87 protein-coding genes and 2 pseudogenes are annotated in these 88045 nt (G+C 61.1%); 32 read left to right on the top strand and 57 right to left on the bottom strand.

Annotated elements, in window-relative coordinates:
- Positions 1-125: 125 nt before the first annotated feature.
- Positions 126-245, top strand: a pseudogene (locus tag HHL26_RS19055) (HU family DNA-binding protein); the annotation flags it as partial.
- A gap of 121 nt (positions 246-366) precedes the next feature.
- Here HHL26_RS19055 and HHL26_RS19050 read toward each other — a convergent pair.
- The 4 genes from HHL26_RS19050 to HHL26_RS19035 all read right to left on the bottom strand — a co-directional run bounded on the left by HHL26_RS19050 (position 367) and on the right by HHL26_RS19035 (position 6587).
- Positions 367-699: a hypothetical protein gene (locus tag HHL26_RS19050; RefSeq protein ID WP_061939495.1), complete on the bottom strand. Its 333-nt coding sequence runs from the start codon at positions 697-699 to the stop codon at positions 367-369.
- Between the two features lie 277 nt (positions 700-976).
- On the bottom strand, positions 977-4009 hold the full coding sequence (gene mobF / locus HHL26_RS19045) for a MobF family relaxase (RefSeq protein ID WP_061939498.1): 3033 nt from the start codon (positions 4007-4009) through the stop codon (positions 977-979).
- Between the two features lie 3 nt (positions 4010-4012).
- On the bottom strand, positions 4013-6307 hold the full coding sequence (locus HHL26_RS19040; RefSeq protein WP_061939499.1) for a type IV secretion system DNA-binding domain-containing protein: 2295 nt from the start codon (positions 6305-6307) through the stop codon (positions 4013-4015).
- Positions 6297-6587 carry a hypothetical protein gene (locus HHL26_RS19035; RefSeq protein ID WP_062733591.1) on the bottom strand — a complete coding sequence of 97 codons (291 nt, stop codon included), beginning with the start codon at positions 6585-6587 and terminating at the stop codon, positions 6297-6299. The genes HHL26_RS19040 and HHL26_RS19035 overlap by 11 nt, the downstream gene beginning before the upstream one ends.
- Positions 6588-7451: 864 nt before the next feature.
- On the opposite strand from HHL26_RS19035, the gene HHL26_RS19030 reads away from it, so the two are divergent.
- On the top strand, positions 7452-7688 hold the full coding sequence (locus tag HHL26_RS19030; RefSeq protein ID WP_327754317.1) for a hypothetical protein: 237 nt from the start codon (positions 7452-7454) through the stop codon (positions 7686-7688).
- A 112-nt stretch (positions 7689-7800) separates the two neighbouring features.
- Here HHL26_RS19030 and HHL26_RS19025 read toward each other — a convergent pair whose 3' ends face one another.
- From HHL26_RS19025 to HHL26_RS19000, 6 genes are all read right to left on the bottom strand, one after another.
- A complete protein-coding gene (locus tag HHL26_RS19025; RefSeq protein WP_061939503.1) occupies positions 7801-8022 on the bottom strand; it encodes a hypothetical protein in 222 nt (73 codons plus the stop codon).
- A 365-nt stretch (positions 8023-8387) separates the two neighbouring features.
- Complete coding sequence (locus HHL26_RS19020; protein WP_061939541.1) at positions 8388-9026, bottom strand: hypothetical protein; 639 nt, start codon at positions 9024-9026, stop codon at positions 8388-8390.
- A gap of 576 nt (positions 9027-9602) precedes the next feature.
- Positions 9603-9902, bottom strand: coding sequence for a type II toxin-antitoxin system RelE/ParE family toxin (locus HHL26_RS19015; RefSeq protein ID WP_061939505.1), 300 nt, complete (start codon positions 9900-9902; stop codon positions 9603-9605).
- A complete protein-coding gene (locus HHL26_RS19010) occupies positions 9899-10159 on the bottom strand; it encodes a CopG family ribbon-helix-helix protein (protein WP_061939507.1) in 261 nt (86 codons plus the stop codon). The genes HHL26_RS19015 and HHL26_RS19010 overlap by 4 nt, the downstream gene beginning before the upstream one ends.
- 61 nt (positions 10160-10220) lie before the next feature.
- Complete coding sequence (locus tag HHL26_RS19005) at positions 10221-10799, bottom strand: hypothetical protein (RefSeq protein WP_061939509.1); 579 nt, start codon at positions 10797-10799, stop codon at positions 10221-10223.
- A 212-nt stretch (positions 10800-11011) separates the two neighbouring features.
- A complete protein-coding gene (locus HHL26_RS19000) occupies positions 11012-12022 on the bottom strand; it encodes a DUF2493 domain-containing protein (protein ID WP_061939511.1) in 1011 nt (336 codons plus the stop codon).
- 484 nt (positions 12023-12506) lie between these two features.
- On the opposite strand from HHL26_RS19000, the gene HHL26_RS18995 reads away from it, so the two are divergent.
- Entirely contained in the window at positions 12507-13043 is a 537-nt protein-coding gene (locus tag HHL26_RS18995; protein ID WP_061939513.1) for a hypothetical protein, read from the top strand.
- Between the two features lie 64 nt (positions 13044-13107).
- Here HHL26_RS18995 and HHL26_RS18990 read toward each other — a convergent pair whose 3' ends face one another.
- The 20 genes and pseudogenes from HHL26_RS18990 to HHL26_RS18895 form a co-directional block, all read right to left on the bottom strand.
- Entirely contained in the window at positions 13108-13314 is a 207-nt protein-coding gene (locus HHL26_RS18990; protein ID WP_061939515.1) for a hypothetical protein, read from the bottom strand.
- 73 nt (positions 13315-13387) lie between these two features.
- Positions 13388-13717 (bottom strand): hypothetical protein, encoded by a 330-nt coding sequence (locus tag HHL26_RS18985; RefSeq protein ID WP_061939517.1) that lies wholly within the window; start codon positions 13715-13717, stop codon positions 13388-13390.
- A complete protein-coding gene (locus HHL26_RS18980; RefSeq protein WP_061939519.1) occupies positions 13718-14098 on the bottom strand; it encodes a single-stranded DNA-binding protein in 381 nt (126 codons plus the stop codon).
- 552 nt (positions 14099-14650) lie between these two features.
- On the bottom strand, positions 14651-15064 hold the full coding sequence (locus HHL26_RS18975) for a type II toxin-antitoxin system VapC family toxin (RefSeq protein ID WP_061939521.1): 414 nt from the start codon (positions 15062-15064) through the stop codon (positions 14651-14653).
- Complete coding sequence (locus tag HHL26_RS18970) at positions 15061-15327, bottom strand: AbrB/MazE/SpoVT family DNA-binding domain-containing protein (RefSeq protein WP_061939523.1); 267 nt, start codon at positions 15325-15327, stop codon at positions 15061-15063. Before HHL26_RS18970 ends, HHL26_RS18975 begins: the two co-directional genes overlap by 4 nt.
- A 153-nt stretch (positions 15328-15480) precedes the next feature.
- On the bottom strand, positions 15481-15675 hold the full coding sequence (locus tag HHL26_RS18965; protein WP_061939526.1) for a hypothetical protein: 195 nt from the start codon (positions 15673-15675) through the stop codon (positions 15481-15483).
- Positions 15676-15721: 46 nt separating this feature from the next.
- Positions 15722-16030 carry a hypothetical protein gene (locus tag HHL26_RS18960; RefSeq protein WP_061939528.1) on the bottom strand — a complete coding sequence of 103 codons (309 nt, stop codon included), beginning with the start codon at positions 16028-16030 and terminating at the stop codon, positions 15722-15724.
- 32 nt (positions 16031-16062) lie between these two features.
- A pseudogene (locus HHL26_RS24335) lies at positions 16063-16275 on the bottom strand (hypothetical protein); the annotation flags it as partial.
- 101 nt (positions 16276-16376) lie between these two features.
- A complete protein-coding gene (locus tag HHL26_RS18950) occupies positions 16377-16850 on the bottom strand; it encodes a DUF736 domain-containing protein (protein WP_062733593.1) in 474 nt (157 codons plus the stop codon).
- Positions 16851-16997: 147 nt separating this feature from the next.
- Positions 16998-17324 carry a hypothetical protein gene (locus HHL26_RS18945; protein ID WP_061939530.1) on the bottom strand — a complete coding sequence of 109 codons (327 nt, stop codon included), beginning with the start codon at positions 17322-17324 and terminating at the stop codon, positions 16998-17000.
- Positions 17321-17506: a hypothetical protein gene (locus tag HHL26_RS18940; RefSeq protein ID WP_062017400.1), complete on the bottom strand. Its 186-nt coding sequence runs from the start codon at positions 17504-17506 to the stop codon at positions 17321-17323. The genes HHL26_RS18945 and HHL26_RS18940 overlap by 4 nt, the downstream gene beginning before the upstream one ends.
- On the bottom strand, positions 17499-19184 hold the full coding sequence (locus HHL26_RS18935; RefSeq protein ID WP_061939532.1) for an ATP-binding protein: 1686 nt from the start codon (positions 19182-19184) through the stop codon (positions 17499-17501). Before HHL26_RS18935 ends, HHL26_RS18940 begins: the two co-directional genes overlap by 8 nt.
- Before the next feature lie 56 nt (positions 19185-19240).
- A complete protein-coding gene (locus HHL26_RS18930; protein ID WP_061939533.1) occupies positions 19241-19672 on the bottom strand; it encodes an antirestriction protein in 432 nt (143 codons plus the stop codon).
- 127 nt (positions 19673-19799) lie between these two features.
- A complete protein-coding gene (locus HHL26_RS18925; protein WP_061939535.1) occupies positions 19800-20051 on the bottom strand; it encodes a hypothetical protein in 252 nt (83 codons plus the stop codon).
- Positions 20052-20924 carry a hypothetical protein gene (locus HHL26_RS18920; RefSeq protein ID WP_139111422.1) on the bottom strand — a complete coding sequence of 291 codons (873 nt, stop codon included), beginning with the start codon at positions 20922-20924 and terminating at the stop codon, positions 20052-20054. It lies immediately after the preceding gene.
- Between the two features lie 107 nt (positions 20925-21031).
- Positions 21032-22036, bottom strand: a complete 1005-nt coding sequence (locus tag HHL26_RS18915) for a tyrosine-type recombinase/integrase (protein WP_048578765.1) — start codon at positions 22034-22036, stop codon at positions 21032-21034.
- Complete coding sequence (locus HHL26_RS18910) at positions 22033-23391, bottom strand: tyrosine-type recombinase/integrase (RefSeq protein WP_048578766.1); 1359 nt, start codon at positions 23389-23391, stop codon at positions 22033-22035. The genes HHL26_RS18915 and HHL26_RS18910 overlap by 4 nt, the downstream gene beginning before the upstream one ends.
- Positions 23388-24620 (bottom strand): site-specific integrase, encoded by a 1233-nt coding sequence (locus HHL26_RS18905; protein ID WP_048578767.1) that lies wholly within the window; start codon positions 24618-24620, stop codon positions 23388-23390. The genes HHL26_RS18910 and HHL26_RS18905 overlap by 4 nt, the downstream gene beginning before the upstream one ends.
- Before the next feature lie 66 nt (positions 24621-24686).
- Positions 24687-24995 carry a hypothetical protein gene (locus HHL26_RS18900; RefSeq protein ID WP_169576416.1) on the bottom strand — a complete coding sequence of 103 codons (309 nt, stop codon included), beginning with the start codon at positions 24993-24995 and terminating at the stop codon, positions 24687-24689.
- 230 nt (positions 24996-25225) lie between these two features.
- Positions 25226-25864, bottom strand: coding sequence for a hypothetical protein (locus HHL26_RS18895; protein WP_061934272.1), 639 nt, complete (start codon positions 25862-25864; stop codon positions 25226-25228).
- 176 nt (positions 25865-26040) lie between these two features.
- Here HHL26_RS18895 and HHL26_RS18890 point away from each other — a divergent pair, with 176 nt between their 5' ends.
- Positions 26041-26712, top strand: a complete 672-nt coding sequence (locus tag HHL26_RS18890; RefSeq protein WP_061934270.1) for a hypothetical protein — start codon at positions 26041-26043, stop codon at positions 26710-26712.
- Positions 26713-26714: 2 nt separating this feature from the next.
- On the opposite strand, the gene HHL26_RS18885 is transcribed toward HHL26_RS18890, so the two are convergent.
- Both HHL26_RS18885 and HHL26_RS18880 read right to left on the bottom strand, forming a co-directional pair.
- Entirely contained in the window at positions 26715-27749 is a 1035-nt protein-coding gene (locus tag HHL26_RS18885; RefSeq protein WP_061934268.1) for a hypothetical protein, read from the bottom strand.
- A gap of 2 nt (positions 27750-27751) precedes the next feature.
- Positions 27752-28357 carry a hypothetical protein gene (locus HHL26_RS18880; RefSeq protein WP_139111423.1) on the bottom strand — a complete coding sequence of 202 codons (606 nt, stop codon included), beginning with the start codon at positions 28355-28357 and terminating at the stop codon, positions 27752-27754.
- 111 nt (positions 28358-28468) lie between these two features.
- On the opposite strand from HHL26_RS18880, the gene HHL26_RS18875 reads away from it, so the two are divergent.
- Positions 28469-28960, top strand: a complete 492-nt coding sequence (locus tag HHL26_RS18875) for a hypothetical protein (protein ID WP_061934265.1) — start codon at positions 28469-28471, stop codon at positions 28958-28960.
- A 95-nt stretch (positions 28961-29055) separates the two neighbouring features.
- Here HHL26_RS18875 and HHL26_RS18870 read toward each other — a convergent pair whose 3' ends face one another.
- Positions 29056-29202: a hypothetical protein gene (locus HHL26_RS18870; protein ID WP_162492717.1), complete on the bottom strand. Its 147-nt coding sequence runs from the start codon at positions 29200-29202 to the stop codon at positions 29056-29058.
- 261 nt (positions 29203-29463) lie between these two features.
- Here HHL26_RS18870 and HHL26_RS18865 point away from each other — a divergent pair, with 261 nt between their 5' ends.
- Entirely contained in the window at positions 29464-30069 is a 606-nt protein-coding gene (locus HHL26_RS18865) for a twin-arginine translocation signal domain-containing protein (RefSeq protein ID WP_061934263.1), read from the top strand.
- Positions 30066-30743 (top strand): sigma factor-like helix-turn-helix DNA-binding protein, encoded by a 678-nt coding sequence (locus HHL26_RS18860; protein WP_082718595.1) that lies wholly within the window; start codon positions 30066-30068, stop codon positions 30741-30743. The genes HHL26_RS18865 and HHL26_RS18860 overlap by 4 nt, the downstream gene beginning before the upstream one ends.
- 183 nt (positions 30744-30926) lie before the next feature.
- Here the strand turns inward: HHL26_RS18860 and HHL26_RS18855 are convergent, their stop codons facing one another.
- The 5 genes from HHL26_RS18855 to HHL26_RS18835 all read right to left on the bottom strand — a co-directional run bounded on the left by HHL26_RS18855 (position 30927) and on the right by HHL26_RS18835 (position 40095).
- Positions 30927-31538 carry a hypothetical protein gene (locus tag HHL26_RS18855; protein WP_061934259.1) on the bottom strand — a complete coding sequence of 204 codons (612 nt, stop codon included), beginning with the start codon at positions 31536-31538 and terminating at the stop codon, positions 30927-30929.
- 363 nt (positions 31539-31901) lie between these two features.
- Positions 31902-32849 carry a zincin-like metallopeptidase domain-containing protein gene (locus tag HHL26_RS18850; protein ID WP_061934257.1) on the bottom strand — a complete coding sequence of 316 codons (948 nt, stop codon included), beginning with the start codon at positions 32847-32849 and terminating at the stop codon, positions 31902-31904.
- Positions 32850-32932: 83 nt separating this feature from the next.
- Positions 32933-35017, bottom strand: coding sequence for a ParB/RepB/Spo0J family partition protein (locus HHL26_RS18845; protein WP_061934255.1), 2085 nt, complete (start codon positions 35015-35017; stop codon positions 32933-32935).
- Positions 35018-35086: 69 nt separating this feature from the next.
- Positions 35087-39304 carry a strawberry notch-like NTP hydrolase domain-containing protein gene (locus HHL26_RS18840; RefSeq protein ID WP_061934253.1) on the bottom strand — a complete coding sequence of 1406 codons (4218 nt, stop codon included), beginning with the start codon at positions 39302-39304 and terminating at the stop codon, positions 35087-35089.
- Between the two features lie 80 nt (positions 39305-39384).
- Positions 39385-40095, bottom strand: a complete 711-nt coding sequence (locus HHL26_RS18835; RefSeq protein ID WP_346765600.1) for a toprim domain-containing protein — start codon at positions 40093-40095, stop codon at positions 39385-39387.
- Between the two features lie 280 nt (positions 40096-40375).
- Between HHL26_RS18835 and HHL26_RS18830 the strand changes: the two genes are divergently transcribed.
- From HHL26_RS18830 to HHL26_RS18805, 6 genes are all read left to right on the top strand, one after another.
- Positions 40376-41514, top strand: a protein-coding gene (locus HHL26_RS18830; protein WP_099187111.1) for an IS3 family transposase whose coding sequence is annotated in 2 segments (ribosomal slippage) — positions 40376-40643 and positions 40643-41514 — 1140 coding nt in all. Because the reading frame shifts where the segments join, the coding sequence is not laid out codon by codon here.
- A 797-nt stretch (positions 41515-42311) separates the two neighbouring features.
- Complete coding sequence (locus HHL26_RS18825) at positions 42312-43007, top strand: hypothetical protein (protein WP_226870471.1); 696 nt, start codon at positions 42312-42314, stop codon at positions 43005-43007.
- Complete coding sequence (locus tag HHL26_RS18820; RefSeq protein ID WP_061940023.1) at positions 43000-43743, top strand: RES family NAD+ phosphorylase; 744 nt, start codon at positions 43000-43002, stop codon at positions 43741-43743. Before HHL26_RS18825 ends, HHL26_RS18820 begins: the two co-directional genes overlap by 8 nt.
- A 439-nt stretch (positions 43744-44182) precedes the next feature.
- Positions 44183-45385 carry an AAA family ATPase gene (locus HHL26_RS18815; protein WP_061940020.1) on the top strand — a complete coding sequence of 401 codons (1203 nt, stop codon included), beginning with the start codon at positions 44183-44185 and terminating at the stop codon, positions 45383-45385.
- On the top strand, positions 45382-46416 hold the full coding sequence (locus tag HHL26_RS18810; protein WP_061940018.1) for a ParB/RepB/Spo0J family partition protein: 1035 nt from the start codon (positions 45382-45384) through the stop codon (positions 46414-46416). The genes HHL26_RS18815 and HHL26_RS18810 overlap by 4 nt, the downstream gene beginning before the upstream one ends.
- Positions 46417-46628: 212 nt before the next feature.
- Positions 46629-47864, top strand: coding sequence for a replication initiator protein A (locus HHL26_RS18805; RefSeq protein WP_226870473.1), 1236 nt, complete (start codon positions 46629-46631; stop codon positions 47862-47864).
- Between the two features lie 2454 nt (positions 47865-50318).
- On the opposite strand, the gene HHL26_RS18800 is transcribed toward HHL26_RS18805, so the two are convergent.
- Entirely contained in the window at positions 50319-51359 is a 1041-nt protein-coding gene (locus HHL26_RS18800) for a hypothetical protein (protein ID WP_226870488.1), read from the bottom strand.
- Between the two features lie 231 nt (positions 51360-51590).
- On the opposite strand from HHL26_RS18800, the gene HHL26_RS18795 reads away from it, so the two are divergent.
- The 7 genes from HHL26_RS18795 (at position 51591) to HHL26_RS18765 (ending at position 57526) form a co-directional block, all read left to right on the top strand.
- Entirely contained in the window at positions 51591-53186 is a 1596-nt protein-coding gene (locus HHL26_RS18795) for a tyrosine-type recombinase/integrase (RefSeq protein WP_061940015.1), read from the top strand.
- A gap of 582 nt (positions 53187-53768) precedes the next feature.
- Positions 53769-54227, top strand: coding sequence for a helix-turn-helix domain-containing protein (locus tag HHL26_RS18790; RefSeq protein ID WP_061940014.1), 459 nt, complete (start codon positions 53769-53771; stop codon positions 54225-54227).
- Between the two features lie 3 nt (positions 54228-54230).
- Complete coding sequence (locus HHL26_RS18785; protein ID WP_061940013.1) at positions 54231-54827, top strand: PIN domain-containing protein; 597 nt, start codon at positions 54231-54233, stop codon at positions 54825-54827.
- A gap of 129 nt (positions 54828-54956) precedes the next feature.
- The gene (locus tag HHL26_RS18780; protein WP_157078347.1) at positions 54957-55094 is read left to right on the top strand and encodes a hypothetical protein; all 138 of its coding nucleotides are present in this window, start codon (positions 54957-54959) and stop codon (positions 55092-55094) included.
- An 84-nt stretch (positions 55095-55178) separates the two neighbouring features.
- Complete coding sequence (locus HHL26_RS18775; RefSeq protein WP_062733598.1) at positions 55179-55508, top strand: transposase; 330 nt, start codon at positions 55179-55181, stop codon at positions 55506-55508.
- Positions 55505-55852: an IS66 family insertion sequence element accessory protein TnpB gene (tnpB, locus tag HHL26_RS18770; protein ID WP_062733600.1), complete on the top strand. Its 348-nt coding sequence runs from the start codon at positions 55505-55507 to the stop codon at positions 55850-55852. Before HHL26_RS18775 ends, tnpB begins: the two co-directional genes overlap by 4 nt.
- A 60-nt stretch (positions 55853-55912) precedes the next feature.
- Complete coding sequence (locus HHL26_RS18765; protein ID WP_061940031.1) at positions 55913-57526, top strand: IS66 family transposase; 1614 nt, start codon at positions 55913-55915, stop codon at positions 57524-57526.
- 98 nt (positions 57527-57624) lie between these two features.
- Here the strand turns inward: HHL26_RS18765 and HHL26_RS18760 are convergent, their stop codons facing one another.
- Positions 57625-58275 (bottom strand): SOS response-associated peptidase family protein, encoded by a 651-nt coding sequence (locus HHL26_RS18760; RefSeq protein WP_076605811.1) that lies wholly within the window; start codon positions 58273-58275, stop codon positions 57625-57627.
- A gap of 62 nt (positions 58276-58337) precedes the next feature.
- The gene (locus tag HHL26_RS18755; RefSeq protein WP_064485883.1) at positions 58338-58514 is read right to left on the bottom strand and encodes a DUF3606 domain-containing protein; all 177 of its coding nucleotides are present in this window, start codon (positions 58512-58514) and stop codon (positions 58338-58340) included.
- Positions 58515-58688: 174 nt separating this feature from the next.
- On the opposite strand from HHL26_RS18755, the gene xth reads away from it, so the two are divergent.
- The gene (gene xth, locus HHL26_RS18750) at positions 58689-59486 is read left to right on the top strand and encodes an exodeoxyribonuclease III (protein WP_061940008.1); all 798 of its coding nucleotides are present in this window, start codon (positions 58689-58691) and stop codon (positions 59484-59486) included.
- A 299-nt stretch (positions 59487-59785) separates the two neighbouring features.
- Entirely contained in the window at positions 59786-60886 is a 1101-nt protein-coding gene (locus HHL26_RS18745) for a GGDEF domain-containing protein (RefSeq protein ID WP_240962502.1), read from the top strand.
- A 630-nt stretch (positions 60887-61516) separates the two neighbouring features.
- Here the strand turns inward: HHL26_RS18745 and HHL26_RS18740 are convergent.
- Genes HHL26_RS18740 through HHL26_RS18720 form a run of 5 tightly spaced genes read right to left on the bottom strand, consistent with a single transcriptional unit; the run spans position 61517 to position 63768 of the window.
- The gene (locus tag HHL26_RS18740; RefSeq protein WP_061940006.1) at positions 61517-61870 is read right to left on the bottom strand and encodes a hypothetical protein; all 354 of its coding nucleotides are present in this window, start codon (positions 61868-61870) and stop codon (positions 61517-61519) included.
- Positions 61870-62442 (bottom strand): alpha-ketoglutarate-dependent dioxygenase AlkB, encoded by a 573-nt coding sequence (locus HHL26_RS18735; protein ID WP_061940004.1) that lies wholly within the window; start codon positions 62440-62442, stop codon positions 61870-61872. Before HHL26_RS18735 ends, HHL26_RS18740 begins: the two co-directional genes overlap by 1 nt.
- Complete coding sequence (locus HHL26_RS18730; RefSeq protein ID WP_226869718.1) at positions 62442-63083, bottom strand: SOS response-associated peptidase family protein; 642 nt, start codon at positions 63081-63083, stop codon at positions 62442-62444. The genes HHL26_RS18735 and HHL26_RS18730 overlap by 1 nt, the downstream gene beginning before the upstream one ends.
- 28 nt (positions 63084-63111) lie before the next feature.
- Positions 63112-63477 carry a hypothetical protein gene (locus HHL26_RS18725; RefSeq protein ID WP_061940000.1) on the bottom strand — a complete coding sequence of 122 codons (366 nt, stop codon included), beginning with the start codon at positions 63475-63477 and terminating at the stop codon, positions 63112-63114.
- A gap of 12 nt (positions 63478-63489) precedes the next feature.
- Positions 63490-63768: a hypothetical protein gene (locus tag HHL26_RS18720; RefSeq protein ID WP_139111424.1), complete on the bottom strand. Its 279-nt coding sequence runs from the start codon at positions 63766-63768 to the stop codon at positions 63490-63492.
- Between the two features lie 17 nt (positions 63769-63785).
- On the opposite strand from HHL26_RS18720, the gene HHL26_RS18715 reads away from it, so the two are divergent.
- The 4 genes from HHL26_RS18715 to HHL26_RS18700 all read left to right on the top strand — a co-directional run bounded on the left by HHL26_RS18715 (position 63786) and on the right by HHL26_RS18700 (position 66669).
- Positions 63786-64544: an ImuA family protein gene (locus HHL26_RS18715; protein ID WP_201030957.1), complete on the top strand. Its 759-nt coding sequence runs from the start codon at positions 63786-63788 to the stop codon at positions 64542-64544.
- Positions 64459-65979: a DNA polymerase Y family protein gene (locus tag HHL26_RS18710; protein ID WP_061939996.1), complete on the top strand. Its 1521-nt coding sequence runs from the start codon at positions 64459-64461 to the stop codon at positions 65977-65979. The genes HHL26_RS18715 and HHL26_RS18710 overlap by 86 nt, the downstream gene beginning before the upstream one ends.
- A gap of 154 nt (positions 65980-66133) precedes the next feature.
- The gene (locus tag HHL26_RS18705) at positions 66134-66295 is read left to right on the top strand and encodes a hypothetical protein (RefSeq protein ID WP_162492719.1); all 162 of its coding nucleotides are present in this window, start codon (positions 66134-66136) and stop codon (positions 66293-66295) included.
- A 38-nt stretch (positions 66296-66333) separates the two neighbouring features.
- The gene (locus tag HHL26_RS18700; protein WP_139111425.1) at positions 66334-66669 is read left to right on the top strand and encodes a hypothetical protein; all 336 of its coding nucleotides are present in this window, start codon (positions 66334-66336) and stop codon (positions 66667-66669) included.
- 140 nt (positions 66670-66809) lie between these two features.
- Here HHL26_RS18700 and HHL26_RS18695 read toward each other — a convergent pair whose 3' ends face one another.
- Positions 66810-67508: a sigma-70 family RNA polymerase sigma factor gene (locus HHL26_RS18695; RefSeq protein ID WP_170825570.1), complete on the bottom strand. Its 699-nt coding sequence runs from the start codon at positions 67506-67508 to the stop codon at positions 66810-66812.
- 419 nt (positions 67509-67927) lie between these two features.
- Complete coding sequence (locus tag HHL26_RS18690; protein ID WP_226869717.1) at positions 67928-68626, bottom strand: hypothetical protein; 699 nt, start codon at positions 68624-68626, stop codon at positions 67928-67930.
- On the opposite strand from HHL26_RS18690, the gene HHL26_RS18685 reads away from it, so the two are divergent.
- The 5 genes from HHL26_RS18685 to HHL26_RS18665 all read left to right on the top strand — a co-directional run bounded on the left by HHL26_RS18685 (position 68625) and on the right by HHL26_RS18665 (position 75302).
- The gene (locus tag HHL26_RS18685; RefSeq protein WP_061939990.1) at positions 68625-71891 is read left to right on the top strand and encodes an error-prone DNA polymerase; all 3267 of its coding nucleotides are present in this window, start codon (positions 68625-68627) and stop codon (positions 71889-71891) included. The two genes, HHL26_RS18690 and HHL26_RS18685, sit on opposite strands and share 2 nt — an antisense overlap.
- Before the next feature lie 80 nt (positions 71892-71971).
- A complete protein-coding gene (locus HHL26_RS18680) occupies positions 71972-72247 on the top strand; it encodes a type II toxin-antitoxin system Phd/YefM family antitoxin (RefSeq protein WP_061939988.1) in 276 nt (91 codons plus the stop codon).
- Entirely contained in the window at positions 72244-72582 is a 339-nt protein-coding gene (locus HHL26_RS18675; protein WP_061939986.1) for a type II toxin-antitoxin system RelE/ParE family toxin, read from the top strand. Before HHL26_RS18680 ends, HHL26_RS18675 begins: the two co-directional genes overlap by 4 nt.
- Positions 72583-72835: 253 nt before the next feature.
- Complete coding sequence (locus tag HHL26_RS18670; RefSeq protein WP_061939984.1) at positions 72836-73534, top strand: hypothetical protein; 699 nt, start codon at positions 72836-72838, stop codon at positions 73532-73534.
- Between the two features lie 448 nt (positions 73535-73982).
- Entirely contained in the window at positions 73983-75302 is a 1320-nt protein-coding gene (locus tag HHL26_RS18665; RefSeq protein WP_061939982.1) for a hypothetical protein, read from the top strand.
- 273 nt (positions 75303-75575) lie between these two features.
- Here HHL26_RS18665 and HHL26_RS18660 read toward each other — a convergent pair whose 3' ends face one another.
- Positions 75576-75926 carry a helix-turn-helix transcriptional regulator gene (locus tag HHL26_RS18660; RefSeq protein WP_061939980.1) on the bottom strand — a complete coding sequence of 117 codons (351 nt, stop codon included), beginning with the start codon at positions 75924-75926 and terminating at the stop codon, positions 75576-75578.
- Positions 75927-75973: 47 nt separating this feature from the next.
- On the opposite strand from HHL26_RS18660, the gene HHL26_RS18655 reads away from it, so the two are divergent.
- Positions 75974-76456 carry an NADAR family protein gene (locus HHL26_RS18655; protein ID WP_061939978.1) on the top strand — a complete coding sequence of 161 codons (483 nt, stop codon included), beginning with the start codon at positions 75974-75976 and terminating at the stop codon, positions 76454-76456.
- On the opposite strand, the gene HHL26_RS18650 is transcribed toward HHL26_RS18655, so the two are convergent.
- From HHL26_RS18650 to HHL26_RS18615, 8 genes are all read right to left on the bottom strand, one after another.
- Positions 76420-77385, bottom strand: a complete 966-nt coding sequence (locus tag HHL26_RS18650) for a PfkB family carbohydrate kinase (RefSeq protein ID WP_061939976.1) — start codon at positions 77383-77385, stop codon at positions 76420-76422. The two genes, HHL26_RS18655 and HHL26_RS18650, sit on opposite strands and share 37 nt — an antisense overlap.
- Positions 77386-77408: 23 nt before the next feature.
- The gene (locus HHL26_RS18645) at positions 77409-79349 is read right to left on the bottom strand and encodes an HAD hydrolase family protein (RefSeq protein ID WP_061939974.1); all 1941 of its coding nucleotides are present in this window, start codon (positions 79347-79349) and stop codon (positions 77409-77411) included.
- Positions 79346-80434: a hypothetical protein gene (locus tag HHL26_RS18640; RefSeq protein WP_061939972.1), complete on the bottom strand. Its 1089-nt coding sequence runs from the start codon at positions 80432-80434 to the stop codon at positions 79346-79348. Before HHL26_RS18640 ends, HHL26_RS18645 begins: the two co-directional genes overlap by 4 nt.
- Positions 80427-82346 carry a hypothetical protein gene (locus tag HHL26_RS18635; protein WP_061939970.1) on the bottom strand — a complete coding sequence of 640 codons (1920 nt, stop codon included), beginning with the start codon at positions 82344-82346 and terminating at the stop codon, positions 80427-80429. The genes HHL26_RS18640 and HHL26_RS18635 overlap by 8 nt, the downstream gene beginning before the upstream one ends.
- A 5-nt stretch (positions 82347-82351) precedes the next feature.
- Positions 82352-83512, bottom strand: a complete 1161-nt coding sequence (locus HHL26_RS18630; protein ID WP_061939967.1) for a hypothetical protein — start codon at positions 83510-83512, stop codon at positions 82352-82354.
- Positions 83513-83653: 141 nt separating this feature from the next.
- A complete protein-coding gene (locus HHL26_RS18625) occupies positions 83654-83860 on the bottom strand; it encodes a hypothetical protein (protein WP_061939965.1) in 207 nt (68 codons plus the stop codon).
- 65 nt (positions 83861-83925) lie between these two features.
- Positions 83926-85344 (bottom strand): UvrD-helicase domain-containing protein, encoded by a 1419-nt coding sequence (locus HHL26_RS18620; protein ID WP_061939963.1) that lies wholly within the window; start codon positions 85342-85344, stop codon positions 83926-83928.
- Positions 85334-87040 (bottom strand): ATP-binding protein, encoded by a 1707-nt coding sequence (locus HHL26_RS18615; RefSeq protein ID WP_061939961.1) that lies wholly within the window; start codon positions 87038-87040, stop codon positions 85334-85336. Before HHL26_RS18615 ends, HHL26_RS18620 begins: the two co-directional genes overlap by 11 nt.
- Positions 87041-88045: the final 1005 nt, after the last annotated feature.

Below are 88045 nucleotides of genomic sequence, written 5' to 3'. Positions count from 1 at the left end.
CTTGATCGAGGGGACTGGTGGCTCTGGTCACACAGGGCTTCGTGGAGGCTTGAGCTGCATGCAGGGAAACTTGCACGTGCAGTTCTAAGGGGGGAGCGGTCCGGTAACGGGTCGCTCCTACCCGACAGGACAGCCCGGCCCGCGAAGGCCGCAATCCTTCGACCGGTGCGACGATCCAGATCGCTGCGTCGAAGAAGCTGACCTTCACGCCTGGCAAGGCGCTCAAGGACCAAGTGAACGGGTAAGCCGTGAAGGGCCGCCGAACGACGGTTCAACGGCCCTTCCCATCACAAAATTGCATGTCACTTTTTCAACGCAGGTAAAGTGACACATGGGTCACTCAAGGCCAGACGTCGATCGCACTGATCAGAAGAAGTGCCACTCCAGCATCATGGCATCGACCAGAGCCCAGTCGATCTCCCCAAGCTCGAATTTCGTTCGATCAAAAATCCCGCCCGGATCGCCCGGCACGGAAATGTGACCCGGGGCATTAAGGTAGCGATTGACGAACTCCAGCTCGGTTTTCACCACTGCCTTGCGCCCTTCCAGGCACATATCCACCACGTAGCGTAACGCCGGCTCTTCGGCTCTGTCGATGACGCTCCTCAATTCCGGTGCATCGAGCTCGTCAGCGATGACGCGCGCATATTGGTTCGCGCCATGCTCAAGAATGAGGATGCGCTCGAGCGTCTCCTCCATGGTTTCGGGCCGATCATGCTCTGCGCCGATGAGCTGGGCGACTTCCGACCTGTTCTTTCGCGCATACCCGGCGGCAGTTGATCATCGAGCGCCGGCACCTTGTCTTCCACGAGCGCCACCGTACCCAAAGGCTGCGCGCATTGCGGGAGGCTGGATGTCTCATCGACGTGCCACCCTTGCCCAGCTTTTGCGCAGCGAGCGGGGAGGTCGCGAGGGAAAGGACAGCGAGCGCGGGAAATGCATATTTCATGACGATGCTCCTTCGTGAGAATCAAGGTCACAAATCTAGGCCCAGGCCGCGCTCGGGCAGCGGCGGCAGGAGGTCGGCGCGATCCTGGCCTTGTGCTGGCGGACCATGCCCGTCTCTGGGGTCGACTGGCTTGCCGCAATTGTCCGGCAGCGGCGGAAGATCGGCGGGGAAGTCCGCGGGATGGGAACCAGCGCCCGTGGTCACCCCTTCAACCGGACCAGGGTCGAACTTGGCAGGGCCTCGCGCCTGGGGTCCGTCAATTGCAAGCCGCCCCAGGGTCTCCAGCGCGGAGGTCTTGTTTCCCGGATTATGGTCGAGCTGGCGCGCCAGCTTTTCCTTGTCGTCGACGATCATGGTCAGTTCGTCACGCACGCGCGTGACCCCCACATTGAACAGGCGCTGGTTCGAGAGGTTGCGCTCATGGCTCGCCATGACCGTGATCGCCTTGTCGGTCGTGATCCCCTGGGCCATGTGCATGTTGAGGCTATAGGCAAGGTCAAGGCGCGAGAGCATCGGATCGCCCACCGCCAGGGTCAGCTGTTTGTCCTGCCCGAGATTGACGGTAACGCCGGTGGCGTCGACGCGGACAACGCGCGCGATGGCGGCGTTCCACAGTTCTCGCGGCTTGTCCTTCGCCGTCCAGCGGATCGTGTCGCCTTCTCGGAGATGCAGGCCCTTCTTTTCGGAAAGTTGCAACCGGTCGCGCTGCTCGGTGGGGGACAGCCGGGCGGGATCGAACCGGATCTTGCGGCGGCCATCGGTGAGATCGACCCGGCCATTGGCATGAACCTTGAGGACATCATAGCGTCCGGCCTTGAGCCCGACATCGTTCGCGCCGCCCCGCCCAACCTCCAGCACCTGTCCGGCACGGTAATTGGCGGCATAGCGCAATTCTTCGCGAGTCATGTTGACGCGCTCGAAGATGGTAAGGTGGATGCCCTCGCCCTTGAGGGTGCCCTCTGCGGAAAGGCCCGCCTGGATGCACTCATTGATCGCCTGCCGGGTTTCGCGTCCCGAGGCGAACACTGCCGTCGCGGCGCGCTCCTGTGGCGACAAAGACAGCCAGCGATCGGCGGCTTCGTCCGCTGGGGCAGCGCTCTCAACCACCTTGTCGCCCAGCACTTTCATGGCCTGGCTGGCCTTGCCGAGATTGGCCAGCGCCGCGACGGCGCGCAGTTCGTCGGTGCGCTGGCGGATATTCTGGTCCATGCGCGCCATCGTGCCGCCGCCTGCCTGGATCATGGCGAAGGCCTTGCCGGCATCGATCGAAGAGAGTTGCTGGCGATCACCGACCAGAACCAACTGCTCGATCCCCAGCGCCGCGACAATCTGGTGTAGGCTCAGCATGTCGCGGGACGACACCATCGAGGTCTCGTCCACCACCAGCATGGCGCCCTCCATACGCTCGCGGGCCACCTCATAGGCAGGACCCTCGCGCCGCGCCACGAAGCGTTCATGGGCGAGAACAAAGGAGGCGATCGTCTGTGCCTCGATGCCTGCGCCTTCCTTCATGTCGGCGACCATCTTGTTCTGAACGGCGAGGCCGAGAATCTTGCGCCCCTCCCCTTCCGCAACCCGTGCGACCGCCGAGAGCATCGTTGATTTGCCGGCGCCCGCGACGCCCTGGATCGAGATCGTCCGATCGGAGGAACTGACGATCAGCGTGGCGGAGCCCAGCTGACCAGGGTTGAGCGGATGACTGCTTGCCTGCTGCAGGCGCTGCGGCGCCTCGGCAGGATCGAGCATGGGCGCTGCCTGCCCCTTGCTCGCCTCCACCAGGGCCAGGATATTCTCTTCGGTCGCGAGCGCCTCCCTCGTGGTTAACATAGGGGCGGCGCGCTCCACCCCGCGGAGCAACAGTCCCTTGTCGACGAGCTGCCCGATCCGCCGTTCGACATGCTCGATGGTCACGCCCTTCAACCCGAGGTCGAGCGCGGTCTTGGCAAGCTTATGCTGTTCGAACGCGGCTTCCCGCTCGCCATGGATCCGCACCGCCGAGGCGACCGCCAGCTGCGCGCGGCCCGCCGCGGGGCTTTGCACGATGCGGGCGATCCGGCGATCGACCAGCGGATCATCATGGGACAACACGGCGCCCACCGCATGCCATGCTCCGGCAACCGCGTCGCGGATGGCGCGATAGCCGGTTTCCAGACGCCCGGCTGCTTCGTGGCCCGCGCTCCGCAGGATCGCTGCCTCCCGCAATTCCTGCCCGGTAAAGCCAAGGCCTTCACCCTTGTCCTTCCAGCCCTGAAGCAGGGCCGCGCGATCCTCGACGTTGAGCTTGGGATCACGGGTGCGCGTGGTAATTTCGCGCAGCGCCTCGGGAGATTTAAGGCCCAGTTCCGTCGCCTTCTCCAATATGTCCTGCCGCCGCTGGCTGTACGCGTCGATCACCGGTTGCGGGACACCGGTAATCTCGAAGGTGCCGTGCTTTCCCTTCAGGTCGACGCCATAGCCGAGCTTCTCGATCTCGCCGCGCAGATAGGCATGATAGATGGCGCCGATCACGCTGTTGTTGCTCCAGATCCTGTCGGCATGGAGCGCCTGCCATTTGCCATCCAGCATCTTGGTGAGGTTCGCGATGACGGCGTGGATATGCCCCTGCGGATCAAGCGCCCGGCTGGTATCATGCTCGAACAGGGCATAGACGAGATTGCCGGTCGGGATCGGAACCTTGCGCCCCTCCTGGTCCTTGCGGCCTTCCGCCAAATTCTTCTCGACCCAGGCCATGGTCGCCTTCACCGCGGACATATTGGCGGCGAGAATGCGGCGGTCGCCCGCGACATAGGCCATGACCGAGGCGGACTTGGGCATGGAGAAGGTGAGGTCATAGCCGGCGCGTCGGTTCTCGACCTGCCCGACCTGTTCGCCCGAGGGCAATTCTCCCTTGAGGATTGCCTCGAACGCATCCTTGCCAACCTCGCCCGCCAGGCCCAGGTCGCGGGCGCCCTCCCCTTCCCAGAGGCTGAGTTCCGACGAGCCCTCGACGGTGTAATAATTGTCCTGCGCGAAATAGTTGGCGGCGCCCGATGCGGAGCGGACAGAGGCGATCGACAGCATGGATCATATCCCCCAATCCGCGCTGTCGCCAAGATCCTTGCCGCCCGAAAAATCCTGCCGCATCTCAATGAGCGACTGATCCTCCGCCGGCGCGCGCGGGGATGGCTGACTGCTCCCCTGCCCTGCCCGTCCGACGGGCTGACCCGTTGCCGGATCGGCGCGGTCTGCGAGCGCCCGGTCCGCCGCATGACGAGGGGCCACTCTGCTAGGTTCGGGCTGGTCGCGATCGGCAGCCCGCCGGGCTGCTTCATGCTCTTCATTTCTCTCTCCGAACAGGATGCGGGCGGCCATCTCCTTGGCAAGATTGACTTCGGGATCGGGCACCTCCTCGACAATCTGCGCCGCGCCATCCCGGCCGCCTGCCTCACCCCCCTCTTCCGCGAACAGGGCGTCGGTTCGCTTCGAGCGAACCGGGTTCACATGGGCACAGCGGACGAACCCTTGCGCCACCTGCGGATAGTCCTTCCACTGGAGGAGAATCCGGGCCGCGGGAAATCCGTCGGGGAATTTCACAAAGCCGTGCATGGACGGCAGGTTGGTGATGTCGTCGGCGATGACGAGCGGCTCGACCTGCTTGCGCGGTGTCAGGGTGGAGGCATCGCGCGTCTGGTTGTAGCCGTAGCTATAGGCCTCATCCATCTGCCGTACTTCTCGATTGCCGATATAGCGCGCGCACTGCTCGGCCGTGTCGAGATCCGCCGTGGCGAGGATCAACTTGGTGCGCGCCAGAGATGCCAGATTACGGGCGCCCTGCTCGCCATACACTTCGACCAATTTCTCGAAACTGTGGATGCCGAGGATCATTGCTCCGCCAAAGGCGCGGGCGGTCTGAAGCCCGTTTTCGATCGCGGGCAACCGGTGCAGCGCGCCCAGCTCATCGAACATGAACCAAGTGCGTAAATTGCGCGTGCGTGGCATGGTCATGAGCGTGTTGATGGCAAGGTCCATCCACAGCGTCAGCAGCGCCTTGTTCATCGGCAGATCGACATAGTTGGAGGTGATGAACAGGATCGAGCCCGGACGCTTTTCCTGGGTCATCCATTGCCGGATCGAGAAGGCTTCCCCCTCTTCCGGCAAGAAGCGCAACACCTGCGCATTGGTGTTGAAAACCGCGCGGATGGACTCCGCCATGCGAGCCGCCTCCGGCGCGGTGAGAGGATCGGCGATGGTGTTGGTGAGGAAGCGATGGACGCGTTTCAGATCAGCGGTCATCAGATTTTCGGCCAGGGCCAGATTGGTGGCCTGGCCGCGCTCGATGAGGCGCACGCACATCTCAATGAAGAGGGTCCGTGCCGCCAGTGCCCAGAAGGGTTCGGAGGAGCCGCCGTCGGACGGGATCAGCGCGGCGGCGGCGGCGGTAAATTCGCTATGGGTGGCGCAGTCGTTGAAGATCGACCAGGCCGGGCATCGCGCATCCATGGGGTTGAGGATCGTGTCCCGCTCAGGTTCATAGAAGGCCTCGACATAGGCGCCGGTCAGGTCGAAAATCACTGCGCTGTCGGCGCGCGCCCGCATCTGCGAGACGAGGCTGCGCAGCTCCGTGGTCTTGCCCGATCCAGTGGTGCCGATCAGCATGGTGTGCGACTGTTCCATCCGGTGCGGATAGGGAACACCGGCGAGACTATAGGGGTGGTGGATGCCCCTGCCCTTCCGCTCGGCAAAGGGAAGTCGCAATACTTGGCCCGGCGACAGACCCCGGCACAGCGCTGCGACGTCCTCCTCATATTTCGTCAGATTATGCTGATTGATCTCGCCACGCAGCAGGTCGACATCGACCAGCATGGCACCGCGTTCATGCCGCTCCTGAAGGATCGATTTCCCGCGTCGGCGCGACAGGTCGACGAACCAGATCGAGAGCGGCGCGACGATAAACAGCGAGATGAAAAAGGAGCCGAGCAGACCCCGCATGGCGATCGCCCAAGCGGTCTTCACCGCCGGTATGGCCGGCACCATCGGCATGATCGTGCGTAGCATCTCGCCATTGGGCAGGGTGACATTGACCCGCTTCGTGGGATCGAGACCAACCCAGTTCCAGAGCGCTGAATAAAGCTTCATGCAGATGAGCTGGAAGCCATGCTCATCGAGCCGGATCGACATGATGGCGAACCAGGCCGCGACGAACACGAAGAACCAGATGATGAAGGGCAGTCTGACCCCGGAAAACCACATCAGCATCTCGTGGGTGAGAAGCTGGCTGCCGCGAGTGAAATTGCCTGAATTGCGCTGCACCCGGCCGCGTGCCGAATGATGGGTGAGCGGGATGTTCTGGCCGTTCGACCTTATGTCCTTATGCGCCATGATATTGCTCCAGGCGCTTGTCGGTTTCCGCGATCATCCGCTCCCGCAATTCGGGATATTGTTCCAGGATGATGACGTCCAGGGCGAGGTTCTGAAACTCGGCCAACCGGGCCAGACGACGACGGCTGGAACCATGGTCATGGGCGCCGGCGAGATAGGCGTCGATGGCCCAGCGCACCACCTGCGAGGGCGACACATTCTGCTTGCGCGCGACATCCTCGATGAGCGTCAAATGGCGCGGATCGATGCGAACCGAAAGTCTTGGGGATGTGCCTGTCACGTCCAGCCTCCATTATGGTGGCTGGTGGGGATTAAAAAGGCAGGGCAAGGCATAGCGGATTTGCTTGCCTGAGGCAAGTCATTGAGCAATTTGCAGAAAATGCCGTCCGCAAATGTCTGACGCTCAAACCACTGAAATGCGTGGTTTTCTACGGCTTTCAAAACTGTCAGACACTGTCCGACCCATTATTTTGAGATTTATAGTTTATTTTCAATGACTTCTTGCACCAGCCGGTGCGTTCGGTGTGCTTAAATCCTTGGGCTTGAATCTGGTGCCTTGGGACGCTTTGATCGGTGATGTCATGGGAGGGTCAGCCGTTCCGGCGGGGGACTGGACCGCCCATCGGGCGGCCAGAAATGCGGCGTGGAGAAGGCGATCTTCGAGCCCTGGGGGCGGGCCTGAAACTGGCCTGCAAGTGGGCGGAGCAGGACCAATGTTCGGAAAATCCCACGCGGCCCTGGCCGCGTCGAGCCGGCAGGGGATCGTGACCCGAACGGGCGGCGACGGGGCATCGCCCCGGCGCCGTGAGCTCGGGGAGGCGACAGCCCTGCCAAGGGGTGTCTGCGGCCCGGCGAATAGAGCCCCGGTCGGCGGTGAGGAACGATCCGCCGAGCCGCCAAACTTGTCGCAGAGCGCCAAGGGCCGATGCCCATCCACGGTCCTGTTCATCATCATCCAGCCCCTCCGCCGCTGCCCCTGGCAGCGGCCCGGAGATGAGGGTTCGATGCCCTCATCTCCGGCATGACCTCACCCAGAAAGATGCCCCCCGATGACCGCTCATCCCGGGCCACGCAACCAAGGCCGGCATGGCTTCCTTTGCTCGTTCAGGTTGGATATAGAGAGGCTTGTCCGGAGCCCTATCTCATGGACAAGGAATACCCCATGGCAAAGACTGTGGAACAGGAACGCGCGGCGATTGAAGCCGAGCAAACAAGGCTCCAGGAGCGGTTGAAAGCGCTGGAGGAAAAAGAGCGGCAGATGGCGATCGCCGCCGTTGAAAAATCGGGATTGCTAAAGGCTGAGCCAAAGAAGCTGACGACCATTCTCAGCCGGATCAAGACGCTGGGCATCGATGAGGTTCAAAAGCGCCTGGCAGCGTGAAACCGATCGGCGCGGTCGCAGGCAGCACATGGACAGGCCGGGCTCGATGCCCGGTCTGTCCACATCTCGAAACATAAAATTGGGGGGAGAGCCATGAGGCCCTCCCCTGTCTTCAATATTCGTCTGTCATGGCGCTGGGCACTGTATGGACCACCCGGTCGATGATCGTCATCGGCAGGGCGTCATAATCCCCTTCGTCGATGGTGATGTAGGCGCCTTCTTCCTCTATAACGTGCTGGTCGAAGAAGCTGTGGAGCGCGCGGCGCTGCGCATTGGCAACAGCGGCGGTGAAGGCGGCGTGATCGGCAAGCGCATAGGTCGATGTGATCTGCATGGCGTCCTCCTGTCGTCTTGAATGACAGGGCATGGGCGTCGTGCGGGTCGGGGTCGGGTCAAGGACGCGGGGCACAGCCCCGCGCCGCGCAGCGGGGAGTGGGGGTGCCGATTTTGTCGGGGGTGGAGCGCAGCGAAGCGGAGCGTAGGCCGCGGCAAAATTGGGGGCACCGCTCATCCTTGCACGCGGCGCCGGCCCGCACGACATAATAGGAAGTCTGTGAGAGATTTTCCTTTCCTGTGGAAGCTCCGGCAAGGCGTAGCGCCGCGCGGTCCAAAGGGACCGTGCGACACGCGAGCGAGCAGGAAATAGGTCCGCGTTGAAGAAGGAATTGGACCGAGCGCGAAGCCCGGTCCCCGCTGCCGTCAGGGGTGACGTCCGCAGTGGCAATATTGTTCGTCGATGCCGGTGAGGGAGCATAGATCGGCACCAAAGTCGGCGTAACGCTCTTCTTCGTCCTCGACGTAACCGTGGTCATTCGCAATCACGACGGCATAGCGCTGGAGGTTCGGATCAAGCCGGTCGATGTAGCGCGCACATTGCTCACTGAACTGGCGGGCGTAGAGTTCAAAGGTAGCGCCTGCGGTGGCCCGCATCTCCGCCTCGGCGAGGCGCTCGGCGTCCGCTCGGAACTTCTCCAAAGCGATAAATTGCGGTGTGTCCTCGAAGCGCGAATCCGTGGACAGTAGGATGTGTTGGCGTTGTATGACCACGCGGTATGCCGGGCTGTCGACGGCGAGCGCTCGTAAGATTGTATAGCCGTTCGAGCGGGCGACCTGGTGTGCGATACGGCCGCTTAAGCGGTAGAGCCGGTCATATTCGGCCCTGAAGAAATCCCGTTCGATGCAAGTTCTGGCGACGCCGATTGAGCGTGCACAGGTCTGGGATAGGGCGAGATATTTTTCGAGGAGACGAATAAGGCGGAAGCCGGTAGCTTGCGCCGGCCAGTAGCCCGGTTCGTGTGAAGCGACGATGCGAACGCTTTGGGATTTTGTATTGGTCATGTGAGCCTCCATTACGTAGGTGCTCCCCATCTCCATCGGATGAGGATGAAGGCATCTGGGACGCGGTGTTGAGGCGGTCAGGGACGACGAAGTCGCCGCGAAGCGGGCAGCGGGGGAGCCGATTTTGTTGCTGCAGAGCGCAGCGAGGCGGCGGCAAAATTGGGGGGACCGCTGATCCTTGACGGCCGATCGACACCCAGCGTCATGCTTTGGCGATGAAGTCTCGTCTGATGCCGAGATGTGAGAGCCTGCTGCTTTGCCCCCGAACACCCTGCGGGGTTCGGGGTTAACAGCAAAGCACCGCATAATGGAAGTCTGTGAGAGATCCTCTTTAGCTGTGGAAGCGCCGGCAAGGCGGTTCGGCGCGGGGTTCGCAGGGACCGTGCAACATGCGCGCGAGCCGGTCTGACGATGACGGTCGCATTAGCCACAACCCGGTATCTGCGCCCCCGCTAGTGCCTTCCGTAGCTATAGCGATAGCGGTGACAAATCACAGATCGACATGGTGATCTGCGTTCGCGCTCGAGCGGGGATTCATAGCCAACATGCGCGGCTGCTCGACTATGCTCGGTCGCCCTATTCTGGCCAGCGTTCGTCCTGCCAGTCGCGCGAGGCGTGAATGACATGAAGGATTGAGACCACGGTCTGATCATTGGTCAGGGCATAGGCGATAATATATCGATAGCCGGTCACGCTTTTCTCGTAGGTGCCGGCAACGCGGCCTGGATGACCGGTTGCGAAATCACCGAGCGCAGCGCCTGTTTCACGGATACGCCGCGCGACCTTGGCGGCAGCGTCGGGATCATCGGCGGCAATATGGGCGATCTGCCGCCGAAAGTCTTCCAGCGCGGCAAGCGACCATTGGACACGCCTCACTGCTTAGGCGACCGCATACCCTCGATCATGGCATCGAGCTGGTCCATGGCTTCGTCGTGCGGAATGGTTCGCCCGTTTTCGACGTCAGCCAGGCCGCGCTGAATGCCCTCGATGATCTGGAGTTCGCGTTCGACATAAGCGGTCAGGGCTTCTGCCGCCAGAAAGGACCGGCTCCGTCGCATTCCACTGGCAAGACGGTCAAGTTTTGCGCGGGTTTCTTCGCTTACGCGGATCGTCATCGTCGTGGTTGCAGTCATGCGGTTTTCTCCGTTGTACACAAGCTAGCACAAACGCATCACTTTGTCATCTCTTGGGCGATTATGCCCATTCCAGGCGCGCCGTTTCATCCATGTCGGCAAGGACAAGGAGGTGCGTCAGGCGTTCGGCATTGGCGGCGACACCCGTCTCCAGGCAGCGCCGACGCACCGCCGGATGGGCGAGCCGCTCCCTGATCGGTTCGATGCCAATTTCACCAACATCATCGGGCGAAAGGCCAAGGCTTGCGAGCAGCGCGTGGGCATCGGTGGAAGCCAGATCGAGTTCCAGCCCGGCGTCGGAGGTCAGGGACACGCGCACCCGAATGTCGCGCGAATGGAGGCCGGGATAGATGGTCACGCGGCGCTGCCGAAATTGGGCCTCTTCCATCACCGCGACCACATCGGGATCATGGTCGAACAGAGTGCAGATGGTGGCGAGCGCGATGGGGCAGATGCACGCATCGAACTGGTAGGAGAGGAAATTATGCTGCCCGTTTTCCGGGTCGAGCAGCACGGTTCCGAGACGATCGCCTTGCTCTCGAAGCAACTGTCGAAAGGCCGCGAGCTGCCGCGCGGAGATCGTGGCGTGCCGAAAGGCGCCGTCATCGGAATTGGTAGCGATGCGGAATCTGATGGACATCTTGTCCTCCCTTGTTGGTCCGCTTTGCCGCGCCCCCTTTTCTCTTTGCTCTGGGAAAGCCGTTCATGGTGCCCACCAGAAGCAAAACCGTCGGACGGGGTGCCGCCTCGAAGCGGCGTCGAAGGGGTTCGATGCCCCTGAGCGCCGCATGATCAAGCAAGGAGAGGGACAAGAGGCCCCGGCCTTGGCCGGAGCCTCTCGGAACCGAGGCGTCAGCGCCCCTGGCGAACCCGAGCGGCCATGCGCTGCGGCGTCGGGCGGACGGTCTGATGGGCGAGCTTCACGACATGCAAAGGGACACCTGCCTGCCGCAGCTTCTGTGCGAGGTTCATCTGGATGCCGCTGCCTTCGCAGACCACGGCTTCAACCGGCTTGAGGGCCAACAGGCGATCGTTGCGCACGAACGCGGCCTTGGCGCCCAACCTTCGATCCAGTCGGAACATGATGACCTTCACGCCTCGCGCTGCCGCCCATGCCTGAGCGATGGCGTCGCAGCCTTTCGCCTGCGCGGTTGTTGCGAGCACCATCTCCGGAATTCGGGCTTTGATAGAGTCCAGACCCTTCCAGAGCAGGTCATGATCTTCCCACTGCTGGCCGCCCGAGAAGGCGACGATGGGGCCTTCGGGACTGAACTGCTCGCGGCGTTCCCGGCCACGCGCTGCAAGGAAGTCGCGGGCTTCGATCATCGATGCGGTGACGCCCTTCGAAACCCGGCTGCCACGCGTCGGCGCGTAGGGGCGTCCGGTCTCCACACGGTAGACCTCTGCCGCATGGTCGCGCATGCATTCCATGGCGTCGCGGCACCCTTGAAGGGTCTGGCAGAGCATCTGCGCTTCTTCGATCTGGGAAGCGTAGATTTCGCTGGGATCGAAGCTGCGCGCGAGGTCGCCGAGTTCCTTGGCGGCATCGTCTTCGCGGTCGTTGATGCGCTTCGCCACGACATGGAAGCTGTTGACGAAGCCCCAGGCGAGGTCGCCCGCGAAGGGTTCGAGACGGGTATCGCGGAACACGTCGAACAACGTCGCCATCACCATCTCGACTGCCGCGCGGGCTTGGTCAGGATCTGGCATTTCGAGCTGCTCGCTCTCGTCGACCGGCGAGAGCTTCGCGCGCTCGTCATGCTCGAGAAAGGCGTCGGCGTAGAGCGAACTGCGTTCGTCCGTACCCGTTTCGGTGGCGATGTGGCTGGCGAGATCGGCGAAGTTCGAGAAACTGTTGGTCATTTGAGCCTCCAAGGATTGGATGTCTCATCCGTTCGATGAGGCTTGCCTCAGGGCATGCGGTGGTCAGGGAGGTCAGGCACGGCGACCGGCTTGCCGTCGCCGCCGCCACGCGGGGAGCGGGGGAGCCGATTTTCTGACGGAGCCGCGCCAGCGGCATCGGGCTGAAAATTGGGGGGACCGCTCATGCTTGACGGACCGCCAACCCCGCATGCCACACTAGGCAGACACAAGAGAGGAATAGGGGTGTATAACCTCACCCTGCGTCACCATCCCGCAAGGGGATCGTGACCCGGATGGGCGGAGACGCGCTCGCGCGGCTCCGTGAGGTTAGCCGGGGTCGGCCACAGGCCGGCGGCGGCTTAGCGAATAGAGCCCCGGTCCCGTCCGGCGCGCTGCGCGGGGCGGGATGCGCCGAACGCGCAGACGGCTATTTCTGCGTCGGAACATCGTTGGAACTTTTCAGCGTCGATCATAGACTGAGGTGATGCAGGGGGAATCGAAAGCCTATCCAGGCGAAGTCGCGACACCGAACGATATCAGGCAGCTCGCCGACGAGTATCGCGGCGTGGCACATGATCTGATGGGCCGAGGCAAGCGCGGCAATCCTTCGAGCTGGGCGCCCGCGCGGATGACGGCAATCCAGGCAATCGAGCTTTACCTCAACGCGTTGCTGCTGGCGCGCGGCGTGAAGCCAGCCGAGATCAGAGGCTACCAGCATGACCTGCGCAAGCGCACAGCGAACCCCGCGGTATCCGCCCTGCGGCTGCGCCAACGCACGCTCGACCATCTCGGCAAACTAAGCGAAGGCCGAGAATATCTCTCGATCCGCTATGGCCCCGAACTGAGCGGCGACTTGTCCCAGCTCAATCGCCTGATGGCGACGCTCGACGAGGTCGCCATCAAGGTCGCAGGCGCGCTCGACAAGGCGAACGCTGCGCCGGCAACGGCCGCTCCACCGGCGAGGCCGGGACCGTCAACGGTCCCGGCCCGCGGGGCGGCGCCTGTCGTCACATCGGCCTGATCCAGTCGATGGCTTCGCGTCCCGATGCTGTCGCTGGCGGGGTCAGGCGCGTGGCTAAACGCTGCTATGCTTCCCGCGCGGCCGCGGCGCGTTCCGCCCGTTCATAGGCGCGCTTGAGATTGTAAGGATGATTGCCGGCGCGAACGCTCAGTTTGTGTTCGCCTATGGTGAGGTCAAGGCCAATGCCGAGGCGATTGCACAGCTTGGCGGCTTCGTCACAGACGTTTTCGATAACGACCGGACCTTCGACGTGGGCGGACAGGATGATCATGGCATGATCCTCAACACGGGCAATGCAGGAACGGCGAGCCCAGGGGTGGACTCGCCGGGAGGCGTGTGACGGGTCAGTGGACCGACCCGTCGTAGGAGAGGAGGAGATCGGGGCAGACGAGCTGATGTTCGGCGGCCACCAGCGACCAGGCGGCGGCGAGCTCGTCATGATATTCACAATCAACGATCGCATCGGCGCTGGCTTCGCCGAACTGGGCTTCCTCGAACGACCGGATATGGGCGGCGTCCGCAGCCTCGGTGATCGCGCCGGCGAGATGCGCGGCGATTTCATGACGGTTGAGCTGGTCGGCAGCCCGGCGGATGCGGGCGACCAGATGGGGGTTGAGGATTTCGATCCGGTGGGCGACCCCGGCGATCTCTTCAAAGCTGGCAAGCTGAAACATCTATCGTCTCCGTGAAGATGAGGGGGCGGCCCGAGGGCCGCCCGTCCGGGGCCAGAAGAACTCGATTTCCTCAGCGACGATGTCGGTGTTGTAGAAGGTACGGCCGTCCCGCTCGTTGCGGCTGTAGCGGATTTCGCCGACGACCATGAGCTTGTCGCCCTTCTTCTTGTGGTTGGCGACCGACTTGCCTAGGCCGTTGAACGCTTTGACGGTGTGGAATTCGTCGTAGGTTTCGGTGTAGCCGTTGTCGCCTTTTTGGACCTGGCCGTCCTTGATGACGGGCTTGCTGGTGACGAGGGAGAAGCTTACGCCGCCCTTGCTGTCGGTGCCGAAGCGGCTGATGTCCGAGGTGATCCGGCCTGAGAGAAAAACCTTGTTCATGATGCTGTCCTTCCTTTGCGCCAGCGGGCCGATCCCGCTGGGATGAAAAGACGACGAAGCCCGGGCATGAGGGGCTGGCGCACCGAAGCGTCAGCGCAGGGGAACCTGCGATCTTCCGGGTGGTGCGGGCAGAGGCCGTCAGGCCTCAACACGGCCGGAAGATCGCGGGTTGCGCCGGCCCCGCACGGGCGTAGTGTTCATCCCTTCAAGCGGGTGGCCGGATGGCCCATCGGGACAGGACTGACGGGAACGAGAGGTATGAGGAAGACGGCCGGATTTTGGACGGCCGCGACCAGGCGCCGATGCGGTTAGTCGCTGCCTCTTCGTTGCACAACCCGCGCAAGGCGCGCGTGGCAAGGCGGGAACAGGCTGGCCGGGTGCCGCGATGTTCTACCAAGGCGGGCGGTCTCCGGTATTGCAGCAAGGCGCGCGGAAGGCGCACGCGGCGTGACCGTCGGCCGCGAAAGCCCTCGCGGCCTCGGTGGTCCAAAATGAGCAGTGCAGATCACAGGCTGTAGACGCCCAGCACGGCGACGCATCGGCTCGCTGCGATCAATGTGGGTCTGTGATCCAGTTCTCCACTTTGAGCGCGCGTACGCGCGAGAACTCGCCCATGTTGGCTGTCACGAGCGTTGCGTCCAAAGCATAGGCGTGCGCGGCGATGAAGAGATCGTTGGGTCCAATGGGCTTCCCGGCAGCTTCGAGCTCAGCGCGAATTCCGCCATATTCTGTATCGGCCGGCACATCGAGGGCGAGAATTTGGACGCTGTCGAGAATGGCGTCGATTTGCGCGAGCAGCCTCGGCGACCCCTTTTTGGCGCAACCGTAGCGCAGTTCCGCCGCGGTAACGATGCTGACGCAAATGGCATCCGGCCCAACCTCGGCAATGCGCTTTGCGACACCGCCGTGAGGATTGCGAGCCAGTTCGGAGATGATATTGGTGTCGAGCATATAGAGGCTGCTCACAGGTCGATCGCCTTGGCCGGCAACAGCGTGTCGTCGATATCGGGGAATTGATCGTCAGGTCCCAGCGGTTCGAGACTGGCGAGAACCTCCAGGATATTCTTCCGGCGGATCGGCTCGATGATAAGGCGGGCGCCGTCGCGATAAATCATGACACTTGTCCCGGGGAGTTCGAAATCCGCAGGAATACGCACAGCCTGGCTCTTGTTGTTGCGAAACAGCTTTGCCTCACGTGCGGGCGTGGGATCGGAACGTCGGGGATCCATGAAGCCTCCTTTGCATATACATCAACATATACATAAATGATAAGCCGTTCAAGGCCGACGCTGACCATCGGCGCAGTCGGGGCGCCGACATTCTGAGTCCAACCTGGGCGAGGTAGGGAAGACAATCGGTCCGCGCGCCAAGCGCGGGGGGCGTTAGATCGTCTTGCGGCGCCGGGTCCGGCCGACATGGTCGGCTGATGCCTCGATATCGATGGCGAGCTGGGTCAAGGTGCGATGGGCGCCGAGGCGCTGCAGCCCGTCCATACGCGGGTCGCGATGGAGGTTGGCGATGCGTAAGCGGATGAGCGATGCAGCCACCCGCAATGTGTGGGGATCAAGCTCGGCCATGAGTCGCGTAATAGCAGAAATGCTGCTCTACCGGGAGCCAGGCGTGCTAATCGCCGTCAAATTGCCGCCAGCGCTGGACGAGCTCGACCATGTCGGTTTTTCGCCCGAAGGCATCTGGATAGATCGCGCCTTCGTGTTGGCCGAGAAAGCCGATGATCGTCGTCATATGGGTCGCGATCGTGGCATCGACACCAAAAAGGTCGGCGATGGGAAAATGTCCACAATCATCGCCGTTCCACCAGGCCAGGAGGAAATTGGCGACCCGGCGGGACTGCCCGGTGTCACACCGGGCAATCTCGATCAACCGATCAAGGGCCGCGGTCGCGGCTCGTTTGCCAAAGGGACCTTCTTCCATCGACCTTACACTCCATCATATTGCCAGGAGGATCATGCCTTAGCCGTCCTTTGCAAGGAAGAATCGAGGCCGGGCGAGCGGGCGGGATTGCCGCGAAGGATCCAGGGCAGCGGCTGTATGAGCCGGACCCAATCGGCGAACGAGGGAATGCGGCCCAGATCTTCAACCACATGTTGTTCGCCGATAAGGCGCACCGGCACCTCGGGCTGGTCACTGTTCGTGATGGTGACCCCGAATACCGTCTCGGCCTTTATATGCCCTCCCCTCGTCGGCCGGGGGCCGCGCGGAAACGAGAAAAGGCCCCCGCCCCTATGCGGAGCGAGGGCCCTATTGAGGGTGCGAAGGATCAGCCCGCGAAAGCGTGTTCGCTCGACGACTGGCCGAGGCCGGCCTCGGTGCGTTCGCGCGCCGCCTCGCCCACGCTGGCTTCGGCGCCTTCACCGGGCAGTGGCGGCAGGCTGTCGTCCGCCTTGGCCGCCATTTCGGCCGCGAGATCGCGGCGGCGGGTCGGGCGGGACCAGACGATGTTGTAGCTGCCGTCGTCTTGGCGGAACGCTGAGATGTAGAGCGGCGCGGCCAGGCTCGGATCCTCGATCTTGCCGTTGAGGAAGGCCTCGCCGGTGCCGTTCGAGAAGAGTTCGAAGAGCGCGCCGACCTGCACCCATGCCCGTGAGGCGGAAAGCGCCAGCACTTCGTACTTGGGCGCCTTGGGATTGGAGGAGTGGAGCTCACGCAGTGCAATGGTCATGGCGATCGTGAGCGTCGCGATCTTGCCGACGTGGATGCCGGCGTCATTCTGCTTGATGGAACCGATGTTCATGGGGATTCTCCTGGATGATGGCTCGAACTCCCGTGTCCGAGACACCTTCCTCCCTCCCCCTCCTCTCCTCGGCCGTTCGGCCGAGCAGGCGCGTTAGCGCCCCAATCCGAGGTCCGCACTTCGCGGCCTCGGGGTCGAGGTTCCCGGTCAGTGGAGCGAGCCGAATAAACCGCGCTTGGCCTCAGCCTGGTACGCACCGTCTTTTACGCCGATGCTTGCGCGCATGTCGGCTTCGAGTTCGGCCGCGAGACCATTGGGTATCTCCGTGTAGGGGGCAATAATGGCGATCGCGGCCTCGGGCGTCGACAATTCTCCCGGTTCCGTGCCGAGCCAGATCGTTGCCTCACCCTCGTCCGGCTCGTTCTCGGTCGGAGTGAAGACTTGGGCGAAGAAGGTTTGGAGCGGTCGGTCCCATCCGACGACGACGCGACACGCGCCGCTGCCGGCCTTGGGCTTGAGGTCGTATCGGCTCATGATGGACTCCTGCGTAGGCGTTGATCGATATGGCGCACCGCACCGTCGGGGCTTTTGCGGACGGCTGCTGCGGCGCGCGGGAGCCCCGCCTCGACGAGCAGCTTACGTGCGAGCCGCAGATACATGGTTCCGGCGAGGACAGCGTCCCGGTCGGCAGGCGTCGCGGATTTGATGTCAGGCATTGGCGTCCCCAGCCACTGTCCGCTTGTTCTCTTGTGCAGGCTCGAGGCCGATATTGATCGTGTCGCGGGCAAGCACAATCGCAAAACGCCGGCCCTCCGGCACAAACCATTGCGCGCGATAGGCGAGAATGGCGTGGAGGCGCTCGATCAGCGCCGCGTCGTCGCCCAGGAGCAACCGGGTCGCCATCTCCTGGGCATCAAGCAGGAACCGGCTGTGCTGGGTGTCCCAGCTGTCGGCATCACGATCGTCGCTTGGGCTGAAGCAGGCCCCTTCAAGAAGGTCGACAAGTTCGGCCGGTGTAAGGGCATCGCGTGACGCGAGCAGAATGCGGGCTTCCTCAAAGCTCCAGTGCGTACGTTCGTCATATTCGATGGCGACCGGCGCGGGGATCCGGATCTGGTCCGCCTCTTCACCGCTAAACTCGAGCACCAGAGTGAGGCGATTGACGGTGCCACTGTCGAGGCCGGGAAATTCACCGGGATCAAGTATTGCCGTCGCGCCGTCCCGCTCTATCTCGAACCGCAACACCGCGATGTGCGGCAAGCAATTGTACCAGCTATAGCCCGCCATCGTGTCGTCGGGCTCTGCCAGTCGACCCTCGTAGCCGCCGTGCTTGCCGAGTGCAAAAGCCGCGCATTGCTCGAAGGCCGGTTCGAAACTGTCGACAATGATGTGGTCTTCACTTGCAATGCGCTCGCCGCTGGCTGCGGAACAATTGTGAGGGTCGGCGGTCGCGGGCGACCAGGGTCGAAGTAGCGGCTCGGCCTCGGGAAGCGCGATGCCGAGTGCTGCGGCCTCGCGCCATTGTTCGTGGGCTAGGCGATGGGTGCCGAGCGATTGAATATGGCGATAGATGACGCAACGAACCCTGTCGCGCAGCGCGTCAAGCGCGGCGTTCTCGACCATCTCCTTGCGCGCCGGCAGAACAAGCTGAAGGTCAGGCGCATCGACGATATCGACACGGGCCCACCAGTTGCGCCGCTTTTCGCCGACCGATGGCAAAGCGGTCGCGACGATGACTCCATGGAAATTGACGCAGGGACTGAACCGCGTCGCGCGCAGGTCGTTGAACAGGCCAATGCGCACGCCGGCCTCCTCGACCACAACCTCGGCGCCGGCAAGCCAGTCCTCCTGATGGAGCGAAATGCCGCGAAGGCGCACCGGCAATGGACAATAGAGTGCAGCTGACTTCGCTGCCGCGTCGAGCGATTCCTTCCAACGCATATCGAGCTGAAACCGGATCGTGGTGCCGCGCGATCGGTTGAGCGAAGCAACGGCGACCGGAGAGCGGGCTTCCCACGCGTCGGCGGCGACACGCACTATCCAGCCCGCCCCTTCGTCATTCGCGCAGGACTGGACCTCGACATCGCGGCCCGCGAGGCTGAACACGCCCATGCCGGCCGGATCCTCACGCTTTGCAATGTCGTCGTTCCAGCCCGAGCGGCCCAGCGCGAGTATTACGGCGGGATCAGCTATGCCGGCACCATCGTCATTCACCGAAAGCCAGACATCGTCGCCGATGGTATGAACCTCGAGGTCGACAACTGTGGCACCCGCGCGGCGGGCGTTCTGCAAAAGCTCGGCGAGCACATCGCCGAGCGTGTTGTTGAACAGACGCGTGACCTTGGCGATCGCCGCAGGGTCGATCTCGCTGCGGATGATAGCGGGAAGGGACATGGGAACTCCTCGGAGCGGATTTGCTCCCGGCCCCTGTTCCCACTCCCCTTTTCGCCTTAGTCGATCGCGCTGAAGATCTCCGCCGCCTCGGGATGGTCGAGCGCATGATCGCGCAGCCGGTGGAAGGCCTGTGCAATGTGGTCGTCGTCATCGTCGAATTCGAACGAGAGATAGGAGAAGGTGAAAAGCGTTGCGATGATCCCGGCTGCGTCTGCAGAGACCTCGCCATCATAGCCGTTGCTGCCGCATCGGATCCGGAACCGATCCCGACCGTTCGGAGCGAGATAGAGCGGTTGGTGACCGACCTCGAAGAACTGCCAATATCCGCCGCTATAATCGGGCGAAAGCGACTGCATGAAAGTGTAGAGCAGCGTTTCGCCCTTGAAGAAATGACGTCGGCCAAACAGCGTCGGGATGAAGTTGATGCGCCTCTCGTCGGGCACGAGGCTGGCAGCGCGGAAGGCGGCATTCGGGGCGATATCGGACATGAGGGTTCTCCAGAGGAAAGGTTCAGCGCCGAGCACCTTTCCCGGCCTCGAAACCGCCTGTCCCGTTCCCCCTCCTCTTGAATCGGATGCCCGACGGACTGGCGCCCTCTCCTTTGCCGATTACCGCTCAGTGAGACTCCGAGGATTTGAGGACGGCAATCACGGCTTTGACATTGTCGATGGCCACTTCGAGCCGCCGGACGGCCTCGTCACGGCTGTCACAATCTTCTGGGGAAGAGAGTTCGATCATCAGGAACGCGAACAGCGTGTCGCCGCAGGCGCCAGCCTCATCGAGATTTTCGACATGCGCAAAATCGCCGCCGTCATAGGTTTGCGCGCAGATGCGCTGGAATTGGTTCAGCATCGCATGGATTTCCATTCATAGGAGTGAGGGCTGGATGCAGGGCAGCCGGGTCGAGGCGGCAAATGACCGCAGCAACGCAGCCATTTCGGCGCGAAGCCGGGCTCGATTGCTGATCACGGCCTCGGGATCGAGCGGTTGACCCTGGACATCGAAATAGCCGGTCGCCGGACGACCACCATCGACCTCGATGACGATGCGGTGTCCTCGCGGCTGGGCAGGCCCAGCATAGCGCGCCGTAAATTCACCCAGCCGGCCGGTAAGCCCGCTGATAGCCTTGCCCCACCGGATATGCCCTGCGCCCGCGACCTGTCCCACCTCAAGGCCTCGGGCGATCCAGGTCCGCAATTGCGCGCGCTGGAGAAGCCTGGTGTGGCGCAAGCGTTCCATGGTTCGACACAGAGGCAGCGCGCCGGCATGGGCGTCGGCAACGGCCAGGTCGTGATCCTGCGCGGCGATCAGGATGTCCTCAAATTCACGGCCTCGGAGGAGGTCTCCAAGCGACCCAGCTTGCGCCGCATCGTTCGCATTGCGGAATCCCCGCGTCGGACAGATCATGATGATGGTCGCTTGATGCGCGCCTGGCGCCCGGCGGATCGTGTCGACCAGACCCTCCTCGGCCTCGCGGGCGCTCATCAGCACAAGCCGCTTTGACCAGGGCGTCGGCCGGGCCGCATCGGAAGGCTGTGGCCAGGTCGAGGGTAGTGGCCGGGATGCATGACCCTTCCTGGCCGGCGCTTCACTGCCATTATGGTGAACGGCAAGATTGGCGCGCCGCGCAGTATCGAACAGATCGTCGATATTGCCGCCGCCTTCGCGGAAGCCCTTATGATAGGCCGAAACGAACCGTGGATCAGGACAACCAACCAACGGTTTGACGGGACCGCGCACATCCCAACCGGCCTGCGCTGCATATTATCGCGAGGTTGTAATAATGCGAAGGAGCGCGGGACATAAGTGCAAAACCGCCATATTTTGCCACGCTCCTTCGCATTAATTTACAGGGTGTCCAGCCACTCCATCAAACTGGCCTCTCGTTTCCACGAAGGAGTAGCGGTGCCTGTTACTGGAACGCCAACCCGCTCCAGCGCCTTGCGCTTCGTTTCCAAATCGGCCTGGGCGTAGTGGTTAGTCGTGTCGAGGCTGACGTGGCCAAGCCAACTGCGGATGACAGTGATATCGACCCCGGCAGCAACAAGATGAACTGCCGTCGCGTGCCGAAAACTGTGCGGGGTTATATGCTTCGATCGCAGGGTCGGTACGGTTTTCGCTGCTTCCTTCACATAGGCGGCGAGCTTGAACCGCACCCCTGAGGCGCCCAAGGGCTCGCCATAGCGGTTGACGAAGATACGTTCATGGGGCGCTCGAGGCTGCCTTGCCAGCAGCGTTTCGAGCAGCATGACCGTTTCCGGCCAAAGCGGGCAGATGCGTTCCTTCTGGCCCTTCCCATAGAGCCGCACGAAATTAGGGGCGTCCAACCGGATTGCGTCTGGGCATAGGTCCAGCGCCTCCTGGATACGCGCTCCCGTGTTATAAAGAAACGAAAGCAGCACATGGTCGCGAAGCCCCGCGAGAGTTGACCGGTCAGGCTGTGCAAGAATGGCCTCGACCTCGTTAGGTTCGAGGTAGAACGGGGCAGAGGTGGGTTCCCGTTTCACCGGCACCGCAAGAACTTCCGCACAATGAACAATCAACTCGGGGTCCTTGCCCGATACGAAGCTGAAAAAGCTACGGATTGCGGAGAGCCGGCAATTGCGTGTGCCGATCGTGCCTTTGCGTTCATTCTCGGCATGATTGAGAAACGCCCGCACCTCGCTGGCTGAAATATCAGCCAAGGTCAGCCGCGCGACCACGCTCTTCTTTCGTTCTGCAACGAATCGGAGCAACAGCCTCCAGGTATCCCGATAAGACCGGATCGTGTGGATCGATGCGTTGCGTTGCTCAGCCAGCCACTCCTGGAAGAACGCTCGCAACAACGTCGGAAAGGGATCGCCCTTTTTCATGACGCCACCTCCAGGTTAAGGCATCGGATGCCAATGGCGCGGAAGCGCTCGTTCGCTTCGTGCAGGAGATCGCGCGTGACGGTTATGTAGACCAGCGTGGAATTGATGTCGCGGTGGCCCATATAGGTGGAAAGGAAGCGCAGCCTTTCCTGAGGATTTACGCCGGTTCTGTACCATTCGAGAATCCGGTTCACGACCATTGAGTGCCGAAGATCATGAACGCGTGGCCCCGCCCTCCCAGAAAGAGGTTTAAGCCCGGCTTGGCGCATGACTTCGGTGATCATTTTGGAGACCATATACGAGCTGTGGCGGCCACTCGGATGATCATGCCAGAACAGCGCAGACTGCGGATCTTGCGAGGCGCCGGCGCCTCGTCTCGCGTCGACAAAAGCGCCCAGCTCGCTCAAGGCGCTGTCGGACAAAGGTAGAATTCTGGTCTTGTAGAACTTCGTGTCCCGGATCGTGATCGTCCCGGAATTGAAGTCCACGTCGCCGAGATTCAGCCTGGCAATCTCCCCGCGGCGCAATCCAGCACAATAGGCCAGAATTATCATGTGCCGCGCACATAGCGGACGGTAGGAAAACGTCCGCGTCGAGTAGGAGCGTGACACGTCGAGCATCAACCGTACGTCACCAGGGCTGAGAATATGAGGTTTCCGATAAATCCGCGCGACCTGTTGCCCAACTCGCGGATCGCACGGTCTTGGGAGCATCTTTGCATCGATGCGATATCGGGCCTTGGTGAGCATCCGCTCCGCTTTTTGGCATTGTGCAGCGTGATGCGGTGTGCGCTTGGCGGCCGCCCATGCGGCTACCATCTTCTCAATACTCTCTCCCGCCAAATGCGGACTAGCCTGAAGAAAGCGATCAAATCTGAGCAGAAGGTCCGCCTCTGTCGTGTATTTGTAACCACGATTGCGCATCAGCGTCACATGGTTCTGCATAAAATCGCCCAAGAAGCTCCCGAAGGGAGCCGGCCGACGAAGCGCCACGAGGGCATCATCCGGATTTGGAGACGCAATAGCCCGCCACACTGGTCTATTGCCCCTTGCACCATGTTTTAACCGAAGGTCAGCAATGGGATTTTTGTCAATCAGGCCACGTTTAAGCAGATAATCGATGAAGTCGTCGACGATATGTATTTCCTGTACCTGGGACGACTTCGGCCAAAAGTTTACCTTACGCTCCCTCATCCATTCGGAGAGCATCTCGCGGCTTAACGCCTGATGCCTTTGAGATACTCGCTCAAAGCTGCGGATAACGGACCGATAAGCTCTGAAGCGCTTCTCCGTCAATTTGCGCGTCTTCAGAAATTCCTCGGCCACTGTATCGTCGGTATCCAGCCACGCGCTCATGACCGCACCCCCGATCCCGGTACTTCAAGCGCCACCCCCCTGAGATCCTCAGTCGCAAGCTTGAGGTAGGTATTTGAGGATTCGACCGACCGATGCCCAAGCAGATCCCCAATGATCTTTTGCGGAACCGAAGCGCGAAGCAACTCGGTCGCGCGCGCGTGCCGAAAGACATGCGGCCCTCGCCTGCCGGGCAGATGGACGCCTGCCGCCGCCAATCGCCTCGACGCCACGTTGTAAACAGTCGTCATCGGGGTGTAGGGCGCCAACGCCAGAACAAATATATTGCGTGATTCTACTTGCGGGCGTCCATGCCGCAGATATTCGATTAAAGCCTCTCCGACCGCATCGGATAGTGGGAGAATAGAAAATGTTCCTGTTTTCCGGTGGCTAACGCGCAATGTCGCCGCTCGCCAATCCAAGTCATCTATTGAGATTCTAACAATTTCACGATCCCTGAGCCCATATGTGGCCAGGATTTGGAGTATGGCATAATCGCGCAAACCCCGGGGCGACTTGTCCTTCGCAGTTTCTTCCAGGACGGCCCTGATCTGGGTGCTATCGATTATCGAAGGTACGCCCTCATAGGCATAGATGCTCGGCCCGATGACAAGGGGAGCAAGATCGGTCAAAACAAGCCTTGCTTGATACAGGTATCGGAGCAACGAGCGGAGCCGCGCCGCAATTCCTGAAATCGATTTACGGCTCATATTGGAGCTACGCATGTCCATATATGCGTCTATGTCACTTACACTCAACGATAAGACGCTATTATCCGACCCCCGGTCCAATTGCCATTTAAGGAAGGTTCTTGCTTCCCACATATTTCCTCGAACGGTTTGATCGGTAAATCCTCGTTCGTCTTCCATCCATCTTCTGTAGCCATTAGCTAAATCACCGTGCAGCTTGGCGGACTCCTCCGCAACTTCTGACTGCGGCGGCCATTGCCCCTGTGCAAGGCTGAGGATTTTACAAATCGCTGTTCGGGGAAGCCTATCCCATCGTGGCGAAGGATACCGACCATATTTGGCTTCGAAGCACTCAGTCGCATACCGAATATACTGATCGACATGTGACGGGGTCACAACCTCAATCGGCAGATCAATCTCCGAAAGATAAATCAGAAATTCGGACGCGTAGAGAACATTGTTCTGGGCAGCCACTGGATTGTAGCGCTTCTCGGTCAAAGATCTGGACAGGTCAGCGATCAGCTCATCATGGATATTCAGCACGTTTGTCTCCTCGGTCGTTTCAGACACCGGAGACGTTCGCAACAAAAATAATGCGCAGCAACGCGGTTAGAAAACGGCGTAATTCTCGTGCATAGCTGACTTCCTTCGCATTATTCCAACCTCGCGATAATACGCCTTATGCGCAGCTGGGCATAAAGCATACCAGCCATTGGCAAATTCCACGGCCTCGTTCCAGTCATAGCCATGATCCGTGCGGCCGATCAGAATAGCCTGATCAAGTCGCGTGCCGCCACCCCGTGCCACCTTCGCTTGCGTGAAGGCGAAATTGCGGGCCTGCCGTTCGCATTCGGTTTGACGCGCAATCGCGTTCGTAACTGGCCGCATGGCGACCACCCGTTCGCGCGTCCGGGTCATGCGCAAATCCAGAGGGGCGTCGTTCGGGAGGTCGGGATAGGCACGCCAAGCGGCAGCGATCATTTCCGCATGCTCGGCGGTTCGGCCTCGGCTGATCCAACAGGCGGGATCGGATGCGATGAAGCTTTTGGTGTCCATGGGTGGCGTTCCTGATTGTCGCATGCGCCAGCAGGCTGGTCGCGGCAGCCCCATCATCCGTAGGATGGGAAGGCGTTGGCGGACCGGCGCCGTCAAACGGCGAGACGCGGCTTGGCGCAGCAGGGCAGCTTGAGGTCGCGGCAAACCCGGTCAGCCAATCGGTCCGGGGTGAGCAGCTCCTGAACCGAAGCCCAGTGGTTGCGTTCTCCTATGTGATCGTCGCGGCCCCGCACGCGACGAAAGCAGATTTCATGGCCAGGGCCAAAAGGAGAGATCGACAATTGCATCCACAGATTTTGGCCATGCAGGGTGATGTCGCCCGATACCGCCGGCCCCGCCGGGTTGGAACGAATGCTGTAGGCCCCCGGTGCAAGCCCCAACGCATCGGCAAAGCGAAGCAGAGCGCGGCGCCCTTCGGCGTGAAAGGTGCGTTTGGCCGGCGCGTCATACGCGACGCCGCGCTGACAAAGGACGGGCAATGTCGGGCTGCCGCGAATGGCGGCGATCTCCGTCATGCACGCCTGCCGCATCTCGGCCTCGGAGGCCTTGCTCGCGCACACGGTGCTGAAATGGCGGGCCAACAGAATGACGGCAGGATCGCACTCAATGTCTTTGCCCGCGTTGCGACAATCGGTGATCGCCGCTTCAAGCACGTGAAGTGTTGCGGCGATGGTCGTGCATCCGCTCGGATCAAGGGCCTGGGCGTGGCGAAAGGCAACATCGTAGCTCATGATGGGGTCTCCGGCTTCAAGCGCAGGGCGCGCTCCTTCCACCTCGATCCCCCTCCTCTTTGCCGATCTGGGCCAGCAGCCGTTTTTCTGCGGTTCATACCCCATCGGCAGTATGGCTTGCGCGGGCGATCGACATTAGCATCGCCGCGTCGCGCCGGGGGGCCAATGCCGTGGTTATGAATTTGATCGATTTGATACAGGCTGGGACGATCGACGTGCGATTGCCCAGCGTATCCCCCTTGGCCTCCGACGATGATCGCTCCGCCGCGCTCAATTCAACCGGCGTGCTGACGGTGATCGGCGGGGCGTTTCAGGTCGATCGCTTGGCCGCAGCGCTGATCGCCACCACCGGCAAATGCACATCGCTGGAAGGGCAGGTCACGCAACAGGTCGAAACGCGCCATGTGCTGGCGCAACCCTGGAACTACAATCGCATGGTCAGCGCCATCACGGCGCGGCGCGAGGAAAGGCCCGCGGGTCCCATCGAGGTGATGCGCGTCAGCGGCGCACGACTGCCAACACTCTATATCGTCCTTGCCGGTGAACATGAGGTGTTTGCGGCGCGACAGGCCGGCGATGAGCAAATCCCGGTTCAGATCCTGGGTGACTATCAGTGCGACTTCCAGAATCACTTCATTCAGTCGGGCCATCTCATGGACTTTTCGTCCGGAGAGCTCACCCCTGTCTCGCCTGAGGAACCATGGTCCGGCGCAGCCGAGTGGGAGGATGCGAAGCTCGCTCCTGACGTCATGCAGATCATCCAGGCGTTGGGCGTGCGCGTGATCGCCTCGGATCGTTCAGACCAGGATAAACGGGAGCGCGCGAACGGACATGATAATGACGGCTGACATCATGCCGCTGCGCGGATAGCCGTTCCTCCGAACGCATCCCTGCGACTATGGTAGATCTCGGCCGCCCATGTTTGGATCCAAGGCTCGACCAGCGCATCATGGTCGAGTTCACCCTGTTCGATCAAGGATTGGATCTCGCCCCGCGCCTGCGCGATCGCCGCTTCCCACCCATCGGCCGGCAGGGCATCCGTGATATTGGGAGCGTTTATGGGCAGAGCTTTTGGCGCATCGCCAAGCCGCTCGGCCTGACGGCCCAGCCAGGTCTCAAGATGGTCCGCAACGAAGCGGTCGGTCTTTGAGATGCCCCGGCTCAGGGCCTCGCGACGCGCGCTGGTGCCATAGGCCTGGCTGTCAATCGAGCGGATCCGCTTCCCGAACGGAAGCAGATAGGGAATGGCCGGGCCTTTGACGCCGAACAGATGGAGGCGGGTTGACGGCGGCAAGATCCGGTCGAGATGCTCGACCACCGCGATCAACCCTTCAGGTCCGGCGACCTCGCGACGGCACATGCTGCCGACACCGATAAGCGGCGCACGCTCGATCAATCCCCATAGCGCGTCGAGGCAGCGCTCATAATCGCAGGGTCGACGGCCCTGGATCACCGGCATCATGGTCGACAAGATACCATGATCATCGGCGCGGCGGCAGCATTCGAAATTGGCCGCGATGGTGCGTGACAGCCGTTCAAGCACCTGTGCGCGGTCAGCGGCAATTTCCTGTTCCACGCAATAGTCGGCGCTGGCCCACCATCGGAATGGAAAGGCGGCGGCAAGCGCCACATAATGGGCGATCGACCAGGGGAATGCTCCATAGCGCGCCGTCGCGACGAAACCCGCGCTGTCGAGATGAAGCGATGCCAGCGGACGAGCGTTGGCGAGCTGCCCGGTTCTCCATCTCGTCCAATCGCGCCATCCCTTGCTCGCGGAATATCTGGAAAGGCAGTTGGCCGAAATAAGCGCCGGTTGCCGTAGCGCAACCACGCGGTCGAGGATCGGCCCCTTGCCCAGATGCGGCAACCCGACGATGATCTCCATCGTCACGGCAACGGTTCGGCGCCGATCGCCGTGAAGCTGTTGACGATCTGGCAGCTGTCATAGCGCTCGGCATCGACCAGGGCACGATGGTCGATCATCTCATAGGTCGCATGTCCCAGATGATCGACGCTAAGCACCCGTCGGCCGATGACCCCGGTCTTCCCCTCCGGCACCCAATCGGCATGAGAGCCGAAGGCGGCGACCACCACGACCTCGCCGATCACGGCTTCATAGGCCGCGATCGCGCGCAGCACATGACTGTCGCGGGGCGTGACTGGCTTGCCAGTAAAGTCACTGTAGGCCTGCGGCCGCCAGGATCGAACGGTGTCGTGCGCCAGCAGGATTGCCGCGCCCATGGCCGGCCGATCGACCCGGCGCAGTTCGGCCTCGAAACCCAGATAGACGAGCGCCCAGTTAACGTCCTCCTCGTAGAAGGGCTCGTCGCGCCGGAGCGCATCGGGCATCGCCGCCTGCCGCTGCTCCGACAAGAGGATGCCACCGTGGCTCGGGGTCGACACATGCCAGATGCCGGGCGCGATCTGATCGGCGCTCTGGATGGCGCCCCAAATGCTCATGGTCGGCTGGGCTGAGGGTAGGAAGATCGTCATGTTGTACTCCTTTTTGCTTCACGGCTTCGCTCCCCCTCTCCTTCTGCCGGTCGAACCAAGCTTGACCCGGCGAATTGTTCTCTATATGTTCTTTTCCGAGGAGATGTGCCCATGAGCCTTGAGAAAGACATTCGCCGCCATTTTGATCTCGACATTGGCCTGCGCGATGCCGCGCTCGACGCGGAAAATCGGCCGACGCGCCGGATGATCGCCAACGCCTGCATCAACATGCCGGTGGAGGACGCCTATTATTCGGTGCGGGAACTGCGGGAAGCCGCGCAGTGGGTCCTTGATGGCGCCGCAGCGGGAAAGCGGAAGCTGATGTCGATCCTGTCGAACGACAATTGCGACGATTTCCAGCGCTGCATCTATTTCTGCCTGGCGGGCCGCGGGGTGATCGAGATGCTCGACGATCTCGAATGGCTCGAAACTCTCCTCGAACCGCGCGGGCGGGTCGCGGGTGAACAGATGCGCCTGAAGATCCCGACGATGCCGGTCAAACGGCCCTATGTCGCCGATGAACCGGACGGACCAATGATCGGAATGGCCGAGGATTTCCGACAGGGTCCATCCTGGTGGATGGACGAGGCGTTGCGCCGCTAGGCGTCACTTTCAGGCTGCGGGGTCGATCCGGCCTCGCAGCTTCCCGCCGGAACTCTGCATCGGATCCAGCAGGTTCAATCAGCCGATCAAGCGGCTTAATCCTTCGCCTTCTCCGGCTCTTCCCGGCGGCGCAACTCATTCTCGACCGCCTCGCGGACAAATAGCGCGAAGCGTCGGTTGCCGACCAGCGCATCGATACGGCTGATCGTCTCTTCCGATAGCCTGACCGTAGTCGGCTTCATTCCAAGCGGCCTTCGTCCCATTGCTTCGTCGCTAACGGTCATATCTGCAATCTCCAAGCCAAAGCTATTGACGCCACCGTTTATTTACATATACGACGTCGTTTATGCAATAAACGGTGGCGTATATTGCCATTCGGCCAATCCGCTGGTTGGCCCATCGCAATGGAATCGCCGCGAATCATGTGGAAAGCGCCGGGACCGTGCCCTGTCCATCCCGGCTTCTCCGCAAGGACCGCATCGGATGCGGAAAAGGAGGCGCATATGGATGAGTTTGATCCCCGCCCGTCACGCCGCGATCTTTTGCGGGCACTCACGGCCGCCCCGGTTGTGGCAGTCGTATCGCCCGCAAGCGATGCGCTGGCCGTGCTGCACACGCAGTATGAAGACCAGCCAGCCACCCTTGCGCGGACCAGGGAGGGCCGAAGTCTGAGCCGGTTCCGCTATCATAATGCAGAGTCCTTCTTGTGGGGATTGAACCAGGGCATCTGCGGCAATGACGTCGGCGAAATGCTGTATCGATCCGGCATTGTCGTCCAACTGGGCCTGTCCTCCTACTTGCTCGACATCGGCTTTTCCGACGAATGGAATGCGCGGCACATCCGTCTCGATGTCGCCAAGTCGCTTGCCTATGCCAACGCAACCGGCTTCGGGCATGGCTGCCCGGACATGGCGCGGTTAGCAGCCGTCCTTTCGCCATATTGGAAGTGGGGCCATGCCCATCGATTTGAAGCGCGACCGGACGATGGCGGCTTCACGACAAGCAAGGTTGCACCATTGCTTCGCACGCTGCTCGACCATGTCCATGATGTGACCGGCCATCGCCGCCCGAATGGTTGGCGGCGCGAACAGCGTGAGGTGCAGGCATGATGCCGCACACCCACCGGACATCAGCAATCTCCCCATTACCCCGGGAGACTGCCAAGACCCGACCTGACGCGGCGAGGCTGGTGGCCATCGACGCCGCCGTGAACGATCTGCCCGCGCTGATGGGCGAGATTTTCCTGCTGTGCCGAGATGATGATCTGTCCTTCGCGGAAATTGCGGGCCGCCTGTCCATCGATGCTTTAGCCGTCCAGGCGTGCCTCGCCGAAGCGCTGGCCATGGTCGCGACGGTGATGGACGGGGAGAAGCCCAGTCGCTCGCAAAACGCAAATATCGAGCCTGCGGAACGGGCGCTGCGACAGCGGCACCGCGCCTATTGCGAGCAGGCGTTGCGCATCCGGGGAAGGCGGGAAATCATAGCATGGGGCGATGCTGAAGATGACGACCTGCTCGTGAGGCAGGCGGTTCTGGCGACGATGCCAGTGCAGGTCCGCGAGGCTTTTCTGTTGAACCGGCTCGAGGGACTGAGCTATGCAGACATCGCTCGACGCCAGCGGACCTTCAAATGGATCGTCAGGCGTCGAATGTTGCGCGCCATTCGAGCCATTGCTCAAAGCCCGCTCTCCTATGCCGACTGGCTGAAGGAACAAGGGCGTCGCCTCACGACACCATCTGCAATTCAACATGATCATCCTGCGACGGTGCCGTCGAAACCCTGAAGGGTTGGAGCGCATCTCCGGTTCGGATGACGCTCACGGGGCAGAAGCCCTGATCGAAGATCCGCGATGCGATGCGCTCCGCATTTTCGCGGCTGCACAGGGCGCGGCGCTTGGGCGAGATGGGTTCATCCTTGGCGAACATGACATTCCCTCATCGGTGCAACAGGATAGACGGCCTCCCCTTCATCCGAAGACCGTCTTATGGACCCGGGTCGTCGGCACGATGAGCCAGTGCCGATCCATGAAGTGGTTGATATGGCAAAGGCTGCCACCTTGGGCGTCGCGGAAGCGCATGGTGCGGCCACGCTTTTCGACGATGAATTGATCGCGTGTCTCTCCGTCGGTGAACCGCAATGGGGATGCCAAGCGCACCCGGTCGCCGCTGCGGAGGGCACGGGAGCGAAGACGCAATCGGGCAAGGCAACGCCGGCGCCAATCGAGCGCATATTCGCTGTCAGTCGTCGTCAGCAGGCCCAGAATATCGGCGGGGCATTCTGCTTCGTGCGGCCCTGCGGATTCGCTCATATCCTTATATCCGAAATTCTCACCGCTTGGGCTGCGGGGACTCCATTTAACGAGACAGACGACAGCGAAGACCTCACCCGGAATACCGTTGGTGATGGACTGCACCGCTGCATAATAGACGCGGTTCCCTGGACAGGAAGAAGCCAGAACCCGAAGACCCTGCGTCGTGCCATCTTCCAATTCACGTTCATAGGTGAGTTGAGCATCCAGATAGGCGCTCGCGGTCTTGTAACCGCCCATCGAGCTGAACGGCATGGTGAGCCATCCCATGGCTTATCTCCTGTGTTGAATGTTAGCCGGTCAGGGCCAGTCATAGGTCGGAAGGTTGGCAATCGGCTCGCAGTCGCGGTCGAACTGATCCAGGTTATCCCGATGCCCTCGGCAAAAGCGAGGCATTCCTGCAGCCGCTTTGGCATCAGTTCACGGCTGGTCGACTTGACCCAGATGAACCAACCATATTCCGACCAGCGTTCGGCACGAGATGACTTTGCCATAGGCCTGGATCGGATTTCTGACCGGGAGGATGGACGACTTCGACATGACGGTCCAAGGCCTCGGCGACAGCTGGCGTAACATGGGCCGTCGAGAGGTGAAGCATTTTCGAGATTTCCAGGGCCATGATGTGTCTCCCGATCAGGCGGCCAGCGCGGCCGGGTGGTCCGCAGCGGCAGGCATAGGTTTATTGACCTCATCTGTGCTTTCGCTGAATTGTCGCAGATAGGTAAAGGCCTGCTCGGCCTTGGACGCCGCGTGGATGATCGCGGTCGTGTCCGCTTTCAAAACGGAAATCCATTGACCTACGTAGCTTGCATGACTATCATGCAGTTCATGGGGCAGTCCAAGATCAGCACAAATCAGACCTGAACCTATTTCGGCGACGAGTTCTTCGAAGCAATAAGCCTTGTCGCCAAATCTCTTGCCGAATACTCTTGCCAGGCGTGACGCGGAACCGGACCAGTGCAGGCTTTCATGCGCGCGAACACTGGCATAATAATCCATCGACTTGAATGATCGCGGAGCGGGCAGCTGAATATAATCCCGTGACGGATTATAATAGGCTTCATTGCCGCCATGGCGGACATCAGCGGGTATGGCGTTGAAGAAGCGATCGATCTCAGCCTGCCGTGCCGATGGGTCGATAGGTGTGTCCGGCAGGACCGGTGGATAGTAGAAGTCGGGCAGGCCATCGACCTGATCGCAATTATAAACGACATAGTGGCGCAGGAAGCGAAACTTGCGATCACGTTCCTCTCCGGTCGCTGGATCATTCTTCCTTTTGGTAAAGGCCGAATAATAGACGGAGAGCGAACCGGACTCACCGGACCGCACATTGCCACCAAGCTCCTCGGCTTGCCGGCGGGTCATCCAGAAGCGCGAGCGATAGCCGCAGGCGTCAGCAATCGCCCAGAGATAAAGATTATTGATGCCGGTGTACGGCGTGCCGCAATGGCGCAGCGGCCGGCCACCGGCGCCAGTGACAGCCCAGGGCCGTTTCCAGGGCGCCACACCTTCTTCCAGCTTGCGGATAATGAGCGCGGTGATTTCTGCCGCGACCTCGCGGCTTGTCTTCTTGGACGCCATGGCCGTTCCCCTAAGGTGCGAGGCGTGGACCCGCCGACGGGTCGATCGTGCCGGCGGGTCGTCGGGAGAGAAGGGGCGATCGATCAGGCCGCTTCAGCCGCGTCATCCACCGCTTCTTCTTCGGCGGTCTCATCGACCGCATCGTCTTGTCCGGTTTCGTCGTTCCGTTCGCCGGCCTCGGGGTCCTGAGCCTCGACCGATTCCGCTGGCTCGACGCTGTCGGCAGCGGTGTCGCGGAAGCGCATGATGTCCGGAACCCAGGCGAGAGCCGCTTCCTTCACCTCCGGTTCGACGATCGACTCGCCGGCGAACAGTTTATGGCAGCTCGCGGAGATCTCCGGCTTCTTGAGCGTCGCATGCCGCGCCATGACGGCCGGTCCCCCAACCTCATTGAGCAGCGCCAGCGTCGAGGCCTTGGGAATGCGATCGAAATAATTTTCCGACGTCGGCCGCCACCAATGGGCGGAGTCGATTTCGAGTATGGTACCGAGCCGATCGTGGAGAGGCACCTGCTCGTTGCGATATCCGGCCTTGGCCTCCAGCGACATCGCCACCGCGAAAGCAAGCCATGCCGCCTTGCTATCATCATCCAGGGCGCGGAATGCCTCGAAGCGATCGATGACCGACTTGTGATCCTTCCATGCGACATTGAGGCCATCATGGGCCTCGGCAAGATAATCGCGGGCATGGGAAGCAGGCACCGCACCCGAAACAGGATCCTGCGGCTTGCCGGCCCGGATAGTGGAGCCGACCGGGTCCGAGCCGTAACCGCGCTCGTCGACCATGCAGAAGATTGCATAGTCGAGCGCAAGCGCTGGTTCAGCCAGGAGGGCCGCTGCCAATATGTCGCGGCGCTGCATCGCGAGTTCATCATAGAGACGGGCGCTGAGTGGCTTGCCGCCGGGCGCGACATTTTCCGGCGGAAGGCTGGGCGCTGGGGAGGCACCGCCCCCGCCCGAGAGGCTGGTTCCCTCGCTGCCATTGCCAGTGCCCCTCCCCTCCTCGGCCTCGGTACGGATGGGCTGCTCGCTATAATAGCAGCTGTCGAGCTTCATCGCGCCGTCGGGCTGGAGGGTGAGGAAAAGGCCGACCAACGGCTTATAAGCGTCGGGCAGGATGGGAGCGCGATTGTCGATTTCCTGCCATTCGGCAAAGAGCGCGTCATCTTCGCTGTTGAGCGTATCGTAGGCTTCTTCGGCCAAATCCTCATCTTCGAGCTCGGTTTCGATCTCCTCGCGGCGCACCTCGATCGCCTGAAGACGCTCGGCCTGTTCCAGGGTCAGCTCGGGCTGCGGGAGATGGACGCGGTACAGTCCATGCGCCGCGCTATGGGTATAGCTGCTGGCAATCGGGCGGATCCAGGCAAGGCCGCTCTCTTCGCCCAGGCGCGCGGCTTCCGCTTCCATGATCTCGCCGGCGAGACGGTGGGCGATTTCCGGGTCGATCCAGCGATCGCCATTTTCGCTGAAGAGATCGCGGTCGATCCGTCCGCCTTCCGCCTCGTAGCGCTCGTGCCCGACGAGAATGGCGATCGCGTCGCTGGCGTTCATCGTCTCGTTGCTGATGGCACGGCGGATGGTATCGGCCGAGGTGTAGGAAATATTGTAACTGTCCCAGACGAGCAGTTGCTTGTCGCGATTTTCGGTCGAAGCGAAGGCCTTAGCCATATCGAGCGTAATCTCGCCTTCGCTGAGCGCGGTGAAGATTGGTTCGGCAAGCGAGGCGAGCCGCAGCCGGCCTTCCACGAAGCGCCGGGTGACACCGAAGCGTTTCGCGACCCCGTCGATATCGCCGCTCGTGCCGATGAAATGCTGGAAGGCCCGGCATTCTTCGGCTGGCGTCATCCGCAACTGCTGGAAATTGGCAGCGGTCGAGGTTTCGGTGAGTGTCGCTTCGTCGCCCTGGAGAACCTTCACTGGCACATCATAGGCGCCCGCATCAATGTCACCCTGTTCGGCGAGCAGCATGAGCGCGCGCAGCCGGCGGCCGCCGTCGAACACCTCAAAGGTGCCGCGTGGCTTCTTCGCCGGCGTGACCAGCAGATTCTGGAGAACGCCGCGCGCGTCAATATCGGCGGCCAATTGCGGGATCTGAAGCTGATCATCGGGCCGCTTGCGGACGTTGATGGGGGAAAGGCGGAGCTTGGAGAGCTTGATGGAATCGATCACGGGGGTAACTCCTTCTGGCGTCCGGTTCAGCCCGGACACCCTCCCCGCTCCCCCTTCCCTTTCATCGCATCAGGTTGGTTCGAGGATTTTCCCCAGGATCAACTCCGCTTCGGCCACCGGCAAAAAGACCCGAGTCCGAAACTGGATGATTTCAGTGAAGGCGCCCAACGATTTAAGCCAAGGCAACTGGGCCGCCGGCGCCCCGACCAGTTCGATACGCGGCTTGCCGTTCACGATCGCCCGCTTGACGGTGATCGCGAAGGGACGGACAAGGTCGACGCTCCGGCCCGACAGAACCGATTTCGCAATCTGGTCCGCCGGGAGATTGTCGGCACGATCCACGCCTAGCTTGGTGTAGAGGTGGGCGACATGTTCATCATAGACCATGCGGCCCAGCCAAGAGCGGCCATCGGCCGTGGCAATGCGGTTGACGATCAGATGATCGCTCGGAAGCGCTGACCAGATGGGCAGCAGCAATCCGGTCGCTATCCGGATGGTCTCGCGTTCCAGCGTCTGCGCAGCTTCATCGGCCTCGGCCGCCCAGCGCTCGGCAAAATCCTCGCGCAAGATGGGTTTCCAGGCGGTTTCAAACATGTCCGCTACGCGCTGATATTCCCGCCGGGTGGGCCGCATCAGCTCGACGCGGGGAATGGGCGTACCGTCATTCTCTTCCATCAGGGAGCGTGCCTGCACCTGTAGCGCCACCTTGCCGGACTTGCCGTTGATCAGAAACTCCGACGCATCATCGGCATCGGCGATCCGAAGGATGCGTTCCAGCGATACGGGCGTTCGGCGTCGGGCAACCTCGATGGTGATAAGATGCGAGGTGGCGCCGCTGAGCGGATCGGTGCGCAGCACGGTATCATCAAGGATGGTCGCATCATCAACCAACATGGTTTCGACGCCGACATCGAGCCGCCCCGCTTCGCGCGCAGCCGTGACACGGGTTTCGACCAGCGTCAGGAACTCGTCGAAAATCCGGTTCTGAAGATCGATGGGGAGCGCGAGCAAGCGATTGAGCCAGCGCTGGATCGGCGGCAGGTCCTCCTTCAATATGCCGTCCTTGTCGGTCAGTTCGAGCCCGGTCAGCTCCTCGAACTCGGTAAAGCTGACGCTCTGAAGTTTGCCGTTCACGAGCAGGTGGAACCAGCTGGTCAGCGCGGCACAGGCATATTCGCTCTCCAGATTGTCGGCAGGGTCGAACAAGTTTTGGCCGCCGGTCTGGCGCTGGCCGCGCGTGAGCGCACCCAGGCTATCGAGCCGCCGGGCGATCGTGCTGGTGAAGCGCAACTCGCCCTTGCAGTCGGTCGTGACCGGCCGGAACAGCGGGGAGCTGGCCTGGTGGGTACGGTGGGTTCGGCCGAGGCCTTGGATCGCCCGGTCAGCGCGCCACCCCGGTTCGAGCAGGAAATGAACGCGCTGCTCCTGGTTCACCACGTCGAGCGAAGCATGATAGGAGCGGCCGGTGCCGCCGGCGTCGGAAAAGACCAGGATGCGCTTGGTTCCAGCCATGAATGCCGCAGCGTCGGCCTGGGACGAGCGGGTGGATCGGCTTTCCAGCTTCTGCGCGCCACCGCCGGTCGATACCAGCCTTTTGGTCCGCCCGGTGACCTCGGCGACATGGTCATGGCCGAAATGCTCCAGCAGCCCATCGAGCGCGGCCGCGATCGGCGGTAGCGCGCAGATATGCTCTATGAGCCCGGCGCGCGCCGCTTCGGCCTGTGGGTTATAGACAGGATTACCATGATCATCGGTCATCGGCTCCGATCGGGCGGTGCCAGTATCGTCGGTGAAGACCCGCATTTGGCGCGTTGGAAAGGCGCGTTCGAGATAATCCACCATGAAATCGACCGGAGACAAGTCCAAACTAAGCTCCGCCCGCTCATCAGGACTGAGCGCTCCAAGGCGACGATCGAGAATGGACTCTGCCGTGGTCACAAGCTGCAGCACCACCGATTGACCCTCGCGCAAATGGTGATCGACCGCAGCGATCACTGTCGGCAATTTCATCGAGAGAAGCACTTGGCCGAAGAAGCGCTGCACCGTGCTGTGCAGGCGCGACCGCGCCGCGGCATTGGCGCCGCTATTGAGGGTCGTGTTCTCAAGGCCATCGACAACGCCGGTCTGTTCAAGCGCCGCCTCCATATTGCGATGAATGACCGACCACGCCGAACTATAGATGTCGTAGATCTCGATCTGTGCCGGGGTCAGGCTGTGCTTGAGCACATCATATTCAACGCCGGCGAAGCTCAGCGCCCGGCAAAGGTAGAGGCCCATGGCCTTCAAATCACGCGCCACCAATTCCATGGCCGCAATGCCGCCCTGACGGATGTCGGTGATGAACCGTTCCCGATCGGCGAAGGCCGTTTCTGGTCCCCACAGCCCCAGGCGCACCGCATAAGCAAGATTGTTGACCTCGGAGGCGCCGGTGGCCGACGCATAGAGGACGCGAGCGAGCGGAAGATGGTTCTGGAGCCGGACGCCGCAGATACCCTGTTGCGATCCAGCCTTGGCGCCAAGAGCCCCTTCCCCGCCTGCCACGCCGCCCATCTCATGGGCTTCGTCGAAGGCTATCACGCCTTCGAAATCAGCCCCTGCCCACTCAATGATCTGCCGCAAGCGGCTATGATCGGATCGCATCGAGCGGAGGGTCGGATAGGTGACGAACAACACCCCGTCCTGGAGCGTGATGGGCTCGTCGATCTTCCAGTTGTTGATCGGCTGGATATCGGCTGCGACGCCACCGAGCGCAGTCCAGTCGCGGCGCGCGTCTTCGAGCAGCGGCTCATTCTTGGTAACCCAGATGTTGCGGCGACGGCCGGCGAGCCAATTGTCGAGGATGCAGGCGGCGACCTGCCTCCCCTTCCCTGCCCCGGTGCCGTCGCCCAGGAAAAAGCCCTTGCGATAACGGTCGCCATCTTCGGCTATGACAAGGCCAACGCCCTCCTTGTCAGGCCTGGAGCGTCCCGGCTGGAATTGCGACCAGGCGTGGCCGGCATAGACGACGGTTTCGAGCTGGGATGCGGAGAGCAGCCGTTCCGTGACGGTCCGTTCGGGCAAATGCGGGACGTAGCTTGGGATGGGCGCCGGGATCGACCCCATGGCGATCGACTCCACCAGTGCGGTCGGATGTTCGCCGGCGGATGTGAAAGCTATACGGCTGGGCCGATAGGGAAGATAGATGCCGGTCTGTTCGAGCAGCGGCGCCGGGATATCGAGCGGCGTGTAATCGACCGGCAGGACATCATTTTTCACCGGCGCATGCCAGGGTCGTGGCGCGGGCTTGGTGCTTTTGACCGCGCGGAACAGGGAGATGCCCGCGCTACGTTTGGGCGCGGGGGCCGTGACGGTCCGAACCTCCGAGCGCGCAGCAACCGTGCAGCAATCTAGGAAATCCGCAACGGAGGCCCGCTGGATCGTCGATGGAACTGTGCCGCCCGGCACTTTGTCGATCACGAACAACCTGACGGCGATCGATGTGCCATGCTTGGTGTAGCATTTTTCCAAGCGCAGCGAGGTTCGCACGCTTGTATCGCGCAGGGTGGTTTCGAACTGGTCGCGCATCCGACCGTTGTTGCTGAACCAGTCGGGCATGATAGTGACGAGTCTTCCACCTGGGCGAAGCATCCTGAGCGCGGCCTGGAGATGACGAACGGCGGCATAGTCATCGGCACCGCGTCCAAACGAGCGCGCGAAAGGCGGATTCATGAGAACGAGCGTCGGCCGCTCGATTGATGCGAGGGTGGAATTGAGCGTCGCCCCGTCATGGCCGGTGATGCTGGCATGAGGGAATGCGGAGGCGAGCCGCGCGCGGCGGGCTGGATCCAGTTCGTTGAGGTGCAACGATTCATGTGGACCGCACTGGGCGATCAGTAGGCCGTTGCCCGCGCTGGGTTCCAGGATGATGTCATCGTGCTGCACATCTGCGAGCACCACAGCCAGCGCAGCGATATCGACGGGGGTGGAGAATTGCTGCCAGGCAATCTGTTGCTCGCTGCGCACCGTCTGGGTGGGCAAGCGGTCAACCAAGGTGATGGCGGCTCGCACCTCGGTCAGCGATGATGGCGGCGTCGGTTGCCGCACCAGATGCAGCGCCAGCGCATGTTCAAGGATCTCGAAGCTGTCGCGCTGGGTCCAGCGGCCGTCGGCATCGCTTCCGCCGAAGGCCTGCACCATGGCATCATTGAGGTGGCGACGTGTTATCGGTTCATTGCCGTCAAGATGGCGACAAAGCAAGTCAGCGGCCTCGCGGTCGGCGCGGGCGGTTGCCTCGAACAGGTCGGTCATGAAGATCTCCGAAGGTTGGCTGCCCTCCTGGCAGCTGCACCTTCTCCCGATCCCCCTCCCCTTTCCTGTCCCGGACCGTATCAGCCAGGAAGGTTCGCCCCCTGCTCCATGCGGGCGGCGAGAAGCTCGGCCCAATCACCGAAATTCACGGACGGCGGAGCATGGTGGATAGCGAGACGCGGCCGAGCATAGCGCTGAGCGGCCACGTTGGCGGCACGGAGGCCCTCAGGATCATTATCGTGGGCGAGCATCAGGATCTCGACATGATCAGGGATGATCAGCTGATCAAATCGGCGCGCGCCGAGGGACGCCCAGCAGGGAATGTTGCGCAGCAATGTGAAGGCGCGGGCGTCTTCGAAGCCTTCGGCAATCCCCAGAATCCGGCGAGGATATCCACCCTGCCACGCACCGTGCCGGGGCGTTCCCAGCATCGCCTTGTGTGTGTAGTCAGCCGTTTCCGGGTCGAGGAATATTCGCTGAATCGCCGTCAGTTGCCGTCGCTCGCGAACTGCGACCAGCAAAGCGGGTAGGAACTGGGTGTGAGGTTTGGGCAAATAGGGACAGCGCGGATGATAGCGGACATCCGGCGGAATCGTGGTGAAGTGACGCCGCGCCAGATGGCGTTCGCCAAGCGTGTTACGAACGTCCACGGCCTCGTTCCAGACGCGAACGGCGTTGCCGGTGCCAGCCCGGCTTGTCGTTTCAGGTGGCGTTCCGCGCTGGGTGATGCGAACCCGGGTCAATTCTCGAAGAACGTCCTCACGGGTGCAGCCGGCAAAGCAGGTGACCAATATACCCCGATCGCCCTGCCGAAGGGATAGACTCGGATCATTGTCGGCATGGGCCGGGCACCGGCACATGGCAATGGGACCGTGCCACCTGCCACCAAGGGCCTGGACCAGATCGACGAGTTCCTGGGATGGTTTGTGCGCAATGAGGGACATAAGCATTTCTCCTGCTCATGCCCCTCCCCCTCTTCTCTCTTCAGAGGTGGCCTGGCAAAACTGGACAGTGAGCTAAGTGGATTTTCTGCCTGACGGCGGCCAGGATGGCCGCGAGACAGGAGCAGAGATGAGCAAACGACCCCGCCGGAACCACAGCCCGGCTTTCAAGGCGAAGGTGGCATTGGCTGCCGTGAAGGGCGAGAAGACGCTGGCCGAGTTGGCGCAGCAATTTGACGTGCATCCGAACCAGATCACGACGTGGCGTAGCCAGTTGCTGGAGGGCGCAGCAGGCGTGTTTGGTTCGGGCAACGCGTCGGAAACGGGCGAACCGCCGGTCGACGTGAAGACGCTGCACGCCAAGATCGGCGAGTTGACGCTGGCGAATGATTTTTTGGCCGGCGCGCTCGGGAAGGCCGGTCTGTTGCCGAGCGCAAAACGATGATCGACCGTTCGCACAGTTTGCCGCTGGCCCGGCAGGCGCGGGAACTGGGGATCAGCCGGGGGAGCGTCTATTACCTGCCCAGGCCGGTCTCGGCGGCGGATCTAACGATCATGCGGCGCATCGACGAGTTGCACCTCGAATTTCCATTCGCAGGCAGTCGGATGCTGCGCGATCTGCTGCGGCAGGAAGGCATCGGGATCGGCCGCCAGCATGTCGCCACGCTGATGAAGAAGATGGCGATCGAGGCGATTTACCGTCGCCCGAACACATCGAAGCCGATGCCAGGGCACAAGATCTACCCCTACCTGCTGCGCAAACTGCCGATTGTGCGGCCCAACCAGGTCTGGGCGACGGACATCAGCTACATCCCGATGGCGAGGGGGTTCGTCTATCTCGTGGCCATCGTCGATTGGTTCAGCCGGAAGGTCCTGGCTTGGCGGGTGTCGATCACGATGGAGGCCGACTTCTGTGTCGAAGCATTGGAGGAAGCGCTCGCGCGCTTCGGAAAACCGGAGATTTTCAACACCGACCAAGGCAGTCAGTTCACTTCGCTCGCCTTCACCAGCGTGCTGCACCGGGAGGAAATCGCCATCAGCATGGACGGACGGGGCGCATGGCGCGACAATGTGGTGGTCGAGCGCCTGTGGCGCTCGGTGAAATACGAGGAGGTTTACCTCCGCGCCTACGCCGCGGTCAGCGAAGCCCGGGTATCGATCGGTCGTTATCTGAACTTTTACAACGCAAGGAGGCCGCATTCGAGCCTTGGTGCCCGGACCCCGGACCAGGCATATTTTGACAACCTGCCGCTGGCGATGGCAGCATGAGCCAAAGGCCAGCGAAGCTAATTTGGCCGCCGATATGGGGCGTCACTCCGGTCGGGCTACGCCCTCCCTACATGACGCCCCATATCGGCAGTGCGAGCAAAGAACCGGCAGACGATCCACTTATCAAGTGCCGATCCCTGTTCAGACCAACCCGGCCACCTCTCTTCCGGCCTCGCTACGGCCATGGCAGCTACAATTCGCGCGTGCCTGGGTCCGGTGCCAATGACCAATAACCCTTAATATGAGCGTGCCGCGGACGCTCTTATTAAGGGTTATTGCTGCAAGCCTGAATATGGATTGCTTTGCGTGCCGGTCCCATCGGCGAACGCGGCGGTAACATCTCCTCGATGCCGATACCTGCAGGACGCGGACGGGCTACCGCGGCAATCCTCTAATGCATGAATGAAGGGGGCCGCATCGCGGCCATGGCGCGCATTTGCGGGCGAAGGGCAAGTTCGGGTTGGATGCAAATAGCTTCTGCGCAATCCCCACGAAGGAGCGCGTCGATGGCCTTTCGTGCCTCTGGCTGTGACCGATGGAATGGATAGCCGGCGTCGTTCGACGTCCTCATTATGCCCTCTCCTACGAGTCGTTGGACGGGGAGCATAGGTCCAGCAAGCGCCATGTCGAAGCATTATTCGTGAGTGTGTCGGCGGCGGTTTCCATCGTCTCGTACACGTGAGCGATGAGCGTTCCCGAGTACCGGCTACGACTGCCTACGAAAGCAAACCGGCTCGGTCACGATGGACCATTGAATATTAAGATTATCACTGTATATTGATAACCGAGATATTCGAATGGAACAGATGATGGCATCGATCCCCAATAGCGAACTGGCCAGTCTCGGCATTGAGGCGCTGGCCGGTTCTGTGCATGAAATCCGCGAGCGGCTGAAGGGGGCGGACGATGACCAGATCGTTGCGCTCAAGCTCGACCATGGCAGCAAGCGGATTACTGCGGCATTTGCAGAGGCCGTGCGCCTCATTGCACCGATGATCGTACGCAAGATCGCTGATCAGGAAAATGCGACGCTCGAAAAGCTGGTCGACGCCCTTGTCCCACAGGTTCCGTTGCCCGAGCACCTGCTGACCGAAGCGAGGATGAACGCCGAAGCGCGCAAGGCGGTTCTGGAAAGCGGAGAATGGTTGAGCGCTGCCCAACTATCAGAGATTGCTGGTTTTAGCGGACAAAATGCCAGCGCGCAGCCCAACAAGTGGAAGCGCGAGGGCAAGATCTTCGCCTTGCGGCGCAATGGCAGCGACTATTATCCTGGTTACGCCCTCGATGCAGATGCGGGCTATCGCCCTGTCAAGCAGCTCGCGCCAATCCTGAAGCTGTTCGGCAATGATTTGGAAGATTGGGATATCGCGGTCTGGTTCGCGTCTGCGAACAGCTTCCTGGGTGGCGTGGCGCCGAAGGATATTTTGGCGAGCGCGCCTGACCGCGTGCTTGCGGCGGCCGAAGACGAGATGGCAGGGGTGCTGCATGGGTAAGGCCAAACGTCCGGCCACCCCAATGTCCAGCAAGTCCACCGCTCCTGATGTCCCGACAGCGACCCGCGCGGCTGCCGGCATTGGTGCGACGCGGTTGATCAAGGCACCGCCGTCGGACCTCGATAAGTTGGTGAAGCGGACAAGCTGGACATCTGGCGAGATCATTCATCGTGTCCATCCAGATGTGTACACGGCGGATCAGTTTAATCCCGGTCTCAACGGCAATGCGCGGTTCAGTCCGATCTGTGATGCCGCCGGCAATCCTATCCCAACCGTCTATGGCGGCACGACCTTCGAGTGTGCAGTGATGGAAACTGTCTTCCACGATGTCCCCTTTGCAGCGGGCCTGAAGACAGTCGCCAAGCGGAAAATCCGGCATCATCATCATTCGCAGCTCATTTCAGCTGCCGAGCTGACGCTTGCGAACCTCACCAACAAGGCCCTGCGGAAGCTTGGTATCCCACGCGCCGATCTGATTGACACGGAAAAGGATCTCTACCCGCAGACGCGAGCATGGGCCGAAGCGGTTCATGCCCAATGCGCCGACGTGCAAGGCTTATGCTGGGTGTCTCGCCAGGACGACACTGCTCAGGCGATCATCCTCTTTGGGGACCGGCTTGCGCCGGGTCTTTTGACCCTTACCGCGCCATCGGTTGACCTTGTCGGAGATGACGCGACTTATGCGGGACTCGTCAAATTGGCCGACGACATAGGGGTGAAGCTTATCGGCAGATAAGCCGCCGCTGGTTGGAGCGATCAAGTGCCATCGGTCAAACGATTTTCAGATGCGGACTGGATTCTTTGAGAAGGTGAGCCGCAGCGTATCGCTGCGTGACGGGGCTATTGTGCTGCTTCGTCCGAACTCGCGCAAAGCATCCTCACCTTGGCACATGGCCAACCAAGGGACGAGTATGCGGTGATTTGTCCCCGTCCTTTCGCGCCGTGTGCATGTTGAGGCGGGAAATCAGTACAGGGCATTGCCTTTCGCACCTTCTGGGTACGAGGAAAGGTGGCTGCAGATACAGGTGGTTCGTGGCAAAAGAGCATTTTCGAACCTTCCGTCGCAACCTAGTTCGGAAAAAATCTCCTAAACCGGCAATTTATTGACAACCATAGCGATGCTTCATATTTTATTGGCAACCGTACTTCGCGAATGATTCGGCTGGGGCTCCTTTATGATTGATACCGTTTCCAACCTGAAGGCCATGGTCGAAAACGGTGAGGCCCTTAGTGCCCAGTTGAAGAAGGTCGCTTTTCGACCGCGGGCCCGGAAAAATCTCGAATTGACCTTTGGTCCGGGACGCGCAGCGGATTTAATCGGTCGCACTCCCGAGGCGTTGACTAAGGCAGAGGCGAAAGGTCGGCTGCCGGCCCCCAAGATTGGTGCCAACGGTCGGCGCTATTACACGCTCGAGGATCTGACGCTCATCCGTCAGTCTCTCGGGATCATTCCGGGAAAGCAGGCACATGAGCCTGCGGTCGTTTTAGCCGTTCAGAATTTCAAGGGTGGCGTCGGGAAAAGCACGATCACCAAGCATCTGGCCGATTATCTTGCGCTTCAGGGGCTAAGGGTACTCGTCGTAGATTGCGATCCTCAAGCCTCGACCAGTTCCTTGTTCGACGTGGACCAGGAAGAACTCTGGGATAGCGACGAGACGCTTGCGCATTTCTTGGCTCCTTCCGCGCCGCTCAGCGAATTTCGCCGCACCATCCGTGATACCGCTTGGCCAACGACCAAGATCGTCCCGTCGAGCCTAGGCCTGGGTGAAATTGAGTGGCACATGGTCGCAGGCGCGGAAGGGCGCGAAGAGATCATGCGTAGGTTCGGTTTGCTCAGGGCCGGTATCAGTCAAGTTCGCCGCGAATTTGATGTGATGCTACTCGATCCACCTCCAGCAATGGGATTTCTCGGGATGAATGTTATGGCCGCTGCGAGCGGTCTCGTTGTCCCGGTTCCGGCCCGGCAGCTCGATTTTCTATCGACAATTCACTTCATGACCAACATTGCCGACACGCTGGAAGCTCTCAATGAATATAACATGGGCGTGAATTACGACTTTATTCGAGTTGTTGCCTCAAATTACTCGCGATCCGCCGATGGGGAGGCCGGTATGCTGCGTATCTTGCAGCAGATGTGCGGCACGAACATGTTGACCAATCCCATTCTAGCGTCTGAAGAAATCAAGAATTCGGTACAGGAGTTCCGGTCGGTCTATGAGTCCGACAAGCCGATCTCCTCGCACAAAACCTTTACCCGTTGCCGAGACAACCTCGATCTGGTTTTTTCGGAGATCCTTCATGTGATCCGGCAACAATGGCCCTCCACGAGTCTGACGGGTTTTGGCGATCAAAATATGCTGGATGGTGAGGCCGCATGAGCAAGCGCGCGTTATTCGACGAAGTCATTGCCAATGCGGCTGCAGAGCAAGGTGAGAGCACGTCCGCTGCTGAAGGGCCAGCCCAGTCCCGCGCCCGCAAACCAATGAATTTCGCGACGCGGCGGCTCGATAATTTCGAAGAAGCCGCCAAGATGCTAAAAAAGCCGGCGATTTCGCTCAAGCCTGATGAAGTGTCGATCTGGCCGGGCAACGCACGGGACTATTCAGCCCTGAGCGAAGATCGAGTCCGCACGTTGATTGACTCGCTCGTCGCGGAAAATGGGAACCGAATTCCTGTCATCGTCCGTCCGACCCCCAATGGGGAGAAGCGCTATGAACTGATCACCGGTACGCGGCGGCATTGGGCGATCGCCTGGCTCAATGCCAATAATCATCCCGAGATCAGCCTCTATGCATCGATCGAGGATCTAACCGACGAGGCAGCATTTCGCGTCGCGGATATCGAAAACCGTGAACGGGAAGATATCTCCGACTACGAACGGGCGACAAATTATCGCGAGGCCCTCAAGTCCCATTATGAAGGCGTGCAGCGCCGGATGGCCGAGCGACTGAAGCTGAGTCCCGGCACGCTTTCCCGCTATATTGCTCTTGCCGAGATGCCGCAGACGATTGTCTCTGCCTTTGGCTCACCGCGCGATCTGACTCTCCATTTCGCGAAGCCTCTCCTGCCTTTGATTGATGATCAGGAAAAGCGCCAGCGAATGGAAGATGCTGCCCGCTCGATCGCAGAGGAACAGAGCCTCAAACAGAGTTTCGACGAAGCGATTATCCCCGCCAATGAAGTGGTGACGCGGTTGCTGTCTGCGGCGAACAATAAGCAAGCCCGGGCACGGAGGCAAAAGCAGAGCCTTCTTACGCAATCGGGCCGTGAATTCGGAGTGGTCGAACGTGATCGCGCCAGCGAGTTGATGATCAAGATCGTTCCTTCTGAGAGTTCCATTGACGAGCTCATGGAGAGCTTGAGGGCTGCCATTGAGCGCTCCAGGATTTGGGCAAAGGGTAAGGCGTGAGGCAAGCTCAGCGCCCATTTGTCAAATGCACAAAATGGCCGATTTGCCGTTTAAAATCATTATGTTCGCATGGATGTTGCCGACGGCAACATCTTGCAGCTTTTAGCGTTCGAGCGTTTTAGAAAATGGTGGAATCCCCCCCTAGTCTTGGCCGGCAGGTCCAGCTCAGTTTTGAGATGTTCACGCCCCTGCCAGACTTTGGGGATATATCGTTGCGCGACTATCAGGAGACGATGCAACGCCCCTTCTTCTCGCTAGCGAAGAAGCGCGTGAAGCCGATCCAATATCTTAGTCCTAATGGCCAGGTGAGCGTCCACGTTTCAGCCAACCCGCACTACGGGATGGCGACTATATGGGACGCGGACATCATGATCTTCTTCGCATCCTATTTGAACGAGCAGCGGCAGCGCTCGAACAACTTGTCTCCTACGATCCGCGTTCATCCAGCGGATATTATGAAACTGATCCGCCGTGATACATCCGGGAGAGCCTATGAGCGGATGCGCGACGCGCTCGATCGGCTGCAGGCCACCACCATAAAGACGAATATTTGCGCGAAGGGCAAATCCAGGGAAGTGACTTTCTCGTGGATCGATAGCTGGACCCAGTTGATCGACGAGCGACGCAATAAAGTCCTGTGCATCGAAGTGACGCTTGCAAAATGGTTTTTCGACGGCGTCCTGGACCAAAAGTCCGTCTTGACCGTCGATCCCGCGTATTTTGATCTTAAGGGAGGGATAGAGCGTTGGCTCTATCGCGCTGCACGCAAGCACGCCGGCGGTAATGGTGCGGAAGGCTTTACTATCGGTTTCGACACACTTCTTCAGAAGAGCGGTAGCGAGCAAACGTCAGCTAAGTTCAAGGCGTCGCTGCTGGCCATTGCGCGTGCCGATTCCTTGCCCGAATTGCATCTAGAGGTGCTGGACGAGAAGTCGGCCCATCCAAAGCTTTGGATGGTAATGCGCAAAGACTGGCAGGGGAAGGCAAAGCCTCAGCAAGTTCTACCCGCCCCTTCCGCAGCAGAACCAAAACGAGAGGTTGTGCCGGCCACGCGAACGCGGAGCGTTAAACGCCTTGCGGAAACGCTAATAGATCCCGAGGATCTTGTTTCCCCGGCCGACATGGCAGCCTTGGTTGCCAGCACGGCAAATGGCTTTCGCGTGTCTTCACAAGGGCCAAAAACCCTTTCGCCCTCCCCTGCCCCCGTTTCATCTGCAAAGCCGGCAACCCGGCGCCGCGGTAACCGTGCACAAGATGTAATCGATCAGGAAACCTACACTGCCATTCGCCGGGATTTCCCAGGCTGGGACCTCGACGTTCTGATGGCGAGGTTTGATAATTACATTGCAAACAACCTTACCGAATTGCCGGCGAATTATTCCAAGCGCTTCTACTTTTTCATGAAGAGCCATCACCAGCGGAACAAGCACACCTTGCCCGGCAGTTAACCGGCTTAGAGGGTTTGCAGATGACTTAGTTTGCGTCCCATCGGTTGGAAGTCGGCTTCCTCCCGCTGAAAAGATGCCTCTCGGCAACTCCTATTAGATCAGAATGTACGGTTCATCGTGCTATCGCGGATAGCGGAAATGCCTCATATTTACCCTGGTGCTCCACGCCCAACTGTAGAGGATGTCCCCTGACAAGACCTCCGTTACGCCACTCTCAAGGCCGTGTCTGATAGCACGATGCGAGCATGCGTCAGGACGACGTCAGTGCAACGGGGCTGATATCTGCCCCCCTCCCCTTTCCGGCTCTTATCCTCTTCGAAAATCGAATAAGAATTCAATGGCTCTCTCGAGTACGGCTAGTTGGAAGCCGATGCGCAATATCTTTGGAAACACCAGATAGACGATTATTTCGTTCACAACGGGATACAGAAGCTATGAATCTGACCTCAGCCAGCAGCCCCAAGGTTTCTAAGAACAAGAAAGCGCAAAATCCATTATTATCGTGTTTTTTCAATGAAATAGATAAGATGTTGCCTTCGGCAACACGAGCCTTCGCCCCCCCCCCATGCCTCCCCGGTACGTGGTCCGCTTCAAAGTTTGTGTTAGTCGATTTGAGGCATCGCTCCCGACTAAACGATTGCATCCACCAGCGCTCAGCGGCTTAAGTAAGTCAAGCAGGTACGAGCACCCGATTTCTCGTAACGCGGTGCGATGATCTTACGACCGCCTGCCCATTTAAGCGTGCAATCTCTGCGTCCCATTTGGTCACGGTAGCCGAACGAATTCTACGCTTATGCCTGTTAGGCGAATCCGGATGCCCCCTGCCAAAGGGCGAGTTGCCGGTTATTAAAGCGGGATGTTCCGCTGATGCTGCAGACAAATAATTAGCTTCCACGTCGGCTATTATCAGCGCCGCTATGCACAATCTTGTCCATTGCTGAAGCTGCTCGCATGGCGACTTCCGAACCCTGCCTCTACGTTTCAGCATTCTGAGCGAGATCAGCGACCCTTTGCATTGGTATAGCAGGGGAACGCTTACGGCTCCCCCAAGTTTATTTGACTCAAAACCCCACTTCGCAATGCGCGTTCAAGGAAGGACTGGCCTGTAAGTCGGTCACACCGCACTTCTTCATTTTACCGCACGGCCCACCCAATACACTGCCATCATGGTAATCGATGCGTCCTCAGGCTCCAGCACATACACGTCTCGGATCGAAAGTCCCTAACAGGACTGACGCCGCGATTGACTATGCAATCGCTACGCGTGATCGATCCGCGGTCTGACGGCAGGAGAGGGGGAAGTCCTCATTTAGGCACATTAATACCTAGGGAGATCGAGAAATGCGAACTGGCTGAACCCTGCAACGGTAAGCCACCTGCAAGAAAGATGTTTGACGAATGTGACAGCCCGGTGCCTGATAGCACGATGAACATCCACAAGGCATTTTTGGATCGGCGGAAAGCTCATCCCCGATAGCACGTTAGAGTCGTTCACAACTCGTTTTCGGCAATGGTGGGAAAAGCCGAAACAGCAAGAAAACTGATTCGAAGCCGGGGCTTAGCGACGAAAGTAGATAGGCCACGACTGCATTCCATCGTGCTATCAGAGCCAGAGTGTCGCCGCTCTCAGTTTAGGCAATCGTGCTATCACAGAAGCCCGATCGTGCTATCGCGCCGCTGAGAACGTGCCATCACGGATGATCTATCGTGCCATCGCGCCGACCCCAAAATCTGCGAATCGTGGAGTCAGCACGATTCGCATCAGGTGCGACTTCTCTTAACTCTCTAACTTCTCCATAATCCCATAACCATGGCGCCTACGGCGCTGAGATTTGAGTTTGAATTTTTAGATGAGATTACCTTCATAAAACTTCTCGATGTTCCTCCAACTAGACCGCTGTTAGAGGTAGCTCCCCCCGCAAGAAAATCCTCCGGTTTACCCCGATGAGGGTCGCTGCGCCGTAAATGATGCTGGCGTTTGAGGCATCTGACGGTCGCTATGAATGGCCACAATACGCCGCACCTTTATAACGGCCTTGCATCAATCAGGCAGCGTGGCACAGAAGAATTCATCAGTGAGCTGCTTTCCGCTGCGGACCTGGTAGCCACCCGAGGCGGGGGACGGAATACTTTCCTAGCTACATTGATCGGCCTAGCGAAAACTGCATCTGATGAACTTATGAAGTCGCCTTAATCTGGGAAGGACCGTCGGGGGACCCGGTCGATCGGACGGCCACACCAAAGCTGTTACGATAGAATGATGCAGTACCCCTCCAGTATTAAGAAACCTCACGTGAACAGAGCGATCACGCACGCGTCGTTACCCAATTCGATGCAACTCAGAAGCGGAGCATGCGAACAAAACATGAAATATCCCTAAAATGCTGTCAGAAGGCCGTAGGACGCATCGAAATCTTTCAGGTCAAATGGTAAGGGGTGCCCTCGTTTTGGCGCTCACAGGGGCTCTGGCGGGACGTGATTTTCACCCTCATCATCCCAAATTGTGGGCTCAAAGAGGTCGATGACCGGCGGCCGAGATCGGGCGGGGGAGGGGGCCACCCCGCTGACGGGGATCGTGTAGCTGCGAAAGCTCGCCTGACCGGTCCGCTCGATGAGCAGTCCCTCGGCCTCGGCGGTCGCCAGTAGCTTGATCGCGCCGGCGGACGTCAGCCCAAACTGCTTCGCGACCTGGCTGCTGGTAATGGCGGGACGGGCCATCGCGAACAGGATCACGTCCTTGAGTCGTCCGAGCCGTCGGCGGTCCGCAAGATGGAGAGCGGCCCGCTGCGCATAGCTTCGCAGTTGCACCTCCAGGTCGAGATGGGCGTTCGCCCCGGCGACGATGGCTCCGAGCCAGAGGTGGTCGAGCTCGTGGCCTGAAGCGATCTTCCAGGGACCGCCCGCGCGTTGCAGGCCGAGGGCTGTCAGTCCACCTTGCGATCCGTTCCAGCGCCCCGGACCCCAGCGATCGCCGATCAGCAGGCTGGCCACGACATCACCGCGGGCGAGGGGCGCGAACTGCCGCCACAGCGCGGCGATCCGGCCGCCATGGAGCAGGGGAGGGGAGGGGGGTAGTACTTGGCAGGCCTTGCTCCAGGCCTCGATTGCCGGTAGCATTTCCCATGGCTCGCGGCGGCCCGGGATGTGCTCGTCGGAAGGACCGGTTTCAGCACCGAGCCACGCCAGCAGGGCAGAGGGGTCGGCCATGAGTTCGTCCAGGGTGATCGGCATGCCGATGGCGTGCTTCCAATGGGTCAGGTCATAGGCACTGGTGATGGCGCGTCCTCGGCCGTTGATCGTGACCGCGTCCTCGGGGAGTTCATAGGCGTCGATCCCGGCCAGGGCTTGCCGCTCAGCCAGCGCCATGCGCGCCTTCCAGGGCAGGCGGACGGGACTGAGCCGGAGGCGTTCTTCCACCCGTGCGAGCGCGGTTTGCGCGTCGGCATAGGCAAGGAGCAAGGCCGGATCGAGCAGGGGAGGGGAGGAAGCCATCATTTTTCGCCAAAATCTCGCCTTTAATGGCGAGGTGTATCGTTCCAGACTCGATTCATTAAACGGCCTGTTTGTCTGGGTTATCGGATCAGATATTAAACTGAAAGACGTTTTTAGAAAGTCTGTTGGTGCATCTAAAATATTGGATCAATGACAAGGGCCATTATCATTGATCCAAAATGTTGTTCGCTATATGATTTTGCCTTCGATTTGTACCAATATGAGCGGACTGGGATGACTGGCGAAGGCAGAAGACCGTTGCGCGGGCTGCGCGCCTTTCTCGATCCGGCCTTCGAGTCGGATCATACGCCTGTTCCTTCGGTGGAGCAAACGGACGTCGCTGGAAGCGCGGTCATGGGCGACGACCAGCCGATGGAGGACGGGCAAGCGGTATCGGTCCGCGCAGCGGAGGGCAATGTTGCGCCCTTGGTCATTGAAGAAGCCGACCCATCGGTGGCGATTGGACCGCTCGCGCCGTTGGCGACCGCCGAGGGAGTTCGGCCGACCACACTGGTCCTGCCCGCACCGGGCCAGCGTTGGGCCTATGGCGCGCGCCAGCAATATGTCGCGCAGCGCAGGGCGGAGCGCGCGGCGGAGCAAGCGCTCACCCCGCTCCAGCGGTTCGAAGCCGCTCTGGCGATGCTGCCGACCACGGGCCGGCCCGCCGCGAATCTTGATCTGGTCGAGGCGACGCTGGCCGCCATGGCCGCCAACACGGTACGCGGTCTGCTTGCAGACATGGCGGGCTTTGGCGAGGCATGTCGCCGGTCTGGGGTGAGCGCGCTGCCAGCGCAGCCTATTTCGGTAATCCAGTATTTAAAGGCGCGCGGAGCGGGGGAGGGCAGTCTCGCCAAGGCGAAGCCGGCGACGCTTTCGCGCACCCTCTGGGCGATCGCGACCTTCCACCGGCTGTTCGATCTGCCCGACCCGACCAAGGACAAGCTGGTCGCGCTGACGCTCAAGGCCTTGCGCCGCGAACTGGGAACCGCCCAGCGCCAGGCGCGGCCGTTGCGCTACAAGGGTTCGGTCAGCGACGTTTTTGACGGCGACGCGCGAGGGATGAGCCTGAAAGCGCTGCTCGACGGATGCCCCCACGACGAAAAGGGGATGAGGGACCGGGCGTTGCTGTCGGTCGCCTACGATACGGGCCTGCGCGCTTCCGAATTGGTCGCGATCGACATCGCCCATATCCAGCCGGCTAGTGATCCCGACACCCGGTTACTGCATATCCCGCGCCATAAAGCGGATCAGGAAGGGGAGGGGGCAACCGCATTCCTCTCGATGCGGAGCACCCTGGCCCTGAACGCTTGGATCGCGGTGATGGCCGATCTGCTGGGCGTTCCTGAAATAACGAAGGGACCTATCTTTCGGCGGTTGTTTATCAAGCGCTTGAAGGCGGTCGATCCCGCTGTGTCGCGTGCTGCAGCGCGCCGGGAGGCCGCCGCCACGCAATGGGGATTGTCCAGTTTGATGCCAGAAGCCAAGGCAGCGCGGCGCACTGGCATCGATCCGATGACGGCCGTCAGCCTGGGCGGTGCCGCGTTGCAGCCGCAGGCGGTAACGCAGATTTTCAAGACGCGGGTCCAGGGGGCCTGGGACGCAGGACTCTTACCGGATTTGAGCAAGGACGAACTGGCCCAATGGGTCAAGGGGATCAGCGCGCATTCGACGCGCATTGGGATCACCAACGACCTGTTCGCGGCGGGTGAGGATATCGCCGGGATCATGGATGCACTACGCTGGAAATCGCCCAAGATGCCGCTCAGCTACAATCGTAATCTGGCAGCGGAACATGGTGCGGCGGGCCGTCTACTCTCCAAACTGCGTTAGCGGATGTCGGGCTTCGGGTTGTTGCCATAATCAATCATGTAGCGAGGGTGGAAATCCCCCACGACCTTCCCGCCTATTTACAGCTCCGCGCATGCCGCCGGCGATGCGCAGATGCGCTTCTGTAACAGGTGGCACAAAGCGCGGCAGCAGATTCTCTCTCACTCAGGGAAAGGCGTCTGGCAATCGACCGATTCCGCCTCGCGACCGTCCACGGATCGGTGATCAGGATCGTCTGCTCCATGCTATCCGCGTTGATGATCATGAACCGGCATTTTGGTAACAACAAATGGCTTGTTAGGAATTGGTGATCATCAATGGCCTCGAGCTAAGGCGCAAGGCTCTACGAGTGGGGTGCGGACCGTTAAATGAGCCGACCCGAGCAGCTTAGGTCACAATTAGCACCGGTGGATACGGTGCTGTTCACCCACAGGTTTCGAGCTTCGCACGACCTGGCAGGATCCTGTCGTGACGTGAGATGCTGGTGTGGGAATGTCTGCTCTGCCAGCGCAGGAGATGTTTCGTCTGCTTCGATGGTTGCGTTTGCTGCGATTATTGACCATATAGGCCGAGAGGAGACGCGCCATGACCATGCCCGCCTTTGCGGAAGAAATCGGTAGCCGCTTGCCCTCCGCTGGTGAGAAGGATGCTGCCAATCAGCTTCGCAAGATCATTGCCGCGCATGCCGCCGGCGATGCAAAATTGCGCCTCCTGGAAGAGGGGGACAAGACCCCCACCGAAATCACACTGACACCCGCCATATCCCAATTGCTGATGGAACTGCTCAGGCATATCGGCAAGGGAGACGCAGTCACCCTCGTGCCGATCAGTCAGATGTTGACGACCCAGCAGGCTGCTGACGTGCTCAACGTGTCGCGGCCCTATCTCATCTCCCTTCTCAACAAGAAGGAGATTGCCCACACATTGGTGGGGCGCCACCGGCGCGTGCGCGCCGAGGATTTGTTTGCTTACAAGCGTGAGCGGGATGGGATTCGCTCCAAGGCACTCGACGATCTGGCGGCGGCCGACGCCGAATTGTTCTGATCCTTGTTCGCCAATCGCTACACGGCCTTCATTGATGCCTGCACGCTTGCCAGCGTGCTGCGCAGAAACCTGTTGCTGACATTGGCGGAAGCGGATTTCTTTCGCATCAGATGGTCGGCGCCAGTTCTAGAGGAAACGGGCCGAGCCATCGCGAAGATACTCGTCAGCAAGGGGCGATCGCAGGCGGAAGCGGAGGAAATCGCAGCAACCCAAATTTCCCGAATGCGTCAGGCATTTGGCGAAGCGGAGGTTGTTGATTTCGCTCATCTCACTCCGCTGGTGGAGGCCCTACCGGATCCGGACGATGCGCATGTGATCGCTGCGGCCGTAAAGACTCAGGCCGCCGCGATCGTGACGGAGAATCTCAAGGACTTCCCGGAGGCCCTGCTGGAGAGCTTGAATCTGGAAGTCCGGTCGGCAGACGACTTTATTGCCGATACCATCGCGCTTGATACGGGCCGCGCCGTCGCGGCAATTCGCCGGATGCGCGGGCGCTTTCGCAGGCCCGAAAAGTCCGCACATGACCTTTTGCTGGACATGGAGGCGGCAGGACTGGTGGCCACCGTGGACGCTCTTCGACCGCATGTGGGATCCCTCTGAAACTTTGAATTGAACGCTTTGACGCAGGGAAAATGCTCGGACGGACTTGGAGAGTGGAATTTGGAAAGGCGGACGTTGATTTCCCGCTTGCCATGCACCCTCACAGTTTGACCAGGCTGCCGTACTTCATTGAAGAAACCCCTCTGGCCGATCCCGAAGCTGATCGAAGCGGTCGGCGATCGCGATCCAGCGGGCCACGCCCGTCTCATCACCCGCCACGGCCAGCGCAGTGACACGCTCGGCTATATGCTCGTATCGCTCCGGTGAGGGCCGCCTTGCAGTGATCGGCTGATATTTCGAGATGGCACCGGTGCAAGCACTGGTGTTTGCACCGGTACAAGGGACGGTGCGATGAGTCAGATGACGGTAATTTCGGGCCCAGAACGGCGGCGCGTCTGGACCGACCAGCAGAAGCGCGAACTGGTCGCTGCGGTTTCGGCGCCCGGGGCGAACGTGGCGGAGATTGCCCGCCGTGCTGATCTGCGGCCGAACCAGATTTACAGATGGCGGCGGCAGATGGAGCAGGCAGCGCAGGGCTTTGCCGAGGTGCAGGTGCAAGCCGATCCGGTGCCAATGATCGGATCGGCGATCACCGTCGAGTTCGAGCGGGCGATCGTGCGCATTCCCGCTGGCGCATCGCCTGGGCTGGTGTCGGCAGTGCTGCGGTCGGTCAAGCCGTGATCCCAATCCCCTCCGGCGTTCGGATATGGATCGCGACGGGGCACACGGACATGCGGCGCGGCATGCGTAGCCTGGCCCTCCAAGTGCAGCAGAGTTTCGGGCGTGATCCCTTCGCCGGGGATCTCTACATTTTCAGGGGACGCCGCGGCGACCTCTGCAAGATCATCTGGCATGACGGCGTGGGCATGTCGCTTTATGCCAAGCGATTGGAGCGCGGGAAGTACATTTGGCCCTCTGCGGTGGACGGCGTGATCGCCATTTCCCCCTCGCAGATGGCCTGCATGTTGGAGGCGATCGACTGGCGTAATCCGCAGGCCACATGGCGCCCGACATTGGCCGGATAAAAGCCCCGGCATGACCTAAAAAGCTAGGGATTCCGGTGCTTTTCCGCTATGTCGTTGGCCATGGGGAACGAGGCGCAAGCAGAGATCGACAGCCTTCGCGAGCGGCTTGCCGCTGCCGAGGCAGTCGCCGCTGAAGTTGCCCGCATCAAGGCGATCAACGCCGACCTAGAAGCCCGTAACGCCCTTCTCGAACTGCAGAACGAGAAGATGCGCCGCACCCTTTTTGGCCAGCGGTCCGAACGCACACGCCATCTGCTCGACCAGATGGAACTGACCTTCGAGGAGTGCGAGACCGCTGCCAGCGAAGATGAGCTTCTGGCTGCCCTGGCAGCGGCGAAGACCAATGTCGCACCGTTCGAGCGCAAGCGGCCCGCGCGCAAGCCCTTGCCCGAGCATCTGCCCCGCGAACGCTTCGTCATCGCCGCGCCCGAGGCATGCCCCTGCTGCGGTTCGGATCGGCTATGCAAGCTGGGTGAGGATATCACCGAGACGCTTGAGGTCGTGCCGCGCCAGTGGAAGGTGATCCAAACCGTTCGGGAGAAGTTCTCCTGTCGCGATTGCGAGAAGATCACCCAACCGCCGGCACCGTTCCACGTCACGCCCCGCGGACTCTTTGGCCCGAGCTTCCTTGCGATGCTGCTGTTCGAGAAGTTCGGCGCGCATCAGCCGCTCAACCGCCAGCGGGATCGTTATGCCCGCGAGGGCGTGGACCTGAGCCTTTCGACCCTGGCCGATCAGGTCGGCACCTGCACCGCTGCGCTGATGCCGCTCTATCTGTTGATTGAGGCGCATGTCCTGGCCGCCGAGCGACTGCATGGCGATGACACCACGGTGCCGGTGCTGGCAAAAACCAAGACCGATACGGGCCGGATCTGGACCTATGTCCGGGATGATCGGCCATTCGGCGGGCCAGCGCCGCCGGCAGCGATCTTCCATTATTCCCGTGACCGGCGAGGCGAGCATCCCGTGGGTCATTTGCGCAGCTGGACGGGCATCCTCCAGGCCGATGCCTATGCCGGCTATAATGCGTTGTTCCATGCCAACAGACTGCCGGCGCCGCTGACCCGCGCCCTATGCTGGAGCCACGCGCGCCGTTATTTCTTCGAACTGGCCGATGTCGCCGCGCAGATCAAGAAGCGCCGCAAAAAGGCCGTCATCTCGCCGCTGGCAGTGGAGGCGGTCCGCCGCATCGACGCGATCTTCGACATTGAGCGCGCCATCAACGGCAGACCGGCCCAGGAGCGTCTTGCCTTCCGCCGGGAACTCAGCGCACCGCTGGTTGCCGATCTGGAAGAATGGATCCGGGACAATCGGTCAAAGCTATCGAAGAACAGCGATGTGGCCGAGGCCATGGATTACATGCTCAAGGCATGGCCGGCCTTCGCCGCGTTCCTCGATGACGGCCGCATCTGCCTTTCGAACAACGCGGAGGAACGCGCGCTGAGAGGTATAGCATTGGGCAGAAAATCGTGGCTCTTCGCTGGTTCAGACCGCGGCGGTCAACGCACGGCCTTCATGCTGAGCCTTATCGGCACGGCAAAGCTCAACGACATCGATCCGCAGGCCTGGCTCGCCGACGTCCTCGCGCGCATCGCCGACATCCCCCAGAACCGTCTCCACGAACTGCTCCCCTGGAACTGGCGCGCCGCAGAAGATCAACGCGAAGCCGCCTGATCCGCGGCCCTCACCGGAGCGATACATATGCTCTGGCGCCTGTTCGCCAAAGCGCCGCTCGATAGCGAGCGCCTCGGCCCATCGTTCCTGCTCCGGGGTCACAGCAGCGTCGCGGCAGACGAGGGCGCTGAGCGTGGCTTGTTCCATGGCTCGCTGGTCCGCTCCATGGCGATCAGTTCATCAGGAAAGCAGCGCTCTTGAAAACCTAGGATGTCGTCAAAGCTGCCATGAAGCCATTGCGCATATTCATGTTCATGCAGGAGAACCGGCATTCGGTCATGAACCGGGCGGATGGCCTCATTGCAGTCAGTCATCGCGCCGGAGAAGACCGGCCCCCATTCCGGGCTGTCGCGCCACAGGCCTGCCCAGGCGAAGATGGGACTATCACGCAGCGAGAACCAGCTCCGGGTCTTGGCCCCAGCCTTTCCTTCAGCTTCCGCAAAGTTTGTGAGGGGAATGAGGCAGCGAAATTCGGGTTTGCGCGCAGCGCCGAGCCAGAAGGGCTTGCGTAAGTCAGCGATATTGTTGACCGGCTTGGGCTTGGACTCCGGTTTCATGCCCTTGAGGCGAACCGGCCAGCCCCAGGTCATGCTTTGAAGGAGGCGAGTGCCATCCTGCTCTCGCACCACCATGCCAGGCGTGCCGGGATAGACCTCGTCGGGCGCGTTAAACTGGGTGACCGGCGCCGCCACGCCGAAATGCGCAGCCACCTCGGCGGCGGATTTGCGCACGGTGTAGAGGTTACAAATGAGGCGATCCTCCTTCGTTGGAGGAGCAGCGTAGCACCGCGGATCGTCTCGTCAAAGCGGGCCTATGTGTTGAGATAGGCAGCGACAGCATCGACGCTGTTGCCCACCGCCTCCACCGCTTCCTCCAGTTGCTCTTTGCTGGCGCCGAAGCGGTTGGTCCAATATTGTACCTCATAGTCTTCGCCGAGCGCGATGCGCGAGCTGTCCTGCGGCCCGCGTGCGGTCTTTTCATTAGCCATTGCCTGCGCCTTCATCATCGTTGCCCGGTTCAACGCAGAAAGACGTTCGACGTTTCGTGCTGTGATCGACCGGCGGCCCTTGGATGTCCGGCAGAAACGGAACGACTCGATCAGGCGGCGAGTAGTAATGTTGGGCCGCGTGCGAGAAGCGGCCGACCAGGAGCGTCCATATCTGTGAAGATCGCCACCTATAATGTAAATGGGGTCAATGGCCGGCTACCAGTGCTGCTGCGCTGGCTTTATGAGGCGGAACCCGACATTGTCTGCCTCCAGGAACTCAAAGCCCCGCAAGAGAACTTTCCCGAACGTGCCATTCGCGATGCGGGCTATGATGCCGTCTGGCACGGTCAGAGCCGGTGGAACGGCGTCGCTATCCTCAGCCGTATCGGCGAGATCCACGAAACCCGTCGCGGCCTGCCCGGCGATCCCGATGACGGGCAGAGCCGCTATATAGAGGCTGCGGTCGGCGGCGTTCTGATCGCTGGTCTGTATCTGCCCAATGGCAATCCTCGGGCCGGCCCCAAATATGATTTCAAGCTGCGCTGGCTCGACCGGCTGCACGCGCATCTGGCATCGCTCGTTGATCTGGACGCGCCGGTGGTGGTCGCCGGAGATTATAATGTCATGCCCACCGACCTCGATGTCTATGCGCCCGATCGCTGGCGCGATGACGCACTCTTCGCGCCCGAAGTGCGCGCGGGCTATCAGCGGCTTCTCGATCAAGGTTGGACGGACGCGCTTCGGCACAAGCACCCGGGCGAGGCCATCTACACCTTCTGGAAATATTGGCGTGGCGCGTTCGAGCGCAATGCGGGACTGCGGATCGATCACCTGCTGCTGAATGCCAAGGCCAAAGCCCGGCTAATCGCGGCCGAGGTCGATACCGCGCCGCGTGGATGGGAGAAGACGAGCGACCATGCGCCGGTCTGGATCGAGTTGAAGGATAAGGCCCGAAGAAAGAAGCGGAGCTGACGTCTCAAAGGCTCATGGCCGCTCATCTTTTAGCGGCACGGCTTCTGGCGGACCCATGGCGAAGGAATGGCTGGCTGCATAGCAATGACAGGCGCGCGCGGCGGCGCGGTCGGCTGCCCCCGGATCTGCCACGCATTATCTCATCGGTAGGGCGGCCTTAACCATCGACCTGAGATTACTGCGCCATGGAGAGACGAAAAACAGATGGTCGCAGCGCTCGAAATCTTTCGGTCAAGCGCAGCATTCGTCCTCGTTTGCCCGATGCCGTGTACAGGGATCTGGTCGCCCCGCTCTTCACCATGAGCATGCCTATCGCGGGCTTCGGCCTGCTCTATCTGTTCGTCGGAACGCTCATTTATCTCAAATGGCAAGATGGCGTGATTGCGGCTCTCACCGGAACATCTGTGTTGGTGACGGCGGCCAGGCTTATTCTGATCGGCGCCTTCCATCGCGCCGGGGGCGCCGGACAGGAGATTGTCGCCCTGCGAATCTGGGAACGGCGCTACGCTGCGCTAACCTATATCTTCGCGATGCTGTTGGCTGGCCTCAACATCCGCGCGCTCATTGCCCATGCGCCGCTTATCCACATCGGAACCATCAGCCTCATTTTTACCTTTGGCGCGGGCATCGTTTCACGAAATGCGAGCAGGCCGCGCCTCTGCGTGATCAGCCTGATGCTGGCGGTTCTGCCAACGGCGGTCGCCATGATGGTCCATGCCATGACCGAATATGACGAGCCGCTCCATGCCGAGTTTTTCGCGCTGGAAGGCGTGCTTCTCCTGGCAGTCGGCTTGATGAGCCTTGATTCCGTGCACCACCTTCATGCCGCTTCGGTTGAGCATCTGACCACCCAACATGATCTTGCGAATCTGGCCCGCCACGACCCGCTGACAGGGCTGTCCAATCGCCTGGCTTTGCGTGAGGCCTTTTTCGCCAGCCTGGAAACATCGCGCAGGTCAGGCGATCAGCTTGCGATCCATTATCTCGATCTCGATGGCTTCAAGGCCGTCAATGACGCTTATGGTCATCCAGCGGGAGACCAACTGCTGGTCGAGGTCGCCCGCCGGCTCATTGCGACGGTCAGGACGGACGACGTCGTATCGCGCCTCGGGGGCGATGAATTCATTCTTGTCCAGAGCCACGTCCAGCATCAGGATCAGGCTGAACTGCTGGCGCGACGCGTGATCCGGCAGCTTAGCGAACCCTATATGATCGCAGGCGTCGAAATGCGGGTATCGGTGAGTGTCGGCATCAGCATGGCCCCTCAATTTGGCCTGGACCTCGAGCGCCTGATCGGTTGCGCAGACGCCGCCCTCTATCGTTCAAAGGCACGCGGAAAGGCCCAGGTCCATTTTTGCGGTCCGGAGGACTATCAGGAGATCGGTCGGGCGGTCGCCTGAACGCGTCAGCCAAAAAAAAGGCCGGCCAAATGAATGGCCAGCCGTACTGAGTTTTAGGAGAGGATGCCTGAAAGGCAGGGCGCATATGGCGCCAAATGAACGATCCGACAAATGCGGAGGCTGCGACGCCGGGTGCAGCTTTTGCAATCAGTGCAATATGCGGCTGAGAGGGCGAGCTTAGCGGCCGCGATAATGCTGTTTCTCAACAGGCGCGGTGACTGAGGATGAGTCCGGTAGCATGGAGTAGGACCGGTGCGACCCGAAGGCTTAGCTCATCGGCCGGTCCATGATCAAAATCTCAATTTACGCTACGGAATGCAAATTTGCTGGGCTGCGAAAATCAACCACTTACCGCATCTGCAAGGGATTTATGAACTTGGATTAAAGTTAAGGCGCTCCCAGAAATCTGAACCCTATGTTAATGACGAGTCGCGACCCGAAGGCTCTGGTTTTCAGAGACTTCTACTGACCCGGCCATTCATTGAGAGTGGTCGGGTCGTTTTTGGTTAAGTGCCGGACCGAAACGGTCTCCATTGCGACCAACGCGATCCGGACCGGCAAGGCCGATATAAGATTGGAGTGTCAGCCGGGGAAACGGCTTGTCTGCGTTACCGTGATCGAGGAAGCCGATCAGGATTGGGTATGTTCATCGCTCAGGGCTCCGAACCATTGGGCATAGGGGGTGTTACGGGCGAGATGCCGATTATAGTCGGGCGCGCCATCCCCCCACCACACGGGCCCGCGCTCGCCGAGCTGGTGTTTGACGGCGTCCACTGCATCGCGCGCGCTTCTCTCCACGTTGGCATCCTTGGCACGCAGCGCCTCGCCCACCTGCCTTCGCGCCGTCATCAACTGATGGACCAACTTGGCCCGCTCGGCCTCGCCGAGGGCAGGGTTGCTCATCCGCCAGAGACGGCCACGCACGACAAAATATCGCCCGTCTGGCGTAACCGGATATTGGGGCTTGGCGTGCCTGCCTGGCATCAGGCCGGTTTGAGGCTGCGAAAGGTGATCGACCAGCGCGGTTCTTCTTGTTCGGTGATGCTATGCTCCCATGCATGCCGGGCTTCGCCCGCCAGATGGTAGATGGAGCGCGGCTCCAGCGACACCGTGCGGCGCTCGAACCCATCCGCCGTTCGGCGCCTGAAGCGCATCGGGGCGGCGCCCCCCAGCGAAATGCCGACGACATGCTCGAACACCGGCCGGTCCTTGTGCCAGCCAATGCCCGCGCCCGGATCGTATCGGATCAGCAGCGCCTGGACGAGCGCGTCTGGCGGCAACGCAGCAAAGCGGGCGGCACGATTGCGCAGCGGCAGCAGCCAATCTGGCAGGGGATCGGCCGGACCAAAGCTACCCCGCTCGAAATCATAGTTCCAGCCATAGCTGCGGGTGAGGCGCTTGCCGGTCCATTTCTGGAAACGGAATGGCGCCAGCGGTGTGGCATCGATCCGGGTGATGAGTTCTGCTTCTTCCGCATCGGAGAGAAAGCCCGGCTCATACCGCAGGCCCAGCAGAAGCGGAGGCGCGAAAAGGTCGATCTGGTGGGCAGACGCCATCACAGGAGCGCCAGCTGATTATCTGCAGAGGGCGGACGCTTGCCGCTCCGCCAGAGATCCTCGGTTTTTTCGACGCGGAAACGCTCGGCCGAAAAGGGCGGACGGAACTGGAAACCGATCACGTCCCGGATCTCGCCGTGGAGCCAGGCGTCATATTCATGAGGGTCGAGCAGCACCGGCATACGGTCATTGGTCGGACGCACGGCGTCATTCGCTTCCATCGTCATGCCGGCATAGACCGGACCTTGTTCGGGCATGTTCCGGCAAAAGCCCGCCCAGGCCATCAGGGGCTGGCGCTTTAAGGAAAACCAGGTGCGGGTCCGCTCACCCGGTACGCCGTCGGGATTGGCGAAATGCGTCAGCACGATGAGGCAGCGATAGCGCGCATCCTGCGCCATATGATCCCACATCGGATTGGTGAGATCGGCGACCAGCCCGATGCGGCCCGGTTCCTCGTCGCGTTCGCGCATCTCGCGGGTCAGGCGGCTAAACCCCCAGGTAACGCCGCGCATGATCCGCCGACCCTTACTCTCGAAAACCACAAGGCCAAGCGCGCCTTCGGTGGTTTCGAACGGGAGCTCGATTGGCGCGGGCATATCTGCGCCGAAATGCGCGGCGACCTCGCTCAGTCCTGCAGCCATGCAATGGAGCCTCGACATGGCAGGCCGATCAGTTTGGCTTCTGGCCGTCGTCGGCGACAGACATGAAGCGGTCGAGCAGAGCGTCGATCGGATGCATGCCGGTTTCTTCGAAGGTCGAGCGCAAATTCTGGGCTTGCTGTCCCAGCATCTTGCCATAGGCCTCCCCGCCTTTGCGTAGGCTTTGCCGCGTCGGGAACTCAGGCGCCTGCTCCATGATGCAGGCGAGGCCCATCAATATGCCCTCGACCGCAAGATCGGGATCGACCGTCTGCTCGCTGTCCCGAACCGCTGACCCCAGGACCAGCTCCAGTGTCTGCTGGGCGACACGAAGCCGCAGGGCCTCCTCGCGTGGCAAGGTGTCGAGACCTTCGATCGGGATGATACGCGGGGTCATGCTTGGGCCTCCTTACCAGGGAATTTCATCATCGGTGACAAGCGCGGGATCGTGGCTCGGATGATAACGCGGCGGCGTCGATTCGCGCTCCGATTCATCCGCATGTGCGAGGGGCGCTTTTTTTCCGGAGCCTCCTCCCCATGCTTCAGGCTCAATTTTTTTCGCTGCACAACCATGGGTTTTCCCGCTTTGTTTCGAGAGCGTACCGCCGATCCTGAACGAGCAACGACTCCAGTGCGTTGACTCATACTGTAATTGGAACAAAATAGGAACAATCCAACCGCGAGCCACAAGGAGGCCCTTCGATGATGGAAAGAGGGGCGCGCCCCCGCGTTGCTGCCCTGCGCGCCCAGATTGCCGAGATCGAAGGCACAGAGCGTAGGCGCAAAGAGGTTCTGCCATTTGGCTTGGAAATGGTCGATGCCAAACTGCCCGGCGGTGGTCTGGCGCTAGGAGCGCTGCATGAAGTGGCTGGCGGCGCGCAGGGCGTGACCGATGGGGCGGCCGCCGCCCTGTTCACTGCCGGTATTCTTGCGCGGGTGAGCGGTAGCATCCTCTGGTGCATGACCGAGCCCGACCTGTTCGCGCCAGCGATTGCGCAGGCTGGACTTGATCCCGATCGCGTCATCTATGTGGAAGCTCGCGATGAAACAGCGGTTCTCGCCTGTTTCGAGGAAGGACTGCGCCATGGTGGATTGGGCGGTGTGGTGGCGGAACTCGCGCGCCTGTCGATGACCTCCTCGCGGCGTCTCCAACTGGCAGCCGAGAGCAGCGGCACCATTGGAATAGCGATCCGGCGCTGGCGGCGCCTGGCCGAGGCGTCGGACTTTGGCCAGCCGACGGCGGCCGCGACGCGATGGCGGGTGACAGCTGTTCCATCCGACCCACTGCCGGTGCCGGGTGTCGGCCGCCATCGCTGGTTCGTTGAGCTCATACGGTGCCGGGCAGGAGAGAGCGCCGATTTTCTGGTGGAAGCCTGCGATGCGACAGGTCGTCTCGCTCTTCCTGCCGACCTGGCCGACGGATCGGCTGCGTCGCAGGCTTGGGCAGAGCGCGCCGCCTCCTGACGCGCCGCTGATCCTTGCTGGCATCGACGGGCAACGCCGGGTGGTCACCGCGGCGAATGCCGCCGCGCGCATGATCGGTCTGCACACAGGCATGGCGGTCAGCCAAGCGCAGGCACTGGTGCCTGATCTCCTCATCCTGGATGCCGAGCCGCAGTCGGACCGGGACGGGCTGGAGCGGCTCGCCGTTTGGTCGCTGCGCCGCTACGCACCGATTATCGCGGTCGATCCGCCCGATGGGCTGATGCTCGATATCACCGGCGCTGCCCATGTCCATGGCGGCATCATGGGCCTGCTCAAGGACATCGTGCAGCGGCTGGCCGAGGTGGAGACGGTCGGGCGCGCGGTGTGTGCGCCGGCCTATGGCGCGGCGCATGCGCTGGCCCGCTATGGCCCGGAACCGCTGCGCGTTATCGATCCGCTCGACCTCGAGGAGGCGATTGCCGATCTGCCGCTGGTCGCGCTGCGCCTGGACCAGGCCATCGTCAGATCATTGAGCCAATTGGGCCTGGAGACGATCGCCGATCTGGAAGCCATGCCGCGCGCCTCGCTCGCGCTGCGCTTTGGATCGATGCCGGGGCTGCGGCTCGACCAGGCCTATGGCCGTGTCGCCGAGCCGTTCGAGCCAGTTGCAGCACCGCAAACCATCGAGGTAGAACGCCGCTTTGCTGAGCCGATCGGCGCGCCTGAAACCCTTGCCCGCTATACCCACAAGCTGGTCGATGGCCTGTGCCAGCAGTTGGAGGAAGCGGGCGTTGGCGCGCGCAGGCTGGATTTGCGCTTCCACCGGGTCGACAACCGGGTCGAAGCCATCCGGGCAGGACTCGCCAAGCCCAGCCGTGACAGGAAGCAGATGGGACGGCTGCTCTGCGACAGGATCGAAACGGTTGATCCTGGCTTTGGGGTCGAGAAGATGGTGCTTTCCGCCCCCCAGGTCGAGCCATTGGGGCTTCGCACCATCTCGCATCTGGGCGAAACGCCGATGCCCGATGTCGCCATGCTCGTCGATATATTGGGGAACAGGGTAGGGGAGGAGCGGCTCTACCGGGTGGCCGCGCGCGAGAGCGATATTCCCGAACGCTCAGTCACCCGCATTCCGCCCATGGCCGATCCGACTTTGCTGCGCTGGCCTGAACGCTGGCCGCGCCCGGCCCGGCTGTTCAAGCGGCCCGAGCCGATCGACACCATGGCGCTGCTGCCCGATCATCCCCCGGTTCATTTCGTGTGGCGGGGCATGCGCCGCAAGGTGAAGCGGGCCGATGGACCGGAGCGCATCTATGGCGAATGGCATGTGAGTGATGAGGAATGGCTGAGCGTCCGCGACTATTTCCTCGTCGAGGACGAGACGGGCGCGCGCTACTGGGTCTTCCGTCAGGGTGATGGCATGGACAGCGCCACCGGCGGGCAGGGCTGGTTCCTGCATGGGCTGTTCGCCTGATTGCAACGAGCGGTAGCGTGATCGGACGCCCAGGCCCGCAATGATCGCACCCCGCGCAACCAGTAACCGGACAGGCAGCTCTTATTCGCCGCAAGCTTTGCTTTATTGCGCCACCGTCACTCTACCGTCATAGGCTCGGCCGATGGATGAAAAAATGAACGCTTTGATTTTACGAGTGATCGCGCGCGCGCCGCAATGGCTGCGCCATGATCTGGAATCCAAGGATGCCGCCGCGCGCGGCCGCGCCGAAGAAACATTGGCAGCGATGATCAGCGACGCACTTGCCAACGGAACTGCCGCAGCGGAAAAGGATTGAGGGCAGACAGTCATTTTTGCCTTGAGAGGATGCAAGCCGTGGAGATTGCCATGTCTGCGCTTCCTCTTGTCCTTATCCTAATGTTGACGGGGTCCCTCACGGCCACGGCCACGGCCGCTGAGCATCACGCGTCATTCCATGTCGCCTGCGCGCAGGGACGCAGTCTTGGCCTGCGGATCGAAGGACGGCAGGCGCGGGTGCAATTGGCCGACGGCGAACTGGTTCTCGCCCGCAAACCTTCATCGCTGGGCCGACATTTTCGCAGCGGCGACGCCACGCTGAACCTCGACGATGGCTTTGTCGCTTTTGCTCGACGAGGCGACTGGGATTGGCAGGACTGCCATATTGATCCGTCATTCGTTTCAGAACGGTGATCAATCCATCTTGAATTGCTACGCAAAAGGCATAGCTTGGAATGTGTCGCTCCTCCCTTGGGGCGACACCTCCCTGAACCTCGGCCCCGCCGTGCAGCTTTGCTCCGGCGGGGATCCTTTATGCGACGGCGCGCTGGTCTTCAGGCGGCTGTTGGCAGCAGGGGCAAAGCGATTGGTATGGGGACAGGAGCGCGGCGTGCCTGGATCTTTTCCAGATCAGCAAAGATGCTGATGACCGCCTGATCGCCATCTTCAAAGTCACGCCACTTGGTGGTGAGCACGCCGCCATCGATCAGCGCCTCCAACGTGGCGCGGGCGCGGGATACCCGGCTTTTGACCGTTCCGACGGCTGTGCCCATGATTTCGGCGGCTTCCTCATAGGAAAGCCCGCCCGCGCCTACCAGGATCAGTGCCTCACGCTGCGGATCGGGCAGTTCGGCCAGAGCGCGCATCATGTCGCGCAGTTCCACGCTCATATCCTGCCCGGCGGGCGCCGCGAGCTTGCGGTCGGCGACTACATCGTCCCAATCGCCCACGAAACGCTTGCGCCGCATCTGGCTGAAATAATGATTGCGCAGGATGGTGAAGGTCCAGGCCTTGAAGCTGGTTCCCGCAACGAAGCGCGCGCGCGCCGCCCAAGCCTTCATCATGGTCTCCTGAACGAGATCGTCGGCAGCGTCAGCGTCATGGCACAGGCCGCGGCCAAAGGCGCGCAGATGCGGGATGGTTTCGGCGAGTTTATCCTTGAAATCCTTGTCCGAGAGCGTGGGCTTGATGTCTTCCTGCTGATTGTCGCTCACGCTGCTCTCCAATCCCAATATCTCAATGAAATAGAACATTTCGCTTGAGCATCTGTTCCGGTTTCGAAAGCGGCCGAAACGACAAGACCCCGCCAGCGGGAGGCTGGCGGGGCCGAAGTTTCACCGGATCAATCAAGCGGGGGGCAATAGTTCGACCCGATAAAAGCAGAACGCCCTCTCAGGCCGTCGGTTCCAATCGGGGCCTCTGTAGAAGGGGCAACACGCCCCCGCCGATCGCGGCGGGCAGACCGAGCTTGGCAAGGGAGTTGACCGTGCAGGATGCGCCATGGCCGGAGACCGCCCCTTTTTGCCGCTGTCGCCATCACCGTGGGCGATTGGCCCGCCGATGGGGCTGCGGACATGCTTCATTAAAGAGCGTGCACGGGAATGATGGAGATGCTGGCTGTAAGCCATGAATGAAAATCGGTATAACGCGGGTCTTACCGAATGGACGTGGTTCAGCTGTCAGCTCTCCACTGATCCAGCTTAGCATCGTATTTCCTGCGGGCAGCAACGATGGCGGTTTCGAGCTTTGCCTGTTCCTTCTTTCCCGCAGTCCGCAAGCGCGTGATTTCCTCTTTCAGCCCGGCGCGCTGATCTTCCAGTTCCGCGACTTTCGCATCGAGCGCCTGTTGCTGCGCCTCCAACTTCTGCTCGGCCGTATCGAGGGCCGCTCGGCTTGGACGAGGGCGGGGTTTCTTCGCGCGACGCGGTGGCGCGGCTGTAGTGTCCGGCTTCTTGCTGTCGGGTTTTGCTGGTGGTTTCGATTTCGCGAGCGCTGCAAAATGCTGCTCGGTGCTGCCGCGCGGCACCTTGATCACCGTTCCGGGCTGCGCAAGCGGTGCCTTCATGAGCTTAGCATCGGTCACCTGCTCCGCGACACCGCGTGCGAAAAGATTGCTGTCGGCGCCCCAGGCTTCGAGCGCCTTCTTCTGGCTGGGCGCGGCAATATAGGCGTCGTGGAAACCGATCGGGGTCCGGAACACCTTGAGTTTGGCCGCCATTAGTACGTTTCCTCGCTTGCTGTCGATGACTGGGGCGCTGGCATCTGAACGCGTTGCGACGATTATAGGCTGCATCAGCGATTGACTCATGGCGTTATGGAACAAATAGCGAACAATATGCGCTATGATGTGAGAATCGGCAGGTGCCGCCATGCGATATGCTGAACTCCAATGCGCCTCGCATTTCTCCTTCCTGCGCGGTGCGTCGAGCTGTGAGGAGCTGTTCACCCAGGCGGAAGCCTGTGGCCTCGATGCCCTTGCCATTACCGATCGCAACAGCCTGGCCGGGATCGTGCGGGCCCATGAGGCGGCGAAGGTCACCGGCGTCCGGCTGATCGTCGGCTGTCGGATCGACCTTGCCGACGGTCAGTCGCTACTGGTCTATCCCATCGACCGATCTGGCTATGGCCACCTCTGCCGACTGCTCAGCCGCGGCAAGAAACGGGGCGGGAAGGGCAAATGCATCCTCGGCTGGGACGATGTCGCGGATTTTGCCGAAGGGCTGCTCGCCATATTGTTGCCCGGCGAGGTGGAGGAAGCCGAGGCCGTGATCGGGCGCTTCGCCAAACTCTTTGCCGGACGGGGCTATCTGGCGCTGACCCTGCGCCGGCGGCCGGGCGATCAGTTGCGACTCCATAATCTCTCCAATCTCGCTGCACGGCATGCGGTGCCGACAGTGATCACCGGCGATGTCCTCTATCACCATCCGCATCGCCGTGTGTTGCAGGAGGTCATGACCTGCACCCGTCATCGCTGCACCATTGATGAGCTTGGCGCCCGGCGTGAGCTTTATGCCGACCGCTATCTGATGCCGGCTGCAGAAATGCACCGCCTCTACGGTCGCTATCCCCAGGCGCTGGCCCGGACGCTGGAGATTGCCGAGCGCTGCCGCTTCTCACTCGACGAGCTCAAATATCAATATCCGCAGGAAGTGAGCATCGCGGGCCAGACGCCGCAGGCGGCGCTGGAGCAGATGAGCTGGGAGGCGGCAAAGGCCCGTTATCCGGAGGGCGTGCCCGACAAGGTCGCGCGCCTGCTGCGCCACGAGCTGGGGCTGATCGCCGAGCTTGGTTATGCGCCCTATTTCCTGACGGTGAACTCCATCGTCCGTTTCGCGCGTAGCCGGGACATTCTCTGCCAGGGGCGGGGCTCGGCCGCCAACAGTGCGGTCTGCTATGTGCTGGGTATCACCTCGATCGACCCCGAACGCTCCGACCTGTTGTTTGAGAGGTTCATCAGCCAGGAGCGCAAAGAGCCGCCCGATATCGACGTCGACTTCGAGCATGAGCGGCGCGAGATCGTCATGCAATGGGTGTTCGACACCTATGGCCGTGACCATAGCGCGCTCTGTTCGACCGTCATCCGCTACCGCGCCAAGGGCGCGATCAAGGATGTCGGCAAGGCGCTGGGCCTTTCCGAAGATCTGATCAAGGCGCTGTCGAGCCAGGTCTGGGGCTGGAGCGAGGAGGGGGTTCAGGAGCGCCATGCCGAGGAATTGAACCTCAACCTCTCCGACCGGCGATTGCGGCTGGCGCTGGACCTCGCGCGCGAGTTGATCGGCACGCCCCGCCATCTCTCTCAGCATCCCGGCGGCTTTGTCCTTACCCATGACCGGCTCGACGAATTGGTGCCGATCGAGCCCGCCGCTATGGCGGACCGGCAGGTCATCGAATGGGACAAAGACGACATAGATGCCTTGAAATTCATGAAGGTCGATTGCCTGGCGCTGGGCATGCTGACGGCCATGAAGCGCGGGTTCGATTTTCTGGAGCAGCATAAGGGCATCCGCATGGACCTGGCCTCCATTCCACCCGAAGATCCGCGTACCTATGCCATGATCCGCGCCGCCGACACGCTGGGCGCGTTCCAGATCGAGAGCCGGGCGCAGATGGCGATGCTCCCCCATATCAAGCCGCGCACCTTCTATGATCTGGTGATCGAGGTGGCGATCGTGCGGCCCGGCCCCATCCAGGGCGATATGGTCCATCCCTATCTGCGCCGGCGGGCGGGGAAGGAGAAGGTCGAATATCCCAAGCCCGAACTGGAAAAGGTGCTGGGCAAGACGTTGGGCGTCCCGCTGTTTCAGGAACAGGCGATGCGGGTAGCAATCGAATGCGCAGGCTTCACAGCGTCCGAGGCCGATCAGCTGCGGCGCGCCATGGCGACGTTCAAGTTCACCGGCGGTGTGTCGAAGTTCAAGGAAAAGCTGGTCAGCGGCATGGTCGAGCGCGGTTACACCGCCGAGTTTGCCGAGAAGACCTTCGGTCAGCTGGAGGGTTTTGGCAGCTATGGCTTCCCGGAAAGCCATGCGGCCTCCTTTGCGCTGATCGCCTATGCGTCCTGCTGGCTCAAATGCTGGCATCCCGAGGTGTTCTGCGCGAGCCTGCTCAATTCGCAGCCCATGGGTTTCTATGCGCCGGCCCAGATTGTGGCCGATGCCCGCGCCCATCGGGTCGAGGTGCGCCCGGTCTGCGTCAATGCATCACGCTGGGATTGTACGCTGGAGCCGACCACTGGCGACCGGTTCGCTGTGCGGCTGGGCATGCGGATGGTGCGGGGGCTTAAGGAAACAGACGCCGCCCGAATCATCGCGGCGCGGGCGGATGAGCCATTCATGAGCGTAGAGGAGCTATGGCGCCGGGCAGGCGTGGGATCGGGCGCCCTCAATCGACTCGCTGAAGCCGATGCCTTTCGGGGCGCCATGCGCATTGCCCGGCGGGAAGCGCTCTGGGCGATCAAGGCGCTGCGTGACGAGCAACTGCCGCTGTTTGCTGCCGCTGACACGCGGGAAAACGGGTTCGTACAGGAGATTGTCGAGCAGGCCGTTGCCCTGCGGCCGATGAGCGAAGGGAGAGAGGTGGTCGAGGATTATGGCCATGTTGGCGTTACGTTGCGCCAGCATCCGGTGTCGTTCCTGCGAGAGGAATTACAGCGGCAGAAGATGGTACCGTGCAGCACGCTCGATACGACCAAGGAGGGCCGCTACATCTGGCTGGCCGGGCTGGTGCTGGTGCGCCAGCGACCGGGGTCGGCCAAGGGGGTCATGTTCATTACCATTGAGGATGAGAGCGGGATCGCCAATCTCATTATCTGGCCGCGCATGTTTGAACAGAACCGGCGGATCGTCATGGGTGCGCGTATGCTCGGGCTGTACGGGCAGGTGCAGCGGGAGGGCGAGGTTGTGCATGTTATCGCGAAGAAGCTGGTCGACCTATCGCCATTGCTGGGATCTTTGGGGCAAAGAGGGGAGGCGTTTCCTCTTCCCTACGGCCGCGGCGATGGGGCGCGGAGCGGCGGAGGACCTGATCCCAGGGATAGTTCAGCAAGGCAGCCAGCCGCGCGTGATATTCTCGTGCGCGACTTGCATATCGATCATGTGCGAGAGCGACCGCTGGTGAAAAGTCGGAATTTTCAGTAACCGCCAAAGTTGCACCGGCCTTGCGATATCCTCACGGGCGGACTATATTTGGTTCGAATTTAGTCCACGAAGGTCATGCCATGCGATATTCGAGCCAGGTGAAGCCGATCAGCTATCTAAAGGCCAATGCTGCTGAGGTGCTGCTTGACCTCGCAGAACGGCGTCAGCCACTGGTGATTACGCAGAATGGCGAAGCCAAAGCCGTCATCCAGGATGTCGCGTCCTTTGAGGAAACGCAGGAGGCGTTGGCGCTTCTCAAGCTGCTCGCGATCGGTAACCAGGATATCGAAGCAGGGCGGACAAAGGCTGCGCGATCGGTGATTGCCCGGCTTAAGAAGAAGGCAGCGCCCAATTGACGAAGGCTGGGAGGTTTGAGGTTGAACTCACCCGGGGTGCGGAAGACGATCTCGAAGCCATTTTCGATTATCTCTCCGAGCACCGATCGCGTGCTGACGCCGACGCGCTCCTTGATGCATTTGCGGGGAAGATCGAAGCGCTGAAACAGTTTCCGATGCGCGGCAGCGTACCGAAGGAATTGGAGGGGTTCGGGATCAAGGAGTTTAGACAGCTTCTCCTTCATCCATATCGGCTGATCTACCGAGTGGCTGGGAACCGTGTATTTATTCTCCTCATTGCAGATGGTCGGCGGGATATGCAGGCCCTGTTGGAACGCCGACTGTTGGGACGATAGGTCCATGAAATGCGTAACCTGGAGGTCTGATTTCAGGTCAACATGGGGACCTTCGCGACGGTCGGCTTCAAAACGCGGCGCCCTCGATTGCAGACGTCAGGCGAGAGCGAACGCGCCGTCCGTTCAAGCCGACAAAGTAGTCCTTGGCGGCGTGGACTTGCCTTACCGAAACCGGTCATCCATCCATCGTTGTTTTGTGGGGTTGGATCGCAGCTTTCGGGGGAAAGCCGCGCGGAAAGACGGCGAACGCCAGATGAACCAGCATAACCTGATGGTTTCGGTGCTCACCGCCGCGGGCGGTGAGCCGATCGAGAGTCACACGAGACCCGGCTATACGGGCAAGATCGCAGATATCCTGTTCCCGGCGGACGATGTGATCGTCGAGGTTAAGTCGCTCACCACAGATCGGGCCGCATCGGACGAGACGTCGGAGGCGGTTGGCGAGATGTTTTTGCGCAATACGCATATGGGAGCACCGGTAATATCCGGCACTGTGACGGTGAGGTTGCACGATCTGCCGCCCGCGATCGCCATGAACACGCTGCGGATCGCTGGCAAAAGGGTCTTGGCGGAGGCGAAGGCCGCGAACGCGCAGCTCAAAGCGACGAAGGCTGCGCTGGGTCGGCCAGAGGCGATGGGGCTGCTGGCACTGATCACCCCGCCTTTTCGGCTGGATCGGCATTCGATCGTGGCCCTGGTGGGAGACGCGATGCGTGACAATCGGTGCCGCTCCATCGATCAACTCTTCCTGGTCGAAACCCCTCTCGCGGCGCCGGAGCCTTATCGGCGGTGGGGAAACAGCTTCATGTCTTTGCATTCGCGACCCGATGGCGATCGCATCCTACCGCAGCATCTCGCCGAAGCGATCGGACGCGCCTGGGGCGAGATCACCGGACAACCGGCGGGCCCGGGGAATGAAGAGGACTATCACCGCTTCGGAGCGACGTCCTGAACCGCCGACAGAGCTGACATTCAGGGCATTCGACGCGCGCCCTGAAAGCGGTCCCCTTCATAAATCTAGCTCTTAAAACACCATGCCTCCGGTAAATACGGTTCCATCCGAGGTGTTGGCGATCCTGTCTATGGCGTGCGGGGTCAGCAGTCCCAAGCAACTGTTCAGGGTTGTGACCGATGCGGAAGGGGCCCGTGCGCCCTACAGGCTCCAGACCCTCAGGGGGGGGGCTCCCTTCCACAGCCTACTTCATATCATCATATCATCAGACAGGGGGAACGATCACCGCCCGCTGGAGCGCAGTCGCCCAGCCTGCCACGCGAGAGTTCCGGTCGACGCTAACGGCTTTTCCACACTTATTTTCCGTGCTTTAACGCAGAATCCGCTGCTTGGCGGTTCCTTCAGCACGATGTCGTCCGGTTGCCGCGACATAAAAGAGAGTTCGAAGATGCTTGAGCGACTGTCGGATCTGGACGAGCTAATCCTGCGGTGCCGGACGGATGAGGCCCGGGAACATATCGCGGAAGCGGTCGCGTCCTATCGGGGCGGCGCCTATCGCGCGACGATCGTCATGAGCTGGATCGCCGTGGTCTTCGATCTGATGGACAAGGTCCGAGACCTTAGTATTGGCGGGGAGGCGGCGGCGAGTAGGATTCTCGAAACTTTCGAGATCTACCAGCAGCAGATTCATTCGGGCGCGCAGCAGGCGACGAAGCAGGCGCTAGAATTCGAACGGGAGATTCTGCAAAAGGTTTTCAACGACCTTTCCTTGATCGACGCGCAGCAACTGACAGATCTCGAGCGTCTGCGTGAGGACCGCCACCGCTGCGCCCATCCATCGTTCAACCGCGTCGGTGAAGCCTTCCGCCCTCCCGCTGAACTGGCGCGGCTGCACCTGCGTAATGCGATCGCGCACGTACTCAGCCAACCGCCCGTTCAGGGAAAGGCGGCGCTTGAGGCCCTCAAGACCCTCGTCTCGTCAGCCTATTTCCCGACCGATCTCGCCAAGGCAAAGACCCAGCTGGCCAGCAGCGCTCTGGGCCACCCGACGCCCACGCTGGTCAAGAATTTCATCGACGCCCTGATCTTCGGCTATATCGAACTCGACGATGGCTTCCACCAACTGCCGCAGGCGCTCACCGCCTTGACCATCGTGGCCGACACGCACAGGGGTATTGCGGAACCCAGAATTGGCCAGCAGTTCCGAAAGATCTTTCACAAGGCCAATGACGAGGAACTGCCGACCGCTGTGGCGTTCGTTGCCGCGTGGCCGGCAGCATGGGATCTGCTCGATGCAGCGAATCGCGACCGCGTGACTCATTTCATCGAAGGCGCCGACTACAATGAAATCGAGCCTAGTTTTCCGTTTCTTGTGCATATCCCAGACCTGGTGCCGCAGCTCAAGGAGCGTCTGCTGGATTTCAACACCAACCAGCTGGCCGCTTTGCTGGCCGAGGAAGGCCTGCGCCCCATCGTTGTCGATGCGATTATCGCGCGTTATCTCAAATCCAACACTTACAACCACGCCAGGATCAGGCGGACAAGGCTGCTCCTGCCAGTGCTCGATCATCTGACGCCCGACCATATCGGCTACCTCGTCACCAAGGCCGCCGAGAACGACCAAGTCTATGATGAGACCGGCTTTCCACGGCTGCTCAACCGCATCGCGAAACTGAACATAATTCCCTTTGCCGCTTACAAGGTGCTCGTTGAGGGAAGCGGCTTCACGGACGTACTCGACGAGGAAGAGGAGAGCGACGAAACCTAGGTCAGACGACCGGATCTAGGCGGCCAGAGTACGACGTGTATCGCCGACACAGCGGACGTTGAGCCTAAAGATGAACGTCCTCGAAAGATGGCGGCGTACGTACACTAGAAGCCGATGCCCTAATCTCCTGATGAGATCGATGAGAATTGCCTATGTGGGCTCTTTGGCTGCCTTGCGCAATGCGGCGAGCGTATCTTCTGTCGCCATCATATCGTCGACCCGAAGACGGCGGGCTCGCTCGCTGAAGGCCGCTTCGGCGCAAGCGACCCGCGCTTAGTTGGCCCGAACCTTGAGATCGGCGATCGCATCCAGCATGCGGGAGATAACCTGCGCGCCCTCGGGCGTGTCGTCCCATATCTTGCGCATGCTCGACATCGCCTGCGCCCATTCCGGCGCCATGCTCGACTGTTGTGGCTCCAAGCGCGGAACCCGGATTTCCAGCGCCTTGCAGACTTGCACGACGTTGTGGCTGAATGTCTTGAAATGCCCCTCGCAGATCCGGCTGACCTGACTCGGATGGACGAGCGAAATTCTCCCTAATTCCGCGTAGCTTAGTCCTTTCTCTGCGCGCGCAGCAACGATTTTCGCCTTCAGGTCATCAAGCTGCTTGATTGTCGGCTTCATGCAAATTAGCATGCATATAACAAATTAAATTTGCAAGGAGGTTTCGAGTGGACGAAATTCGGTTCTACCGGGCCAGCGAGAAGCCCTATGGCGCCTTCAGCAACCTATATCGTCGCGAGGTGGAATTCGAGGGCGAGGCGTTCGCCACCAGCGAGCATGCGTACCAGGCGGGCAAGGCGCGCAAGCCTGAGGTCCGTAAGTGGCTGCTGGCGGCGCCGTCGCCAGCGCTGCTAGCAATGGCGGCGCACGGCCTATATTATTGGGATGTGGCCCCTGGCTGGTCTACCTCGAAGTTTGACCGCATGCGGGCTGTGCTCAGGGCGAAGTTCACCCAGCACGCGGATCTTCGCGACCTGCTGCTATCGACGGGCGACGCCCGCCTTGTCGAATCGGCTACGGTGGACAATGACGTCAACCGGCTCTGGGGCGAAGTAAACGGCGCGGGCAAGAACATGCTCGGCGTGCTGCTGATGGAGATACGGGACGAACTCCGTCAGGAGGACGAATGTTGCCTCGTCGCCGCTGAATAGGCCTTTGACGGCACGCGCAGGACTTCGCGGGCATAGTTGGGGCCGCAATGCTTGAAGAGGCCGCGTGCGCCGACAAAGGCGCAGTTTTCGGCGGCTAGTCGTTGACCAGCGACTATACCCTCGATCAGCACTGTAGTGCTGAGGTCGTTCGCTTGGAGGCCGGACGAGAGCATCCAGTCGATGACGCCAACGCTCACCATGTCGCCCGAACCGCAGGTATCGAGTACCGCTGGCGCACTTATCGCCGAACACCACACGGCCTGGTCGTCATGGCGGATTTCAAGACCTGCTGCACCGTGCGTGACGATCCGCACACAGTCATGATGCAGGTCCGCCAGGCGCTCGCCAAGCCTGTCGACAGAATATTTGAGGATGGAGACGAGGCCTAGCGCCTCATCGAACAGGTCGTCTTGCTCGACGTCCGAGGGCTCGAAGAAGATGATTGCACCTGAGCGCCGGGCAGCCTTCATGGCTTCCAGGATGCTCTCCGACAGCCGGTCGGCGTAGAAGACGCTGCACTGGGTGAGGATGTGGAGCGCGGAGGCCACCTCGCTCTGTCCGATCGGAACGTAGCGCGGAAGATCCTCGCTCGTCTCGGGGCAGACGAAGGTGAAATCGTGATGGCCCGACGCCGTGTCCAACTCCTGGGCGATGATCGGCGAGCGCGTGCCCGATTGGCGATGGATGTGATCTACGACCGCGCCGGCCTCGACGAACTCCGCGAGCAGTTGCCCGCCCTCATCGTCGTCGCCGAGCATCAGCAGCGGAACGACATTCCGATGCAACATCGCGAGCGACAGGAGTACATTCCCGCATGAGCCTCCCAGCGCTTCGTCGGTCAGGTCGCCATCGGCGTAGATCCTGTCTAGGACGGTCAGTCCTGTGCCAGCTACGTCGAAGCGGTACTGAAGAGAAGTCGCGGTAGTCATGTTCTTGCTATGTACTCCTTGGGTCATCGACTGTCTAGCGACAGCGAAGCTGTGTCGAGGCGAATCTCGCCAGACGTACATTGTACCAGAGCGGCCAACAGTTTGAGAAGGGCCTCCGGTCCCGTTATAGTGCCGCCGAACAGCGACCAGCAACCGTTTGGCGCGCCGCAGACTTCGCCGACGCTAACGCCGTGCGGATGCGAGAGCAGCGCGTGGTCGTTGCCCGAAGCGGCGCCACTATCCCCGAAGCACAGGATTGCTGTCCCTGGGCGTGCCACGTCGCGGACCGCCTCGACGACAGCCGCTTTGCTCGATGACGAGGGAACGATGTCGAAGCTGTGTCCGGACGCCGATATCCTTACCTCGCCGGTCGCGATTAGGGGGCACGCAGCAAGATCGAGCGCGAATCGGTACGGGTGTTTCAGGCGGTGCATGTCCACACTGATCTGCACTGGCCCTGCCTTGAATTTTTTCTCAAGGAAGAGGTCGTTCCGTTTCTCCAGCCACGAGGCGGTGGCGGCGATAGCTGCGCTCTGCGCGGGCGGATCCAGCTCGATCTGGACGTCAGCGGTGCTGATATATCCGCCGTTATAGTAGCCGATGACCATTAAGGAGAGGAGGTCTGCGGGAAGTACCTTGCGAAGATCGTCTCCGACAGAGCCGCCTCTCCCGGTTGCGATCCCCAGTTTCAAGCCCGCCCGGTGCAGCCGGACCAGCTCGTCGACAATTCTCTGATCGGGCAAATCATATCGCCCGTCGGTCGTCACTATGGTCCCGTCATAGTCAAAGACCGCACCGCCAATGTCCGCTTCTTCGAGTGTTCGCAACCGCTCGCTGCCAATTGACGCAAGGCTGGGCTGTTCGGGATACGACGCATCGGCCTTCGCCATTGCCGCGCGTTTGTGACGTAGCCGAGGCGGAAGGTTATGGGCCAGCTTTTCGAGGGATCGGTCGTCGTAGATCGCACGGCCAAATTCGCCGATACCGGGTTTGCCGGGATCGATGCCCAGGGTTTCGCCGATGGCCTCGACCAACGAGAGCCCGTCGATCAGGGCGAGCAGGTTCTCGAGCCTACCGCAACGGCCGTGGTCGACCGCCGTGCGCCGCAAACCATCTGGAAGCACATCGTCGATCGCCGCCCAAGACGCGCGGGACGTACTCCCTGTGAGCGCAAGTACGACCGTGTCGTTGGCCCGATGGTGAAGCCACGCATGCCGTCCGTGGGCGAGATTGCGAAAGTCGGTCGTTTGCACGGGGCAGAGCGTAGCTTCCCAAAGGGACGTGTCGAGCAGCGATGCGACGGGCCGCAACAGCGGATCGGCGGCGATGATCAGGGTGTCGCTGGTCCGAAAGCCCGCCCATTGGTCCACAAGATGGCTGCGTTCACTAATGTCGCGAGCCCCGGTCAGTCGGCCCGCGATCTGTTCGAGGGGCGCAGGGCTTGATGCGGGTTCGCGAGACGCCATCGCACTGGCGAGCAGAAGGCCGACGGTCATCGCAAGAAGCGAGTGCGTCGCGAGATATCCATCCTTGAGGTCTGCGACTGGAACAACATGCACCGCACCGCCGACTTGCCTCACGATCGCCGCGGCGGCGCCATCAGGGTTGCGCGTAACGAGGTTGAGATCAACGCAGGCGCGGTCGATGACCGCCTGCGCCGCCGCGGTCACATCGGGGTTGTCTCCGCCAGCGCTGAAGAGCCACACTTGGGTGGACTTGAGAGAATGATGATCGGTAACCGCGTGCATAGGCGTGGCGACCGACGTCGGCCCCAGTCCGAGCGAGTCTCGGCATCGTACGAAATATTCGGCTGCGACGACCGAACCGCCGGATCCGATCGCCAAGGCGTGACCACAGTTTCCCCGCATGAGCGATGTCGCGATCGGGGCGGGATCGAAATCGGCAAAAAGGTCGAGAGTGGCGGGCAGCGCATCGAGCTTGGAACTGAACCTGGGCGTGCTCATTCTTCGCTATAGCCCGCGTACAAGGGCCCCGACAGGACGAGGTGCACCATCATGTCCGGAGGATCGCTTGGTGACGGCTTCGCCGCGCTGAAGTCGTAGCTTTCCGTCTCGACATATTGCACCGACATGCCGTGTTCGATGGCGGCCATCATCGCCCCTGCCGCCAGCACCTTGCTGCCCAAGGGCGAGAGTACCATACGGGGGTCATAGGTCCCTTCCATTGTCCGGTCGATCCGTTGCTTCAGGGTGGACAGGGTTCGGTAGCAGTCGAGAGGGTTCTTCTCGGACGCGTAGACGATGTCGCGGGGGTCTATCTCCCATTCATCGACGAGCTCGGTCTGGAACTCGGTGAGGAGATCGTCGGCGCGGCGCGGATTCCGAGCGGGAAAGGGCAGCACCGGACATATCTTGTACCAGTTCCCGCTCGATGCACCGATCTGCGTCAGGGTGGAGGCTCTGCCCCGCGCGAGCTGCGGTATCCAGACCGGGGCAACTTCGAGCGCGCTCATCCCGACGTCGGGTGCGAAGCCCTTGACCGGACTAATGCGGCTCGACGGGACGCTGGATATTTGGTCGTCCAGTTCCGGGTTCGACACGATCATCAGGTGGAAGGCGCGATTGCCGTCCTCCTCGCATTCCTCGAGGAGGAGCTTGGCTGCCGGAAAGCCAATTCCGATGGAAAGCGCGCTAAGATCCAGAATTACGTCCGTGACGTCGGCCGGGATCGGGTTGGCAAGAATCTCCGAGACCAGTCGGGCACCCCCAACAGGAGCACCGTCGTCTGCGAATACCGGCAGCACGAAAACCTTGGAGGCCGGAACAATGGCCTTTAACGCCGTCTCGTTCGCATCCGCGCGTTTTACGAGCTCGTCGGTCGCGCCTGGACGTTCCTCACGAATGTAGTAGGCGGATAACCGCTCGTCGAGCGTGTCCGCTAGCAACTGGGACACGCGCTGCGAACGCGGATCGAACCCGGCGGCTGCAACCAGCAAGACGCGGCGTGATGGATCGGCGAAATAATCCCGGATGAACGAAGCGACGTCGTCGTCGAAGTTCGTGATGCAGTTTGACCAATGTTCACGCATCGGCCAGCCCCGCTGCGTCGCGTAGATATCCCACTCGCCTTTCGAGGAATCCGCCTCGATTATAGGTCAGGCCGTGGACGAGGCTCACCGTGCCGGTCAGCTCGATCAGCGTCCAAAGCTTGCCGCCCTGACCGTAATCACGTTCGATCGTTATCGCTCCGTTCGCGATGGCGTGCTTCAGCACCGCGCCCAACTCATCATCCAGCGACAGGGCCTGCATTTCGTCTTCCAGGATACCGATCGCGTTGGCGCCGGCCCCTAGGGGCGCGTTCGGGAGCAGAGATTCGGCAAGGCAGTCCTTCGCGATATGATCAACCATGGCGCGCACCCGGGAGGCGTGCGGGAAAGCCCAGCCATCCATGATCGCGCGCGCCTTGTCGGAGAGCACCTTCTGCTGGGTCTTGGCTGGCAGAGGAAGATCTTCGTTGCGGATCGCGCGGGTCTCGATGTTCGCGACGAGCGCGCCGGCGAACTGCAGAAAGATTTCGGCATTTTCGTTACTGGCGTCGCAAATATCATCAATCCCGAAATGGAACGGACGTCCTAGTTCGTGGTAGAGGTGCAGGCGGGCGCCGTGCGCGACGTCTGCGTCTGCCTTCAACGGTGTTTTCGGCTCGGGATCGAAATCTTCGAAGAGGGACGGCGCGGACCGTGCAATGCGCACAGCATAACGGTGGATAAGGATGCGCACCATCGCGAGCGCCACCTCCGGCCCATGGTCGTATGAGCGCGAGCGTTTCAGATAATCGGCGACGATTGCGTCGATCTCCTCCCGACGGGAGGCGGCAACGCCACGTTTGGCCTGCTCGCGTGCGATTTTCTCAGTGAGTGACCGCAATTGAGCCGGGGTTACGGTTGGCGGCTCGGAGGGAAGAAGGCGCTCGATGTCGGTCGCCCCCCGGTTGCGAAGCGCCTCGACAAGCGGGAGGTACCGCTTCGCCATGTCCTTGGCCATCGTTCGGAACTGCCGCCGAGCGGCATCCTTCTTGCCGTCTTCGACCACCTGCATGCGGATGTCGACGAAATCGCGGCCCTGCGAGCGCCCGTGGGATGGCTGCGCGCCGGGAGAGCGGAGCACCGCGCCGGGACTCAGGGCGTCGAGGCGCATCATCATCCATCTGCCGAACTTCATCTCGCGATGCGACAAAGTCTCGAACATCTCCTCAAGCTGATCGTGATGAAGCGCGTGAACGTCGTCCAGCATCACCAGCGGCGTCACTTCGATGGGCTCGCCGTCCCATTCGATTCTGATCCGTTGAATGGCGTCGAACGGCGCGTAGGGGGCTGTTGCATCCTCTGGCAGATCGCTGAGCTTCGGTGGCCGCAGGCCAGCGCCGATCGAGTAGATCGCCCGCTGGACGGCGAGGGCGCGGTCGCGGACGCCCTGGGCAGTTAAGCCGCCGATTTGCTCAAGATGAGCCTCGTACGAAGCCCGCGGCACGAAGGTTATACCATCGAGGTCTCGGGTTCGGTTGGCCGTGAGGTTCCGGATGAGGCCGAGCATCGCGCGGGCCTGGACTAGCCAGAAGGCGAGCTTGGTCTTTACGGCGTTCTCGTACGGCAGTTCCCAGAACTCGCGATACTCGGATTCCATCGGTACGCGCACGGCGGCGATATGGGGGATGGCATTCTGGAGGAAGCCAGCCTCGGCGAGAGCGGCAGCCAGGGTACGATTGGTGGCGTTCGTTCTGTCCTTGAGGATCGCCTCGACCATCCTGAACTCGGCGAGCGTCGCAAGCATAGTCTTGCCGCTTCCGGGCGAGCCGATGATGCGAACCGGCACCTCGAACATATCGTCCTTATGCTTGTTCTTGGCGAGGAACGTCGTGAGCGGCGACGGGCTGACGATTGACAGGAACGATGCGTCGTCTCGGACATACTCGGTTGCCCGGCGGAGGAAGGGGTTTGCCATTCTGCTTATCCGTGGCGATCGCGGCGCAGGAACAAGGGCCGCATGGGCGGGCCCTGCGTTCCCTCGGTGTCGGCCCAGAGGATGGATATCGAATTGTTGGGAGTGTTGTGCTCGAGGACCAGGGGGAGCGCGCAGTTCGCATATCCGTACTTCATGTCGGTCTGCCCGGCCTCCCTGCAGTGTTTCTCGAGCCGCATGAAGAGCTCATCATCGTAGTAGGTATCGCACAGCCCGAGATAGGATGTGTCGCTTGAGTTGGCAGCGAGCATTGTGCCGGTCGCGGCATCTGCAGCGCCGATGCGCAGATCGCCCGGTAGCCTCAGACCCTCCGTTATGAACGCTGTCCCATAGCTGCGACTGGAAAGTTTGATCGCTGCCTCGGCGATCCGGCCTTCGAGCGCCTCTCTCGCCTGGGCGGTGGATATATAGTGATGGATATGCAGTGTATAGCCGTCTGCCAGCGGGAAGTCGTTCTTGAGTTGGGCTCGCGCGTTTGCGACGATCTTTTCGAACTTGGCGAGTTTTCCCTTCGCTTCCCCGCCTTCGGGAAAGCGTATGAAGGTGGTGCCCGAGGCGGTGAAGTCGTCGATCAGATAGACATCGTCGAAGCGGGCGTCCGCGGACTTAAGGTCGTCCTTCAGGTCTTTGCCAAGGCCCCGCCATTTTTCATCATCGACGTTCATCATCGGCACGACCTGTTCCTGGGACAAGCGCCCGGAGTTGGCGCGTCGCAGGACGTCGATACGGCTTCCGTCGCTCAGCCCGACAAAGAGACAGCGACGCAGTCGATCGGAGAATGCGTTCGCGCCCTCCTTCGTCGCCCAGACCTCGTAGGGCTTGATGCCCATTGTGTTGGCGACTGCCTTGCGCAGATAGGGCGTCACCACCTCGGGGATGAAGGTCTCGATCACGCGCTGCATCTCGGCGGTCGAGATATAGACTAGGCGCCGCCGAACCAGGGCGTAAGCTGTCTCGCGGTCCGCCGGGTCGAAGTGGCGCAGCCATGAAACTAGGCTCTCCAGAAACCGTACGCCTGCGCGGAAATCGGAATAGCCGTCATACTTCATCGAGGACATCAGGCGCAACCAGGCATATTCCCTGGTCGCGCGCTCATTATCCCAAGCCATGACGGTAGCGATCAAATTGAGGGCAAGCGTATTGATCATTGGGAGGCGCCCGCGCTCGCTTCAAAATGAAGAACGGCCCGTCGCTGCGCGCTCGTGAACTGAAACTGGTTGATAATCATTGCCCCTCTAGCAAGAAACTGCCTCGCCGATCGCGCCCGATCAAGCGTTACCATCACGAGATCAATCAGATTCGCCAAGATCGCTCATTTTCTCCTCGATTTCTATCACGTAGCCGTCGCCTTGGTTGGCGCGGGATGACAGCACGACAGATTGAAACCGATCAATGTCGGCGTCGGAATCTCTCACGGGCCGAAAAGACGCTCTGCCGTCCCTGCGATCCACCCGGAAATTGGTGTTGTCCTCGATCAGATCGCCGATGTGGCTCAACCTCGTCCTCCAGTTTCACGCGCAGATTTAAGCGGGCGCAATGATATTCCTTCGGTCGGCAGGTCTCACCCGGGCGTCAGCCGCGCGGTCCGCGAGCAGACTATGAGCCTTTTCGCGCCGCGCGTCATCGCGACATAGAGGTGTCGTCGATCCATTTCGCCGGGATCGAGGATGACTGCGGTGTCCGCCTCCAGCCCTTTGAGCAGCAGAGTGCTGCCGACGGTGCGTTTTGCGAGCGGCCTGCCGATCAAGCGCGATCGCTCACGTTCCTGAATGGCTGCAGCGGCGGGCGAGAGGCCGGGGTTGTCGCCGCAATTCTTGAGCAGGCGCAGGGCGCCGCGCAGGATCGCGGGGCGGTGGGTGCGGACCCCCTGTTCCCGCCCAATTTCAACGAGCAGGTCTGCCGCCGTTCGATAGCACGGCGTTTCAGCTAATCTAATGGCTGCCGATTCGACAGCTGAAGCTGGCTGCCGCTCGCGTCCCGCGCGCAGGGTGACGACCCGGTTCAGCAGGTTGGTACCGCCGGTATTGGTCATGACCGATCCCGCAAATGATATAAGATGCTGCAGCAAACCCGCGGATGTAAAGTCGAGGCCATCCCCAAATGTAATGAGATCGCGCATGTCGACATTCTCTACCGTGACAGCACCGTGGATCTGACTGGCAAATTGTCTTTGGCCGGCAGGGTTTCGGGAATCAGCGATAATAAGAACCTTCTCTCCATCTGCTGCGGCTACGGCACCCGCCCTTAGGCGGCGCTGGTGGTCCTCGCTCCCATCGAGGTGAACCCAGGACACATTGGCGGGCGCCGCAGAGAGATCGACTCCGTGCCCGGCGATCAGGGCATGGCGTACATCGAGGAGGTAGCGTCCGAAGGTTGCCTCGCCTGCATACATCCAGCGCCAGGGGGCGGTGAGCTCAGCTGCGATGGGAAAATGCGCGCAGACCTGTTGTTCCCAGTTGGCGAGAGCATTGCCCTGAAAACCGAAGATCGCCTGCATGGGATCGCCCAGGACGCAGGTGCGCAGGCTTTGCGCTGCATAGTAGACGATCGCGTGCTGGACCTCGGAGCAATCCTGATACTCGTCGACGATCATGCGATCGTAGGTGGCTGCCAGCACGTCGTTGATATGCCCATCGCGCAGCAAGGTCCCCGCCGCCTGCCTGATTGCCGGATAATGTAATCTTGGGTTTGCAATCGTGAGAATGGCCGGGTCGTGTCCGCCCCGCTTGGGGAACAGCGTCAGGAGCCGCATGCACCAGCCATCGATGGTCGCCAGGCGATAGTGTGAGGGGACAACGCCAGCTTTGTCGAGGCGGGCCCGCAGAGCAGCGACCCCTGCATTCGTATGGGTGAGGACAAGAATGGGTTTAGCGCCGACATGCCGGGTCAGGGCCTGCGCGATAAGATGGGTCTTGCCGCAACCAGCGGGCGCGGTGACCGTGCCGCGATCGATTGCAAGGAGGTCGATGTCAGACACCATGGCACCAATCGAACAAGGCCGCGATGTTGCCGCGGAAGTCGGCGCTCATGTTCTGGAAGTCGGGACCGATGATGTCGCGGGCGGCATCCTCCATCCAGCTTACTGTCTTGAACCAAGCGTTCTTTTTCCCCTTTGCCGCAGTGGCTAGGGTCTGGCGGCTCCACGGCGTGACCGGTCCTCGGCAAACCGCGAGGGCAAGCGCGTTCTGCGATGCGGCGCGGATATGTTCATCGATCAATCCTTCGCCGTGGAGTTCGACCGCGCGCTCGAGGAGTTGATGGACGGCGGTATCGCTCACACCCAGGAAGATCGCCTGTTCGAGCGCTTGCCCAGCCGCCCATTTGAAGAGCCGCCCGTTCTGAAACGTAAACAGCGCTTCCTCGCCGACATCGGGCTGAACGTCGTCGTCGCGCAGTGTCGCGATACGGAAGCCAAGGTTAAGCAGGACGTTGGCGCGGCCATAGATCTTGTTGACGCCCCCGGCATCGACCAATGCTACGCCGCGGGCATTGAGCGAGGTAGCGCCCTGCGCTGCAAAGCACAGATCCAATCCGCGCATCAGCCCAACCTCGCTGGCGCCTTCGCAGACGAGCACCGAATGCGAGAGAAAAGCTTCCGGATGCACGCGGATTGTCCCCTGGATCTGGTCGCCGGCGCCGACCAGATCCAGCTTGTGGCCGGCTGCGAGCTTGCGCAAGACCCACAGCTGGTCGCCTCGCAGCTCGCGTAGCGCTACGGGAGAATGCGTCGTCAGGAAGGCTTGGATGGGCGGCGGGTTTTCCTTCGCGCCGATCGACCCCAGAAGGCGGATGATCCGGTGGGGCTCCAGGCCATGCTCGAGCTCGTCGATCAGGAGTACGCTCGACTCTTGGGCCGCCCTGCGCTGAAGCCCAGCTACCAGTAGGCGTGTTGATCCTACACCGAGCGCGCGCAGCGGTATGCCATCGTCACCGTGGAGGGCGACAGTACCGCCGCTAAAGGACACGGAATGGGCATCGAGCATCGCCTTCAACTTTTCGCCGGCGGGAATGCCGAGTTCTCGGGCGGTATCGGCGACGATCTTCAGCGTCTCGCCAAGCTGGGCATCGGCTAGATCGCCAAAGGCCTTGCGGGCGTCTCGCGCAGCACTAGCGAGGGCCGCTGACGTATCGGCCTTTTCGTCGGTGAGGCGGTTGAGTACCGAACCGCGCCGCCAGGCCAAGTTGCTTTCCGCGAGCGCGCCGATCCGGGTGGGCGACAAGCGCATGCGGTCGCCCCAGGTCAGATTCCGCGAGAGGCCTTGCGCGTGGGCGCGATCGGACACGAGCGTCCAGACGGGATCGAGATCACTGCCGACCGACAGCTTGATCGTCAGGACCGTTTCCTTCCCGGCTTCGGGTTCATCGTCGATGATCCCGTTTGCAGGATCGAAGCTACGAACATAGGCGCCGTATGTGTCGATGCTCTTCAGGGCATCGGATAGGTCGCCGATCGTGATGCTGATCGAAATTGGCGCTGTCACGTTGAGGGCGTGGAAATCGGCGTCGGTGAACGGCGCACTCCGACGCGCTCCGAGACACAGGTCGATCGCGTCTAGGACAGAGGATTTGCCTCCGTCGCCCGGGCCGATCAGGCAATTGATCCCGGCGCTGGGAAACCAATCCAGCTTCTGGATGCAGCGAAAATTTCTGATTCCGATGTGGCGAATCCGCGCCATTGCTCCCTCCTGCAATTGAGAAGGCATTAACCCTTGAAGTAAATGCTGGCCAGTGCGACCAGCCAAATACAATTCAGAAAAGACACGTTGCAACAGTGGCTTGCATTCTGAAACCCGTTGCGCTGGCTGCCGGCGGCTACACCTTCGGCAAGGAAAACGGTGCCGGGATGCGTCGAAGATCGCTGACCGTCAGGGCTTCCCTCCAGATTCATCACCACCCCGAAGCGGAGGCTCCCGATTGCACGCCAGGACAGCCGAAATTAAGCTCTGCGCTGATTACGCGCCCCTTCTCGCAAAATCGCGTGATAAAAATCACCCACTAGGATGCTATAACAAACTGAATTTTTGTAAAATCTTCGGGCGAGGGATCGAACCCTCCACCCAACCTTGACAAGGTTTCCGCCCAAAGTCTGCTTCGGGTGCCAGGATCTAGGGCGCTCATACCCGCTCGGGCGCGGATGCTGACGTTCGGCGTCGATCAGCTGGAACGGCAGATGTCGCTTCTCCGCGCTCCGAAGGAGACGTTCCGGATCGTCCAACAAAGCGGACATGATGACCGGCCTGAGCGCGGCAATGAGATGTCCGCTACCGGCGAGCGAAATTTGGCACTTGAGCGGCAAGGAAGGGTCGACCTTTGCACATCGCTCCGTGCAGAAATAAGCCGACGACAGAGCAAGGGCTGCGTGAAATTTCCTACAGACCGGCGATACCTCTAGGGTGAGGCCCCACTATTTTCGTTAGATGGGGTGGGGACAGTGACGTAGTAGCCCGTGGATCTCGGTCGAAGGTATGTCGGCTCCGACGGTGCGCTCACCGGGTTGGGAAATTGCGGCTTTTGCACGGTTCACGCTTGTGGCTCACCGACTCTCCCCTTGGATCTGAGGATCAGCGTGCAATAGGCACCCCCTTCGTGGGGTGATCGGCGTGCAAAAAGGACCCCTTCATCCCGGGGATTTAGTCGGCCGACTGGTTTTGATCAGTTGGCGAGAACGGGATGTTGATCGT

This window comes from Sphingobium sp. TB-6, from assembly GCF_012927365.1.
GTDB lineage: Bacteria > Pseudomonadota > Alphaproteobacteria > Sphingomonadales > Sphingomonadaceae > Sphingobium.
The sequence above is the reverse complement of the archived record's forward strand: the minus strand, read 5'-3'. Positions and strand labels throughout refer to the sequence as shown.

Bases quoted from the DNA above. Each gene is read 5' to 3' on its own strand.
- HHL26_RS18885 (WP_061934268.1), bottom strand. From the start codon at position 27,749: ATGGAGATCATCGTCGGGTTGCCGCATCTGGGCAAGGGGCCGATCCTC.
- HHL26_RS18960 (WP_061939528.1), bottom strand. From the start codon at position 16,030: ATGGAAGAAGGTCCCTTTGGCAAACGAGCCGCGACCGCGGCCCTTGAT.
- HHL26_RS18685 (WP_061939990.1), top strand. From the start codon at position 68,625: ATGCGATATGCTGAACTCCAATGCGCCTCGCATTTCTCCTTCCTGCGC.
- HHL26_RS18810 (WP_061940018.1), top strand. From the start codon at position 45,382: ATGAGCAAGCGCGCGTTATTCGACGAAGTCATTGCCAATGCGGCTGCA.
- HHL26_RS18965 (WP_061939526.1), bottom strand. From the start codon at position 15,675: ATGGCCGAGCTTGATCCCCACACATTGCGGGTGGCTGCATCGCTCATC.
- HHL26_RS18945 (WP_061939530.1), bottom strand. From the start codon at position 17,324: ATGAGCCGATACGACCTCAAGCCCAAGGCCGGCAGCGGCGCGTGTCGC.
- HHL26_RS19020 (WP_061939541.1), bottom strand. From the start codon at position 9,026: ATGACCAATACAAAATCCCAAAGCGTTCGCATCGTCGCTTCACACGAA.
- HHL26_RS18875 (WP_061934265.1), top strand. From the start codon at position 28,469: ATGAGCCTTGAGAAAGACATTCGCCGCCATTTTGATCTCGACATTGGC.
- HHL26_RS18615 (WP_061939961.1), bottom strand. From the start codon at position 87,040: ATGGCGCGGATTCGCCACATCGGAATCAGAAATTTTCGCTGCATCCAG.
- HHL26_RS18990 (WP_061939515.1), bottom strand. From the start codon at position 13,314: ATGATCATCCTGTCCGCCCACGTCGAAGGTCCGGTCGTTATCGAAAAC.
- HHL26_RS18680 (WP_061939988.1), top strand. From the start codon at position 71,972: ATGCGATATTCGAGCCAGGTGAAGCCGATCAGCTATCTAAAGGCCAAT.
- HHL26_RS18755 (WP_064485883.1), bottom strand. From the start codon at position 58,514: ATGGCTAATGAAAAGACCGCACGCGGGCCGCAGGACAGCTCGCGCATC.
- HHL26_RS18925 (WP_061939535.1), bottom strand. From the start codon at position 20,051: ATGGAAATCCATGCGATGCTGAACCAATTCCAGCGCATCTGCGCGCAA.
- HHL26_RS18850 (WP_061934257.1), bottom strand. From the start codon at position 32,849: ATGGCGTCCAAGAAGACAAGCCGCGAGGTCGCGGCAGAAATCACCGCG.
- HHL26_RS18970 (WP_061939523.1), bottom strand. From the start codon at position 15,327: ATGGATCCCCGACGTTCCGATCCCACGCCCGCACGTGAGGCAAAGCTG.
- HHL26_RS18855 (WP_061934259.1), bottom strand. From the start codon at position 31,538: ATGGGATGGCTCACCATGCCGTTCAGCTCGATGGGCGGTTACAAGACC.
- HHL26_RS18900 (WP_169576416.1), bottom strand. From the start codon at position 24,995: ATGACCCGGACGCGCGAACGGGTGGTCGCCATGCGGCCAGTTACGAAC.
- HHL26_RS18695 (WP_170825570.1), bottom strand. From the start codon at position 67,508: ATGTTCTATTTCATTGAGATATTGGGATTGGAGAGCAGCGTGAGCGAC.
- HHL26_RS18665 (WP_061939982.1), top strand. From the start codon at position 73,983: ATGCTTGAGCGACTGTCGGATCTGGACGAGCTAATCCTGCGGTGCCGG.
- HHL26_RS18940 (WP_062017400.1), bottom strand. From the start codon at position 17,506: ATGCCTGACATCAAATCCGCGACGCCTGCCGACCGGGACGCTGTCCTC.
- HHL26_RS18740 (WP_061940006.1), bottom strand. From the start codon at position 61,870: ATGCCAGGCAGGCACGCCAAGCCCCAATATCCGGTTACGCCAGACGGG.
- HHL26_RS18775 (WP_062733598.1), top strand. From the start codon at position 55,179: ATGAGTCAGATGACGGTAATTTCGGGCCCAGAACGGCGGCGCGTCTGG.
- HHL26_RS18635 (WP_061939970.1), bottom strand. From the start codon at position 82,346: ATGGCAAACCCCTTCCTCCGCCGGGCAACCGAGTATGTCCGAGACGAC.
- HHL26_RS18690 (WP_226869717.1), bottom strand. From the start codon at position 68,626: ATGGCGGCACCTGCCGATTCTCACATCATAGCGCATATTGTTCGCTAT.
- HHL26_RS19005 (WP_061939509.1), bottom strand. From the start codon at position 10,799: ATGTCCATCAGATTCCGCATCGCTACCAATTCCGATGACGGCGCCTTT.
- HHL26_RS18915 (WP_048578765.1), bottom strand. From the start codon at position 22,036: ATGAAAAAGGGCGATCCCTTTCCGACGTTGTTGCGAGCGTTCTTCCAG.
- HHL26_RS18980 (WP_061939519.1), bottom strand. From the start codon at position 14,098: ATGAACAAGGTTTTTCTCTCAGGCCGGATCACCTCGGACATCAGCCGC.
- HHL26_RS18870 (WP_162492717.1), bottom strand. From the start codon at position 29,202: ATGAAGCCGACTACGGTCAGGCTATCGGAAGAGACGATCAGCCGTATC.
- HHL26_RS18725 (WP_061940000.1), bottom strand. From the start codon at position 63,477: ATGACCCCGCGTATCATCCCGATCGAAGGTCTCGACACCTTGCCACGC.
- HHL26_RS18860 (WP_082718595.1), top strand. From the start codon at position 30,066: ATGATGCCGCACACCCACCGGACATCAGCAATCTCCCCATTACCCCGG.
- HHL26_RS18800 (WP_226870488.1), bottom strand. From the start codon at position 51,359: ATGATGGCTTCCTCCCCTCCCCTGCTCGATCCGGCCTTGCTCCTTGCC.
- HHL26_RS19040 (WP_061939499.1), bottom strand. From the start codon at position 6,307: ATGGCGCATAAGGACATAAGGTCGAACGGCCAGAACATCCCGCTCACC.
- HHL26_RS18880 (WP_139111423.1), bottom strand. From the start codon at position 28,357: ATGACGATCTTCCTACCCTCAGCCCAGCCGACCATGAGCATTTGGGGC.
- HHL26_RS18890 (WP_061934270.1), top strand. From the start codon at position 26,041: ATGAATTTGATCGATTTGATACAGGCTGGGACGATCGACGTGCGATTG.
- HHL26_RS18910 (WP_048578766.1), bottom strand. From the start codon at position 23,391: ATGAGCGCGTGGCTGGATACCGACGATACAGTGGCCGAGGAATTTCTG.
- mobF (WP_061939498.1), bottom strand. From the start codon at position 4,009: ATGCTGTCGATCGCCTCTGTCCGCTCCGCATCGGGCGCCGCCAACTAT.
- HHL26_RS18660 (WP_061939980.1), bottom strand. From the start codon at position 75,926: ATGAAGCCGACAATCAAGCAGCTTGATGACCTGAAGGCGAAAATCGTT.
- HHL26_RS18715 (WP_201030957.1), top strand. From the start codon at position 63,786: ATGGAAAGAGGGGCGCGCCCCCGCGTTGCTGCCCTGCGCGCCCAGATT.
- HHL26_RS19050 (WP_061939495.1), bottom strand. From the start codon at position 699: ATGGAGGAGACGCTCGAGCGCATCCTCATTCTTGAGCATGGCGCGAAC.
- HHL26_RS18840 (WP_061934253.1), bottom strand. From the start codon at position 39,304: ATGACCGACCTGTTCGAGGCAACCGCCCGCGCCGACCGCGAGGCCGCT.
- HHL26_RS18650 (WP_061939976.1), bottom strand. From the start codon at position 77,385: ATGACTACCGCGACTTCTCTTCAGTACCGCTTCGACGTAGCTGGCACA.
- HHL26_RS19030 (WP_327754317.1), top strand. From the start codon at position 7,452: ATGGACAAGGAATACCCCATGGCAAAGACTGTGGAACAGGAACGCGCG.
- HHL26_RS18995 (WP_061939513.1), top strand. From the start codon at position 12,507: ATGCAGGGGGAATCGAAAGCCTATCCAGGCGAAGTCGCGACACCGAAC.
- HHL26_RS18765 (WP_061940031.1), top strand. From the start codon at position 55,913: ATGGGGAACGAGGCGCAAGCAGAGATCGACAGCCTTCGCGAGCGGCTT.
- HHL26_RS18825 (WP_226870471.1), top strand. From the start codon at position 42,312: ATGGAACAGATGATGGCATCGATCCCCAATAGCGAACTGGCCAGTCTC.
- HHL26_RS18730 (WP_226869718.1), bottom strand. From the start codon at position 63,083: ATGGCTGCAGGACTGAGCGAGGTCGCCGCGCATTTCGGCGCAGATATG.
- HHL26_RS18795 (WP_061940015.1), top strand. From the start codon at position 51,591: ATGACTGGCGAAGGCAGAAGACCGTTGCGCGGGCTGCGCGCCTTTCTC.
- HHL26_RS18820 (WP_061940023.1), top strand. From the start codon at position 43,000: ATGGGTAAGGCCAAACGTCCGGCCACCCCAATGTCCAGCAAGTCCACC.
- HHL26_RS18630 (WP_061939967.1), bottom strand. From the start codon at position 83,512: ATGATCAATACGCTTGCCCTCAATTTGATCGCTACCGTCATGGCTTGG.
- HHL26_RS18895 (WP_061934272.1), bottom strand. From the start codon at position 25,864: ATGAGCTACGATGTTGCCTTTCGCCACGCCCAGGCCCTTGATCCGAGC.
- HHL26_RS19000 (WP_061939511.1), bottom strand. From the start codon at position 12,022: ATGACCAACAGTTTCTCGAACTTCGCCGATCTCGCCAGCCACATCGCC.
- HHL26_RS18930 (WP_061939533.1), bottom strand. From the start codon at position 19,672: ATGTCCGATATCGCCCCGAATGCCGCCTTCCGCGCTGCCAGCCTCGTG.
- HHL26_RS18745 (WP_240962502.1), top strand. From the start codon at position 59,786: ATGAGCATGCCTATCGCGGGCTTCGGCCTGCTCTATCTGTTCGTCGGA.
- HHL26_RS19025 (WP_061939503.1), bottom strand. From the start codon at position 8,022: ATGCAGATCACATCGACCTATGCGCTTGCCGATCACGCCGCCTTCACC.
- HHL26_RS18705 (WP_162492719.1), top strand. From the start codon at position 66,134: ATGAACGCTTTGATTTTACGAGTGATCGCGCGCGCGCCGCAATGGCTG.
- HHL26_RS18710 (WP_061939996.1), top strand. From the start codon at position 64,459: ATGCGACAGGTCGTCTCGCTCTTCCTGCCGACCTGGCCGACGGATCGG.
- HHL26_RS18670 (WP_061939984.1), top strand. From the start codon at position 72,836: ATGAACCAGCATAACCTGATGGTTTCGGTGCTCACCGCCGCGGGCGGT.
- HHL26_RS19010 (WP_061939507.1), bottom strand. From the start codon at position 10,159: ATGACTGCAACCACGACGATGACGATCCGCGTAAGCGAAGAAACCCGC.
- HHL26_RS18985 (WP_061939517.1), bottom strand. From the start codon at position 13,717: ATGTTTCAGCTTGCCAGCTTTGAAGAGATCGCCGGGGTCGCCCACCGG.
- HHL26_RS18935 (WP_061939532.1), bottom strand. From the start codon at position 19,184: ATGTCCCTTCCCGCTATCATCCGCAGCGAGATCGACCCTGCGGCGATC.
- HHL26_RS18620 (WP_061939963.1), bottom strand. From the start codon at position 85,344: ATGGTGTCTGACATCGACCTCCTTGCAATCGATCGCGGCACGGTCACC.
- HHL26_RS18640 (WP_061939972.1), bottom strand. From the start codon at position 80,434: ATGCGTGAACATTGGTCAAACTGCATCACGAACTTCGACGACGACGTC.
- HHL26_RS18815 (WP_061940020.1), top strand. From the start codon at position 44,183: ATGATTGATACCGTTTCCAACCTGAAGGCCATGGTCGAAAACGGTGAG.
- HHL26_RS18645 (WP_061939974.1), bottom strand. From the start codon at position 79,349: ATGAGCACGCCCAGGTTCAGTTCCAAGCTCGATGCGCTGCCCGCCACT.
- HHL26_RS18865 (WP_061934263.1), top strand. From the start codon at position 29,464: ATGGATGAGTTTGATCCCCGCCCGTCACGCCGCGATCTTTTGCGGGCA.
- HHL26_RS18790 (WP_061940014.1), top strand. From the start codon at position 53,769: ATGACCATGCCCGCCTTTGCGGAAGAAATCGGTAGCCGCTTGCCCTCC.
- HHL26_RS18735 (WP_061940004.1), bottom strand. From the start codon at position 62,442: ATGGCGTCTGCCCACCAGATCGACCTTTTCGCGCCTCCGCTTCTGCTG.
- HHL26_RS18950 (WP_062733593.1), bottom strand. From the start codon at position 16,850: ATGAACATCGGTTCCATCAAGCAGAATGACGCCGGCATCCACGTCGGC.